Below are 99,288 nucleotides of genomic sequence, written 5' to 3'. Positions count from 1 at the left end.
GCTTAAGGATTTAATCGCTTGCTCCATACCGGCCAGGGTTAACGGGTACATTTCGCCATCGAGCAGTTGATGGGTCATGCCTATGCTGTGGGTATAATTCCAGTATTGTTGCTCAACCGGATTAAGCCATACCACATGATCAAACTGAGCTTTCAGCCGTTGCATCCAAACATAACCCGGCTCTTCGTTCATATGCTCGACACTACCATAGGGGTGGGGTATTTCGTAAGGCGACATGGAGGCGTCACCAATAAAAATTACTTTATAATCGCTGCCGTAGGTGTGCAGTACGTCTTCTAAAGGTATGTTTTCACTGTGTCGCCTGGCGTTGTCTTTCCAGACATTCTCATAAATAAAATTATGAAAATAATAATGCTCCAGATGTTTAAATTCTGTTTTACAGGCGGAGGACAGCACTTCAGAAATTTAATAACGCTAAAAACTTGCTCGATAGGTAAACTTCTGGGATGATTCACTTAAATTAACTGGTCGTCTCTATTATTTTGTAAAGTAGACCTTACTTAAAAGTATATTTATGCTTCGCTTTTTTACTATTGTATCTTTGTTATTTTTACAGACTGACTTATATTCAAAGATCTATAAGTGGACCGATGAAAATGGCAAAGTCCATTATAGTGATAAACCCCCTCCGTCTAAAAAAGTAGAGCAGCTGAATCTAAAAGTTAATGAGCCTATAAAGACTGTTAAGCCTATTCAACAGCGCTCGTGGCGAAATAGGCCTACTATTTTTAAAGAGATGGAGAACAATAATGAAGCCGCGGCTATTAGCTTAATTCGGAATGAAGAAGAATTTAATATTAAAGAAATGGCTTTCGCTACTAAACATGGTTTTAATAATGCTCTTGAAGAGATGTTGAAACGTAGTGAAAGTCGTGAGTTTCCCGAGTATTTAGAGCGACACTCTGTAACTGAACGTTTGAATTTATTACAAGCTGCTGTGCGTTACGATAATCAAAAAGCAATAACTTTACTGATTGAAAAAGATATTCGTTTTTTTGAAGAGCGTCGAACTTATCGGAATCATCATCCACTCGAACTTGCAGCGGAAAATAATAGAGTTGATATTGCTCAGATGCTTATTGATATGGGCATGGATGTCAGTGCTAATAATTCAAACCCACTTCGTAAAGCGTTATACAGTGGTAACTTTGAATTGGCAAGACTTCTGATTGCGCATAATGCAAACGTAAATTCAAAAGGTTTTAAAGGTGGGTCGGCATTAAAATATGCAATTAAAGGAAGTCATTTACCAACGGTGAAAATGTTAGTTGACCGTGGTGTTGACTTGGAAAAATATATTGGAGGGGCGGGTAATTCGCTGTGTTATGCCAATAAACTGGGTGAAGAGGAAATCGCTGACTTTTTAAGAGCGTCGGGTGTTCGAGTGAGAGAGTGCCGGTAGCCGATTTGCTTGAGTCACTTTTACAATACAAAACATATTTACTATAAAGAACCCTTCTCATTGGTTCTGCTAGAGTTTTTAAAAATTTCGACCCTATATATAGTTTGTAAGGGCAAATGCAGGCTTTTACATTATTTCACTCAATAAATACCTGCCTCAAAAAAGATGTTTGACATTTTTCTATCGTTTTTACTCGCCAGAATAGCTTTTGGAGTAAGTTTATTTGGTTCCACTACATCAATATCCTGATGATAAAACAATATCGCCCTTACTAAATCATATTTTTGTCTCGAAATCGCACTTACTAAAGTACGGTTTATTACTTGCTTTTCAGCAACCGTTTTTGGAGGATAAAGTCTTAGTAGGGTTTGTATAACAGATATATATTGAGTTTGAATGAGTACGTTATGGTAAACATCTATATTATGTTCTCCAAATTTGGCTCCATATTTATGCAACAACTCAATATTAGCAGGCTTTCCACTTAGTGCAGCACGTAAAATCGCACCTTGGTTGTATTTGGTGTAATAATTCGGATCAGCTCCAGCCTGCAATACAGCTTCTAACATTAAATAGCTTCTTGATGCGGCCACCAAAACAATTGTATTATCATTACGGCCAACAGCATTAATATCAGCGCCAAATTCTAAGTATGTATGGAGCAATGGAACCCGGTCAGAATATGGTAAGTAAAAGCTATTAGATAATAACTCAAAGGAATGTTTTTTTCGTAGTGAAGCGCCAGAGTTTAATAGGAGTCGTTGAATATCACTATTTCTTTGGCATTTTAAAATTGCATCTTTACTAGTAGTTTGAAAGTCGATATATTCTTTTTCTATTGCGTTCTTTACTTTTATGAAATGACAAGAATTTAGAGCAGTGTCAAGTTCACCTCCATTCAGAGGTATCATTGAAAACATCATGAACGTAAGGGGTGCGAGATTAAGTTTATTTAATAGCATTTTCTATTGCTCCCAATATTTCTATATCACCTCTTTTTTCCGCTATCATAAGTGGTGTTCTCTTTTTGTTATCAAAGACATTTATCATTGCTTTCCTTTTCAATAGTCGATTCACGCTGGCAATGTCGCTTTTACTTACCGCAATATGGAGTGCGGTTTGTCCTGAGTTGTTTCGTTGTTTAATATCAACCCCTAAATCTATTAAATGCAAAGCTATTTCAGGTAATTTATTTTGAATTGCGAGCATCAATGTTGTTTGTCCTGCTCCATCACGAGCATGAATATTTGGAGACTGTGAAAGTAAATATTGCGCTACATCACCGCGTTCGTAAGAAAGACTAACTAAAAATGGAGTTAGTCCTTGAAGCCCAGCTTCTGTCAGTGAATAACCTTTTTTCTCAAGGTATTGAATAATATCAAGTTTTCCTGCTTTAGCAGCTGTAATAGTTGGAAGTTGAAATGGCTCTTCTTCCTTTAGTTTATCAAAATCTGTTTCGTACCAAGTAGCAAATTTATCGAGTTTATAGCGGTAGATTGCTTTATGGATCGACAGGTACTCAGCTTGCTGAATATTAGGGCGCGATAACTTTTTAGTGTTGTTTGACGTTACCTTATGCTCTTTAATTGTCACCTCTTTTGCTTCTTTTCCCTTAAAAGGTTTGTCGCTATAATGGACTTTGCCATTCTTATCAACGTATTTGTATATTTTACAATAAACGAGTTGGTTAAATACTAAAGTGGCCAGTAAGGTCAAGTGCTTAAGAAATTGAGAGTTCATTTATAATAAGTTTTTAAAGACGTATAGTGAGAGTTAGGCTCGATAATGCCATGAAAACAAAGTTTATAAAATACTTAGCATTGATATTTATTTTAATAAATGTATCGACATCATCATTTTCCGGAAAAATCTATCGCTGGGTAGATGAGTCTGGAAAAGTTCATTATAGCGATAAACCCCATAAAGGGGCAGTTGAAAAGAAAGTTAAGGTAAACAGCCGTTCTTTTCGAACAAGTGCAACAGTTAGTAATGGAGTCAGCAAGTGTGGAACTATTAAGCTTCGTAAATATGAGTACAACGGCCAAACAAGCTACCGAGAAGTTCGGAGGAGGATAAGTCGACTTCAAGAAGAAGTTAAACGGGAAAGCTCCAAAAATGTCTATGGTAATAATGTTGATGAAAAAATCAAGCGCATTAACAATAGAAAAGCTATACTAGCTGATCACCGCTGTGCCATAAATTGGTATCAGAAAATAATGAGCCATCGTGATGTCGACTTAAAAAAAGTTAATCATAAAGTTAATGAAATTAACCAAAAATTGATTGAAATTAACGTTAAAGAGTTTGCTCTGTGTGGTAATCGTCCATTTAAGAGTAAGTCTGTTATAAATGGTGATGAATACAAAATACTAAGAAATTGGGAGCGGTGCCAGAAAGAGTTTAAAAGTAAGAAATTTCGACTTGAAAACCTACGAAAACATTTAAAAAAGAAGATAAAGAATGACTTCTAAATGCATTGTAACTCTATTGTTTATAGCCTTTCTATCATCTAGCTTACACTCTCAGTCTAAAATATATAAATGGCGTGATGAAAATGGGAAACTCCATTTTTCAAGCTCTCCGCCAACTGAACAAGTTGATCACAAAGAAGTTCATGTAAACAACGATATACCGTCAGGTGTTTCTATTCGAAAAACAAGCTACTACCAATATTGCGATAATATTAGATTGCCAGGAAGAACCGGGCGACCTATTGAGCAATTGAGAGGCATTAGCAAAAATATGTTGCGGTGGAAAAAGAAAGTTGATCAATTTAAAGAAGAGTTAAGGACCCAGAATAGGAAAGTAGGTAAGTATTCCGGAGAATACCGCTCTAGAGTTATCAAGCGTACTAATGATATTAAGCAGTCAATAGCAAAGTATCAATGCGCTATAAACTGGGCAATTAAAACACGGGAAGTAAATAAAAATCTTAAGGCTGACTTAACAGTAGAGAGAAATCAACTCGAAGTCCAGATTGCTTCAGTTCGCACTAAGAGAGAGCTTATTTGTGGAAAGCGACCAAAGTATATTAGTGGCTCGGATGCTCTTAGTTACAGAGAAATATATGAGCGTTATGAAAAATGTGCTTTAAGATATACTGAGCAAGTCAAAAGTTTATTGGGTAAAAAACGCGAAGTTAAAAATCAAATCAATCGATTGAAGTAGAGCTTCTATATCCGCTGTTACAAAGAATTTTTTAGTTGATGAGAAAGATACATCAAAACGGTAAGTTAATCACTTAAGGATTTAATCGCTTGCTCCATACCGGCCAGGGTTAACGGGTACATTTCGCCATCGAGCAGTTGATGGGTCATGCCTATGCTGTGGGTATAATTCCAGTATTGTTGCTCAACCGGATTAAGCCATACCACATGATCAAACTGAGCTTTCAGCCGTTGCATCCAAACATAACCCGGCTCTTCGTTCATATGCTCGACACTCCCATAGGGGTGGGATATTTCGTAAGGCGACATAGAGGCGTCACCAATAAAAATCACTTTATAATCGCTGCCGTAGGTGTGCAGTACGTCTTCTAAAGGTATGTTTTCACTGTGTCGCCTGGTGTTATCTTTCCAGACATTCTCATAAATAAAATTATGAAAATAATAATGTTCCAGATGTTTAAATTCTGTTTTACAGGCGGAGAAGAGTTCTTCACAAATCTGGATGTAAGGATCCATCGAACCGCCAACATCGAGAAACAATAGTACTTTTACTGCATTGTGGCGTTCCGGTACCATTTTTAAATCGAGCATACCGCCATTTTTTGCAGTGGCGCGAATGGTGTGTTCAAGATCTAACTCATCGTGAGCCCCACTTCGAGCAAATTTGCGCAGCTTTCTTAGTGCGACTTTTAAATTACGGGTGCCAAGTTCTACACTGTCGTCGAGATCTTTAAACTCGCGCTTCTCCCAGACTTTGGCGGCGCTTTTATTACGACTTTCTCCGCCAACGCGAATACCTTCCGGATGATAACCACTGTGACCAAACGGGGAGGTGCCGCCCGTGCCAATCCATTTATTGCCTCCGGCATGTCGCTTTTGCTGTTCTTTTAATCGCTGCTTAAAAGTTTCAAGTAACTTATCCAGACCACCGAGGGATTTAATCTCGGCTTTATCTTCGTCGGACAGCTGCTTCATAAACTCGGCCCGCAACCAATCTTCCGGGATTAAGGCTTCTAATATATCGTCAATGCTTTCCAGTTGATTAAAGTAAGCGCCAAACGCTTTGTCAAAACGATCAAAATACTTTTCATCTTTGATTAAACAGAGGCGTGATAACTGGTAAAACTCATCGAGACTGCAAAATACCAGATTTTTCTCCAGTGCTTCGAGCAGGTGTAACAATTCCTTGATTGTTACTGGCAGCTCGAGTTTTCGTAATGTGTAGAAAAAGTCAATCAGCATAAATGTTTAAGACTCTCGCTTTAACATAAACATCAGTTTTTGTAGTAAATGAACGTCCTGTTCGTTTTTAAGCAGTGCGCCATAAAGCGGCGGTATCGCTTTACTGGGATCGCGTTCTTTTAGTGCTGTTTCGCTGATGTCATCGGCCACCAGAAGTTTTAACCAGTCTATTAGTTCAGACGTGGAGGGCTTTTTCTTCAGTCCGCGCGTTTCTCTGACCTGAAAAAAGATATCCATGGCTTCTTTCACCAGCGAGGCTTTTAAATCAGGAAAATGCACGTTTATGATTTTTTGCATGGTGGCTTTATCGGGGAACTGAATGTAGTGAAAAAAGCAGCGTCTTAAAAATGCATCGGGCAGTTCTTTTTCGTTGTTACTGGTGATGATGATAATGGGGCGGTGAATGGCTTTAATGGTTTCGCCGGTTTCATAGACAAAGAACTCCATTTTATCGAGTTCTTGCAGCAAGTCATTGGGGAATTCGATATCGGCCTTATCTATTTCATCAATGAGCAAAACCGCCTGTTGTTCTGATTCAAAGGCTTCCCACAGTTTACCCTTGTTAATGTAGTTTTTAATGTCATGGACTTTGTCATCACCCAGTTGAGAATCGCGCAGGCGCGATACCGCATCGTATTCGTATAAACCCTGATGGGCTTTAGTGGTGGATTTTATATGCCATTGGATCAATGGCATGTCCAGTGCATCGGCCACTTCTTCCGCTAACATCGTTTTGCCCGTGCCTGGCTCACCTTTGATCAGTAACGGGCGCTCCAGGGTTTTTGCGGCGTTAACCGCCATTTGTAACTCTTCGGTTGCGATGTAATTTTTTGTTCCCGTAAAGCTCATAGGTTCCCCATGTCGGTTAAGCGTCAAATGCCGGCATTTTAGCATAGGTCAATTAATTGGAGCCAAGTTCTGAGCTTTCGACCCCTGAAATAACCGGTTATTTCAGGTACACTCAGGACATTGTTTTTGTTAACACACCATGGTGTCTGATGCTCAACCTGTTTAGCCGTAATAAACAATTGCTCGACGAAGAAATCATCAACTGGATCTTCGATAGCTATGACTGGGCGTTCAAGCAATTCGACCCATCGGTTTTCTTTGAAGAAACCGAGCTGGTTTTGCCCACCAATCAGTATTTTCCCGGTGAGCAAAACTCCATCAATGGCATGGCTAACCTTATCTTTGAGCAGGTTAAACAACACGCCGGAATGACCCATTGGCCGACAAAACTGTTGAATGTTACCGAGTCTGAACATCAACCAGTAAATCCAGCGACTTTATCAGTAAAGGGGCAGTTACGGGGCAAACAGGCGCAAGCCAGTTTTGAACTAGGCAGCTCAGTAGAAGCATTGTCCGAAGATACGAAGCCTACAGAAACGAAGCCCGCAGTTACAAAAGCCACATCAACAAAAACCACTTCAATAAAAAATAATGCGTTTGATGAGTCTGAGTATTCAACGGATCTTAATCTTGTAATGTCGGCTGGTCATGCATCCGAGCCTAATACTGGCAATAATTCCATTAATTTTTCATTTCATCCTCAGCAATTAAATAGCCCCGAAGGCTTGATTGCTCATTTTGCTCAAGGACTGGCTCAGCATCTGGTGAGTGCTGCCGAAAATCCGCCGCCAGGCGGAAAAGAATACTTACCCGTTGCCACAGAGTTGATGGGTATTTTTATGGGTTTTGGCGTCATTTTTGCCAACAGCGCGGTGGTTCCCCGTCAGGGCGGTTGCGGAGGATGTGGCGGTGGGCAATCGCCAGTGCGTCAGGTGGTGCTTAATCAAGATGAAGCCACTTATGCATTAGCCCTGTTTTGTTGCCTGAAAGGAATTGAGAAAAAACAGGTTGTTAAGCATTTGAAAAAACATTTACGGGGCTTGTTTAAGCTGGCGCTTAAAGATTGTGAACGGCGACTGAAACAGGAATCGCGTTTAAGTTTGAGTTTTGCTTCTTAAACGCGGCAGGCGTAACCGATTTTCTTCTTACGGTTGTGGAATTAAGTTTTTCGAAACAGTCCATTGTACTCGTATGTCGTATTAAACTAGACCTTTAATAAATTAACGTAAAAACACTTGCAAAAAACACTGTCAATCCTCTGTTTCAAATTTCAACTGATCAATCACTGTGTTTAACTTTATTTGCTTTTCACTGAGTACCACACCACTTTTAGCGGCTGCTTCGGCATTTTTTTGTGCCAATAATTTACTGGCGTGATTTTCAATGCACTTGTGGACAGCTGATTTAATGTGCTCAAAGGCGGGTTCAACTTCTTCTGTGGTACGGACCCAGGTTTCAATAATGTCCGCTTGTTCCTGTTTGATTTTAACCGGGTATTTTCCCTTGGCGACAAAATCGTTAAAGGCGATCACCCACTCACGTGGCGCTTTGTGGTTGAGTTTAAAGTAAAGTTCTATGTAGGGCTCTTTACGAATGACAGGCGCTCGAGAAGGATCGATGCCGATGATCTTAAGGTTATTGATAGTTTCCATGGTATTCCTGAGGTGCTTCGATGAATTAGACGCGACTGTAAAGCGGGTGAGTTATGTCTAAAGATATGCCGTAAATGGTGCTTAACCACAATGAACCTAAAGGGAGTGAAGGTCAATAGAAAGATAGGCGTTAATTGATTGCGTAATACTTAACCTTCAAAAAGTCAGACTAATTGATTAGGTCTATTAATTTTTATCGCTCGAAAAATAACTGACAATCCAGTCATACAACATTTGCTCGGTTAGCTCGTTAAACTGGATTGTTTTAAATTCGCTGCTGGGATCTTTGTCTTTAAAGGCAAACTGATATTGAACAGTTTCCGGTGTTTCATCGTTGAGTAAAATAATGATTCGCCGGCGGGTCTGTAAGCAATCGATGGTAATGGTATCCACCGGAAAGCCAACGTTACGCATGCGTCTGTTTAAACCAACCACCGGATTAATTGATTGAAAATCTTGCTGAATGCGCGCATGAGCGTCTTTGGTTCGATCAGAAATAATTTCAAGTCGTGTTTGCGTGGCGTTTGAGTCTGACAAAATAGATCCCGGAATTTTTATGAGTGGGCACAAATGTGTAGATTGATGTGCGTTAGATAGTTGTGAATCCAAGAGTATATCGAAGCAGTCGCAGAATGTCATGGCATGGCTTGTTGTAATGAGGCGTTGTTCTGAGCTGATACTTTTTGGAAATTTTCAATCGAAATTTAACGCTGTACCTTCAAGTGCAGTATTTTTGAGATAGCTTCTAGTCAGCTATGCGTTGTAACAGTCGATTAATGGATTTATTGGTCAGTCAAAAAATTGCGTCTGACAATTAAATCGATTAAGTTATAAGCAAGTTTTAGTTTCGCTTACAGCAACAGATTTAAAGAACGATTGTGTTGTGTTATCGCAAAATCTTTATTAAAGCGTTAAGTCTTAAAAATAATAAAGCAGGGACATTAAGTGGTTGCTCCCTTTATGCATTAGATTCATAGCATCTAACCCATTGAAGGTATTCACTATGGCATTTGATAATAAAAATAAAGCACAAGCCTACTGGCGAGCAAACTTAAAAATAATGGCGGTGCTCTTGTCCATCTGGTTTGTGGTGTCTTATGGCTTTGGCATTTTACTGGTGGATGTTTTAAATCAGTTTCAAATGATGGGATTTAAACTTGGTTTCTGGTTCGCGCAGCAAGGATCGATTTATACCTTTGTGATCCTGATTTTTGTTTACGTTTACAAAATGAATAAGCTGGATCGTCAGTTTAACGTGCGTGAAGACTAGGAGCATTAAATGGACTTACAAAGCTTAACCTTTCTGGTGGTTGGTGCCACCTTCGTTTTATACATAGGCATTGCAATCTGGTCCCGTGCCAGCTCCACTAACGACTTTTATGTGGCCGGTGGTGGTGTTCATCCGGTGGCGAATGGTATGGCTACCGCAGCCGACTGGATGTCGGCGGCTTCGTGGATTTCTATGGCCGGGCTTATCTCTTTTATGGGCTACGATGGCGGTGTCTATCTGATGGGCTGGACCGGCGGCTATGTATTATTAGCGCTGCTAATTGCACCTTATCTACGCAAGTTCGGCAAGTTTACCGTGCCAGATTTTATTGGTGATCGCTATTATTCTCAGGCGGCCCGAACCATTGCGGTGATTTGTGCCATTTTTGTTTGTTTTACCTATGTGGCAGGGCAAATGCGTGGAGTTGGCGTGGTGTTTTCGCGCTTTCTCGAAGTGGAGTTAACCTTAGGTGTGTTCATCGGTATGGCCATTGTATTTTTCTACGCGGTACTCGGCGGTATGAAGGGCATAACCTACACGCAGGTGGCGCAATATTGCGTACTGATTTTTGCTTATCTGGTACCGGCCATTTTTATCTCTATTTTAATCACTGGTAATCCTATTCCACAGCTGGGTTTTGGTGGCGAAGTGGCGGGCGAGCCCGGAGTCTATTTGCTCGATAAGCTCGATGGCTTATCGCAAGAGCTTGGTTTTGCCGCCTACACCGATGGTAGCAAAGGCACCATCGACGTGTTTTTTATTACCGCAGCCTTAATGGTGGGCACCGCCGGATTACCCCACGTGATTGTGCGTTTTTTTACCGTGCCAAAAGTTCGAGATGCACGAAAGTCGGCCGGCTGGGCGCTGGTATTTATTGCGCTGCTTTACACCACGGCGCCAGCGGTTGCGGTGTTTGCACGGGTCAATATGATCGACACCATTAATGGGCCCGACAGTCAGGGTGTTGCCTACGAAAAAGCCCCCGGCTGGATTAAAACCTGGGAGCAAACCGGTCTGATTTCGTGGCAAGACAATAATAACGATGGCCGCATGTTTTACTCCGGGGATGAACGTAATGAAATGTCCATCGATCGCGATATTATGGTGCTGGCCAATCCTGAAATTGCCGAACTGCCGAACTGGGTCATTGCGTTAGTGGCTGCGGGCGGCCTTGCGGCAGCCTTATCTACAGCAGCAGGCTTGCTGCTGGTTATATCCACCTCTATCTCTCACGACTTGTTAAAACGTAATTTAATGCCTGATATAACCGACAAGCAGGAATTGTTGTTTGCCCGATTATCGGCGGCGGTGGCAGTGGTGATTGCCGGCATTGCAGGTATTTATCCACCCGGGTTTGTGGCGCAAGTGGTGGCCTTTGCGTTTGGTCTGGCGGCTTCATCATTCTTCCCGGCGATTATTATGGGGATCTTCAGTAAAACCATGAATAAACAGGGCGCCATGGCCGGTATGGTGTGCGGCATTACCTTTACCGCCGGGTATATTCTTATGTTTAAAGGGGTGTTTTTTGAGCCGCTGATAGAGAATAAGCCGGAAAACTGGTTATTTGGTATTTCACCGGAGGGCATTGGTACTTTGGGAATGCTGATTAACTTTACGGTGGCTTTTGTGGTGAGCCGGTTTACCGCAAATGTGCCCGACCAGATCCAGCAAATGGTTGAAGACATTCGTTACCCTCGCGGTGCTGGTGGTGCTCAGAACCATTGAATGTGACTTAACCATTTATCAGGTGATAGCGGACTGTTTAAGTTCGATAAATTAATGAATCTCGTGCGCTATTTCTCAACTTAACCCGCTGCAGCTTTTAACACTTCTTAACAGCAAGTATGATTGCGCCTGTCAGTAAGGATGCAAGGAAGTGTTCAATCATGGAGTTAATAACCAATAACGATGACAAGTTTTTTCAACATCTGCAGTCCCGTAGCGAGCAGTCGGAACAACTTAGCCAAAAAGCAATTATCCAATCGAAACCCCTGAGCGGCTATCGAAAAGCTCAACTACCCGATGTGATCCGGCAGAGTCTGACACGGCAAACCTGGTGTGACATCCCCCGCGATAAACGGGAACTGTTTCGATACGACCAACAGTGCCAGTTCTGGTATTATAACAAAGGTCGGTGGGAGCAAGTTGGGTTTCGTCAGTACGACAGCGATAACAAAGCTCTTGGGTTCGCACCCTTTAAAGCGGTGTCAGAAAATAACAAGACTGTTTCAAGTGGCCATGTTGTCAGTGATGCCACTCAACAAGCCGCCAACCAGTTTTTTCGTGCCATTAATGAGTTTACCCATCCGCAAGCAATTCCGACAGTGACTCTATTATCACCCGATAACGGCCAAATCATCACACTGGAAAAATCCAACAAAACACAAATGCGATTCGCAGAACATACCGTACAACTGGGCGAAGACGCCGCTGCCATCGCGTTTAAATATTCCGGAAAGAAAGAACCCCGACAAGTGTACGGTTTTAACAGTCATGTGTCACAAACAACAGGGCTAACCGCAGGAACCCTTGTTCGCGTACCCAACGGTTGGAATGTGCTGATTGAAGGCTCAGTGAGCAATCACGATTCTGTTGAACTTAAATGGCGCGGCTCTGGCTCAGGAGCAAAACGTATTGATGTGCCTGCTTTAGCGCAGGATCAACGACACTACTGGGACGCGGCCTTATCGCTAGAGCCGGGCAAGTATCAGCTCACTGCAACCGCAGGAAGTGCGGTGTCGCAAATCGAGTTTACCGTAGAAGCGGTAAAGGAATTGCAATTTGGCGTATTCTTTGATGGCACCGGCAATAACCGGCAAGTGGATATGCAATGCGCCGATGATGATTACGAACCCACCAATATAGCCAAGTTATTTGAGCTTTATCCTCAGCAAGATGCGCTAGGACTGGGTAAGGCTTATATCAAAGGCATAGGGACCTATGATGATGATTTAGCCTGTGAATCAGGAGAGAAAGCCGATTACTCCAATCTCGAGCAGGCGTTTGGGTTAAAGGTTAATTCGCGTATAGAAGAGGCGGTACAATACGTTAGTACATTTTTAGATAGGTTTGCAGGTGGGTATAATCGAATTGATTTAGTGCTTGATATTTTTGGCTTCAGTCGAGGTGCTGCAACTGCGAGAGCTTTGGTGAACCGATTGCACAGACTAAAGAAAATGCCTAATAATGCTTACTGGTCGAATAAGCAGGTCATTATTAAAATTCGATTTTGTGGACTATTTGATACCGTTGGTTCAATAGGATTGCCCGGCGATGAAGATAATATGAGCTTTAACTTAAACCTTGGCTGGACCAGTGCGAAAGCTGTTTATCATTTAACGGCTTTTCATGAAGTCCGAGAATATTTCCCTCTCAGTAGTATCAGAACAAACATAAATAAATTGCCAGCTCCGCACTTTGAAGAAGAAGTTTTGCCCGGTGCTCACTCCGATATTGGCGGTGGTTATGGCGGTGAGCATATTGAGCGAACCATTTATTTAGAGAAGCAACGAATAACCTGGATTGGCAATTCTGACTCGGCAAGGAGTCAAGCGTTAGATTCTATGAATAATCGATTGCAGTTTTGGAAAAATGAAAAAGCCGCTTTCGGTGGTCGTATCGAGTTAGAATCAGGTATTGAGACGAGAGCGCGTAACAATACAAAAGTGATGATGGTGTATATCGTTTGGAAGCGCCATGTTAAGAAAGAACTGGCGTATATTGCTCTAGAAAAGATGTATAAAAAAGCCAAAGAAAAACACGTACCATTCAAAAGTATTAGTGAACTCGGTAGTCAGAATTTGGAATATGAGATCCCAGAAAATTTACGACAACTTCACCAAGAAGTAGAGGACGGATGCGAGAAGTCGATAGAGCTTTTGTATCGAGACTATATTCACCACTCGCACTCCCCTATAACACCTGACGGAGCATGGGTTAATGCTAATCAAGCCGAAACCAACCCTGTTGAAACGGCAGAAAACCAACAGCGAGAAATCTTTTACAATCAACCCTTTGAGGCAAACAAATAATATGTTTCGAATATTTATACTTTGCTTGTTAATTTCTATTACAGCAGCTTGCAGTGAACCGGTTGATTATCGATTTGGCTTTAGTGCAGAAGAGTCGGATCGTTTTTATTTGGTCACTGCTGAGTTTGATGATTATATGAATGTACCAGCTGGTATTATAGGTTGCTGCTTAGCCAGTGGTAGTGCTTCTGCTTCCATGTTTCCAGAAAAATATCCACGTAAAGGTTACTTTGTTTGGCACGATAAGCCTGCTGATATTTATTATCATGCGACATTAAACTACCCCAAAAACTTAAAAGTAATTGCTGATGACTTACCTGAGTTTATATCGGTAACAGGATTTCAAGGAAAAGTTAGTAAAAAGCCTAAACAAATATATATTTTGTCCAGTATAACCTCTAAGAATGAAGTTGTTAGTTGGATTAGTAATAGGGGAATTGGTGGTCCATATGTAAAAAGGAATTTAATCGAGCTCGATCGTGCCAAAGGCGAGCCCTTCGTTCCGGAATTTATAAAAGAGCGCCGTCGCAAAAAGGCACTGCAAGCAAAAAACCAGACCGATAGTGAGAGTGGAAAATAAATGGCATTAAAACAGATACTTGGTTGCCTTGTTATTTTACTAAGCTCTTTGAGTATGATGTCTTGCAGTGAGCCTGTGGACTACACTTTTGGATTCAGTGCCGAAGAAAGCAATCGTTTTTTATTGTTTACAGCGAAGTATGATGACTATATGAATGTGCCAGCAGGCGTAATTGGCTGCTGTCTCGCTAGTGGCGGTGCCTCTGTATCAGTATTTCCAGATAAATACCCAAAGAAAGGTTATTTTGTTTGGTACGATAAAATTTCGGAAAGTTATTATCAAGCAACATTAAAATACCCTGAAAACTTAAAGGAAATTGCGGATAAAAAGTTGCCGGACTTTTATACAGTAAAGGATTATAAAGATATTGAAAGTAAGAGACCTAAAAGAATTTATTTAATTACAAGTATTACATCAAAAAATGAAGTAATAACTTGGCTCGCCAATGCTAAAATGGGTGCGTCACATATTGATCGTACAATTATTGAGCTCGACCGAGCCAAAGGCGAACCTTTCGTACCTGAGTTTATAAAAGAACGACAGCGTAAAAAAGCAGAGGAAGCTAAAAAGAATGCGGAGATAAATGAGGACGTAAACTAAAGTGATGCGATTAATCATTCTCGTTTTAACTACTTTGAGCTTAGTCGCATGCTCCGAGCCAGTTGACTATACTTTTGGATTCAGTGCCGAAGAAACGGATCGCTTTTACCTATTAACTGCGGAGTATGATGACTACATGAATGTGCCTGCAGGAATAATTGGTTGCTGCTTGGCCAGTGGCAGTAAATCAGCTTCGATGTTTCCAGAAAAATACCCCAAAAAAGGCTATTTTGTTTGGCACGATGAAGCTACCGAGTCGTATTATCGAGCAACATTGAAATATCCTGAAAACCTGAAAGAAATTGCGGATGGTTTACCTGATTTTGTTAATTTTACAGATGGAGAAAAATATCCAAAAGAAGTTTATTTATTAACCAGTATCACCTCAGAAAATGAAGCTATTAGCTGGATCAGTAATGGAATGATTGGAAATAAATACAACGACAGAACGTTAATCGAGTTAGATAAAGCCAAAGGCGAACCCTTCGTTCCTGAGTTTATAAAAGAGCGCCGCCGAAAAAAGGCGCTGCAAGCACGAGAAAAGAGCGATAGTGAAAGTACAAAATAAATGGCATTAAAACGGATACTTGGCTGCCTTGTTATCATACTAAGCTCTTTAAGTATGATGTCTTGCAGTGAACCTGTGGACTACACTTTTGGATTCAGTGCCGAAGAAAGCAACCGCTTTTTATTGGTTACAGCTAAATATGATGACTATATGAATGTACCTGCAGGTGTCATTGGCTGCTGCCTTGCCAGTGGTGGAGCATCAGCTTCTATGTTTCCAGAAAAATACCCAAAAAAAGGTTACTTTGTTTGGTTTGATAAATCAGTAAATACTTATTTCCATGCAACACTAAACTATCCGAAAGATATCAAGAGTATTGCAGATAACCTTAATGATTTTATATTAGTTCGAGATTATACAGGCGAAAATAGTGAACATCCAAAGCGAGTATATTTGATAACTAGCATAACCTCGAATAATGAAGTAGTAAGCTGGTTAAGCAATGCAAAAATGGCGTCCGATAATATTACACGAGATCTTGTGGAGTTAGATAAAGCCAAAGGCGAACCTTTCGTTCCAGAGTTTATAAAAGAGCGCCGTCGCAAAAAGGCGCTGCAAGTACAAGAGCAGAGCGATAACTAGGCAAGGGGGCAGATTTACAGAGCTTTTTAAATATTAGCCTACGTCTTGTCCCTCTCCCTGTGTCTGGGTATGATATTCGCCATCAAAATAACACAATCCATGGGAGAGAAGGTTTGATTAAATACCTCGCACTTGGCCTCTTTGCCGCCAGCGCTAGCGCCGGCAGCAACTTTGAAGAGGTGTATAACAGCATCAATAAGCAATCATTTGCAGAACATGTTAAAACCATGTCATCGGATGATTTTGGCGGTCGGGCGCCCGATACCGAAGGTGAAAAGAAGACCATTAATTATATGGTTAAGCATTTTAAAGCGTTGGGATTAGAACCCGGAAACGGCGACAGCTTTACCCAGTCGGTACCACTGGTATCGGTTGAGTCTAAACCCACCCAACCACTGACCATTGGCGATTTGTCGTTTGATTACCAGACCGATTTTGTGGCTAATTCCAGTCAACTGAAACCTCAGGTATCTGTAAAAGATTCGGAAGTGGTGTTTGTGGGCTACGGAGTTGTCGCGCCAGAGTTTGGTTGGAACGATTACGCGGCCCTTGATGTAAAAGGCAAAACCGTTGTTATTCTGGTGAACGATCCTGGCTATGCCACCGGCAATCCGGATTTGTTTACCGGCAAGGCCATGACCTACTATGGCCGTTGGACTTACAAATACGAAGAAGCGGCACGTCAGGGCGCTGCCGCGGCAATCATTGTGCACGAAACCGCGCCGGCCAGTTACGGTTGGAACGTGGTTGAAAGCAGCTGGACAGGTCCTCAATTCCAGTTGCCGAAAGGCAAAAACAGTGCGCCGGTTGTGAATGTTGAAATGTGGATCACCGAACCTAAAGCCCGAGCGTTAATGAAGAAAGGTGGTTTGGATTTTGACTCACTGAAACAGCAGGCAAAACAGAAAGGTTTTAAAGCGCAGTCATTGAATCTAAAAGCCAATGTGGCGGTTGAAAACACCATTAAGCGTTCTCAAACCAATAACATTATGGCAACCATTCCGGGAACCAAACGACCTGATGAACACATTATTTATATGGCGCATTGGGATCATCTGGGGACACACCCGAATAAAGAAGGCGACAATATTTACAATGGCGCATTGGATAACGCAACCGGTACTGGCGCATTAATCATGCTTGCTAAGGCATTTAAACAATTGCCGGATCAGCCAGAACGCTCGATTAGCTTTGTTGCCGTTGGTGCCGAAGAGCAAGGTTTGCTTGGCTCTAAATATTACGCCGAAAACCCAGTGTATCCTCTGGAAAAAACCGTAGGCGTAATCAATATGGACAGCCTTAATGTTACCGGTTTAATGAAAGATTTTACCGTGGTTGGTTTTAATAAATCGGAGTTGCAGGAATATTTAGCAAAAGCCGCAGCACGACAAAAGCGTGAATTGGTTGCAGAAACAAAGCCTGAGGCTGGAAGCTTTTATCGCTCCGATCATTTCAGTCTTGCAAAACAAGGTGTGCCAGCAATTTACGCCGGTGGTGGTAGTGAGCCGCTTAATGCCGAGCAAGCTAAAATCGCCAAGCAAGTGGGTGAGTTAAAAAGTCGTTGTTATCACCAGCCTTGTGACGAATTCAGCGAACTTTGGAGCTTGGACAGCGCAGTTGCCGACATTCGAGTGTTTTTTGAAACCGGTAATCTGTTGGCTAATACCAAGGATTGGCCAAACTGGTACGAAGGTACCGAGTTTAAGCAAGCACGAGATGAAAGCCGTAACAAGTAATTTCTTGCTGAATATTTAACAGCGACCAATCGTTGTTAAAAATAAAAAAGGGCACTTATCGTGCCCTTTTTTAATGCAAAGAGTAAATTTTTCCTTGAAGTCTTAATGAAATAAGAATTATTGAATTAATGAATAAGGCTCTTCGAAATTTATCGCGTTAGCATCGCCATCTTCGGAATCAATACCAAAGTAAAGAGTGTCGCTATCGCGGTAAATGATGGTGGATTGACTGTCTTCAAAAACATTGTCTGGATTGTCGATCAACGTACCTTCAAGTGGGTGTACATCAAAGCCACCGGATGAAACCTGTAAGTCACCCAGTGTTATTTGGTAGGTTGCCTCAAATCGAAAATCTGGCGTGTCACTGCAATCTTGATTGCTGGCATCGTAAATGCGGGCAATAATATACATTTCATCAATGTTGTTGTTAAAACCGAACTCAAAGGTTTGGTAGCTGCCCATGTCTGAATTTGTAGGATAGGATTCAGGAACAAAGCTGCACAAAGACAACCAGTCAGTATTGTTTAAATTAAAAACAGTGTTACTGTCATCTTGATTATTGTTATCGTCAATGGGATCTTCGATGTTGCTGCTGCAACCTGTTAGTATCAGTGCGATGGTCGAAACAAATAATTTTAGCGAATTGTTAGCCACGATATGTCCTTTTTTCGATTAAAAATAGAAAGCGGTCATTATTGCTTCGTTCAATCAATGAAGATTGTCCTAAATAGAACTGTCCGTTAACAATCAAAAAGAATGTTTTTAAAATTCCATTTAACAAATAATTCCCTAATAAGTAGATTGAGTATTACCGATTGATTTGTACTCAAGCAAGCTGCATTATATATTACGAGTTCGGATTAAATGTGACTTGAGTCAAATTGCTTAACCTTTTTAATAACATGAGGCAGATAATGCATAAATTAATTACCCTATTAATAATTGGTTTAGTATCTACGTTATATGCCAGCGATATGTTAGTGTCGGCTGCGACTGCAAATAAAAGCGAACAAAAAACAGCCGCTAAACAACCTGTTTATTTAGAAGCGCCTGTATTATCAACCAATTCACAAGATGCTTTCTGGAAAAATATATTAAAGCACTGTGGTAAGGCATACGAAGGAAAGGTAGTGACCGACACCGCAAACAGCGATGCATTTGCCAACAAAAAACTGGTAATGCATGTGCGTGAATGCAATCCGTATGAAATTAAAATACCGTTTCATGTGGGTGATGATGCCTCACGTACTTGGGTTATCACCAAAACGGGCTCCGGGCTATCTCTTAAACACGATCATCGACACAAAGATGGGAGTCTGGATCAATTAACCATGTACGGTGGTCACACTGTTGATGCTGGCGCTGCTCAAGTGCAATCTTTTCCAGCCGATGCGCCCACCAAAGAAATGTTTACCTTGCAGGGCATTCCTCAATCCAATACCAATATTTGGCAAATGTTTATTTATCCCGATACCTTCAGTTACCGGTTAATCCGTGAAGGCCGAGCTTTTCGCGTTGATTTTGATTTAACCAAAGCCATTGAAACACCTGCTGCGCCCTGGGGTTATTATTAATCGCTTAAGCTTTTTGCTGAAGCCCTAATCTAACTGTAATAGAAAACTTGATAGCGCTATACTGCGTTTAACTTTATTAATCATATAAGTCGCTTAATTATGACGGACTCATTACCTCCTTGCCCAAAGTGTCACTCTCAATACGCCTATGAAGATCGCGCCATGTTGATTTGCCCTGAGTGTGGTCATGAATGGGATCCTAAAGCAGTTGCTGTTGAAGATGATGCGCTGTCAATAAAAGACAGCAATGGCAATATGCTTAACGAAGGTGACAAAATCACGCTGATTAAAGATTTAAAAGTGAAGGGCACATCGACAACGTTAAAAGTAGGCACTAAAGCGGTGATTAAGCATTTGGTTGATGGTGATCATGATATTGATTGTAAAGTTGATGGGGCAGGGAATATGATGTTGAAATCGGAGTTTGTTAAGAAGGCTTAGGTTTTGAAGTTTCGAGTTTCGCATCGCTAACGCTTGCATGCGAGTTACTTTTATCAGACGAGATAAAAGTAACCAAAAGCTCTGGGTCGCTGCGCTAGCAATTTGCTCAGAATATTCGAAAAATAACTTTCACAACCGGATGTCCTGCATTAATCGATGATTGCTGACGCGAGCAATATAAGTACGTTAAGAAGGGTTGTAAATTTGTGCTTCACTACAAATATGTATAATGAAATATAATTCGCTCATAAATTTTCAATGTTTACAGACAATAATGAGTGTATGTCTTGAAATGCGCGTCAGCAATATTCCTTTAATTCAGTAGCTTCAGAATAAACTCAATACTTTTTGTCTTCTCTTAACGAATATCCCCGTGATAACGGAATAGGGCTTTTTTGGTTCCTTTTTCAGCTCTTGGAAAAAGGAACTCGCATGCAAGCTTTAGCGATGCGAAAATTGGTTTTAATTTTTCTTAGTAGAGTAGCATTCAAACAAGAGAGTAAAGACTGACTGTCAATGAAAGATCTTATTTGTTAACAATTAAAACCAAAACTTATCTCAATACTTTGAATCTGAACAATAAGTGTTAACCATAAAAAAAGGCCGTCAGTAAAATACTGACGGCCTTTTTAAAAGCTTTAAGGCTCAATTATACTGGAACGATGTTCTCAGCTTGAGGACCTTTAGCACCTTGAGATACGGTGAACTCAACTTTTTGACCTTCTAATAAAGTCTTGAAGCCATCGCTCACGATTGCACTGAAGTGTGCGAAAACGTCTGGACCGTTTTCCTGAGTGATAAAACCAAAACCTTTAGATTCGTTGAACCACTTAACGGTTCCTGAAATAGTATTAGACATAATGTAATTTCCTGTCGTTTAAATAATAATGTGCCTTCATAAGGCATGAATAGCGGAAAAGTAGACCAAAATTTAAAAACTGCAGGACGGAGAATGACTAAATACTTAGAACAGTTGCTTCGAAATGGAGTGTGTAAATATCGTGTTTCTTTCTAGCTTGGCGGCACAATATAGACTTTATTGGGCGGTGTCAAAGCTTTTTATCGTTTATTTTCTATTTAATCACTAAAACATCGACTTTAACAACTAACTAATAAGAACGGACTAGTAATAACGAGCTAGTAAGTCCCCATCGACAGCAGTACCAGTGTGCAGGCGTTTTCGGTTGTGATCCCTTTGGCATTAAAATACTCAGCCGCCTGTTGATGTTCACTACCCGGATTGAAAATCACTCGCCGGGGATTAAGCGCCGCAATGGCTTGTTGCTGTTGCTCAACAATTGAAGGATTAACATAAAGGGTTACGGTGTCGACTTTGTTTAATCCGTTTGCTTTGGACACATCACTTAATTGTTTATAACACTTAATACCATCAATGGTACCGCCTTTGGGGTTTACTAAAACCACCTGATGGCCATTTTCTATCAACTGCTTTTGTGCGCGGTTGGCGTAACGTTCAGGCTTGTTGCTGGCGCCTAAAATAAGGGTGGTTGGCATATATATTCTCTTACTCGTTTTACAATAATGGGTAGGTTTGACCAAGTTTTCTAACGATGTCTTTCACTGTCGGTATTGTAAGCTTTATAGTAGCAAATCAATTGTTTGAACGCAGAACTCTTATTGAGTTGACCTGATTAAAAACGCATTCAATTTTTCGAACAGGCCCATCGAATACATCCACTACACATAATCGAACTTGTCCTATAAGCTAAAGGCACATTGATAAATGGGAGCACATATATGAGTCAGTCCAGTTATACACCACCAAAAGTCTGGTCAGCACCGGGTGAAGAGGGCGGTGGCAAGTTTGGCAGCATTAACCGGCCAGAAGCCGGTGCCCGTTTTGAAAAGCAGCTACCGGTGGGTGAACACCCACTGCAACTCTATTCGTTAGCCACGCCAAATGGCGTTAAAGCCACCATAATGCTCGAAGAATTACTCGAAGCCGGCCATAAGTCGGCCGAGTACGATGCGCACCTCATTGATATTATGGAAGGCGATCAGTTTGGTAGCGATTTTGTGGACATTAATCCAAACTCAAAAATACCCGCGCTGCTGGATCGTTCCGGCGATAAACCGCAACGTGTGTTTGAGTCGGGCGCTATTTTGTTGTATCTGGCGGAAAAGTTTAATGCGTTTTTACCGCAGAATCCGGCAGAACGTACTGAATGTTTAAACTGGTTGTTCTGGCAAATGGGTAGTGCCCCCTTTTTAGGCGGGGGTTTTGGCCATTTTTACGCTTACGCACCAGAGCCACTGGAATACCCCATTAATCGCTACGCCATGGAAGTGAAACGTCAGCTTGATGTGCTGGATAAACAACTGGCGAATAACTCCTACATTGCGGGTGATGAGTACACCATTGCCGATATGGCGATATGGCCCTGGTATGGCGCTTTGGTTGAGGGCAAGGTGTACGACGCTGCCGAGTTTTTACAGGTACAGGATTATAAGCATCTGGCTCGCTGGACCGAGACCATTGCAAAACGCCCTGCGGTGATCCGCGGTAAAATGGTTAACCGCACCTGGGGAGATAAGTCGGAACAGTTGCATGAGCGTCATAATGCCAGCGATTTTGATAATAAAACTCAGGATAAACTGGAATCATAATTTGCTTAGAGGAAAACCGCTCTGAGTGATTCGTTGATACAGAGTAAGTCTCTGTATCAGAAACAGAATTAGATCAGAGTTAGATTCAGATACAAAGTTAATCAAAACAATGCCCCGAGATCTATCGGGGCATTTATTTTTCGTTACGTTATTTTTATCCTGCTAATATTGCTGTTTGCTACACTTAAATGATACCTGTAACGGAAACTTCCTTATGAAAAAGCGCAAACTATCGGGCTTCATGATTCGCATAAGAGCAATCGGCCTAAGAGCGACCGGTCTGTGTTTGTTAATGTTGGCGTTTTCAGGCTGCGGCTCCAGCAGTTCTTCCAGTACTGCTCCAAGCAATCCCATTGTTCTTGATGTTGTCCCCGACTATACCCTGCAAAATACTCAAACACTGCTCAGTGAGTTAGACGCCACTCTTGATGGGTTAACACTGGATGATTTTTACGATGCTTCGTTTAGAGCTATTGAGTTAAGGGATCATCAAGCAATTATTGCTGCCGGGCGCACCGAAGAATTTTCCATCACCGATTACCAACTCGATAATATTTCCGATGACTATTATTTTCAAACCGTTGCTATTAAACAGCACATTCTTGATAAATTACTGAGTTACGATACCAGCCAGCTGACAGCCAATGAACAGTTGGCTTACGACATCTATTTAACCTATTTAAATTTTGAAGTGGAATGGGCGAATTACCGTTCGTTTGAGTTTCCGGCAACCTTTGGCTTTTTTGGCTGGCCTGCCAGTACCGAAGGCTATTTTACCCAGGTGTTTCAGGTGACCGATAATGCATCGGCCGAACTTTATCTGTCGCTGTTAAATCAGCTGGAACGCCGCTTTCAACAAATTGAACAATTATTGGATACTCGCCAACAACAGGGGGTGATTGAACCTAAAATTACACTTGGCTTTTCACGCGATGCGGTTAGAGCCATGGCCAATACAGCCGTCACTCAAACACCTTATTACACGGTTTTTAATAACGCCATTGCCGGGCTCTCCGACATCAGTAATGACGATAAACAAACCATGCGCGATACCCTTTCGGCCATCATTGAACAGCGAGTATTACCGGCCTACCGTTCGTTAGAACAGACCATGACCAGTTTGCACGCACAGGCTCCGAATGCCATTGGTTTTGGCCAGTATGATGGCGGCGATGCCTTCTATCAGTTTTCGCTTCGTTACTTTACCGCGACCAATCAAACGCCCGATGACATTCATCAACTGGGTTTGCAGGAAATGGATCGCATCCATTCGGAATTGCGTAGCTTATTCAATCAGCTTGGCTATCCCGCAAACGAGACCATTGCACAAGGACTTAATCGGGCAAGAACAGACGGCGGTACTATCGCTGGTAATAATGCGGTGAGTTTTTTTGAAGAGATAATTGATGATGCCTACGCCTTATTGCCTCAGGCGTTTTCCACCATACCGCAGCAAGAAGTGGTGGTTATTGGCGGAACCAGTGGCGGTTATTACATCGCTGGCAGCGAAGATGGCACTCGCCCCGGCGCCTTTTACGCACAAACCAATTCTAATCTGCCTTACTACACCATGCTGACTCTGGCTTATCATGAAGCGGTACCGGGTCATCATTTGCAAATTGCATTAGCGCAAGAACTTGATTTACCGCGCTTTCGCCGCGAAATGCATTTCACCTCTTTTATCGAAGGCTGGGGACTTTATGCCGAACGACTGGCGAAAGAACTCGGCTGTTACAACGGTGATATTTATGGCGATATTGGTCGGCTGGAATTTGAAGCCATGCGCGCTTCAAGACTGGTGATTGATACGGGTATTCACAGTAAAGGCTGGAGTTTTAATCAGGCCGAGCAGTATTCCCTTCAAGCCATTGGTAATCGCGGTTCAATCGCTCGCTACAGCGTATGGCCAGGACAAGCCACCGCGTATATGACGGGCATGTTAAAAATATTGGAAGTCCGAGCAAGAGCAGAAGCAGAGCTGGGTGCCGATTATGACACTCGAGAGTTTCATGAGGCTGTGATTGGAAATGGATCGATCTCGGCAAGCTTGTTGGATAAAGTGGTGGATAATTATATTGATTCGGTGAAAACGCCTTAAGTTACGAGTTACGAGTTTCGAGTTACGAGTTTCGAGTTGAGAGTTTCGAGTTGAGAGTTGAGAGTTGTAATTTTATAGTTGATTTTAGAAATTAGTGACAACAAACTTAATGGTTGTTATAGGTTGAAACCTTCACTGAATCGTTAAGTCGAATAACACCGCCTTTAATCACACTGGCGGTTATCCCGCCATGTCCACGCATGGCATTGTAACCTCCTGGGCCTAGCAGTTTTTCCATTTTTGAGCAGGGATGACACAAGCCAGTGAATTGTAAAACCACTTCACCAACTTGAAAGGTTTGGTCTTTAAGCGCTAATAGGTTAATACCGGAAACTACAAGGTTGCGTCTTAACATACTGGCGGAAACCTTATCTATTTGTGTCAACGAGGCAATTACCGGCAAATGTTCTTGCTGAATTAATGTTACCTGACGCTTGCTATTGGCTTTACCTTTAAAGCGATCGCCGGTGATGCCATTACCAATAGTGACTTCTGCTTGGTCAACATCAATCATGGGTTCATTGCGTGCAGGACGCACGCCAATCCACTCCAGTCGTCCTTTTTGTGGCAGAGTATTGAGCAGTTGCTGCATGGGTGTTTTAGATTTCATTATGGTTCTTCGCCTGTTTCGTACAGTAGTACTCTGAAAGTAACACTGATTAGAGTAGTGTACGGCTTCCATCATCAGTTAGACGATAATATTTATTACTATCGATTAGCAAGCCTTCCGAGCTGCGCGGGGGAAAGCTGGTTAAGTAATCTTTTGGATGACTTACATCGATAGCGTATACCAGACCGTCATAAAGTTTTGAAACATTCCACTGGATGGTATGACCAACTACCACCGAGTTGGCATTAAAGGGTTTCAGTCCTTGTTTAATATCATCATGAGAAAGATCATCTTTAAAATACCCACGATACCATGAGGGGCCGGTTGTTGTTGATGTTAGAAATGCATTGTCATTATCACCCGGCTTTGTGTAATAAACTTCTCGATAGTTATCGCGAACTATCTGGTTGATTGAGTCGATAGAGTCATTTATGTTTCCAAGGTCAGGATGAATGCCGCCATGAACAAATAGATTTCCATTAATCACTTCCATCGTATTTTTGCTATTCATCCAGCGCCCAATAAAGGAGTTTTGGCCAAATAGCTGGTATTGATGTTTGCCGAGTATAGACGCGATGTAAAAATATTTTGGTGAAGCATCTTTATAGTTCCCTTGTAGCGCTTTGATTTCATGATTGCCCAAAATAAAATGCACTTTACCACCATGTTTTATAGCTTCCTTTTCTAATCGATAGATAAACCATAAAACCTGAGTCGTCGAAGCGCCGCGGTCAACAAAATCGCCAACCAGTACAAGATGACCTTTGTTGAAAATCCAGTTTAGCTGGTCATCAATTACTTTATTGGAAATTAAAAAATCCCGAAAAGATTTATATCCACTTTCAATATCAGAAATAGCAATTATGGGATGGTTATCATTATATACCGTAGGTGGGGATTGAATGTTAGAATCCAACTCAATTGTAAATTCTGTATCATCTTTAGGAAAGTAGACTGTTGAAGTAACGGTCTCTGATAGTGGTGATTTAATTTGATCAATATAAAAACCGTCATCTTGCGATCCACGTAGTGTGTTAATAACCAGATGGTCTTGGTCAAAAAATACATGAGGTCCTTCTCTATCCAGTTTGTAGGCTAAAGGATCTTCTATCAGATGTGCTGTTGCACCAATGTAGATTCCAAATGCCACTAAGATAAATAGCATAATAGTTAATGTGATAAAAAAGTGTTTTAAGTTATGTAAAACTGTTTTAAGCATATTAGTATCCTTTGCTATGATATTTTATTAATAGTGTTACAGCCGATGCTTTAAAACTTGAAGCAGTCGATAAGTCAGGTAACTCAGTGCGGCACTCAGTATGAGAGTTACAGGAATTATCCAGTGGCCTAAAATTTCTTTTGATCCAATATGAGGGTGCTCATGAAATGTGATGATCACACTGTTACCGTGTTCCGCTAACCAGACTCCTATGTCATCAGACAAAAAGATTTTAAGTATGGCGATAGCAAGTAAAAATAATGCAAAGCTAAAACCGGCAAATCCTGTTGAGTAATAAAGTCCCTGAGTTACTCCTTTTTTGACTGTTTGTATTGCGTTAAAGCCTTTAGGTGGCGGTGTTCCTTGTAAAATATGGTCAACATAATGTGCTGCCAAAGTGCGTGGTTCACCGAATCCTTCAAGAATTACTTGCACATCAACTGATTCGTTATTTTGTTCTTGCAGTTCCAGAGCATCGTAAATATGACTTTCTATTTCTTTAATCACTTCGTCACTGTCGCTTTTATTCAGTCGTGACAAGTATTTTTCCAAAGAGGTGATGTATTGATGAATGCTGTCTCTGTGCGACATTTTAATCTCCTTGTGGATTAACTGGTTTAGGTCCTGGATGATCAAGTAAATATTCAATATCACTGACTGATTGGCGCCAGCGCGCTTCTAATGCAGATAGCTTTTGATCACCTTGCTCAGTCAATCGATAATACTTACGAGGACGATTTTCGCCTTCCTGTATCCAGTTTGCTGTGATTTGTCCATCACGTTTCAGCCGATCCAGAAGCGGGTACAGCGTACCCTCGGTTATTTGCATGGTTTCAAAGTTATGTAGCAACTTAAGCAGTTCCAGTCCATATAATTTACGGCTTTTGAGCGCTGCCAGTATTACCAGTTCAAGTGAGCCTTTCCTTAGCTGTACATCCCATTTTTCATTTTGATGATTCAAATTAGAACCTTTTAACTATGTTATAGATTATATTATGTAGTGCAAGGTATGTATGTATAGCATAGTTCGTGGTTTGTGCAAACTATTTATTGCCAGTATTCTCATTAAGGCAAATATTGATGAGTTTGTTAAACTCAACGCATTCTTTTGACACACTTAAACAACAGCTTATGAGTATTAGCATACTGAATCGAGGGTGGATGATCCGCGCAGGCCGTGCCGGTAAATATTTTGATGAGTTTAAAAACAATCACTATGTTGCCGTAGGCTGGAATAAACTGGGGCCACTGAATCAATTAACGGATGATGAGCAGCGCAGGCAGGCCTACTTTGCAAACTATGGTAATGACAAACCCGCTAAAATCGGTAACGCATTGAGCATGATCAAACGCTTTGGTCACACAATTGAAAAAGACGATATCATTGTGACCTACAGCCCTAAATACAGGCATTATCTGATTGGGCGTGATAAAGGTGTGTTCAAATTTATTGATCGTATAGATGACGGCTACCGGCAAACCCGACAGGTTAACTGGATAGGCACTGTGGAGCGTGACCAGTTGACTCAAGGGACTCGTAATCAATTAAGTGCAACGTTAACTTTATTTGCGCTGAAAGCTGATGTGGTGGATGAGTTTATAGCGTTGTTGTAAGGGATTTAAAAAAAGCGATCTTTAAACCCCTAACTAAGTCTCAATCGTTTAAGTGTATTTGATTAGTACTTCAAAGAGAGTTTCATGAAAGTAATTTTAATCGTTATATTATTGGTAATGTTTTCACCATCGGGTATTAGCTGCTCATGCATTATCACAAAGAGTCTTAAAGAAAGATTTGAAGCACCATCTGTAATTGCTGTTTTGGAAGTTGACTCAAGTGTTTATATTGAAAGTAACGGACAAAGCAACTTTATCCAGTATACTTTGAAAACGATGGAGTCAATAAAAGGAAATTCACCTGAGTTTTATACAACAGAAGTTCGGGTTCCGACAAATACATGTACTCGCAAGCTAGAACAGGACGAACGTGTTCTTATAATTAAGTATGATTCTTCGTCGAAAATTAATGCGTCTAGTTGCTCACCTTATGTAAATCTAAAATACTTTGAACAATACAATCCTAACTGGCGTTGGTTAGCGAAAAATGCTGATAAAGATCAAGAGTTTTTTGATTCTATTAATTCAGAAAAGTCCATTATTGTCGAAAAGTTACTTAAAGAACCTGTTTTTGTTGACCTTGCTTCAACCTTTGATGATTATTTAATTTCAAAGCTAGAGAGAATTGCTTATGCGGATACTCGAAATATCAGACACAACGAAAGAGTAATGGTGGGTAATATTGTTCAGGAAATCATAGAGAGTTATTACTATCAAGATAACCTAGTATATCTTCGGGGTGAGCAAATCGTTCGAAGCTTTCTGATGAATAGATTTGTGATTAAAGTTAATGGATGAGTTTGTGAAAAGTGACTTTGGTATCAAACTTATTAAACAATTTAACCACTTTATGTTCGAGCGAGTTGAAGATAGTGTTCTTGAGCAATTATATCAGTCATCCATACAAGAATCAGTCCATAAGCGAGTTAAAGAAAAGATTGAGAATGTAACTAGAAATAGTCCTCTTTACCGTGGCTTGTAATTCAATGCCAATCCACTCATGCATGGAAGTTTTATCAGGATTTTTGTATTTACGACGCTTTGAATTTGTAAGTTATTGATTTAAAAGGGCGTTAAAAAGTGAGTCAGGATTTATATGCAGTAAAGCTACGTAGATACGGCATTGACTCCTTAACTGAGTTAGGTAAGTATCTGAAATCAATAAACAACTCTGTAAAATATAGACAAATGTTTGAATTTAATTGTGATTTACTGAATACAATCAGTTATGTTCAGTCATGAATATCGAATCCATCGAAATTGAAGATCCAATTGAATCGCATCGAACGGGTGCAATTGAAGTCTCCGTAACCACCAATACAGGTGATAAAAGGTGGTGCTTCTTTTTAACTCCTGAAGGTATGGCGGCTTGCGGAGATTGGATTGGTGGTACGAAGGTTCGTTTTCACTATGGCGCGTCACATATGATCTTTGTCTCAGAAATATCTGAGTCAATTATCAAGGCGGCGCTCAGGGATATTGATAAGCAAGGGATGCTTGAAAAGTGTACAATTTCGTATTAATTAATAAGAACATAACAAGCAAAGTCACAGCGACCAAATACTCTCCACTTCGTTTCCGTGCGGGAAAAGACTCGCACAAAAACCAAGCACCGGTATTTGGCGCGTGCTTTGGGCGTTAGCCGTTTAGTGCAATTTCACACAAGGAGTTATTTTGAAAATATATTTACTAATTCTTGTCGTTTTTCTTAGTGCGTGTAATTCAACACCCAAACAGGAAGTATCTTCGAGGGCAATTAAAAGTGAAGAAGTACCAATCTCTAAAAAGGTATATTTCTTTCAGCATAAAATTCTTCCCGAGTGGACTTTTACAACTGAAGGTAAATTTTATTCCGATTTACTTAAAGGCGATTTATCACACCTAAAAATGGCAGCTACAGAAGTTATTTCTAGTAATTATGCTAATGGCATAACTAGTGAGGTAATAAAAGGTAGTGATGCAATTTTAATTAAATTCCCTCAGCCTAAAGCTATGGCGAATTGTTTTTTCATACTAATTACAAAATCTGAAACTGAGTTTAATTTTTATACTTATGAAAAAACGATGAGCTTTGGAGATGGTGATCCTGTTATCGGTGTAGTAGGAAGTTGGTCTTCTGAAGGAAGTCATGGCAACTTAGGTGGTAGAACGTACAGTGAAGCATCTGATTTTGTCTCAGACGTTCTAGGGAAAAATGGCTAACAAGTCGTTTAAGGACAAAAAACAGTTGGCTTTTTGCTTCTGCGTCGCTTAATTTTAGCCAACGATTTTATTGTCTCTTAACGAGGCGTTAACTACCTATGGCCGGATATCACTACAAATTGGAGATCGTACCTAGTGAGGGAGAAATTCATCACGGCGAAAACTATTGGATTTCACAACAGCCTCAACCAGAAATGCTAAATGAATTTAGAAAAATTCTTCCTAACGATAGTACATGGGGAGAGACGGAGGAGTTCCGTTCTGAAACAAATCACTCAGTATTAAATATCTGGTGGGAAGATGATAAAGTTTGGAGTGTATTCGTAGAGTATGCCCCGGTTGACGAAGGAAAAGATGTCTTTCTTGATGAAATTTTGAGTATTTGTGAAAAATTCAAATATGTTCTTTATTCACATAGGTCGAAGAAAAGAGTTCAGCCGAACAAGAAAGAGCTGTGGGAGGATTTTAAGTTGGGTCATCCATTTAGTATTTATAAGGATCGGCTGAATGAATTTCACTAATCAGTAGTTAACCAGTAAAGGCAAGCGAAATAAAACGACATTCACCTGCTTAGGGCGTTAACTGATATGAAGAATATAATAATCTCGATACTCTTATTGCTACCATTGTCTTGCTTCGCTTGTAGAGTGAGCATTTATGGTAATACCGAAATCAAGAAGAAGGCGAATGCTGTTTTCGAGGGTTTAGTAGTCGGTGTAGAGCTTACATATTATCAGGAGCACTTGAAGGCAAAGTACAATACTGAAGATTATGAAGCTGGCGGATTTCCTGTATTGATCATGGACACTACTCCAGAGCACATTGTCAGCGTTTACGTGTTAAAAATACTGGAAGGTGATATTAAGCCAAATAGTACTGTTAAGATAAAACTTGGCGGTTGTGGAGTACCGGAAGCTAAATTACGCCAGACTGCAATATTCTACCTACAAAGCGATAATAATTATGCTTTACCGCAGTATACCAACTAAGGTAGTTAACCAGTCAAAGCAGTAGATAAACTATCTGTTTGAGGCGTTATCCATTGTAAGCCACCTTCAAATCAAGGTGTTCAGTAAAAGGTTTAAAGTCTCTATCTATGTAAAGAAGACTCATTTTTGTTTCAATACAGAAGGAAGCAATAATTACGTCATTGGTCTTGCGAATTGTAATCCCTTTTTTGCGTAAGGTTCGAAAGTTGTTTGCGCATTTAGTTACCATTGATGGACTAAACATAGAGTACTGATCCAGCAGTGACAGTTTGGTTTTTACTTGCTTATATTGCTTATCGTCTCGGATGCCTTGAAGAATCTCTAAAAAAATAAGATCTCCCATCGCAAGTGTTCCCTCGACTAAGCATTCATCTAGCAAATCTGTTTGGGGGGTGATTTTTCCATTTAAGTAATCTACCCAAACACTTGTATCGGCCAGGATCACTCGTTATTCCTCATTTCATCCAGGCTACCTTCCCATTTGATTTTACCGCGCAAACTTCTTATGGATTGCTGTTTGCTTCGCTTTACTAATAGCTTAAGTCCTTGTTCTACAATTTCTTTTTTGGTTTCCAGACCAGTGGCCTTTATAGCTTGTGCCATAAGGTCATCGTCTATTACTATGTTTGTACGCATAAAGCACCTATGTGTATAGAGTGGTTGTTTATACACATTATAGTGCTGACAAAAAAACATAACAAGCGAACCCTAGAGGGCAGTTGCGAGTGGCGAGCTTCTAGTTTCGAGAAAAAGCAGGCATAAAAAAAGCCCGCACTTTCATGCAGGCTTTTCGGAATAATGGTAGCTAGGAGTGGAGTTGAACCACCGACCCCATCATTATGAGTGATGTGCTCTAACCAACTGAGCTACCTAGCCACAACCTGACTTGCGTCAGGAGGCGCGTATTTTGCTGATTTAGCGGCCGTCTGTCAAGGCCTTTGCCGAGACAAATTTAGATATTCTAAATTGGCTGTAACGAATCGCCTCTGGCGCCGTCTAGAAGACACATTAATTCAACAAAACAAGGCAATTATGAAAACTAACCTATTGTTATCATTAGTATTATTCATTTCCTCAGGTTTACTGGCTGAGCAGCGTACCAGCATTGCCGATACCGCAGATGATGTGCATCCATTATTGGTGGGGCAAACCGTGCCTGATGTGCCTGTGTGGAGCCCCGAAGGCAAGCCCTTGTCACTGACCAAAATGGCCGCGGATAAGCCCATGGTGCTGGTATTTTACCGTGGCGGCTGGTGCCCTTACTGCAATCATCAACTGAATGAATTGCAGGATATTGAAGACGAGCTGGTGGCCATGGGCTATAGGTTGGTGGCGATCAGCCCGGAATTGCCCGACAACCTGAAAAAAATGCAAAGTGAGCGTGATTTAAGCTACACATTATTGTCGGATTTTCGTATTGAAGTGGCTCGCGCTTTTGGTCTGGCGTTTCGTATGAAAGACAAAACCGCCGACATGTACAAAGAAAAGCTGAATGCGGATTTGCAAAAATTTAAAGGCGAGCAAAAATATAACTTACCGGTGCCTGGTGTGTTTGTGGTGGATACCGATGGCGTGATTCAGTTTTCTTATGTCAATCCAAACTACGCGGTTCGACTGCATCCTGAGTTGTTGCTGAAGGCTGCAGAAGTGGCGCTTAAAGGTGAGAATGTTAGGAAGCATTAATATTTTAGTATTTGAAATATTGGATGACATTAAAGGCGCGTTATGCGCCTTTTTTATGTGTATTCTTTTGAACAATAATATTAAAGCCAATTTTATTGTGATTTTGCTTTTAATTTATAAATCGGCGTAAGTTGATAACCGCGCGGTTTCGCCCCGCTGGGCGACTCACTTTTTTCAAGAGCAATAAAAAGTAAGCAAAAATGCCCTTTCGCTGCGCTAGCAATTTGCTCAGTAAGTGATTTAGATTACTGTAAAACCTTAACGGTTCTTTGCGCTTGATGACCGCTGACGCTTGCAACATAAGTACGTTAAGAAGGGCTGAAATTTGGTGCTTCACTACTTTATGTCTTGAACCAAGCTACGTACATATATTTATAGAATCTGCAATCTATGATGAGTGTATGTCTTGAAATGCGCGTCAGCAATATTCCTTTAATTCAGTAGCTTCAGAATAAACTCAATACTTTTTGTGTTCTCTTAACGAGTATCCCCGTGATAACGGAATAGGGCTCTTTTGCCTACTTTTCTAGCTCTTGAGAAAAGTAGGTCGCATGCAAGCGTTAGCGATGCGAAACGCTTTTCATTCTTCCTTATATAGATCTACTAGCAAGTTCTTAAATGCCTAAAAAAAGTGAGTCGCTCAGCAGGGCGAAACCGCGCAGTCTCAGATACTCCGATGTCAAAGAAAAAATTCGTACTAATCACAATTCGATAGACATAAAAAAGGCAGGTTTCCCTGCCTTTAAAAAACAAAACGCAAAGTGTTAAACGTTAAACCGAAAGTGAACCACATCACCATCTTTAACAATGTATTCCTTTCCTTCGAGTCGCCATTTACCAGCGTCTTTGGCACCTTGCTCACCGTTTAACTCAACGTAGTCATCATAAGCGATAACCTCGGCGCGAATAAAACCTTTTTCAAAGTCGGTGTGGATCACACCCGCGGCTTGTGGTGCGGTTGCGCCCACTTTAACCGTCCAGGCGCGTACTTCTTTTGGCCCTGCGGTAAAATAGGTATGCAGGTTTAATAATTCATAACCGGCACGAATCACACGGTTTAGACCCGGCTCTTCCAGTCCCATTTCTTCCAGAAACTCCGTTTTTTCGTCGTCTTCAAGGCTGGCGATTTCTGATTCCATAGATGCGCAAACCGGAACAACTACTGCGTTTTCAGAAGCGGCAAACTCACGCACTTTATCGAGTGCTGGGTTGTTATCAAAACCGTCTTCATTAACGTTGGCAATGTACATGGTGGGTTTTGAAGTGATCAGGTGCAGTTGTTTTACAATTTTTAATTCGTCTTTATCAAAGTCGATGGAGCGAACCGCATTGCCTTCGTCCAATACCGGCTTTATGCGATCCAAAATTTCAAGACGGGCTTTGGCGTCTTTGTCGCCGCCTTTGGCCAGTTTTTGTGCGCGATGCAATGCTTTTTCTACGCTTTCCAGATCGGCCAGCGCCAGTTCTGTGTTGATGACTTCAATATCGGCGATGGGATCAATTTTACCCGCAACGTGAATTATGTCGTCGTTTTCAAAACAACGAACCACATGGGCAATGGCATCGGTTTCGCGAATGTTGGCTAAAAATTTATTGCCCAAACCTTCGCCCTTTGAGGCGCCTTCAACCAGTCCGGCGATATCGACAAACTCCATGGTGGTCGGTAATACTTTTTCAGGGTTCACAATAGCGGCCAGTTTATCAATGCGGGGATCGGGCACGCCAACCACACCAGTATTGGGATCGATGGTACAGAACGGATAGTTCTGCGCGTCGATGCCTGCATCGGTTAATGCATTAAACAAGGTGGATTTACCTACGTTAGGAAGACCTACAATGCCACAATTAAAACCCATGATGTTTAGCCTTTGTTGCTCCTTTCGAAAACATTAAATGTTTATTAACTGGAAAGGACGTTGTCTGTGATTAAAAGATTGCCGTATTGCTACGTCAATCGAAAATGTTTAGTCGGTTGCTTTAAGGCTGTGCAAATATTGCATCGCCTTGTCGTGATGACCACTGATAATATCATCGATGCTGCGAACGGCTTCGTCGTTGGCTTCATCTATATTTTGTCGTTCTTTACTGCTCGGTTTGCCGAGTACAAAACCGGTGACTTTGCTTTTATCGCCGGGGTGACCAATACCCACACGCAACCGATAAAAGTTTTTCTGATTTCCCAGCTTGTCGATAATGTCCCTGAGTCCATTATGACCACCGTGTCCGCCGCCTTTCTTTAAACGAATTTCACCGGGATTAATATCCAGCTCATCGTGCGCTACTAATATTTGCTCTGGCTCCAGTTTAAAAAATTGCGCCAGTGATGCAACGGCTTTACCGCTTAGGTTCATAAAAGTAGTGGGGATCAACAATCGGACATCGCGTTGATGAATGATACCGCGACCCGTCAGACCAAAGTGTTTGCTGTCGGCTGACAGTGGGATGCTGTATTGATGAGAGAGTTGTTCGACAAACCAGGCGCCAGCGTTGTGGCGGGTGTCTTGATATTGTGAGCCTGGATTGGCCAGGCCCACAATAAGCTTTATTGCGGACACGTTACGATCTGAACCGCAAACGAAGAGTTACTCTTCGCCGCTTTCTTCAGCGGACTCTTCGCCGTCTTCTTCAGAAGAAGCTTCTTCTGAAACGCCACGACGACTAACAGTAACAATCGCGTGATCGTGATCGTCACCCTGGATAAGATCAGCAATTTGAATGCCTTTACCCAGTTTGATGTCAGACAGATGTAATACATCGTTGATGTCCATGTCTGCTACGTCAACTTCCAGGTACTCAGGTAAGTTTTTCGCGGCACAAACCACTTCAACGGTATTCATTTGATGCTGAATTAAGCCACCATTTTTAACACCAACACATGATTCTTCGTTGATGAAGTGTAATGGCACTTGCATGTGAATTTCTTTGTTATCGGATACACGTAGGAAATCCATGTGAGTCACTTTTGGCTTGAATGGGTGACGTTGCATGTCTTTTAAAATGACTTTGTGTTTTTTACCGTCGATAACCAAAGTTAATACGTGCGAGTAAAAGGCTTCGTGATCCACGTGCATCAACACTTCTTTGTGATTCAGTGTTAATGGCTGAGGCTTTTTGTTTCCGCCATATACGATGGCAGGAATGTTGTCTGCTTCACGACGTAGGCGGCGGCTCGCACCTTTCCCCATGTCTGAACGCAGTTCAGCATTCAATTCGAATAAATCCATGATATTGCTCCAATTTTTCATTAATAAGCCAGCTTCCGCGACCAAAAGCTGGACGTACCCTCATTACGAAGGGCGGCAAATTATACAGTTTTGATGGCAGCAGGTAAACCTGTTTTGTTGCGAGTTGCGAGTAAGGAAGGAGCGAAATACAGAGCAGGGTGCGAGTTTAGGTTTGAGGTTTGAGGTTTGAGGTTTGAGGTTTGAGGGGGCAGTTTTAACCCTTGACAAAAAAAGGAGCCAAACAGGCTCCTTTTTACTCGAGACTCGTCACTCGCTGCTCGAAACTGTTTTAGCTCGAATTTATGTTTTCGAGCTAAAGCCAATCAATCCAGAAACATCGACGATAAAGATTCTTCTTCGTTGACGCGTCGAATGGCTTCGGCCAGAACATTGGACATGGTCATTATTTCAATGCGATCACAGGATTTGGCGTCGTCCGATAAAGGAATGGTGTCGGTGACGATCAGCTTGTCCATGTCGGACCCTGAAATATTGCCGATGGCTTTGCCAGATAGAACCGGGTGGGTACAGTAGGCGACTACCGATTTGGCGCCGTGCTTTTTCAATGCGCCAGCGGCTAAACAAAGGGTTCCGGCGGTATCGACCATATCATCAACAATCACACAATCGCGGCCTTCTACGTCACCAATGATATGCATGACTTCGGACTCATTGGCTTTTGGACGACGTTTGTCGATGATGGCCAGATCGGCGTCGTTCAATCGTTTTGCTACAGCGCGGGCTCGAACAACACCACCGACATCGGGCGATACCACCATCATATTGTCGGTGTGATTTTTCAGAATGTGATCCAACATAACTGGCGTGGCGTAAACGTTATCCACCGGGATATCGAAAAAGCCCTGAATTTGATCGGCGTGTAAATCAACGGTTAATACGCGGTTGATGCCCACAATCGCCATCATGTCGGCAACGACTTTGGCACTAATGGGTACTCGAGCAGAACGAACGCGTCGATCTTGACGGGCGTAGCCAAAGTAGGGAACTACGGCTGTGATTCGGCCAGCAGAAGCACGTCGCAATGCGTCGGCCATCACCACCACTTCCATCAGGCTGTCGTTGGTAGGCGCACAGGTGGACTGAATAATGAAGACGTCTTTGCCTCGAACATTCTCAAGAATTTCAACGTTTACTTCGCCATCGCTGAAACGACTGACGGTGGCTTCACCCAGTTCTATTTCAAGATTTTTGGCAATTTGAGCGGCAAGTTCAGGCGTGGCGTTACCACGAAAAAGCATCATGTCAGACATGGAAGGGTTCCCAGTTGTTCACAGATTTGTTTGATGAAGTGTTGAGGTGCGAATTTTAGCTGGAAATGGCTAGTTTGAAAATAGCGAACTTGATGCAGATGGTAGACAAGTGACACCATTAGAATCCGATCGTTGCTTAGTCTGTCTGTCAGGTCATTGTTTTATATGAAAGTTTTATTGTCGGAGTGGCTTAAATTGATGAATGACGACAAAGTACAAAGATAATCTGAATTAGCTGGATCCTGCCGAAAATTCCTTCGGTTAGAAAATCATCCTTGTTTTGGTTGCTGTTCAATAGGCAATAGGATTGTAGGCGACAGATAAAACAGTGATGGAGCCAAGGTATCTAAATGACTACTGGCTGACAGTGGGACTCATTCGCGACTCACGCAAATTGCTTGCAAGAAATACCATTGATCACAGATCAATTTTTAAAAACAATGAGTTTCCAAAGGCTTCGAATAGAAAAGAGATAATAAACAAAGAAGAAAATGGCAGGGGTGGCAGGATTTGAACCTACGAATGACGGGATCAAAACCCGTTGCCTTACCGCTTGGCGACACCCCTGTGGGAGTTGAATAGCACTTATGGAAACATGTTATTCAAAAAGCTTGGTATGAACAGGAGAAGTGTTTACTCCGCGAGCCACAAAGTTGGGCCATTCACACCGGCACGCTATTTTACGCGCTTCTCGCTCGTTGTCAAAGGGTGCAAACAAACAACTTCCACTGCCTGTCATACGAGCATCGGGATTAAACTGCAGTAGCCAATCACGAACCTTTTTAACGTCAGGATAGAGGTCAAACACAACCGGTTCCATAACATTGGAACCTCGCCTGGGACCACCCTGTGCGAGAAAGTCGCGTATTTTGCTGATTTCACTGTCGCGTGTCAACGCTTTATTTGAAAAAATTTTCTCGGTGGATACAAAACATTCAGGATGCACCACCAGGTACCATAATTCGGGCAATTTATGAGCGGTTAACTGTTCGCCAATGCCTTCGGCCCAGGCGGTTTTTCCTTTAACAAAAACGGGAACATCGGCACCAAGGTGTAAGCCGAGGTTGGCGAGGGTATCGAGAGAAAGTTCGCATTGCCACAATTTATTTAACGCCAACAAGGTGGTTGCACAATCGGAACTGCCACCACCTATGCCACCGCCCATGGGCAGTCGTTTTTCAAGGGTGATATGAACGCCTGCATTATCAGCCGCATAAGGACGCAGCAGCTGCGCCGCTTTTAATACCAGATTGTTATCGTTAATCAATTGCGGAGCATTGCAGTCGAGCGTCACGCTGCCACGGTTGTTGACTTCAAAAGTTAACTCGTCGCCATAATCGAGTAATTGAAATACGGTTTGCAGCAAATGATAGTTGCGCTCATTTTTACCAACAATGTGCAGCATTAAATTCAGTTTTGCCGGAGCCGGTAACGTCAGTGATTGCGATGAATTCATGGCGTGATAACAGAGCCGTTAATGTTTTTTCGGTTGATGGTTTTAAAAGGTGTCATTATGTAACAGTTGTCACTATGAAATAAAATGCTTAATCATGATTAACAAACGCCCAGTCATAAATGGCAAACTTAATGGTGATGTCCGGGTGGGTGGCGCGTAATTTTTTAGGCATCGCCAGGCCATAAAAACTTTGGTAGCGGTTAAACGATAGTTGCCATTGATCGAAGGCAATGGATTCAACATAGCCCTGTGGATTGAGCTGGTATTGCGGCGCATTTTGATGCAAGCCTAAAATCCATTGTTGCAGTTGATTGATGGGAATATGCCAGCCTGTGGTTTGCCACAATAGTAATTGAGCATCGTCGCCCTGATAAACTTCATCACCGGATAACTTGATGGTCGCACCGGTTGGCGTTTGTGTTACCAGTGCGTAGGTGGCGCCCAGTGCTCCGTAAATACGAACGCTGGTGGTTTGCTTGTTTTTTTGCCAGCTGATATTGGCCGAGTTGGACTCGCCATTGGCGATAATGCCAATACGACCGGTCAGTTGCCAGTAATCCAGCTGCGACAGATAATCACTGCGTGCTTCCGGTGTCAGGTTTTGCGGCAATTCTGGCGTTGGTCGCATCAATGAACAGCCGCTAACAACCAGAACAAACATCATTAGCAAGGGGGCGAAGTACCATTTTCCAGGCATAGAGTGATCCACTGAACTATTTGTCATCAGTCGTTTTGTTCCGGAGTAGCCAGCTGATACTTTGTGATCAACTGCAAAATTTGCCCGTGTTGATTCAGCTGCGGCCAAAATTGTTGCAATAATTTTTCGGCATCGGATTGTTTGTTATTTTCCACCAGTACCTCGATTAAGTGAGCGAATACATCGCGTGAAGCTTCCAGTTTCAGTGCGGTTTTCAGTAACTGCTCTGCTTTATCGAGATTGCCTTTGCGATAATGCACCCAACCCAGACTGTCGATCACCGCACCACTTGAAGGTAATGACTGCTGGGCTTTTTCGATCAGCTCCAACGCAAAGTCGAGTTCTTTATTGCCATCGGCCAGGGTATACCCCAGAGCATTTTGAATATGAGGATTATCGGGATCCAGCTGATGGAGCTGACGCAGTTCCTGTTCCATTAATTCAAGCTCACCAGTGCTTTCCCGAAGTAAAGCACGCGAGTAAAGAAGGTCGATGTTATCAGGGTTCTGCTGAATGATTTGACTCAGAAACTCAATCGCCTGTTTGGCGTTATCGTCTTCCGACAACAGGCTGGAGACTCGTAAATACCAGTTATTATGCAAGGATTCAGGAAGGCGTTTTGCCATGGCATTGGCGTACTCAACCCAGTCATTTTCCGGATTGATTTGATGCATGGCTTCAAAGTGTTTTACAGGAACATCGGCCGTTTGCAGGCTTCGGTTAATGAATCGGGCGAGCCATTCAATGGCTTCAAGCTGTCGATCCAGTCGCATTAATAAATCAGCGCGCAACACAATGCTTTTTTCTGCCTGCTCGGGCTGACTGTTTAATGCGTATTGCTTTAATCGTTTCAGTGCTTCTTCTTCGCGTCCCATATTAACCAGTAAAAACGCCAGTCGCTGCTGCGCGGCGTACCAGTAGTTGCCACTTTCAACCTGTTTGTAACAGGCAATGGCCTGATTAAACTGTTCAATCCGTTCGGCGGTATCACCGCAATAATAAAAGGTGAGCTGAGGTTTATAGCCGGTGTCGAGCAATTGGATAAACATATCGTGCGAGCGATTGAAATCTCGCTGGCCGTAGTAGCTTGCGGCAACCAGATACTGCGCTTGAAGATTGTTTGGATCGGCATTGAGCCATTGTTTGGCCGTAGCGATGCTCTTATCGAAGTTTTTGTTGCGGTAATAATCTTGGGCTAACGCGGCATAAGCACCAGTATTTTGCGGATTTTGCAGAAGCAACGTCTGCAAAAATGGCGTGACCTGTTCGGCGTTACCCTGTTGTTGTAACCACTGGATTTTCAAATTGATGGCCGGTGCAAAAGTTTGATCCGTACGAATGGCGGCTTCGATTGCCTGTTCTGCTTTGTTGGAAAAACTGTCGTTTTTACTGAGTTGTGCGGCTTTTGTGTAGGCATCGGCCAGCAATGACCAGGCTAATACCGAGTCGCTGTGTTGCTGCAGGTAGGTTTGCCAGAGCGCAAGGGTTGAGCCCTGAAGGTATATTCGGCTCAATCCGGACAGTTCTGCAAAGGCGTCTTCGGCATTGCTGAATTGATCGATCAGTTTTTGGGTTTGTTTTAGCGCTTCGTTAATGGCGTCTTCTCGTAACGCTTCGGACTGATCAAATTGCATCAGTTGACCCAGTATATTCGCTTCAATCGCCTTTTGACTGTTGGGCTGTTGTTCGAGCCAGGCATTGGAGGCCTGAATTAACGCTGCCGGATCTTTGGTTTTTTGCGCCAGCACGATGGTTTCGGCAGCAATCTCCGGATCCGGGTAAATGGTCAGGGCATATAAATAATGGGTAACGGCGGTTTCCAGCTGATTATTGCCTTGTGCCAGCTCGGCGGTAAGAATGGCTTTATACAAATCGGAACGCTGACGATCGGATAACTGCTTTTTGCTGATCAACAGTGGCGTCGATTCAGAGTTACTTTGGTTACTGGTAGCGCTTTTGCTGCCTGTTGTTTGGCAACCGGTAATCAGCAGTAGAGCGACTAATATGAGTATCGTTGGTTTCATTCGCAACAAGATCATCCTTTATGGGGTAATCGTATTTATCGTTCGATAACTTAATTTGATAGCAAGCTCAAATTACATGTCCGACATTTGAATTGAACTTAAGTGTTGTTTCATGTCAGATATCGGACTCAATCGACCCAGGTTAAGTTCAGCATTATGGGGCTTTTGTGGTGAAATTCCAATTAGAGCGGATATTCGATATTGCCTGATCCCAAATGTTCGTCATGCTAAACAAGGGATTGGCGCTAACTGGCTTCGATCGGTGGTTACCCAAGCGTTAGACCGATGCTATAATGCGGGCTAATTTCTCCACCTGTAAAATGAATTGCTCCCGTATGCATAACAGCCTGATCACATTTTCTGCAGCTTCACTTCCTCAGTCACCTGAATTGAACATGGCTTTTCTGGCTGTCAATTTGTTGGCTTAGTTGGAGCAATTGCATGGCTGTTTCCGCACTTGGGATTAATCACAAGACCGCTCCGGTCGAAATTCGAGAGAAGGTTGCCTTTGATCCGGCCAATATTCTGCAGGCCTTGCAGCGTATGCAGCATGAGCTAAAGCTGGATGAAGTGGCTGTGTTGTCCACCTGCAACCGGATGGAAGTGTATTTTCGGGGCGATGAGCAAGCGCATCAGCGGTTGACCAATTGGCTGGTGGAACATCATTCTCTGGAAGCCGATGCGCTTTCACATTGTGTTTATTTGCATCAGAACGAACAGGCTATTCAGCATGTGATGCGTGTGGCTTGTGGGCTTGATTCCATGGTATTGGGTGAGCCACAAATTCTGGGGCAAATGAAAGACGCGTTTCAGTTTGCTCGAAATGCCGGCACCATGGGGCAACTGCTTGATCGATTGTTTCAGCACACTTTTTCGGTGGCGAAAAAAGTACGTACCGACACCGAAATTGGCAGCAGTGCCGTATCGGTGGCCTATGCGGCGGTCAGTTTGGCGCGCAAAATATTCACCGACTTATCGCAAGCGACTGCCTTGTACATTGGCGCCGGTGAAACCATTGAGCTGGCAGCGCGTCATTTTCATAATCAGGGCGTTAAAGAGATGATTGTGGCGAATCGTACGCTGGAGCGAGGCGAGGAGCTCACCAGTCAGTTCGGCGGCACGGCCATCACCTTAAATCAACTTCATGACTGGATGCATAAAGCGGATATTGTGATTTCTTCAACCGCCAGTCCATTGCCAATTGTAGGAAAAGGGCTGATTGAAGAGTGTGTAAAAAAGCGTAAGCATCGACCTATGTTTATGGTGGACCTGGCGGTGCCCAGAGATATTGAGCCGGAAGTTGGGCAGTTATCCGACGTCTATTTATACAGTGTTGATGATTTACAGGATGTTATTGACGATAATTTAAAAGCGCGCAATCAGGCCGCGGAAGAAGCAGAGGATATTGTCGCGCATCAAACCGAACAATTTGTCGACTGGGTGGAGTCGTTATCGTCGGTTGATATTGTGCGCCAGTACCGACACAAAATGAACGACTTAAAGCAACAAGAACTGCAACGGGCTTTGGCACAGATTGCCGCCGGTGAATCGGCCGAACAGGTATTGGAAGAATTCGCTTATCGTTACAGTAATAAGGTTATGCATTACCCAACGCGTTATTTACGTCGATTAAACGACGATAAAAATGCCGTTAAATTACAGCAGGCAAAAACCATGTTAGGGCTGGACGATAAAGCACCGTCACGTGATAACGCCGTTAAAAACAAATCAAAAAATCGGATATAAACAATGAAAGATTCCATTAGAATCAAGCTGGAAGGACTGGTTGAGCGGCACGAAGAAATTGCGGCACTACTGGGTGATCCGGATGTGATTGGTGATCAAAATAAATTTCGCGATCTGTCGAAAGAATACGCGCAACTGGAAGATGTCGTTAAGTCGTTTAAAGACTATGAAGCGGCCGTAGAAACAGTGAGCAGCGCCGAAGAAATGTTAAAAGACAGTGATCCCGATATGCGCGAAATGGCGCAGGAAGAATTAAAACAGGGTAAAGCGGAAGCAGAACGCTTAGAGCTTGAGTTGCAAAAATTATTGCTGCCAAAAGATCCTAACGATGAAAAAAATATTTATCTCGAAATTCGTGCCGGAACCGGTGGCGATGAAGCGGCAATATTTTCCGGTGATCTGTATCGAATGTATTCCAAATACGCTGAGCGAAATCGCTGGCAACTGGAAGTACTGAGTGAAAATCAGGGTGAGCATGGCGGATATAAAGAAATAATTTGCCGTATCGCTGGCGATAGTGTTTTTTCTCATTTGAAATTTGAATCAGGCGCGCACCGAGTGCAACGTGTGCCGGAAACAGAATCGCAAGGCCGGGTGCATACTTCGGCTTGCACGGTTGCCATATTGCCTGAAGCCGACGAAATGGATGCCATCGATATTAATCCATCCGATTTGCGTGTCGATACTTACCGGGCGTCTGGTGCCGGTGGTCAGCATGTTAATAAAACCGACTCGGCGATTCGTATTACCCACTTACCCAGCGGTGTAGTAGTGGAGTGTCAGGAAGAACGTTCGCAACACAAAAACAGAGCCAAGGCGATGTCCATGTTGCAATCACGATTATTGGCGGCACAACAGGATAAGGCGAAAACGGAAGAAACCGAAGCACGACGAAGTCTGGTGGGCAGTGGTGACAGAAGTGAACGCATTCGGACCTATAATTTTCCGCAAGGCCGTATGACCGATCATCGTATTAATTTAACTCTGTATAAGCTGGATGAAATTATGGAAGGTGATTTGGCGCAGGTGATCGATCCTTTGATCAATGAATATCAGGCTGATCAACTGGCAGCAATGGCCGAGTCTAATTAAAACGTTTTTGCATTCGGAGGTGCCATGAGCGATTCACTTAAAGTCATTAAAAAAGTTTTAATTGTCGGTGGAACTCACGGTAATGAATCAACCGGTGTTTATTTATTGCGTAAATGGCAACAACGCCCAGAATTGCTTGAGCGCGATGGATTACAGATCGATACATTACTGGCTAACCCAAAAGCAGTGACAGCTAATCAACGTTATATTGATAAAGATTTAAATCGATGTTTTAGCTCGGCTGTATTGAATGATAAATCATTGCAAGGCGAAGAAATTAATCTGGCACATAAACTGGTGAAGCAGTTGGGTGGTAAGGGACAATGCCAATACGACTTGATTATTGATTTGCATACCTCCACCGCCAGCATGGGCGCAAACCTGGTATTAACCCGTCACGATAAATTTCATCACACCATGATGGCGTATATGTCGAAGCAACGTGATGATGTGGTCGTCACTTCGGAAGCCGAAATGATTCCGGATCATCATTTTTTATGCGCACTGGCGGATAAAAATTTAATTGTTGAAATAGGTCCGGTGGCTCAGGGATTGTTGCATCATGAGACAATCGAAAAAACCGAGCAAGTTACTTATCAATTATTGGATTTTGTTGAACGTTGGAATCAACAAAATTTAACCGATATACCTTCGAAACTTACCGTATATGAATACACGGGTAAAGTGTGTTTTCCTACGGACGAAAATGGAAATATTTCTGCTACCATTAGCAAAACTATTCAGGGAAAAGATTTTCAATCGTTAGATGATGAAGCAATTGTTTTTAATACCATGGAGGATAAAGATATTGTAATTGGAGATATCAAAAAGTATCGAGAAAAGTTTTCATACGTCCACCCTGATAATGAAACGCTCTTTTTAAGCTTTATTAATGAAGCGGCTTATTACGATAATCAATTTGCTTTTTGTACGTTAAAAAAGAAAACCATCGATCTTTAATGGCAGTGAAGCATTTGTGAATAACGTCGATCAAATTATTACAACTTATTTACCCAAAATGCCCGATGCTTCGGTGGCGCAGCGAGATATAAGCTTATTGATTGCCGCTGCCTTAGAGCGTTCATTAAGCTGGGTAAAAGCTTTTTCCGACCAGGCATTAAGTCAACAGCAAGTGATCTCTATCTGTGAACATCTTGAACGCCGTATTAAAGGTGAGCCTGTGGCTTATATTTTGGGTGAGTGGGAGTTTTACTCGCTGCCATTTAAAGTAACGCCAGATACCTTGATCCCACGACCAGAAACGGAATTATTGGTTGAGCGTGTGTTAGCCATTATTGCAGACCTCGATCAGCCGTCTGTTTTAGATTTGGGTTGTGGCAGTGGTGCCATTGCTGTGGCCATCAAACAGCAACGTCCTGACGCCTTAGTGAGTGCGGTGGAGTACAGTGAGGCGGCGTTATTGGTGGCCAAAGCTAATGCTGAGCGAAATAAAACGGACATCAATTTTTTGCAGGGCAGTTGGTTTGAGCCGGTTAATACAGGCGAGCGATTTGACGTGATTGTCAGTAATCCGCCCTATGTTGCCCAGGATGATCCGCATCTGTCGCAAGGTGATTTATTGTTTGAACCACGAACGGCCCTAACTGCCGGAGATAATGAATTTTCCGATATTTCAATTATTTGCCATCAGGCCCCATCGTTTTTATCCCCTCATGGGGTGCTATTAATTGAACACGGCTACAGCCAAAAGCAAAAAGTACAACAGTTATTTGCTGAAAATGGACTGTTACGTGTGATTACTCATCAGGATTACAGTAGGGTGGATCGCTTTACCGAAGGTTGGTTGGCCTAAGGTTTGATTTAGGCTGCTGCCTAGATTTTTATCTAGATATAGCAACTCATATGTTTTTACTATTCTCGCCACTCGCCACTCGCCACTCGCCACTCGCCACTCGCCACTCGCCACTCGCCACTCGCCACTCGCCACTCGCAACTCGAAACTGTCATCACTTGACAGACAACGGGATAAATTATATAAATGATAATCATTCGCATTTAATGGTTGTTATTATTATGACGGTACCCACATCCACTATTGAGTTATGGGAACAGCATACTCTGAAAGGGGATCAGCTATTCCACAGCAAACAATATGCGCAGGCTTTCCAGAGGTTTGAACAGGCCGTTACTCCGTTGTTGGAACTTATGCATCAGCCGAAATTACTCGATGCCTGTGCCATTCGATGTTTTGTACTCGGTTGTCAGAATGCTGGCTATTGTGCTGAGCTAACTGGGCAAAGGCATGTGGCTGAGCAGTACCATCGACTCTGCTTATCGTCGTTGGAAAGGTTAATCAAACAATCGAAAGCGCAGCGCTTTAAAACAATTCTGGCGGCAGAGGCAAGTAGCGCCTATGTCCGGTTTTGTCGATTTTTACAACAGAATCCGAGCAGTGGAACGAATAAAGGATTGAAGTTTGAGACAGATGGAGACGTTAGTCCGCTGGTGAAAACGCGGCAAAGCTGGTTTGCTAAACCGCGTTTGAGTTTGTTGTTTTTTTAATAACCAATGGGAACAGACTAGAACGAAAGATAAACACGCTCTAGTTCTTTTTAGAAACACTCTTTGGTGTTATATCGAGAATAAAGCCCTCGTAATATTCGGGATCACACACATACCATTCACTGAGTGTAACATTGGCAAAATTGTCGCAGTGATCGGCCAGGTCGTAAAATGGACTGCGACCCGGATCCGCAAGGACAATGCGCTTAACGCCATTATTTAACGCCCGTTTGATCATTTTACCAAGCATCTTTGACAGATCGTCCCAAAAACAAATATCGGCACCCATGATCAAATTAAACTCCGATAGTTGTTTACCGGTTAATTTGTCATAGGATTTTTTCATTTTCTTTATTTCCACAGAGTTCAGTGCGGCTTGAACGTCCATATAAGGAAAAACATTTTCATCAATGTCGAGTCCTGTTACTGAACGAGCGCCATTTTTTGCACAATAAATTGCCGCTGCTCCCCAACCGCAACCTAATTCAATGGCTTGCGTGCTGCGCTTAATTATTCGGTGTGTCTGGAAATAATCCATTAACAAAAAACTTGAAGCCCAGGTTTTGTGACCGTGAACATTTGGCTCGTAACATTCTTTTAACTGTTTTACCAGACGATGTTTGTTTTCCAGCAACAATAAATTAAACACATTAAATAAATGATTCTCGGGCAACTCGATGACTTCTGGCAAAACGCTTCCCCTTAATTGTGCGTTATTATTTTCTATTTGCGCTGCAAAGTTTATCGAATTACTGCTTGGTATCAAAGGGCTATTGTTGCGTGTTAATGGTTCAACCACCCATTTATCGTAGCAATTGGTTTAATCAGCGGTTATTTAAGTGCTAAATAGTCTATTGTGGCTATACTTTGCAGGACGATGCCGTGAGATGTTGATGTTTTGAAAAGTAAAAAGTACCAGAAAATTCTATTAAGCAATACTTATATGGGAATGGTGGCCTACCATTTCGCTTTTGTTATTGGTTTGCTTGCCGTTACCTTTCAATTAACACCGTTTCAGTATTCTGACTTTATATTGATGTTGGCATTTTTATACCCGCCACTTATCGGTGTGTTAATCGTTATCTTTCGCGTTAAAGAAATGAGCCTGAGCTTTTCCAATCGGGTGTTTTTGTTTCTGCTATTCCATTGGATGGTGATGTTTGGCGTGTGGGATTACTTTCTTGGTGAAATGCGCCCCGTGGCATTAATTACTGCATTTATGGGGCTACTGTTTGTCTGTTTGTATGCGTCTTTTGTATCTGCTCTGATTACTATTGCTCTGGTGTCGATGGTTCATGTGATCAGTGGCTTTTTGTACGCCATGACATTTCCTGACCCGGAGTTTTGGGCGCGAGAAATTATCTATCTGGTTTCTTTTATTGGTTCGGCAGTGCTGGTGGCTTACAACCTCGATCTGGTGTCGTACAAAATCAGACAGGCCGCCACACAGGATGCATTAACTGGGTTGTTGAACCGGCGAGGCTTTCAAAAACTGCTGAAAGATGAGTTTGAACGCTGCAGACGTTACCATCAACCGGCGAGTTTGCTGATGATCGATATTGATCACTTTAAAAAGGTCAATGATCGTTACGGTCATGATAATGGTGATACAGTGTTAGTGGCTCTGGCAGATATTTTAAACGAACATTCGCGCGACAGTGATAAAGTTTGCCGTTGGGGCGGTGAAGAATTTGTACTGTTATTACCACAAACCGATGCTGCGGCTGCGATGATTTTTGCCGAACGTCTGTTAGCCAGTGCCAATCAATGTCATCCAATTGCTGGCAATAGCAAGCTTTCCATAGCCTTTAGTGCTGGCGTTGTTGAGCTTTGCGATTATAACGATACGGAAGCTGCGTTAATTGCGGTGGATGAAAAGATGTATCAGGCGAAGGAAAATGGCCGTAATCAGATTCAATCTTAGTCTTTATTCGGCTCCTGTCTTTACTCGTCGCTTTGCCACCACCAGTGATTGTTATTATCGGCATCAGCCATGGCATTATTTTGTTCCGAACAACCAATGGCTTCGCCAGCAAAACTAACCGCTTTTCGAGGAGCCGTGGTTTTATTGAGTCTGACGCGATCGCCTGCCAGCACATTGGCGTTGTGCATATCCAGTGCATGGACAATGGCGCTGTTCTGCTGTACCTGTTCAACTTCCAGGCGGCTTACGGGGTAACTGCCCAAGGCGTTGTCACCCTCGTAAAGTAAATCCAGTCGTTCATTTTTATATACGATACCTTCGCCAAGATTCAGGTAGATTTCATTCTGCTCAACTTTGATCACGGTGCCGTGGATCGGGCGTTGATCAAAGTATTGATTAACTTGTTCCAGAGTTCTATTGGCGGCCGCAATAAAGGTTTGTCCGGTTGTTGTTGTGGCAAAACCATCAAAAAAGGTTTGACTGATTGTCGCTCCACCTGCCATACGCAAATCAGGTGAAAAGGTCATGGGTTGCCCACTTCGGGCGCAGGGATCCAGTTCGGCGGTGACCGGAACTTCCAGCACAGGCTGCTGTTGCCGGTTATACAGCACCAGCGTCAGTGATATTTCTGCAGGCTTATCATCGCCGTGTATCTGGCTCCACGCCCGATCGATATGACCAAACCCGAGGCTTAAGTCATGGTTGCTGTCACCCAGTGCGTAGAGAGTGTTGTATTGTTGAATATGAAACTGCAAATAATAGTCGAAGCTGTGTGTTGAGGGTGTTAAAAACTGACTGTTATGCACCAGCTGGAACAACACCTGATCCAACGCGTTGGGAATGGTTCTGACTTCACTGTGGTGATCTTTACCACTGAGCTCTCGAATATCATAAGCGGTTTTGCCGGTGGCATTAATTGACGGCAAGAGTTTGATGGCAAGGCCGGCACCTGGCTGATCCTGCCAATGAAGATGACTGTAATACCGGGTGTCGTCTGACATCATTTTTGCCAAGGCTACCTGCTTATTTTTGGCTTGCAAGCCGATTGAGGCAACTGCAGCTACGCAGAACATAAAACAGGGTAATACCAGCCGACAATGATCTAATGGCAACCGAAGCTCTAATGGCAACCGAAGCTCTAATGGCAACCGATTCGTTTGAAAGTGTTGTAAAAAATATTGAACCAGACGAGATGGTTTATTCATGGGTGAAGACTCGCTTTCATTGGTCAGGATTCGTTTACATTAGCTAATATGCATTCGATTTGGACGTTTGACTTATAGGTTATCGGCCGCTGATCAACCAAGTTTAAAGATATGAGAAACAATTGAAGATTTAAAACCATTATCAACAGGAGCCTTTTAGGATAATAAGTAATGAATAAAAATTATGTGAATATTGCATAAAAATCAGTGTTTATGTAATAAAATTACATTTTTGAAGTGCTAGAGTGTTAATGCTTTTTTGGGTGGTTTTTGCGGTTATCTTATTGATGTTAAAGGGTTGTTTTTGGTTGTCTGCAAGTGCTTTTGTTTGTTTTTATGGTTCGGTTTCTGGTGTTGAGCCTGATTTTGTTAGGCTTGAATGTTGTTTTTTAGTGTTTATATGTAATTATATTTCATGGTAAGCTGCTTTACAGTGATTATTTATTCGTTATAGACTGATTTGTGTTGCTGTGCAGCAAAGCATAGTTTTTAAGCATAGCTTCTAAGCACAGTTTCTAAGTATAGTTTCTAAAAGTGTTATTTCTAAAAGTATGATTTCGAAGTAAAACAGATATTCGTCACAACGCATATCGTCATAAAGCAAATAATTAAGATAAAAATAACAATATCATCGAAATTCAATACCAGCTTCACATGACACTGGTTGTAATCAATAAGGATGGACCATGGACAAGCTTTATCATCACAATCAGGCGAAGTCTAACTGTGGTTTCGGCATGATCGCCCAGACTCAGGGCGAGGCGAGTCATAAGCTGGTGCAAACCGCACTTGAAGCGTTAAATCGTATGACCCACCGTGGCGCGATTGCGAGCGATGGCTTATCAGGTGATGGTTGCGGTTTGTTGCTGCAAAAACCGGACTCTTTTTTACGCCGGGTAGCGGAAGAATGCGGCATGACGTTAAACCGAGACTTTGCCGTTGGCATGGTGTTTTTAAGTCAAAATGAAAAGACCGCAAATACCTGTCGCCAAATGTTGGAGCAGGAAATAAAACGAGAAACACTGACGGTCATCGGTTGGCGTAAAGTTCCTGTGGATACCAGTGTCTGCGGTGAAGTGGCGTTAACGACACTGCCGCAAATAGAGCAAATTTTTGTTCAGGGCATGCCCGGCTGGAGTAAGTTTGATATGGAGCGACGGCTGTTTATTGCCCGTCGCCGGGCCGCCTGGCGAATTCTCCGGGAAATCAATGATCCCGATTATTACGTATCATCGCTGTCCTGCATGGTGATGGTTTACAAAGCACTGGTGATGCCGCGCTATTTATCTAAGTTTTATCTGGATATGCAGGCTCCGGATTTCAGCAGTGCCATCTGTTTGTTTCACCAACGGTTTTCCACTAACACATTACCGCGCTGGAAATTTGCTCAACCGTTTCGTTTTCTTGCTCACAATGGCGAGATTAATACCATTACGGGCAATCGAAACTGGTCGAAAGCGCGCACCAGTAAATTTGTCACACCTTTATTGCCCGATTTAAAAGACATAGCGCCGCTGGTTAATCAAACCGGCTCCGACTCATCGTCACTGGATAATATGCTGGAGGTTTTTCTGGCGGGTGGCATGGATATTTTCCGTGCGTTGCGCCTGTTGATCCCACCTGCCTGGCAAAATTTGCCGGGTATGGATCCTGATTTACGCGCGTTTTACGAATTTAATTCCATGCACATAGAACCCTGGGATGGGCCTGCGGGTATTGTTATGACCAATGGTCGACATGTGGCCTGTACGCTGGATCGTAATGGTTTACGTCCAGCGCGTTATGTGATCACCAAAGACGATGTGATCACACTGGCTTCGGAAGTGGGCGTTTGGGATTACGATGAAGCGGATGTGGTTGAAAAGGGACGAGTTGGTCCCGGAGAAATGTTCGCCATTGATACCGAGCGTGGAAAAATCTGGAAAAGCCGTGAAATTGATGATGAGTTAAAAACCCGTCATCCTTATCGGGCCTGGCTGGAAGAGAACCATCTGGCGCTGTCGCCTCAAGACTCAAGCTCACCGCCATCGGATCCAATCAATAACGATCAACTGCTGTACATGCAAAAGTTATTTGGGCTGTCGGTGGAAGAAAAAAGCACCATCATTGGTCATTTGTTCCAAAAAGGCGTCGAAGCCACGGGCTCCATGGGTGACGATACACCCATTGCGGTGTTGTCGAATCAGCCCCGTAACCTGTTTGATTATTTCCGGCAACAGTTTGCTCAGGTAACCAACCCGCCGATTGATCCCTTACGGGAAAAATCCAGCATGAGTCTGGAAACCTGCATTGGTGCCGAATACAACGTATTTCAGGAAACCACCGGACACGCTTATCGGGTAGTGCTCGACAGTCCGGTACTGACATTAAGCGAATACCAGCAATTACAGTCGCTTAAGGGCAAGCATTATCGGCAGTTCACCATTGATTTGGTGCAGCATAAAGGTGAGACATTGGCGGCGGCTCTGGATCGTCTGGTAGACACGGCGGTTCAGGTGGTTGCCGATGGCGTTGTGATCCTCTGCCTGTCGGATCGTGATTGGCTCAATCAATACGAACAAATGAATGACTCTGATTCTGATTCTGAAGGTGAGCAGCAAACTTTAATACACCCTGCGTTAGCCACAGGCGCTATACATAGTGCGTTAATTACAGAAGGGCTGCGTTGTGACTGCAATATTTTGGTGAGCAGTGGATTTGTTCGTGATCCGCATCACTTTGCGGTGTTGATTGGGTTGGGGGCTACCGCGGTTTACCCTTATTTAAGTTATCAAACGGTGCAGTCGATGGTTGTCGGCCATTCTTTCGCCAGTGACTCTCAAAACAATAGCTCTCAAATAAGTTCTGAGAAAGTAAACAAAGGCAGTGAGTCAGTATTTGAGGCGATATCGACTTATCGCAGTGGTATTGATGGCGGGCTGCGTAAGATTTTATCGAAAATGGGTATTTCGACGTTGGCCAGTTATCGTGGGGCGCAACTGTTTGAAGCGCTGGGATTTCATGAGCAAGTGATAAAACGATGTTTTGCTGGTATGGCTTCCCGCATTAGCGGCGTAACGTTTGAGCAGCTTGAGCTGGAAATGCAGCGACAACACCAGAAAGCAGCCTTGATCCAGCGACCTTTGCAACAAGGCGGTTTATTAAAGTTTCAACACGGCGGCGAAGCCCACGCCTATGATCCTGATGTGGTGTCGCAGTTGCAACAGGCGGTCAATACAAACGATTATCAGGCGTACAAAACATATGCCACGGGTGTCAATCAGCGCGCACCGCTGGCTCTAAGAGATTTGCTTGCACTGGTGCCGGCCGAACAAGCCTCTCATCCGGATAAGGTTGAGCAAAAGAGTGACATCTTTCCCCGTTTTGACAGTGCTGCCATGTCCATTGGGGCATTATCGCCAGAAGCCCATGAATCACTGGCCATTGCCATGAACCGGCTTGGTGGCCATTCGAATTCGGGGGAAGGTGGCGAAGATGACGCGCGTTTTCAAACCGAGAAAAACTCTCGCATTAAACAGGTGGCATCCGGTCGCTTTGGGGTTACCGCACATTATCTGGTTAACGCCGATGTGTTGCAGATCAAAATTGCGCAAGGCGCCAAACCAGGTGAGGGCGGGCAACTGCCCGGTCACAAAGTAACCGAGTTAATTGCCCATCTGCGCCACTCGGTGCCCGGTGTAACCTTAATTTCACCGCCACCGCATCATGATATTTATTCGATTGAAGATCTGGCGCAGCTTATTTTTGATTTGAAACAGGTGAATCCAACGGCCAGAGTGTCGGTGAAACTGGTGTCCGAACCCGGAGTCGGTACTGTGGCCGCCGGTGTTGCCAAAGCTTACGCCGATATGATCACTATTTCGGGATACGATGGTGGCACAGGTGCCAGTCCACTTACGTCCATCAAGTACGCCGGTTCGCCGTGGGAACTTGGTCTGGCGGAAGTGCAACAGGCGCTGGTGGAAAACAATTTACGCCATAAAGTTACGGTGCAGGTTGATGGCGGTCTTAAAACGGGGCTGGATGTGATCAAAGGTGCGATTCTGGGCGCTGAAAGTTTTGGTTTTGGAACCGGGCCTATGGTTGCACTCGGTTGTAAATATTTGCGGATCTGCCATTTAAATAATTGCGCAACCGGTGTTGCTACACAAGATGAACAGTTGAGAAAGCAACATTTCAGTGGTTTGCCGGAAAAAGTCGAACACTACTTTCATTTTATCGCGGAAGAAGTTCGTGAGTGGTTAAGTCTATTAGGCGCAGAAAAGCTTGAGGATATTATTGGTCAGACCCATCTTCTTAAGCAGATCGATGCCACCTTGGCAAAGCATCAACATATAAAGCTCGATGCCATATTAAGCAGTGCATCGGTGGTTAATAAGCATCCTAATTACTGCGTTGAGAAGAGTAACCCTTCGTTCGATAAAGGCTTATTGAATGAACAGATTCTGGACGATGCCAGGCTCGCCGTCGATAGTGCTCAGCCGATTGCATTGAGTTACCGGATTAAAAATTATCAGCGTTCCATTGGTGCGAGGTTAAGTGGTTATATCGCTCAGCAACTGGGTAAAAAAGGCTGTGATGATCATCCCGTTCAATTGAATTTTTCCGGTACCGCTGGCCAGTCGCTCGGTGTCTGGAATGTTCCGGGTTTACAAATAACCGTTGAAGGGGATGCTAATGATTATGTCGGCAAAGGAATGTCCGGTGGCCGTATTGTGTTAAAAACGGCGCGCCACTCAACTCTGGTCAGTCGCCGAAATACCATAATGGGCAACACCTGTTTGTATGGTGCAACTGGCGGTGAATTATACGCGGCCGGTAAGGCTGGCGAGCGTTTCGCGGTGCGTAACTCTGGTTGTTCTGCGGTGGTAGAAGGGTTGGGTGCACACGGTTGTGAATACATGACCGGTGGCACGGTTGTGGTTCTGGGGCAGGTTGGCTGGAACTTTGCCGCCGGTATGACTGGAGGTGAAGCTTTCGTGCTGGATCATGGTGATCATTTCACCGCTAACTGCAATCCAGAGTTTGTCAGTATCGAAACCCTGTCAGGCAGTAAGCACCCGGAAGCGGTTGAACGATTAAAAGGCTTGATTGAAAAACATGCGCAGTTAACGCAAAGCGAGTGGGCGCAGCAGATTCTGGAGAGTTTTGAGCAATATCTGGCGGCATTTAAGTATGTCTTTCCCAGCGCTACAGTAAAAAGCAGTCAACAACCAAAACGTCAGTCGGCAAAACTGATTTCACTGGCGCGAGTAGGTTAGAGCAAAAGATAAGGAGGCGATGGTGAAGACAAGGTTTCAAATGACGATTAACTGGGTAAATAGGCCACGAAGAGCCGTTGACGCAAATACCTTATTCAACGGAGGCAAATAATTATGGGTGACCATCGACCGCTATTCGAGTTTATTGATGTAAAGCGTGAAGAGCCTGAAAAACAGGTTGTTGAAGTGCGTAAACATGAATTTGCTGAAATCTACCGAAGCTTTAAGCAACCGGGCATTAAAGAGCAGTCAAGCCGATGCATTGATTGTGGTAATCCCTACTGCCAATGGAAGTGTCCGGTACACAATTATATCCCGGACTGGCTGGAGCTGGCCGCTCAGGGCAAGTACGTTGAAGCGGCAGAGTTGTCTCATCAAACCAACAGTTTGCCCGAGGTTTGTGGTCGCGTTTGCCCACAAGATAGGCTCTGTGAACAAGCCTGCACGTTAAATAATGATTTTGGTGCTGTCACCATCGGGCAGGTAGAAAAATTTATTACCGATAATGCGTTTGCTCATGGCTGGCGTCCGGATGTTTCCAAGGTAAAAGCACAACCCTATAAGGTTGCCGTCATCGGTGCCGGACCGGCAGGGCTGGCCTGTGCCGATGTGCTTTGCCGCAATGGTGTATCGGTGACGGTATTTGATCGTTACCCGGAAATTGGCGGTTTACTGACCTTTGGCATACCCGAATTTAAGCTGGAAAAAGAAGTGATGATCCAGCGACGGGAAGTGTTTGAGTCGATGGGGATTGAGTTTCAACTGAATACCAATATTGGCACAGATATCAGTTATGAATCTCTGAAAAGCGATTATGACGCTGTCTTTCTAGGACTGGGTGCCTACAAAACGGTGGACGGCGGATTAAATGAAGGACAAACACCGGGCGTTTATAAAGCGCTGGATTACTTGATTGGCAACACCAATCATCTGCGTAACTATAAAATGGCAGACAGGCCTTATCTTGATTTAAAAGATAAAACGGTGGCGGTGCTGGGCGGTGGTGATACCGCCATGGATTGTGTTAGAACGGCAATTCGTCAGGGGGCTAAAAAAGTCATGTGTGTTTATCGAAAGGATGAACAGGCCATGCCCGGATCAAGAAAAGAATTTCAACACGCTCAGGAAGAAGGCGTTGAGTTTGTCTGGCATTTGCAGGCTACTTCGGTTGTGCTGGAGTCATCCGGTTCAAAAGCTACAGATACAAAAGCATCAGATATAAAAACATCCGAAGTTAAAGGATTAGTATGCGACAATCTTAAAACACAGCAATCGGTTGAACTGGCGTGTGATGCGGTTATTGTCGCCTATGGCTTTCGCCCCAGTCCGCCAGACTGGTTACAAACGTCCGTTGAGTTGGACGATGGTGGTAAAGTTGTGGCGCAAGAACAACGTGGGTTTCGAACCAGTGAAAAAGGTGTTTATGCTGGTGGTGATATGGTGCGTGGCGCTGATTTAGTAGTAACCGCCATTGCTGATGGCCGTAAAGCTGCGCTGGCAATCTGTGAAGATCTTGAGGTGCCGGTTTAATTCACTTTAGAGCGTGTTAATTATTTTAGAGGTATAAAAAAGGGGAAGCAAAGCTTCCCCAAATATAAGAACTACCTTTTTTACTTTTTCAATTTAGTCTGCCTGTAATCTTAGCGTAATGCCTGACGCAGAGTTATATCCATAGAGATCCAGATACCAGCGTCCATCCTGTGGCGAACTAAAGGTACAGGTTTCATTATTGCCATAACGATAAGGGCGGCAATCGTACTGAGACAGTGTTGATTGTGCACCGTGTCGTACATATAGATCGGCATCACCACTTCCACCTGAAATAGATACCGTCAGATTTGAGTAACCTGCAGGTAAATCATAGTAGTAGCGTGTCCAGCTGCCCTGAGTCACCGATACATTGGTAGCAGAAACATCAATAGGATCGTTACCGGGTGGAGGATTGTTTGGCTCATCATAACTGCCGGTTAATGTGACATTAGAGAATGATGAGTATGCTTTTAAGCGTACATAGTAGGTGCCACCGGTTTGAGATCCTGTGCAGCTTTCACTGTTGCCATTACGATAAGGTCGGCAATCGTAACTGCTGTCTGTAGGTGCCGAGCCAAACTTCACGTATAAATCAGCATCACCACTGCCACCACTGATCTGGAAGTTAATATTGCTGGCGCCTGAGGGAACATCCATGGTGAACATAATGTCATTGCCTCTGGAGGCACTTAAGCCACTAACAGGCACACCATTTTCCAGTGTATCGTCACCAGGAGGAGGCGGTGGTGGTGGGTTGGTTCCGCCAAAGCGTGAGTAGACCATCAGGTTTGGTGAACCATTAACATTGCTGATGGCATTGGGTGTGGCATTATCCAATAGTGCCTGAGTCACCTGACTGGCAGAAGCACTTGGGTTGTTTGCCATGTAAAGGGCTGCAACACCGGCCACATGCGGGCTGGCCATTGATGTACCGCTAAGGGTTGTTGAACCGCCGTTGATTGAGGTTGAGCGAATGCTGGAACCCGGTGCAAAAATGTCGATACAGGATCCGTAGTTAGAGAAGGATGATCGTGAGTCTCCATTGGCAGTTGACGCAACCGTGATTGCGTTACTGGCACGGGCTGGAGAGTAATTACAGGCGTTGCTGTTGTCGTTTCCGGCAGCAACCACAGTTACTACGCCTGCAGCAACCAGATTGTTGGTGGCATTATCAACCGCTGAAGAGGCACCACCACCAAGACTCATATTAGCAACCGCTGGCTTGGTGTGGTTTTGGGCCACCCAGTCCATGCCGGAAATAATTCCAGAGTTGGAGCCAGAACCCTGACAGTTGAGTACTCGAACACCAAAAATCTTCGCGCTTTTAGCAACACCATAAGTGGCACTGCCTACGGTACCGGCAACATGTGTTCCATGTCCCTGACAGTCACTAGAGTTGTTATCATTGTCGATAAAATCGTAACCATTATAAACTCGACCACCAAAGTCGGAGTGGTTGCTTACGCCGGTATCGATAACGTAAACACTTACATTTGACGCACTGGTGTCATACACATACTGATTATCCAAAGAGCCACTGCGTTGATCGACTCGATCCAGGCCCCAGGTTGGGTTGGTTTGTGTTGCATGTAGCGATACTGTTTCGTCTGGCTCTATAAAATCTACCATTGGATGCTTGGCCATTTTGTTGGCTGTTTTGCTGTCCATGGTAAATACCGCACCGCGAATCGCCGCAGAAAACTTGCGCGAGGCTTGTACGTTCATTGATTTACTAAGTGAATCTACCGCATTGTTAACCAGAGACTTCATATTGGCTGCATTGCTAGATTTACCCAGTGCAACTGGTCCACTGTTTTTCAACAAAGACTGATCTTTAAAAACAACGATGTATTGGTCCTGAATAACGTTGTTAGGATTGGCTGCCGTTTTAAGCTCACCGGCATGCAGAAGCGGCATGCTGGCAACACTCATTGCCACAGCTAATTTGGTTAGTTTCATTATTATCTCCTCGTTCGGGAACACTCTTCTGGAGTGCTTATAATTATCAATGTTTGATAGGGCATCTGAACTTATAAGACTGCCTGACTTTATTAGATTTATTGTAAAATGTATCTCAGATGCGTTTTGGATGCTATTTCAGCAGATTCTAAAATGCAACCGACTAAAGCTTAATTTGTTATTAAACAGGTGTTAATATTCACACTGTTTTGGTCAGATTGTTGTAACTGTATGATTTTTAAGCCGAGTTATAGATGCTCCGACCAGCAATCATATTTTGGAATATGGTGAGTATTGAGGGGCCTATGTTGTTAAATGATTCAGAAGTTGCGCAAATTCGACGAGCTGGCGAGCATTTTAAAAAGGTCTTACGAGAACTGTTTGATACCTTACCTCGCTCGGCATGCTCTATCGCAGGGCTGGCTCGGTGGAGTGGTGTTAATAAATCGACCTGTCAGCGATTGGTACAGGCACTGACCAAAACCAATGATGGTGTGGATGTGATTGTTACTTTGCCTGGTAGCAGTGCTTTGCAGCAGGTCAGTGAACAATTTAAGCATTTGCTTGAGCCTTCGGATGTATTGCCTGAGTTTGATCGCATGATCGAACAATACGAAGAGTTGATCCTGAAGTACGCCTCCAGTCAGGCTGAACTAAAGCGATTTTTGGTTAAGTATCAGTCAAAAGAAACCTTGTCTTTACAGTCGTATAATCGCACCTTAAAAAAATCAGCTTATGATGCGAATAAAGAAATAACTGGTGAGTCGGTCGACTCGTATATTGGTATTCACTTTATTCGGCAGAACCGAAAAGATAAGCAACAGCTTGATGAAATGATAGTTGCCTGCAAACTTGGCGTTGAACTGTCGACTTCGGCTCGACCCTTTGTGCAAAGTTTTGACGGCAATTTTACTGAAATAGAAATTAACGCCCCTTTGTCATTAAGCCAGCAAAACAGGAACTCGTTTAATAATCAGCAAAGCGGTGAATACCTATTGACCGAATATTCAACACCGGGCGTAGAAAATTGTTATGCCGGTGTAGGTAATTTAAAAAATGCGTTAATTTATAATCACACTTTACACCAATTTGATCGTCAAAAGTTTGATATCACACTGGCTCATCTAAATGTTAAAACACAGGCCAATCCTTTGTTCGATAATTATAAAATTGTCTGTCAGGGGGAGATGCAACGAAGTCCTGCCAAGCGACTTCTATTAATGACTTTTATTGAAAAAGAACTGGATTTATCCAGCAGTGTGCAAGGTGGCTGCTATCCATCGAGTATTAAGATGCATGAGCAGGGGCATCGACCGGAAGACTTATGGAGTGAACGTTTTAGTGATTCACCAGAAATTAAGTTGATTAGTCCGGAAGAACGTCTGTTATCACTAAAGCTTAAAGTTGATCCACTGGATAGCATGATTGCGGACAGTTTTTCGTTGCTCGGCGAGCAACGTGATAATTTTGCAGGGTACTATATGGATGTGGACTATCCTCTCTGGTTAACCAGTCACCGCATTTATTTTGTTTTTAAATAAAATCGATTGGCCAGTGATATGTAGTTGCTTTGGCTTATCATTTTACTTGATATCAACGTCTACGAAACAATCAGTAAAGAACCATTCTTCTACAGTAACTGATCGGAAAAACTACCAGCCCAGAGTATGCAGCCCGCCATCGACATAATAAATACTACCAGTAATGTTTTGACTGTGATTGCTGGCTAAAAAACTGGACATGGCGGCAACATCTTCTTTGGTGGTATTTTTACGGGTGGGTATGCGTCCTTCGGTGGACTGCATTTTTTGCTGAAAACTTGGAATGCTTGCTGCTGCAACAGTTTCAATTGGGCCTGCGGAAATGGCGTTAACTCTGATTTTATCCGGGCCTAATTCACTCGCCAGATAACGTACGCTTGATTCAAGCGCTGCTTTGGCAACGCCCATAATATGGTAATTGGGTAATACTTTTTGCGCACCGTTATAGGTAAGGGTTTGTATTGAGCCGCCATTTGGCATTAATGGTTTTAAGTAATGACAGGCATTGATCAAACTGAATACGCTGATTTCCATGCATTGTGCAAAGTCATGCTTTGTGCAATCACTAAATGCGCCCTGCATGGTTTTTGCGTCTGCGTATGCCATGCTATGTATAAAAATATCGAGTGAAATATTTTGCGCAGCAATGTCTTCAAACAGTTGCTTGACCTGTTGCTCATTACCAAAGTCGCAAGCGTAAATTGCATCAGGAGTGATGTTATATTCACGGCATAACTTTTTAATGCGGCGAAGATGACTGGCTCCCTGATAGGATAAAATTATTTGGCAGCCTTCGGTGTGAAATTTTTCAACAATTCCCCAAGCAAGGCTGTCAGCGGTTGATACACCGGTTATTAAAGCCGTCTTTCCAGATAAATCACTCATTCAATCAACCTGACGTTATTATTTGTTGTAAAAAATTATATGCATTGTCAATAGGGTGGCTATTATAACGACAATGTAGCTTTGGTGGGGAGTCAATATCAATGATCTTTTAAAGCTTCGCGTTGACCGGCAACCAATGATTGCAACGTGTCTTCGAATTCTTTTCCCTGTTCCAGTAACGTCATGCGGTTGGCGGCAAATAAGTCGATCAGTTGGGTTTCTTTTGGATCGAGTGCGCGCTGGCTGCGTTGATCCGTGAAAATGTATTTATTGGTGGTGGTGGAGATAATGCTTAAGGTTAACTGTTGTTCTTGTTGGCCGTCAGGTGAATAGCTGACAATAGCGCCTGGCATCAAACTGTCCACCAGTTTTTGCGCTTTTAAGCGGCGCTGTTCGAGCAACGCTTCTTCCTGTTTTGCTTTGGCTATGGCCTTGGCGCGATCTTCTTCCAGTTTGCGTTTTTTTGCCTGTTGTTTGTTCAGCTCTTCTTCTATTTTTTCTCGAATAATGCGGCGGGCTTCATCTTCTGCAGCCTGTTTACGTGCCTTATCGGCTGCTTGTTCTTTCTCAACTCGTTGCAGTTGCTCATTTAATACACTGACGCGACGGCTCATAATTCGCTCAAGGTACTCGGTCATTTCATCCCAATAATTGTGCGTCTCAATATTTACCAGCGGCAACTGACTGGGGTGAAAACTTGCAGAGGTGGTATCAAAGTCGGCAATTTGTGCGCCAGACAAATTCACAAACACCAGCCATTTACCGGTGTATTCTCGAGGCACTAACTGACAGCGAAACCGTTTACCTTTTTGAATCAGGTAGTACCAATCGTCATCCACCAGTAATTCATCCAGCTCTTTAGAGTAATCATTCTCAGATGGATTTGATTCATTCGTTTCGAAATCTTCAAACAATGGACTGGTGATCAATGAATGAAAATCAGCTCGTTCACCGTTTAGCTTTTTAATATGAATGCCTTCCAGTTCGTAGAAAAAATCCTGCAAACCTTCTGAACCGTGAAACAACTCATCAATTTGTTCGTAAAGTCGTTTTAATGAGGGCGGTACTTTTTCCTGATACTCTTCGACAAATGAAGGGGTAAAGGGCGCCATTATACTCCAGATCAAAGTTTCGCAGTCGTCTATGGCACGATGCCACTTTTGACCCACGGGGCCGGTTTCCATAAAAATGTTTTTTAAATAAGGGCTCAGGTAGTTCTCCATAAACTCCAGTAATAAAACTGGGAACTCTTCGCCCTGAGTTTTTTCCCGTATGTAATTGGTGACAAATAGATCCGCTTTCGCTTCCCGTTCCAGTTTTCGTTTTTCTTCGACAATACTTTTAAGTCGTTTGGTCCGGTATTCATTGAATGCACTTTCAAGCGACATAATCCGATTACAGGCTTGCTCATACAGCCGAGGGTTAGCGCCTTTCTGGTTTAACTGACTTAATACCAGTCGAATCCCATCCAGTAATTTTTTAGCCAGTGACCCACTGCGTTGATCCCAGCATTCGCCGAGCATTAACAATTTTGATAACACCAGTTTTGCCGGATGTTGTTTAACCTGAAGGTATTCTGGCGAATGAACCGCCAGTTGTGACCAGCTCAGAGCCAATAATTGCAGCAGACGTTTGATGTCATCGTGTTCTTCGGTAATACCGTGCAGGTACTGAAAGGTGAGTTCGGTCAGATGTAAGCTTGATTTTATCGGGCCCGGTATATGGTAATTTTTATCGTTGGTAAGGCGCTTATAGATGGCTGATACGATTTCGTAATGAGCGAGAGGAGATGCATCGAGATCAGGCGCCTTAATCGTATCGCGAAATATTTGTTGCAGTACACCCAGCAACTCCTGTGACGTAAGCTGTTTGAACTGATCACTGCTTTTTTTATCCTGTTCGCGAAAAAGTCGTTGCTCCAGCTCACGGTTCTTTCGGCTCAGTTCAAAAATGGTTTTGTTCATACGTCGTTATAAGTTGTCTTATAAAAGTTGAAGATCAGTCACTCTGATCGGCAGCGCAAAATAGTAACTCAATTAAATATTATCCTCATTAGATTAATGTTAAGTGTATCCCAAAAATTAGCTTCTGCAGTGATTGGCTCAGAAATTATTCCAGAATAGCCGCGTATAGCCTTTACTTTAGGTTGATTCAAGCCAATAATCTAAGCACTTCATGCTTTGGCTGTATAATTGTCATCTACCGCTTGCAGCAGTAGGGGCAGCTTGTTACATTAGCGCGCTAAGCTGTATCAATACTTGGTTTTGGCTCATCCTACAAGTGGAACCGAATCCACTTAATCAGGTCAAAGATTGCGTGCCAAACAAGCAACGGCAACCCGAATTAACACCTAACTGGACTTAATAAGAACGATGTTAAATAAAATACGCGGGCTATTTTCTACCGATCTATCCATCGATTTAGGAACCGCCAACACCCTGATTTATGTTCCTCAAAACGGCATAGTCTTAAACGAACCTTCTGTTGTTGCTATACGGCGTGAAAGAAATGGCAACAAGTCGATTGCTGCCGTTGGTCAGGAAGCAAAAATGATGTTGGGCCGTACGCCAGGTAATATTGAAGCCATTCGACCCATGAAAGATGGCGTAATCGCCGACTTTGAAGTCACTGAAAAAATGTTGCAGGAATTTATACGTAAAGTTCACGACAGCAGCTTTTTTATGCGTCCGAGTCCCCGTGTACTGGTTTGTGTGCCCTGTGGATCAACACAGGTAGAGCGCCGAGCTATCCGTGAGTCCGCTTATGGTGCGGGCGCCAGAGAAGTGTATCTGATTGAAGAACCTATGGCGGCAGCCGTTGGCTCCGGAATGCCGGTGGGTGAAGCTCGCGGCTCCATGGTGGTGGATATTGGCGGTGGAACCACCGAAATCGCTATCTTGAGTCTTAATGGAGTGGTGCAGTCCGAATCGGTTCGAATTGGTGGTGATCGATTTGACGAAGCCATTATTGAATACGTAAGACGCAACTACGGCACCATTATTGGTGAAAGCACTGCTGAACGCATCAAGCATGAAATCGGCACTGCCTACCCAAGCACCGATGTGATGGAAATTGATGTTCGTGGTCGCAATCTTGCTGAAGGGGTGCCCCGTAGCTTTACCATCAACAGTAATGAAGTGTTGGAAGCGCTGCAGGATCCACTTGCGGGTATTATTCGTGCCGTTCGCTCTGTGCTGGAACAATCGCCGCCAGAGCTGGCTGCCGATATTTCTGAGCGAGGATTGGTATTGACCGGTGGTGGTGCACTTATCCGTGATATTGATCGTCTGTTTATGGAAGAAACCGGATTACCGGTTATTATTGCTGAAGATCCACTGACCTGTGTGGCACGAGGTGGCGGAAAGGTTTTGGAAACCATCGAAACACACGGTGGCGATCTTTTCTCGCACGACTAGTCATCTTACTAATTTCTATCTATAATCAAAGACTTAGCTTAATTACATAAGCTAAGTCTTAACTTATGGGTGGAGAGCCGTTATCAAGCCGATTTTTGTCAATCAATCGTCCCATCTTACACGACTGCTTATTGCTGTGGTGCTGTCGGCTATGTTTATGTTTGCCGATCATAAAGGTCAGCACTTAAATACCCTCAGAAACTTCTTATCAACGTTTTTAACACCACTGGTTTATATTGCTGATTTGCCGGGAGAGCTGGCGTTCTGGAGCGGTGATCGTATTCGCTCCCGGGATGAATTATTTGAAGAAAATCAGTCATTAAAAGATGAAGTGTTTATTCTTAGAACCCAGTTGCAAAAGCTGGTGTCACTTAAAGCGGAAAATGCGCAACTCCGAAATCTATTAGGAACCGAGCAAAAAGTGGAAGGGCGCCGATTGGTAGCTGAAATCATTAATGTGGCCCGCGATCCCTTTGTGCATGAAATTTTATTGAATAAAGGCACCAATCATGGTGTGTTTCTGGGGCAAGCGGTTCTCGATGCCTACGGTGTAATGGGACAGGTGTCTCAAGTATCCATGCTGACCAGTCGGGTTTTGTTGATAACGGATCCGCGCCACGCCATTCCGGTACGGGTTGAGCGCAGTGGCGAACGCAGTGTGGCACTGGGAGACGGTCAGTTAGACAATGTTACATTACAGTACGTTCGTAATACCGCCGATATCGAAGTGGGTGATTTATTACTGAGCTCCGGAATTGGCGAGCGTTTTCCTGACGGTTACCCGGTGGCCACTGTTACTGATGTCACCCGTGATCCGGGGGCGCCCTACGCAAAAGTTACCGCAGCCACCGAAGCGCATTTGGCGAGAACCGGGCAGGTGATATTAATATGGCCCGATCAAGAGCTCGATTTAACCACCGAAGAACCCGCTGAGTTGAGCGAGCAAAGCCGATCTCAAGAAAGTCATTCGCAAAACGCCTCTCAGCAAACATCCGATAATAATGGCGGGGGTGGTCTATGAATCCGGGCATTCGAAATAATTACTGGGTGATAGTGCTGTCATTTGCCGTGGCCATGCTGCTTGATATTTTACCTCTGCCAGCTTTTTTACTGCCCTACTGGCCTGAGTGGGTGGCTATGACGCTGCTTTACTGGGTTGTGGCATTACCGCAACGGGTTGGCATTATGACGGCCTGGGTTGTTGGTTTGTTTGTTGACGCTTTGCAAGGCTCGGTGCTTGGGTTGCATGCCCTGAGTCTGTCGGTGATGACATATTTTGCATTGGTGTTGTATCAACGTGTTCGATTATTTCCACGTTGGAAGCAATCGCTGGTGATCGCCATGTTAATTGGTATCTATATGTTACTGGCGTTAATTCTTAAAAGTCTGACGGTAACCGTAGAAAAGCAGTTCAGTTACTGGATCCCCATGTTGATCAGTGGTGCTATCTGGACCTGGATATTCATTTTGTTACGAGATATACGTCGCCAATTCAGGGTGAATTAAGCATGACTCCACTAAGCTTTAATAAAGTCTGTCTGGCCTCGCAGTCCCCTAGAAGGCGTCAACTGTTAGAGCAAATAGGGGTTGAGTTTGATGTGCAACCTGCTGATATTGATGAGTCGGTACATAACGGCGAATTACCACAGCAGTATGTTGAGCGAGTGACCAAAGCCAAGGCTTCGGCCATTTGGAGCAGCCCTAACTACGGCCGAAACTATCCTGTGATGGCTTCGGATACAGCGGTGGTTGTGGATCAAAAAATATTAGGCAAGCCTCAGACTCGTGCTGATGGTTTAGACATGTTGGCGCTGTTATCGGGCAGAAGTCATCAGGTTGTTTCCGGTGTTGGCCTGTTGTATCAGGATCGGTTTGGTTATCGCTCGAGCGTAACGGACGTTCATTTTCGAACCCTGACAGAGGCAGACATGCATAATTACTGGTCAACCGGAGAAGGTCTCGATAAAGCAGGGTGTTATGGCATTCAGGGGCTTGCGGCCAGCTTTATCGACAACATCACAGGCAGTTTTTCGGGTGTGATGGGTTTACCATTGTACGAAACCAGTGAGCTGCTGACGGAGTTTTCCGTGCACTTCTGGTTAAACCGTCCTACGGCCTGAACAAAATTAATGAATGTGATCCGGTTAAAGACGGCTCACAGTCACCCCAATAATTAACGGATTGAATTCAAACGTTATGAGTGAAGAGATTCTTATCAATGTTACCCCGCAAGAAACACGTGTAGCGGTGGTTGAGAACGGCATGGTTCAGGAGCTGTTGATTGAACGCAGTCAGAGCCGTGGTTTAGTGGGTAATATTTATAAAGGAAAAGTGAAACGGGTATTGCCGGGTATGCAGGCGGCTTTTGTCGATATTGGTCTGGAGCGCAGCGCCTTTTTACACGCCTCAGAAATAGTCGATCATCAGCAATCGGACAGTGATGATGGCAGTGACGATATTAACCGCCTGTTGCACGAAGGTCAGGAAATTATTGTTCAGGTGATCAAAGATGAGCTGGGCAGCAAAGGCGCACGGCTAACCACCCATACTACCGTCCCCAGTCGTTATCTGGTTTTGATGCCGGAGAATTCACACGTGGGTGTATCGCAACGTATTGAAGATGAGCAGGAACGAAATCGTCTGCGCGATATTTTAAATGAAAAAGAACAGTCTGAAGAAGGTTACATCATTCGTACTGCAGCAGAAGGGGCCGGCGAAAATGAGTTAAGACGTGATGTGACTTTTTTAAAGAAACTATGGGATCGCATTCAAACCCGAATTAAAACCGCTCGTTGTCCGGCGTTAATCTATGAAGACTTGAGTATTGAGTTACGCATTGTAAGAGACATGGTTGCCAGTAAAGTCGAAAAAATTCGTATCGACAGTGAGTCCATGTATGAAAAAACAAAACAATTTGTGAGCGAATTTGTCCCTGAACTGGAACCCCGGTTGGAAGTGTATCAGGGTGGCCGACCGTTATTCGATGTCTACAACGTAGAAGATGAAATACAAAAAGCATTGCATCGTCAGGTTCCACTGAAGTCGGGTGGCTCTTTAATTATTGATCAAACCGAAGCCATGACCACTATCGATGTGAATACCGGGGCTTTTGTGGGTCATCGAAATTTAGAAGAAACAATTTTCAGAACCAATCTTGAGGCTGCGTCTGCACTTGCCAGACAACTTCGGTTAAGAAATCTCGGTGGCATTATCATTATCGATTTTATTGATATGAAGGAAGAAGAGCATAAGCGACAGGTTTTACGAACCCTTGAAAAAGCACTGGAACACGATCATGCCAAAACGCACATAACCGAGGTTTCAACACTGGGGCTTGTTGAAATGACGCGCAAGCGAACACGGGAAAGTCTTGAACGAGTGCTCTGCGAAATTTGCCCTACCTGTTATGGGCGTGGCTCCATCAAAACAGCGCAGACAGTCTGTTATGAAATTTTCCGTGAAATTACCCGCGCAGCACGGGCCTATGAAGCGCAAAAGTTATTAGTGTTAGCATCACAGGATGTGGTGGACTGCTTGCTGGATGAAGAAGCCAGCAGTGTTGCTGAACTGGAATCCTTTATTAAAATCCCGATTCGCTTTCAGGTAGAAACCTTGTATGCACAGGAACAGTTTGATGTTGTTCTTATGTAAGTTGGTTATTTTTGATGGCTATTAAGAAAACACTGGCCAAACTATTAGCCCGTCTCTGGTTATCTCTGGCCGCCGTGATTATTCTTTTGGCGGTTGTGGTCAGTCTGGCTCGCGCTTTTCTCCCTTTTATCCATCTCTATCATGATGACATTGAAGCATTGGTGTCTGACAAGCTGAATGCTCAAGTGACATTTGGCAGCATTAAGGGAGATTGGAAAAATCAGGGTCCCAGCTTGCAGTTGACGGATATAGAAGTTAAATCGCTGGATAACAGCAGTACACCAGTTGCCATGGAAGAGTTAATGATCACCATAAACTTATGGCGTTCTTTATGGCATTTACGTTTTGTCACCGATGAAATTAAATTAATCAACAGTCAAATTGAAATCGATCTGGACTCACTGAGTCAGTCAGTGAGTAAAACTTCAAGCTCAGAGTCGACAGCTGTTTATTCAAGTACCGACTTTTTAGTGGAAACCCTTTTAGGGCAAAACGATGTGGTCTTATCGGATATAGGTTTTAATTTTTATAACCAACAAAAATCTTACCCGGAATTAAAAATTAACCAGTTGGTTATTAATAATTACGATGATGTGCATCAATTAACCGGCCAAATTTTACAGCAAGGTGGTGGCGCGCTTAATATCGTTACGGAAATTTACGGCGATCCACGTTTGCCTAACTCGTATATTGAGAGTTATTTGCAAGGTGTCAGTGTTGAGCTGCCTGACCTCCCTTTGTTTGAATCTCTGGTTGCAGGGCGCATAAAGCAGGGCACACTAAGCGGTGAAATTTGGGCAAGCTGGAACTATAAAGGTTGGCAGCAAGTTGTGGCTGATATATCTGTAAATGCTGTCGACTTTTCTATTAAAGAACGATCGTTTTTTTACCCAGATATTTCTACATTGTTAGTTTGGAAGCGTCATTCAAAAGTAAACAGTGAATTTCAATTAAAAAGATTTAAAGCGGTTTCGGAAAGCTCTGGCGACATCGATCTGGCTGGTTTGACGGTTACTGTTAAAAAGGATAAAAGCACTCAGGTAAAACTAAAGTATCAAAACGTTGAACCGGGAAAACTGAATAATATCTGGGCATTAATGATGATAGAGCCCGAGTTACAGGACTGGTTTTTAGAAGCAAACCCTCAGGTTAAAATTAAAGATTTATTACTGACCGTTGAAAAGAAAAATGATAAGTGGGATGTAATTTCGGGCTATATGAATGTGCCGGAAGCCAAGTTAAGTCGAACTTCTATTACGCCGGAATTACCGGTGCTTTCTGGAAAACTTTTTATTAACGATAATAATGTTCGCTACCAATTGAGTGCTGGTGTCGGACAAATTGATTACGGTGACTTGTTTTCCGGGCCTGTAGAGACACAAGCAATGTCTTTACAGGGCGACTTTATTATATTTGATGGTGGCAGTTATCTAACATTTGATGCACTGGACTTAACCTTAAAACACGCCAATATTCTGGCTAGAGGTAACCTTTACTTTCCTGATAATCAATCCGCCGAATTAAGCTTGCAGGCAGAGTTAAGCCAAACAGACCTGGGCAATAAAAAGCATCTGATGCCGGTGGGTATTATGGATGACTCGCTAATCAGTTATCTTAATGAGTCTGTAATGGGCGGCGATTTAAGGCTGGCGCGCTTTAATTTCCAAACAGTGTTAGAAGGCGATATCTTAGAGCACCCTGCAACCACATTCGATATATTAGGTTTTGTTGAAAACCTGGATTATAAGTATCAACCTGACTTCCCAAAGCTTGAACAGCTTAATGTCACAATGTTTTTTGACCAAAATGGCATGTTTATAGAAGCTACTAAAGGAAAGCTTTGGAGTATTAATGTTAGTAAAGCAACCGCGCTCATCAGTGATTTCTCTGCAAAAATACCCTGGCTTGATCTTGATATTGAAGCAACCACGGATCATAAAAGTGCCAGAAAACTGATTAATGAATCCATGCTTAAGCAAATACTTGGCGATCTGTTAAATGATATTCAGCCAGCAGGCACGTTAAATGCGTCAACACAACTTCGTATTCCTTTAGAAGGCGATGGTGATATTAAAGTCGACGGGAAAGTGTCTTTAAACGATAACGATGTTTATTTGCCTTCGCTTGATTTAACACCCGAAAAAGTTACAGGCTCGGTTCAGTTTAATGAGAAAAAAGTATGGTCAAACAATTTATCGGCAGATCTTTTTGGAGAAAAGCAATCCATTACCATTGATACGGAAGATTACGATGGCAGTCAGCGACTGACATTAAAATCCAATGGTAAAGTTAACACCAAAGAGGTTTTAAACTGGTTATTACCTAATAACAAACTCGACGTATCAGGTGACGCTGATATTAAGTTGAGTAGTTGGTTTTGTCTTGAAAAATGCACTGCCGGTAATACTGGAATTTCTATTACCAGTAACCTGGTTGGTACAGAGTTAAGTTTACCACAGCCATTAGGTAAACCATCGGATCAGGAAATGTTGGTAAATGTAACGGTTGATCAAACTGGTGAGCAGCAAAATATAAGGTTTAATGTGGGACAGGATTTAATTGCCAACTTGCAATATAACCAGGACAGTGGTCAATATTATTTATCACAGGGGACACTCTCGTTAAATGAAAAAAATACTGCAGTTGAGCTTATTCAAGATCATTTATCAATTAGTGTTAGCTTAAAGCAAGCTAATCTTGCTGACTGGCTCGACAGTGTAACTGACTTTACTGCGTCCTTTTCTAATGAGAATAGTTCAAATAACAGTGTGAGCAGTAGTGAAGCATTGCCGTTGATCATAAATTTTGAAATAGAACAGTTGTCTGCCTGGGGTATTCCGGTCAATAACGTAACCGCAAAAATGATTGAAGCAAAAGCGGGCGGTTATCAGCTTGACTTTACTTCCGATGATGTAAATGGTCAGGTTAATTTATTGGAACAGGGCGAAGTTGAACTTGTGTTTGATAAGCTGAGTTTGTCACGTGAACTTCTGGAGAAATTAAGTGCGGATAATAGTGAGCCTTCTAACAATGAAAGTGATTTAAATAAAGATAAAGTAAATAACAAGGAAGTAACATCAAGTGACTTACAACAAGTGGGTGATGTTAAAACTAACTCTGGTTCAGATGCAAAGCATGAAAGTACAAGCAAACCATTAAAAAATGAGTTGGAATCATCATTAGATTTAACAACTCTTCCTGAATTGAAAATTATTTGTAAGCAGTGCTCTATCTATGGTTATGACTTAGGCAAGGTCTCTTTGAATACAAATCCTCATAAAGATGATGCGCAAATTACTGGCCGAATTGAAAAAGATAATCAGCTAAGTGCACCACTTCTTTATACATGGAATAAATCTGATAATGCTTCTGAGCTAAGGGTTCAGTATCACAGTCCTGCCTTAGGAGCTTTGTTACGAAACTGGGGATTTAAGGTAGGGATAAAAGAAAGTCGAGCGGCGGGTGATATAAAACTGACTTGGCCGGGCAGCGTTTCTGACTTTAATGTTGCCAACTTGGGAGGTGGTTTAACCATGTCTCTGAGTAAAGGGTATCTTGAGGAAGTTTCAGACGCCAAAGCCCGTATTTTTTCTTTGTTCAGTTTACAGTCTCTGTTACGTCGACTCACTCTTGATTTTAGTGACATATACAAAGATGGCTTTTTCTACGATTCAATCAATGGACAGTTTGGTATTCGCGATGGTCGAATTATTACTGAACAGTTTGCCATCGATGGCAATGCCGCTGAAGTTAAAATATCGGGTATGGTGGACTTAGGGCAGGAAACATTGGATCAATACGCACAGGTAACTCCTAAACTGACTTCCAGTTTGCCGGTTATTGCTGGCTGGGCTGTTGAGCCAACCACTGGTGTTCTGGTCTGGTTATTGAGTAAAGTGTTTGAGCCAGCAATAGATGTTATTTCAAATATTGATTATCGACTGGTGGGCTCCTGGCAAGAACCTCAGGTTATAGAGTTGAATAAGTCAACCCGAGAAGTTGAGTTAACCGATGACCAGTTAAAAGCGATCCAAAAGGTTCAGCAAAAAGACAATCCCAGTTTGGATGATTTAACGCCCGAAGCTATTGAAAAAGAAAAAGCCAAAGAAAAAGCCAAAGAAAAAGCGGCAAAAGAAGAAGCTAAAGAACACGAAGCTAAGCAAGAAACCAACGAAAATGAAAAGCAAACTATTGAAAGTGATAGTCTCAACCATAAAAGCAACGAGGATGCTGATAATGAAAAGACCAAGACAACACATTCGCCAATAACATTGAAAGCTGCTTAGTTACAAGTTAAATCGCCGACTTCTTTAATGCTAGCGTTAATCAGAAATCATTAATCAGGAGCTAACTATGCCACGCTCAGTCAATGTTTCACTTATTCAAATGTGTAGCAGCGATGACCTTAATAATAATTTGCAAGACGCAGAGCAATTTATTGAGCAGGCTGCTAATGAAAATGCGGATATAATTGTTTTACCAGAATATTTTCCATTTATGGGTCTCAAAGACCGGGATAAATTGCAGCATCAGGAACGATTCGAGCAATCACCTTTAAAGGATAAAGGCGACGATCACGAACAACCAATTCAAACCATGCTTTCTCGGTTGGCAAAAAAGTATGGCGTCTGGATAGTTGGTGGCAGTATTCCTGTACAATCAAATGACGAACAGCGACCTTTTGCGCGGTGTCTGATATATAACACTGAAGGGGAGGCTGTTGGGCACTACGATAAAATTCATATGTTTGATGTCGAAGTGGATGATAAGCATTCCCGTTACTGTGAATCTGCTGGCACTTTGCCGGGTAAAAATCCTGCTGTTGTAGAAACACCTTGGGGTAAGGCCGGATTATCCATTTGTTATGACTTACGTTTTGCGGAGCTTTATCGGCATTACGCTAATCAGGATGTATCACTTATTTTTGTTCCTTCGGCATTTACCGTGCCCACAGGGGCTGCTCATTGGGAAGTCCTGCTACGTGCCAGAGCCATTGAAAACCAAAGCTTTGTGATTGCGGCTGCTCAAGCGGGTGAGCATGCCAACGGACGCAAAACATGGGGACACTCAATGGTGGTAGATCCTTGGGGGCGTATCGTGGGAGAATTGCAGCAACAACCGGGTGTTTTAACACTTGAGTTAGATTTAGATGAACGAACAAGATTAGTGCAAAAAATGCCCGTGCAGCAGCATCGTGTATTGTAATTTTAATGACATCGCTTGATACAAGCGTTAACTAGGTTTTATATGACACATCAACTGGAACAGGTTAAGCGACACTTTTATCAACCAGCGGGCCTGGACGATCAGCAACTGGTTAAAATACTGGAGTCAATGTTGGGGCATAAGGTGGATAATGCCGAGCTTTACTTCCAGAGCATACGCCATGAATCCTGGGGGCTTGAAGATGGCATTGTAAAAGAGGCCAGTTATAACGCCGATCGTGGTGTAGGTGTTCGGGCATTAGCTGGTGAGAAAACCGGATTTGCTTATTCAGAAGAAATTATGTTGCCTGCTCTGGAACGTGCATCCGGTGCTGCAAAAAGTATCGCGCAAAGCGGTTCCATTGCCCGGGTTAATGCCTGGAATTCTCCGGTTGTTACTTCATTGTACGATGATACGGATCCGTTAATTTCGATCAATGAAGAGCAAAAAATTTCATTATTAAAGCAACTTGATGAAACCGCTCGAGCAGAAGATCCCCGCGTTAAACAGGTGATGGCTTCTTTATCTGGCGTTTACGAGCAGGTGCTGGTAGTCGCTTCCGATGGTACATTGGCAGCCGATATTCGACCGCTTGTACGAGTGAGTGTGTCGGTGATCGCCGAACAAAATGGACGCCGGGAACGGGGCAGTGCAGGCGGTGGTGGCCGTTATGATTTTACTTCTTTTGTTACCGATGATCTGACCGGGTACGCGAAAGAAGCCGTACGGCAAGCTTTGGTAAACCTTGAAGCCATTGATGCGCCTGCAGGTGTAATGCCTGTTGTGTTAGGTGCCGGATGGCCAGGCGTGTTATTGCATGAAGCGGTCGGCCATGGCCTGGAAGGGGATTTCAACCGTAAAGGATCTTCAGCATTTTCTGGACGAGTGGGTGAACGAGTAGCGTCACCACTTGTAACTGTCGTGGACGATGGCACCATTAGTAAAAGTCGCGGATCGCTATCCATCGATGATGAAGGAACACCAACCCAGCACACAACACTGATTGAAGATGGCGTGTTGCGAGGTTATATGCAAGACAAACGAAATGCTCGTTTTATGGGGCAGCAGTCAACTGGCAATGGACGGCGTGAATCCTACGCTCACTTACCAATGCCACGCATGACCAACACCTATATGCTGGCTGGAAAGGATCAACCGTCCGATATTATCAAATCGGTTAAAAAAGGTATTTACGCCCCTAACTTTGGCGGTGGACAAGTGGATATCACTTCTGGAAAATTTGTGTTTTCCACCAGTGAGGCATACCTGATCGAAGACGGTGTTATAACAGCACCAGTGAAAGGGGCAACCCTGATTGGTAACGGTCCAGAAGTTATGAAAAAAGTATCCATGGTTGGCAATGATCTTAAACTTGATCCCGGTGTAGGTATTTGTGGTAAAGAAGGACAAAGCCTTCCTGTGGGGGTTGGTCAGCCAACCCTTAAAGTTGATGAGTTGACCGTAGGCGGCACTCAATAAATGTTAAGCGGCTTGAATAACGAGTTTACTGTTATTCAAGCCGCTTTGTGAAACTAAACTGAGTTAAGTTAATATTGTTGGCTTATTGCTGTTAACAGCAATCTAATTTTTGATTTCGGTTACGGTTTGAAGTGAATTATTTTGCCGCTGATATAAGCCATTGCCGAGCAGATAATTGATCAAAACATACTCGCACAGGATAGTTACGACTTTTCACCATTCTCTCCCAGACTAATCCATTGGCTTCTATGGTTTGCGATTTATTAACCACCACAGCCAAACGAAGATCCCTTGGCCAAATCTCACTCATATTTTTAGCCAAAGTGTAACGATCGAGCACTGTGAGCTCACCGATGGCCTTGGAAACATCCACTAATGTACCCTTTACATTGGTGGCAATGCATAATTCCGCTATTTGCTTATTCAGTTGTGATAACGGCTCAAGCGTGAAACTACCCAGATACTCGATCAGATAATAACTGCTTTTAAGGGAAACAATTGCATTATCAATTGCGTTAGGGGAGTGTTGATTCATCATCCGTGCGGTAACAGCTTCCAAAGTTGTACGAGCTGGGCTCTGAGAGTCATAAAATATAATTATATTATAACCTAATCAGTTAAATCGGAGCATAAAAACCCATCAATATGATGATGAATTGTAAAAAATTCGAGATATTATTTCGATTTGATATTTATAGCCGGAGTAGCTGACAAAACAATATTCGGCAAAAAGCCTCAGACAAGTCTTTTATGCAATTATAATTTTGCCTTTTTCTTCTTTATCTTAATAATATTCGCTATTATTGCTTTACCAGTGATTTATATTAAGTTTTAGGCCGTGAGATGATAAATTCTAAGATAGATTTGGATGCTTCTGATATTGCTATTTTAAAGGTTTTGCAACAGCAGGGGCGGATCAGCAACGTGGAATTGGCAGAACGGGTGCACTTATCGCCGCCAGCGACATTAACGCGGCTTAAGCGACTGGAGAAGCAGGGATTGATCGATCGGTTTGTTGCTGTTTTGAACCGACACAAAACCGGACACGATACACTGGGTTTTATTCAGTTGACGCTTTCACTGCATCAGCATCAGCAAATTGTCTCGATTCTTGACACCATTGTTGCCATGCCAGAAGTACTGGAATGCCATAATGTAACCGGCGAGTACGACTATCTACTGAAAGTAGTACTGGAAAATACCCAGGGCCTTGAAGCATTCATATCGAAAAAACTAATTCCTATGCAGGGGTTAGCCAGAGTTCATACCAGCCTGGTGTTGAAAGAGTATAAATCGACCACAGAGCTGAATCTGGATCATTAACGCCTGCTGTTTGAACGATGATTTGAGGTGAACCATGAAGTCGAACCATATTGAAACCAACACTATTCACGCCGGTAAAGTGAAAGACAAGCAGTTTGGCGCTCTGAGTACGCCCATTTATCAAACCTCTACTTACGTATTTGATTCTACCCATCAAGGCGGCGCACGATTCAGTGGTGACGAGCAAGGCTATATTTATGGTCGACTGGGTAATCCAACGGTACGTGAACTCGAACAACGTATGGCAAGTCTTGAAGGTACTGATGACGCTGCCGCGTTAGGCTCCGGGATGGGCGCGGTTTCGGCCACTATATTTGCAATCGTTAATGCCGGCGATCATATTGTGGCGTCGAATGCTTTATACGGCTGCTCCTATGCGTTGCTTGATCACAAATGTCGGCAGCTTGGAATTGATGTCACCTTTGTTGATATCACCAATGAAATGGCGGTACGCAGTGCCATAAAAGATAACACTAAAATGTTATACGCAGAAACGCCCATTAATCCTAATCTGGTTTGTGTTGATCTGGATATGATTGCACGAGTTGCAAAAGAGAAAGGCATTAAGTCGGTTATCGATAATACATTTATGTCGCCAGTATTGCAGCGTCCGGTCGAGCATGGCATTGACTTAATCATTCACAGTGCCACCAAATACCTTAATGGCCATGGCGATGTGATTGCCGGTATTGTGTGTGGCGATCAGGAAATGATTGAAGAAATTAAATTAACCACCTTAAAAGATATGGGCGCTGTGATCAGCCCTCATGATGCCTGGTTGATTATACGTGGATTAAAAACGCTGCATATTCGTGTTGAGCGGCATTGTCAGAATGCCCAAAAGGTTGCCGAATATTTAGAGCAACATCCATCAATTAAAACGGTTTATTTCCCTGGCTTGCCATCTCATGACGGACACCGATTAATTGGTCATCAAATGAAAGCCGGTGGTGGTGTAATGGCGTTTGAAATTGATGGCGATTTTGATAATGCCGTCCAATTTATGGACCAATTAAAAATGTGCAAAATTGCCGTTAGTCTGGGAGATGCTGAAACGTTAATTCAGCATCCTGCTTCAATGACACACTCTCCATACGAGCCTGAAGACAGAAGGGCTGCAGGTATCAGTGATACACTGGTTCGACTATCAGTGGGTCTGGAACACGTAGACGACATTATTGAGGATCTGCATCAGGGATTGAGCAAAGCTTTTACAGGGTTGGTGAAAACAGGTAGTTGATTTTGTGTCAGGTAATTCAGGTTTAGTATTATAATTCAGTTTGACTCAGATATTGCAGACTTAATTTATTCTTTAATTATAAAAATATTTCAAAAATAAAAATGACACCACTTTATTGTTTGATAAAGTGGTGTTTTTATATTTGGTTCATACTTAACGCTGTATCATCAAGTGCAGCATTTTTGAGAGAGCTTCTAAATTAGATTCAACGATATTTTTATCGTGCAATGGTCACGTAACTCAAATAGCGTTGATGAATGTCTCTCACATAATTAACCGGTTCACTGCCGCGGCAATAACCAAAGCGGGTTTTTTTATAATATTTTGGCTTTTGCAATAACAACATGGCTCGTTCCACATTGTTGAACCACACATTGGGATCCAGATTCATTTTTTTTGCCAGTTTTTGAGCATCTTTTACATGGCCGTAACCAGCATTGTAGGCTGCCAGTGCAAAGTAGAGTCTTTCTTCCACAGGCAAGTCACTTGAAAATCGATCCCGAGTCCAGTTCAAGTACTCGACACCTGCAGCGATGGATTCTTTGGGGTCGGTTAAATTGCTGTAACCTAACTCTTTGGCCGTACGCGGTAACACCTGCATTAATCCTTGCGCACCGGCATGTGACTTTGCCTTTGGATTGAATCGACTTTCCTGATACATTTGTGAGGTGATTAGGCGCCAATCGAACTGAAAACGTCTTGCATGTTTTTGCACAACAGGATCATAAGGCGACAGGTTTGAACCCTCGGTAATGCGTTGCTCCCGGTGTTTTTGTTTGCGTTGCTGATTGGCAAAATATTTATTCTTAACGACATTGTAAAAGGTTTGTCGATATTCTTTTCGAATAAACGCATTTAATGCGGCCAGTAATTTTGGATTATTGTCGCGCACCATGTAAGCATAGGGTATGTTTTCATTAAGCGTAATGGGCGCAATAATATCGTCGCGAAAACTTTGCTCAATATCGATAAGATTACTGTCAGCGATGGTCAGCTCAATTGATTGATCGGCCACTTGCCCGATCAGAAGTTCGGTTGATAATGACTCATCCGCGGCCATTACTTTTGCGCCATGACTTTTTGCTAACTCCTGAGCTGTGTGCCAGAACGCACTGGATTGGCGGACACTAATAGTTTTCCCATTCAAATCGTCGAGTGTCTTTATGTTTGAACTGGCGTGAGCCACTATTTTTTCGGATACACGATTGTATCGAATACTGAAGTTGTGCTTCTGTTGTCGCTGCTCGGTTCGTGATACGGCTGCTGCAATAACATCTCCTCGCCCACTGCTGAGTAAATCAAGCATTTCCTGGTATTCGTCGGCAACAATGACATCGAGTTTTATATTGTGTTGCCTGGTAAACTCTTTCATCAAGTCGTATTCGAAACCCATTAATTCTCCGCGCCATAAAAAATAAGTTTCCGGGCTATTGCGTGTGATCATACGCAATGTCAGCGGCTTACTCTTAATTACGTTTAGATCATGCGTGCGAACAACTTGAGTTGATTGTTCAACGTGGTGGGCCGATATAAAATCATTCAGTTTTTGTAGAAACTCCCGGTTATGTTTATGCAGTGCCCAGGCTTGTGTTCTTTGTTCCGGTAATGTTTTAACGATGCGAATATCGTCGCGATAGTCGAGTAATGTATCCACCGCAGATTGATCAAGCACAGAGAAATCGATGGCTTTTTGTGCAATCCTATCCGCCAGGTCATCAGCACTTAGGGATTTTTTTAAATAGTGAATATTCCAGTTGGCTGAAAGTTGTTTGATCGAATCCACATAGGAAGTACCTTCGGGCAGATGTACCGTGACAATTTCGTCTTTTGTTAAAGGTTTTGCCTCAGCTCTACCGATAACGACTTCGGTGTCTTGTGCCAGTTTATCGGTAAAGGCAACACGTTGATCACGTTGCTCAGTAACCGTCAAATGACGGGGGATTATATCGGCTTCGAATTTATCCAGAGCATCAAACATTTGTTTGATGCTGTCCACCATAACCCATTGAACATTAAGTTGATGAAACTCGGCAAAGTCTGTTAATAACTGACGGTGAAATAAACTGGTGGAACCAGAACGAGGTAAATGGTTTTCGTCTTCCCAGGCTAACTTTAAAGCTCTGATATAGCCGGAGCGTTTAATATTGTCCCAGCTTCGGGGGGCATGAAATTTTTGACTGGTCGACTGGCTTGCTTTGTTGTCTGAAGGGGATTGTTGTTCTGTGATTTGTTGATCGGAGGATTGCTCTTCGCCACAGCTGACAATACAGATTAAAGAAAACAATACAATGAATATTTTTTTTAACATACTTCCCCTTTTTATAAAGCTGTGCAAAGACGAGTTTCAATTACTCAAACGTCTCCAGATATTGAATCAATTTTTCTTTATGTTTAGCTGGCGCTTTTAACGCATTGCGTATTAATTGTCGTAATTGTTGACGATCACAATAATCGTATTGTTGAACAAAGGTTTCCGGATCCTGCTGTTGTTCAATAAGTTTTGTGTACCACTGTTCTGCAAAAGACGGATTTTGATTGGTGTCGACCAGTGGCTGACCGGCCTTATATCGGGTATAGGCAAGCTTTACCGGCTCCAGATCAATTTCGCGCAGCAGTTTGCCAATACGTTTAAAGTGTCGCTTTTTGGCTTCGTTGCCCTTCATACGATCAAGATCGGAAAAGGCTTCCAGTATCTTCTCATTTAAGGGTAGTTTTTTAAGGTTAGCCATACTGAATTCAGCTAACTCCATACCAAACCTGGTGATATCCCGCAGCTCGTCTTTTATTTGTGATTTACTTTTTAGTGTGTCGTCTTGCTCGTCATCGGTTAGCTCAAGCGGCAGATCTTGTTCGTTTTGAGTCATGATTCAAATGGCCAGTTACCAGTTAAGTGAAACAGTGGCGTATATTTTATCAGGATTTGTGTAAACACTCCTTAAATCCAGCAAATGATTATCATCAAATCTGTGTTGATAGGTCAATCGAGTCGTCAGTAACACAGCATTGAAGTCAAAGGTATAGGCAACTGAGGAATCAAAACGCTTAAAGTCGACGGCAAAATAATCGTCATAGTAGTAGAAGCTATTGCTCCATTTAATCTGGTTATCAAATTGATGGAAGCCATTTATCGACCAGCTACTTTTGGCTCCGCTACGGTTGTAAAAAGGATTGCTGCTGTTGTATCGATCGACATAGCTGTTGCCTAAAGAGAGTCGTGTATTAGGGGCAATATGCCAGCTAAATTGTGCTTCTACTCCTTTCATTGAAACCTGCCCCGAGTTTTCCAGATCAAATTGTTGTACCATCGTTTTGCCTTCAAGCAGGTTATACAGTGTTTCGTGGAACAAGCGGATGTCCAGCTCAATACTTTGATCAAAGCTATGGTAATACCAACCTGCTTCCCAGGTTCGAATGTCTTCGTAGTTAAGCTCACCAGGGCTATCACTGTGCTGGTAATAGAGCGCATTAAAGCCTGCACCGTTTATCGATACAGGTTGTCCACTTAAGTTTTGAATATCACGCAGTGTGTAGCTCCGTTGGCTGTCCTGCTCAAATAAGTCCGGGCTGCGGTTGGCTCGGCTAAAAATAAAGCGAAAACTTTGTGTCGAATTAAACAACCAGTTAACCGCAAGTCGAGGTGTCAGTGTGTTGCCGATCATGCTGTCATTTTCGTACATGGCACCAAGATTAACTCGCCATTTTTCTGCAGGCTTAAGCTCTATATTGGAAAACAGACGCCAGATATCTTTTTCTGACAGGCCATTAAAATAGCTTTCAGACTCGGCTTCGTCATGACGATAATTAAGGCCGGTAACGATTCGAGTATTTGGTGAAACGCGGGCAATCCACTGAGCTTCTGTGTCTATCCGTCGCTCGGTCATGTTTTGATTCGCGGTACCACAAACCGTATCGGCACCATTCTGAAACAGCCGTTGATAAGCTAACATGGCCTGTGCGTTAATGTCGGCGTCATTACTGTCTGGTGGCGGTGCAGGTAAGTTGGGTAGAAAAACACCGTCGGTGTATTCCGGGCTGAGTGAAAACAGGTCGTACAGCTCGGTGGATAGAAACAGTGCAGGCATACATGTGACCCAGTTCTCAGACAGTTTTGTGTGGCTGGAGGACGCCTGCAATTTCAGTTCATTTTGTGAGTCGATATGGTTGTTATAGGTGAGGTGTATAAAACTGTTTTTGGTGGTTTGCGGGTGAAAGTCCGTCAACTCACCCGGATCGATATCATCCAGTTGCCGCTCATTATCGGACGCACCCAGTTGAATTCGTAAATAATCGTTATCGGAGTGGTGCCAGATAAGGTCGGAAGCGATAAAGACGCCGTCGTGGGCATCGTATCGCTCGCCGCCTGTGGATGATGTTTCAAAGCCATCATCTTGATGCCGACTAAGGGTTACATCGTAAGCAAAGTCACCCAATTGGCTGGCGTATTTAATGCTCGCATCACTTATGCCGTGGTTACCCTCGGTAATTGAGGCCTGGCCGCCCAGCTGATCTTCCGGATGAAACGTGATGATATTAATAACGGCCAGATAACTGTTGGCGCCATACATGGCAGTATTTGGGCCCCGTATGACTTCAATTCGAGAAATTTTTTCAATCGACAGCGGCAGATCTTCCCATAAAATTCGAGCCAGCGCAGGCTGATAAATTGAGCGGCCATCCACCAATACTTGCAGGTGACGGCTGTTTTCGCTTGCCAGGGCATGATATCCCATTTCTGGTGAGTGACCTCGCTCGTAGCCCACATAAAGGCCTGGTACCAGTCGTAATACTTCGGCAATGGAGCGGGCCCCTAACTGCTCGATGGTTTGCTGATCGATCACCGTAACGGCTGCCGGTGTTTCACTTTTGGGTTGTTTCAGTCGAGTGGCACTGAGTACTACCGGAAAGTCATCATTGAGCAATTGATCGAGGCTTTGGTCGCTGGCCGCTGTGCTGCCAGGTGGCGTAGAGACGGCTGTAAGCAGCGCCAGCAGGGATAGGGGCGCTTTCATCGCATTGCCTCTGAATCATGACTTAATAAGGATTGGGTTAGTGGCAACAGTAAGAGCATGATATTATTCATAAATTATTGTTAGCTTTTATTGTCGGTGCATTCACACTAAGTTTAGTTGGGCATTGGCAAAATTTCATTATTTTCCTGGGAGTTTCTGTGACCGATCAAACTGCTGCGTCGTTAGACGCCATTGATATGGCTGAAAAGATCACTGTTTTACAACAGGTTTGTGACAAAATTTTAACCTTGGCTAAAGAGAAAGGTGCCAGCGCAGCCGAAGTCGGGGTCAGTCAGGATAACGGGCTCAGCGTACAGGTGAGAGGTGGTAGCGTCGAAACGGTTGAGTTTAATCAGGACAGCAGTTTTGGCATCAGTGTTTTTTATGGCCAGCGAAAAGGTATGGCAACCACCACCGACACCCGTGATAAAGCCATTGAAGAAGCGGTTGAGAAAGCATGTAATATCGCAAAGTTTACCTCGCCCGATCCATACTCCGGATTGGCGGATGCCGAATTAATGGCCTCCGATATTACCGATCTGGATCTGGATCATCCGAGTGATTTATCGGTGCAAGATATGATAGGCCTGTCGCTTCGCTGTGAGTCGGCAGGATTGAGTTTTGATAAACGCATCAGCCAGTCTGATGGTGCCGGTATTTCTGGACACAGAAACGCGCGTGTTTATGCCAACAGTCATGGTTTTATGGGCGAATCGAGCAGCACTCGCTATAGCATGAGCAATGTACTGATTGGTAATACAGTTCAAGGGATGCAGCGTGAATACTGGTACACTCTGGGACGGAAAATAGAGCAGCTGGAAACGCCAGAGCAGGTGGGTAAAAAAGCCGCGCAGCGAGTAATTGAGCATCTGGGTGCCCGCTCCATTAAAACTGTTAAAGTGCCTGTGTTAATGGTGCCGGAAATTGCACGAGGCTTATTTGGGCATTTCTTAAGTGCTATACGGGGCAGTGCTTTGTACCGTAATGCTACCTTTTTACCGGATTCCATTGGTCAGCGTATTTTCCCGGAGTTTATTCGAATTGATGAGCGGCCTCGCCTGGTGGGAGGGCTTGCGTCCAGTTGTTTTGATAATGAAGGTGTTGCCACCTTTGATCGCGATATTATTGATCAGGGAGTGCTGCAAAGTTATGTGCTGGGCAGTTACTCTGCTCGAAAACTCGGGTTAAAAACCACTGCTAATGCTGGTGGACTGCACAATGTATTTATCAGTCATAATGATTTGAATTTTAAACAGTTGTTAGCGGAAATGGGCTCTGGCCTTGTGGTCACCGAGGTGATGGGGCAGGGGGTCAATATGGTCACCGGCGACTATTCTCGTGGTGCTGCTGGGTTCTGGGTTGAGCAGGGCGAAATAAAGTTTCCGGTTCACGAAGTGACCATTGCAGGTAATTTAAAAGACATGTTTAACAACATTCGTTGCGTCGGTAATGATCTTGATCACCGTTCTTCGGTGTTATCTGGCTCGGTATTAATTGACGGTATGACCGTTGCTGGCAGTTAGTGTTCTACAGCTAAACAAAAAACAGAGTAGCGAAACCAAGCAGGGTGAAAAAGCCCACCACATCGGTAATGGTGGTGAGTATGACGCCGCCCGACAGGGCCGGATCCATATTAAATTTTCTTAAGATCATGGGTAAAGTGGCACCAGCGAAAACACCGACGATCAGGTTAACCACCATGGCACCACCAATGGAGATAGCCAGCATAGGTGCCTGAGGCAAATCCTGAAACCAGAAATAAGTTAGTGTGCCCACTGCCACTGCCCATAAAATACCGTTAATAACACTCACACCCAGCTCTTTCATAATCAACCAGCGACTGTTGCCTGCCACTACATGCCCCAGTGAAATACCCCGTATCACCAGCGTTAGAGTTTGTGTACCGGCAACACCGCCCATGCTGGGCACTATGGGCTGCAAGATTGCCAGAGCCGTTACAACCTGAATAGTACTTTCAAAAATACCAATGACCTGAGCTGCCACTAATACTGTCAGCAGGTTGATACCCAGCCAGATGGCCCGTCGTCTGGCTGAAGACCAGACAGGCGCAAAGGTGTCATCGGCTTCATCTAGACCGGCCATACTCATTAATGAGTGTTCGGCTTCTTCACGTATAACATCCACCACGTCATCAATGGTGATGCGACCTAGCAGGCGGCCTTCTTCATCCACTACAGGAGCCGATAATAAATCACGACGTTCGAATATTTGCGCAACTTCATTCGCCGGCATGGTAGCGAGAATGGTTTCCACATTATCGTTTAATAACTCTTCCACCAAAACTTCTTGCCGGCTGGTGATTAAAGAGGCGAGGCTGACAGCACCCAACAGTCGGTCGTGTGTGTCCACAACATAAATACTGTCGGTGGTATCGGGCAGGCCTTTCATTCTTAAATAGCGGGAAACCACATCAACGGTGACCTTTGGACGAACCGTTATGGTATCCAGATTCATCAAACCGCCGGCGGTGTCTTCCGGGAATATCAGGGCGGCTTCAACGCGATGGCGATCCTGCTCGCTCATGGATGCCATAACTTCCAGATAGACGCTTTCTGGAAGTTCACCAAGAATATCCGCCAGATCATCGACTTCCAAACCTTCCAGAGCCTGGGCCAGGTGTTCCGGTGCCATTTGATCGACAAAGTGATTTCTAATTTCGTCGTTAAGGTAGTTTAAGATGTCGCCTTCACGCTCAACATTGACCAGTTTCCAGAGCAGATTTCGGGCGCGGGGCGGTGATGATTCTAGCAGGTGCGCCACATCGGAGGGTGGCATTTCGTTAAGCATCATACGAACATGAACAAACATACCGCTGTCGAGAGCATCATTCAGTTGCTGCAGTTGATCAATGGGTTGTTCTTGTTCGTATGATTCGACCATTAATCCTCCAATGGCGGCAGTATTTGATTAAAAAACCAGAATAAGCAATAGCTTACAGTGTGATGATTATAGCGTTTCTAGCAATATAGTCGAAGTAAAAATAGCTAAAGAGTATTTAGGAGTTATTGGCCGACTTTAGAGTAGAGTTTATTTTGAACAGTATCAGCAATGGACAACTGATAAACATGTAAAGGTAGTTTCTCGGCGTTAGCTTCTATTTTATGAATAGGTCTAGGATTCGTAAAAGCCCTGATGAAACAGGCTTTCGAGCGCCACAATCGCCTGTTTTTCATCGGCACCCTCGGCGGTGATTTCCACTGTTTTTCCGCAGTTAGCGGCTAGTGTCAGCAGATTTAGCAGATTATCCGCAGAAACCTGTTTTCCCTGATATTTGATAGTGATGTTGGATTGATAACATTCGGCAAGCTTCACCACTTCAGCTGCGGCTCTGGCGTGCATACCTTTGGCATTAACGATGGTGCATTGAGTGGTTAGCATGATTAATGCGGCATTTTTATTTTTTTAGCTCAGTATTTTTTTATAGCGGCAAGACCAGCCTGAATAACCCGTTCGGCGGCTTGTGGCAGGGTTAATTTATCGCATTCTTTAATGGCGGCTATCATGGCATCGTTTAATCCGGTAACACAGATAACATTTAATTCATCGCTGAGCTTTTTAAACAATGCTTGATGGGTTGCATCACTGTCGATTAAAACCAGAACGCCAGCCCCTTTATCAATATGATTAATACGACCGGAAATATGCGGGTAAACAGTGTCAGCACTGGCTTCCGGATTAAAGGTTAAGGTATGACAATCAATGTTTAGTGTTTCAAGTCGTTGGCGAACAACACTGAGCATTTCGGTGCCTGCCATTGAGCGTGTCAGTATCAGAACACTTAAGGTATTCATCATTCGATTCCAGATTTCCTTTTTTGAATCTACGTTAGATAGATAAATTAAATTGAAAACTTAGTGATTTAAATCGCGATGCCTTACTTTAGTATTGGGGCGTTCCTGCTTAAAGTATTCGGTTAGTTTTTCCGCCATGTAAACACTGCGATGGTGGCCGCCTGTGCAACCAATGGCAATGGTCATATAACTTCGATTGTCCTGTTCGAATCTTGGTAACCAGGTATGAAGAAAAACTTTTAATTGCCAGAATAGCTCCAGGACTAGCGGCTGATTTTCTAAAAAATCAATAATCGGCTGTTGAGTGCCATTGTATTCTTTTAGTTCAGGATCCCAGTAAGGATTGGGCAGGCAACGAACATCAAAAACATAATCGGCTTCGGTAGGGATACCATTCTTATAACCAAAGGATTCAAACATCACATCCATGGTGGCTTTATGTTGGGCCAATACCCGCTCTCGCACAAAGTCACGGAGTGCGTAGGGCGTCATGGATGTGGTATCAATAATTAAGTCAGAGGCGAGTGCAACAGGCTCTAACAGATCGCGTTCTTGCATAATGGCTTCTTTTAATGAAAAGCCATTTTGAGTCAGTGGATGGCGCCGGCGAGTTTCGCTAAATCGTTTTAGCAAGGTGGCGTCATCGGCATCAATATAGATGACCTGAAAATCTTTTCCTGTTTGGCGAATGTTTTGTAAAATTTCGCTGAAGTTCTCTAAATCTTTAGGGAAGCTTCTGGCATCAACACCCAAAGCAAGATCTTGATGTTGCACTTCAACAGTGTCTACCAATTGAGGGATCAGAGAAAGAGGAATATTATCAACGCAATAAAAGCCTTGATCTTCCAATGCTCGCAACGCTACGGTTTTTCCGGATCCGGATCGTCCACTGAGAATAACTCGTTTCATAACACTCTTATCAGAATTCTTTTTATCAAAAAACAATTATCAAAGCCGGGCGACTCAGTCGCATAATAAGTATTTACGTTAAAACACAGTCACCTAACGGATACGAGTAGGTTAGGCTTTGGCTGACTGTTTTTCAACCGCTGCTTTGACTATATCATACAGTGCTTGATTGTTATAAGCGTTTCGAATTTGGCGGGAAAAGCTTTCCTGTTTAAGTAGGTTGGCAATACTTGAAAGACACTCGATATGCTCGTCGTGCGCCTGCTCAGGCACCATAACGGCGAATAAAATATCAACCGGTTGTTTATCGGTAGCGTTATAGTCAATACCGGTTTCAAGCATGACCACTGCACATATTGCTCCCTGACAGGAGTTGCAGCGTCCATGAGGGATGGCAATGCCACCGCCCATGGCCGTGCTTCCAAGGCGTTCACGGGCAAATAAACTGTCGAGCACATCTTGCTCAGAAACACTCTGGCAAGAATTGGCAAATAGCTCGCTGATTATTTCAAAAGCACGCTTTTTGCTGGAAGCTTGCGCACTCGCGAGAGTGCGCGATGGATCGAGACAACTTAAAATGTTCATAAAGACTTAATGACGAATCATTTTTTCCTTGTGTTTAATGACCTGTCGATCAAGCTTATCGGTTAACGAGTCAATCGCCGCGTACATGTCTTCGTTTTCTGAGTTTGCAAAGATTTCTCCGCCATTAACATTTAATTTGGCCTCTGCAATTTGTCGTAGCTTTTCAACACTTAAAATGACGTGAACATTGTTGATGTGATCGAAGTGTCTTTCCAGCTTTTCAAATTTATCATTGACATAACTGCGTAGAGAATCAGTGATATCGACGTGGTGACCAGTTAAGTTAATTTGCATAGTCGACTTCCTTCTGTTGTGGAGAAAACTTACCAAAGCAATGCTTTGGGGATAACTGCAGCATCAAAATAAACGTTTAAATTAATTTTATTTTGACAAAGCATTCTTTTATCAAGCTACTTAGCCAATTGGACTCAAATAAGCGATTTACGTTCATTTGAAGGTGGTATATTCATGGCTTCCCGATATTTAGCAATGGTACGGCGTGCCACATTAATACCTTGTTCTTTTAACAGGTTTGCAATTTTATTGTCACTCAATGGTTTCGCATTATTTTCTGCGGCAATCAGCTTTTTAATTAAGGCTCTTATCGCTGTTGAAGAGCATTCACCACCAGCGGCGGTACTAACATGGCTGGAGAAAAAGTATTTCAGCTCAAAAATTCCTCTTGGGGTATGCATGTATTTTTGAGTGGTTACACGAGAAACGGTTGACTCATGCATTTCTACTTCTTCCGCAATCATTGATAATACCAGTGGCTTCATGGCTTCTTCACCATACTCAAAAAAGCCCATTTGTTTTTCGACAATACTGGTGGCAACTTTTAATAAGGTTTCATTGCGGCTTTGTAAGCTTTTAATAAACCACTTGGCTTCTTGCAGGTTATTTTTTAAAAAGGTGTTGTCAGCACTGGAATCGGCTCGCTTAATTAACGATGCATAGCCGGTATTGATTTTAAGTTTGGGTGCGCAATCAGGGTTTAACTCAACCGTCCAGCGGCCATTTTTTTTGCTGACAAATACATCTGGCACTACATATTCAGAATGGCTTGACGATACATTGCTGCCAGGTCTTGGGTTTAATCGTTGTACAAAAGTCACCACTTCTTTCAAAAAATCTTCCGGCCACTTGGTTTGCCGAATAATCTGTTTGTAATTACGAGCGGCGAGAGCGTCAAAATGATCATCGATCAATTCCTTGGCTTCAATCCAGAACGGGACCTCTTCCGAAAACTGGTTCAGCTGTAATTGCAGACATTCCTGTAAATTTTGTGCGCCAACACCCACCGGATCAAACGACTGGATCAAGCTTAAGACCGCTTCAATTTCATCGGTTTCTACTTGTTCATCAAACTCTTCCTGTTCGTCTTCATTCAGCATGACTTCAATGTCACTGATGGGTGTTCTTAAATAGCCTTCATCATCAATTTCGTCGATTAAAACCAAGGCAATGGTTTTGTCTCTTTCTGAGATTTGAGTGAAGTCGAGTTGCCAGGCCAAATGATCATGCAACGATAAGGAGGTTTCACCCTGATATTCAAATTCACGATCATCATCGGAACGTGCCATTGAAGAGGGGGGGCTGTATTGCCAGTCTTCCCATTGGGTATCGACGGCTAAATCTTTATCAATGGTTTCGTTTTTCAGTGCATCGGAGGTATCTATTTCGGAGGCTTCTTTTTCAGACGCTGAAGATTCGGTATCTTTTCCATTGCTATCAGACTCTTTGCTTTCTTGTGGAAGATCTTCGTTGCCTTCCAACATGGGATTGGATTCAAGTGCTTCTTGAATTTCATTTTGCAGATCGAGGCTCGATAGCTGCAGCAAGCGTATCGCTTGTTGCAGTTGTGGAGTCATGGTCAGACTTTGACCAATTTTTAACTGTAAGGAAGGCTTCATTTAATGTCGGTATAGCCGCTTTTTTTGTTTATTCAGTTTGGCTGATCAATGATCAACAAATTATCGATGGGTTGTTTGCCCCATCAGGCTGACTGATAATAACTCAGGCTTACTTTAATAATAGCAATTTAGACACAAATGCGTGAAAAAATTGTCACAAATCTGTCCGTTACTAATATTAATTGGGCTTACTCTAATTTTTTCAATAAGTTGTAGCAAATAAATAATCTGATTTATCCGCTTATCGAGTCATGTTATTAAAGGTTAAATTCATTACCCAGATAAACTTCTTTTACCAAAGGATTGTTTAAAACTTGTTCGGCACTGCCTTCAGCAATCAACTCACCTGCGTTAACTATATATGCATGTTCACACACCGACAATGTTTCGCGAACATTGTGATCGGTTATTAACACGCCCAGCCCACGCTGCTTAAGTTGCTGAATAATCTGTTTAATTTCGTTGACCGAAATAGGATCTACTCCGGCAAAAGGTTCGTCGAGTAAAATATAATCCGGGTTATTGGCCAGAGCTCTGGCAATTTCAACCCGTCGTCGTTCACCGCCTGACAGACTCATACCCAAATTATGTCGAATGTGTTCGATTTGAAACTCACCGAGTAACTTTTCAAGTTCCTGATTTCGTTGCGCTTCATCAAGCTCCGGTCGTAGCTCAAGTACCGCCAGTATATTGTCGGTAACGCTTAATTTACGAAATATAGAAGCTTCCTGCGGTAAATAACCAATACCCATTTTGGCCCGTTGATGCATCGCCTGATCAGAAATGTCTTTGTCATCAATCGTGACGCTCCCCTGATCTTGTGGCACCAGCCCTACAATCATGTAAAAAGAGGTGGTTTTACCAGCGCCGTTAGGTCCAAGCAGTCCAACAATTTGTCCTTGCTTGACGGCAAGAGAAACATCTTTGACGACTTTTCTGCCTTTGTAGGCTTTGGCTAAATGTTGTGCCTTGAGTTGAGTCATGATTCAGGTTTCTTAATAATTTCCAGTCGCTGATTGTCCATCTGAGGAACCTCCCAAGACTGATTAGTAACATTGTAGATTAACTTTTCAGCCTTAATCAGGCTTTCACCCTGTGAGAAACGAATGTTACCCGTTAGTGTAAGGATCTGTTGCTCAAAGGAATACTCAATATATTCGGCACTGGCGATCACTTCTGTATCATTTTGTCGACTGAACTGAAACTTGGCGGGTGTGCCTTTGGCCTGAAAATAAACTGGCGTTAATTCATCGGTGTCAGTGTTTTGGAATTGATAGATTAATTGATCTGCTTCAATGGCTGTCTGGCTGTTGTCGGTATTTATTAACTTAATATTCACCGTCCCACTAAAATCGACACTGGACTGTTGCGGTTTGTATTCGCTGATGTCTGATTTTGCTGTCAGGTGAAAGGAATCGTTGCGCTGATTAATTACCACAGGATCGCCCTTAGCCGTGTAAGTTTGCTGTTGACGAGTTTGCTTCAAGACTAATTCATCGGCCGCCAGGTGCAATGTCTTATTGCAAAAAATTACATTACCTGTGTGCTGAATAATGCCTTGCTGGCGCATTCCTTTCGAGCTATCGGCAGTCAGCGATTCATTGTTGCATTGAGCGGGCTGCGCGGTGGCCAAAGTTGGCGATGCCATAATGAAGATTAAAATCCATTTGCTGAATAATAATGACGAAACAAAATGTTGATCGATGAAGGTCAATTTCATTAATGTTTACTGCCTTCTACCTGACTGTCTATTTGATAATTTTCGTTTAATAAATCGACGCTAAAACCTGTGCCGGACAACTTAAACAATCCATCCTGAATGGTAACCTTGGCATCGGACGTAATTTTCTTTTGTGTTGCCCAGTAGGTTAATGATGATGTAGACAGGTTTAACCTTTGTTGGTTCACGCTGGATTGTTCAGAGAGTTTAACCTGCTGTTGTAAGGTTAATTGATTAAATGATTGAACCGCAACTGCCTGTTCCGCCGTTATTTGCCAGAGCGATTGATTGACTCGTGTTTCTATGTCTGGCTTGGAAAGTATAACCTGTTCCTTGTGTGAGCGAGCTTTGCTAGCTGTAATGCGGTGGATAGGTGTGCCATGTTGGTCAAACTGGGTTAGCGAAAAATTATCCATGATGTATTCTTCGGACAGTTCTGGTACCGGGTCAGATTCAAGGATTTTTTCATCTCCGGTCATAAAATTCCAGGTTGCCAGAGCCAGAGCGAGGCCAGCAAAGACATAAGGAATTTTTCGGCGTACTTTTATAATCCGAAAGGCCATAATCGAGTTACTATTTCAGGTAACTGTGATAAACATCGGTTAATTGCTCACGGCTGGTCAGCAATAACTCGGCGATGTTACGTACAGCACCCTTGCCTCCCGACTCATCGGTGATCCAGTCGGCATGCTGGCGAACAAACCAGTTGGCGTCTTTGACCGCAATGCCAAGGCCGGCCAGTTGCATCAGTGGTAAATCGGGTAAATCATCACCCACATGCGCCACTTGATCGGCGGTAAGGTTTTCAGCGGCTAAAATTGATTGAAACGCGTTTCGTTTGTCTGGGGCGCCCTGAACAATATGGGATATACCCAGCTCTTTGGCGCGTCTTTCAACGATGGCAGACTGACGCCCGGTAATTATGGCAGTCTTTATGCCAGCCTGATGCATCAGTTTAATGCCAAGGCCATCTTTGATATTAAAGTTTTTAATTTCGTCGCCATTGTTTGTGTAATAGACCATGCCATCACTCAACACACCGTCCACATCCATTATCAGCAGTTGGATCTGGCGAGCTTTTAGCAGTAACGATTCGGACAGATTGGGTAACTCCATTACACCACTCCGGCTTTTAATAAGTCGTGCATATTCAGTGCACCAACAACCTGTTGATGATCGTTGGTTACTAATAATGCGTTAATGGCTTTATGTTCCATAATCTGTACCGCTTCAACGGCGAGCATATTGGGTGAAATGGTCTGGCAATTGGCGGTCATCACGTCATCTATCAGGGTGTTGGTAAAATCCACCTGCCGTTCAATGGAGCGGCGTAAATCACCATCGGTAAAGATACCCTGTAAGTTACCTTCCTGATCGACAATAGCGGTCATGCCCAATCGTTTTTCGGTAATTTCAAGTAATGCGTCTTTTAATAAGACGCCCTGTTGTACCGATGGTACGGCATCACCCTGATGCATAATGTCTTCCACTTTTAACAGTAATTTGCGACCAAGGCTGCCACCAGGATGAGATAGAGCAAAGTCATCGGGGCTGAAACCTCTGGCGTCCAGTAAAGCAACCGCAAGGGCATCCCCCATGACTAATGCCGTGGTGGTTGACGCGGTAGGAGCAAGATTTAGTGGGCAGGCTTCTTTTTCAACACTGGTGTCTAAATTTACATCGGCCAGTTTGGCAAGCGTGGAGTTTGGCTTGCCGGTCATACTGATAAGGGGCACATGTTTGCGCTTAATGACCGGTAATATGCCGGTGATTTCTTCGGTTTCACCGGAGTTGGAGAGTGCTAACACAACATCGCCCCGGGTAATCATACCGAGATCACCGTGGCTGGCTTCGCCCGGGTGAACAAAAAATGCCGGAGTGCCGGTACTGGCAAGTGTGGCGGCAATCTTATTGCCGATATGGCCGGATTTGCCCATGCCAATGACAACCACACGTCCGGTACACGCCAATAGAATTTGGCAGGCCTCGGCAAAGTCACCGTTAATAGCCTGCTGCAAGTTTTCGATGGCTTGTTTTTCAATACTGATGACGGAGCGGCCTAATTCGATAAAACGTTGTTTTTCTGGCATAAAAAGCTTTGAAATCCGACAGTTATAGGTTTGAAAAAGATTATAACGTACTTTGAGCAGTTGGAGCCAAGCTTAAATACAACACGCTAGATGATTGACTGCCAGGCATCCAGCTTGCCCATTTCCTGCAGCGCACTCATGGTTAACCAGACAACAAACACCAGCAATAACAGTGAGCCTTCTATCCGGTTTATCGAGCCATGCTTTTTGCGAAAGCCGTAACCCATAATACCCATGGCAACGGTAAGTAATAACATAGGGGCGACATTCAATATCATCACTTTGAACATGTCTTCATCAAATTGAATACCCACTAATATGCCCGGTAAGCTGAGTACTGCTAGCAGGTTAAATATATTTGAGCCGATGACATTACCAAGCGCCATTTCATCTTCATCTTTCAGTACGCCAGCCACTGTCGCCGCTAATTCAGGCAAACTGGTGCCTATGGCAATTATTGTAGAGCCAATAATGATATCGCTGATGCCAAAGTGCAGCGCTATATTGGATGCGCCGTAAACCAGCATTTTCGAGCTCACTTGCAACAAGGCCATACCAATGATGATCCACATAATAGCTTTTGAGTTGGGCATGGTATCGGGCAGCTCTTCGACGATCTCCTGTAGCATCAGATCCTGACGAACGCGGGTCTGCATGCCCACACGTATGAGCCATAAAACGTAAAACACCAGTGCAATCAGCAGCGGCCATGACTCTCCGGCGGTTAAATCACCGTCCGATAATAAATAAGCGGCCCAGAGTGTGATGCCCATGAGTACCGGAAACTCACGTTTAATGGTGCCTGATTCTACATGCAGTGGTTTTATTAATGCTGAAACACCAAGCACAAACGCGATGTTGGTTATATTGGAGCCAAGTGCATTACCAAGGCCTATGCCGGGTGTGTTGGATAAAGATGCGTTAAGTGAAATCAGTATTTCTGGCGCAGATGAGCCAATGGCAACAATGGTTAACCCGACGATCAACGGCGATACCCCGAGGTTACGGGCAAAAGCAGCCGCACCGTCAGTAAATCTGTCTGCACTCCAGACGAGCAGTGCAATACCTGAAATTACCAGGGCAAAATATTGATACATCATAGGCTAAAAAGTCACCGTTAAAAACGCAAAGGCGCTCATTAAAGAGATTGTGTGGGCAGGAATCAAGCTGTTTTTTAGATTTATTACAGTCATTAGATTCATTGTACGTCATAACGATTTATTAAAGTCATTGAAATCGTGACATTTTTTGTCAAACCGCGTTATTTTCGCACAACTGACGCTTGAAGTAACCCGTCTTCACCGCAATTCGGCTGGACAGTCATTGTTGCATCAGTCAGAATTACGCCTCAAAATTGACTCGATGCTTGGAGGACCTTTTATCATGGCCCCGGAAGAAATAAAGCAAATTTTAGAACAAGCCTTTGATGGTGCTGATGTTGCCGCTGATGGCGACGGCAGTCACTTCAAGGTGCGTCTGGTTTCAGAAACGTTTGACGGGTTACGACCGGTTAAAAAACAGCAAATGGTGTATCAGGTGCTTAATGATCACATTAAAAGTGGTGCCATTCATGCCTTGTCTATCGAAACCTACACACCACAAGAGTGGGAAAAAGCCAGCAAATTACAGCTAGGTTAACTTCTTGCCGTATCAAAAAATCGATTTTATCAGTAAAATACGTATTTTAGAGGAACTGCGAGTTCAAGGTTCCTCCCTGTCATAGATTAAGAATAAGCAAATCGGAGCATTTAATGGACAAATTATTAATTTCGGGCGGTGCCCCTTTGTCTGGCGAGTTGAGAATATCGGGCGCAAAAAATGCCGCATTGCCGATCTTAATGTCCACATTGTTAGCCGATGGCAAAACCGCAGTCGGTAATGTTCCTCATCTGCACGATGTCACCACCACCATAGAGCTTATTGGGCGTATGGGGTGCAGTCTGACAATCGATGAAAAACTCAATGTAGAAATCGACACCAGCACCATCAACAGTTTTGAAGCGCCTTATGAGCTTGTAAAAACCATGCGTGCGTCAATTTTAGTATTGGGGCCATTGGTGGCACGATACGGTCAGGCCGATGTATCCCTGCCGGGTGGTTGTGCTATCGGGACGCGTCCGGTGGATTTACATATCAAAGGGTTGGAAGCACTGGGTGCCGAAATTAGTGTTGAAGACGGTTATATAAAAGCGCGCAGCAATGGTCGTTTGAAAGGCGCGCATATCTTTATGGATTTGGTCAGTGTAACCGGTACCGAAAATATTTTAATGGCGGCAACTCTGGCCGAAGGACAGACGGTTATTGAAAACGCAGCGCGAGAGCCAGAAGTGGTTGATTTGGCAAACTGCCTTAACTCCATGGGCGCAAAAATAAGCGGTATAGGCAGCGACAAGCTGATCATTGATGGTGTTGAACGTTTACACGGCACTCACTATAAAGTATTGCCCGATCGTATTGAAACCGGTACTTATCTAATCGCTGCAGCGTTAACTCGCGGTAAGGTAAAAGTAAAAGATACTGATCCAAAAATTCTTGATTCGGTATTGGCAAAGCTTGAAGAAGCCGGCGCTAAAATTACCACGGGTGAAGACTGGATTGAGCTGGATATGGAAGGGCGACGACCAAAAGCGGTGAATATTAAAACTGCGCCTTATCCTGGATTTCCAACCGACATGCAGGCGCAATTTACGGCTCTGAACTCGGTTGCCGAAGGAGCCGGAACCATTACCGAAACCATTTTTGAAAACCGTTTTATGCATGTGCCGGAAATGAGTCGCATGGGTGCTGATATGAAAATTGAAGGCAATACAGCGTTTATTAAAGGGGTTGAAGAGTTAAAGGGCGCTCAGGTAATGGCGACTGATTTGCGGGCATCCGCAAGTTTGGTATTAGCCGGTCTGGTAGCTCAGGGCGATACCATAGTGGATCGCATTTATCATATTGATCGTGGTTATGAGTGCATCGAAGAAAAACTGCAACTTATGGGTGCTAAAATACGCCGTATACCTTCCTAGTTTTAAACACTTTTTTAGCTATAGTTTATCTGGCATATATCTTGTTGACTTGGGGCTTAATCATTATGGTGATTAAGCCCTGGTTGTTTCTAAGCTATTTAATTATGGATTAGAGTTCCCCTGAGATTTTATATTAATTGTTGGATTTCATAGATCAAAGTAAAAACTTACACCCGATGTTTCGACGCATTGGTTTAAACCTGTGAATTATTTGCCACGGCTTCCATTTCTGCGATTAACTGCTGGTGAATTTTTTTAGCGTCATCACTCAATTTATTTTTCTTAAGTTCGGTTTCATAATCCTTGGCCAGTTGTTTTAACTGCGGGACGCCTACATAACAGGTGGCACCATGAAACTTATGTACACTGGCGACAAGCTTTTCGATATCTTTTGATTGATAACTTTGTTCTATGTCCTGTTTTGATTCTGGAATATGCTCGATAAACATATTCACCATATCTTTTGCCAGCTCTTCTTTGCCTCCAGCCATTTTTATACTTAACGGCCAGTCAATATTTTGTTCATCATTTGAATATTCTGGCTTTGCTGTTTCCGTATTCAGTTCGTTGCTTTTGGTTAATAGTGTTGGTGGCTGCTGTTTGCTGTGAGTCCACTTAAACAGAGTTTCTTCAATTTGATCCAGATTTATGGGTTTGGTCAAATAGTCGTTCATGCCTTCGGAAAGTAGCTTTTCTTTTTCGCCCAACATGGCATGGGCAGTTAATGCAATAATGGGTGTGCGTTGATTCAGTTTCGACTTACGTATTTTACGGGTGGCTTCGATACCGTCCATTTCAGGCATTTGAATATCCATAAAAATCAAATCGAAATGTTTAATGCTGGCTTTTTCTACTGCGTCTAACCCATTCACGGCGGTTACTACATTAACGTGGAAGTCTTCAAGAAATACCGAAATTAATTTCAAGTTGGCGTCATTATCATCTACGGCAAGAATACTGAGCTCTTCAAACGGAGAGTTAGGATCCATGGCATTCATGGCGCTGAGCTTTGCCCGTTGTTCGTCATCCATCAGTTCAAGCAATGTGTGTTTTAGTTGTCGGTGGGCAATTGGTCGACTGATGCATTCGTTGGCGCCACTTTTAATCAATTGTTTGGTCTTTTGTGAATCAGGACTGGCGATGGTGGCAATAGCGGCACAGTCGAGTTGGTTGTGGGCAAGATCAAGCAGGTGTTTAATCTGTTCCTGATGCTCGTTGTAATGTGAACAATCGAACAGCAGATAATGAATGGTTTTATTGGTTTTTGCTGCGTGTTCAACCTGACGAATAAAGTCACCCATTTCGCTGGCAGAACGAGAACGCATATTCCAACGATCAAGCATATGTTTGATCGATAAACGGGTGGATTCGAGAGGTTCGTAAAAGAAAACGCGTTTATCTTCAAGAAAGTTGATGGGCTGATCTTGATCCAGCAACAATTCGTAATCACGATTAACGCGAATATTAAACCAGAAGTCCGAACCTTCGTTTAGGGTACTGTCGAGTCCAATGTCGCCGCCCATTTTTTCCACCAGCTTTTTCGAAATAACCAGACCAAGGCCTGTTCCACCAAAGCGTCGGGTGGTGGTGGTATCGGCCTGACTGAATGCCTGAAATAGTACGTCCTGCTGCTCTTGCGACATACCGATGCCTGTATCGCTGATGGTAAACTTCAAATTGATTTTTTGATCGTCGCTGTCTTCGATCATGACTCGAACGATTACCGAGCCTTTTTCGGTAAACTTGACCGCGTTGTTTACCAGGTTGGTCAGAATTTGTTTTAATCGAACCTGATCGCCCAGTATGGTATCGGGCACATCGGAATAGACCAGTGCTGCTACTTCAAGCTGTTTCTCCTGTGCCAGTGGTGCAATCAGGTTAAGCACGTCGTCGACGCATTCGCGAATATCCAGAGACGACTCATCGAGTTCCATTTTTCCCGCTTCAATTTTTGAGAAATCGAGAATATCGTCGATGATGGATAATAAATTGTTGGCCGACTTGTGGATGGTAAATAGAAACTCGCGTTGCTTATCATCCATATCGCTTCGCAACAGCAAATTGGTAAAACCAATCACACCGTTCATGGGGGTTCGAATTTCGTGGCTCATATTGGCCAAAAACTCTGATTTAACCCGGCTTGCTTCAAGCGCCTGTTTTCGCGCCATATCCAGTTCTACATTTTGCACTTCAAGCGTTTCGAGTGTTTGGCTTAAATCTGACGTGGCCTGTTCGATAGCCTGCTGCATTTCCTCTCTGGCTTCGTACAGGGATTTCGCCATATCGTTAACGCCGCTGATTAAGGTGTTTAACTCGCCGGTTGACTGGCCATCGACGCGAGTATTGAGCTTGCCTTCTTTAATGCGATTAACGGCGTGTGCCAGATGGATAATTGGCAGCGTAACGGCACGTGCCATTCGTTGTGCTAAAAAGCCACCCACAGAAAGTCCAATGAGCAGAATAACAATGGATGCGATAATGGTTTCGTATTGCCGAACTGCGGCAAAGTCTTTGGTCATGTGGATTGCCACATAGCCCAATATAGGTTCATTCGGCCTTGTATTGAGCGTGGTGTCTTCCAGTGAAGAAGCGACCGTGTAGATCGGGGAGCGGATTAATACGCCAGAATCTATAGCTTGCCATTCTTCAGACGTTGGAATTTGCGTCATACTGGCTTGCAGTTGATCGGTCTGTTTACGTGTTCCGGCCAGTGCAAAAGGGCGGTTATGGCTAATGCCGATCAGTTAAGCAAATAAAGCTTGATATTTTCGGCAAAAAGATCAAAATCCGATGATCACAGGTCATCGGATTTTTTTTATGCGTTTT

Annotated in this window: 91 protein-coding genes, 2 tRNA genes and 1 pseudogene; 46 read left to right on the top strand and 48 right to left on the bottom strand. The window is 43.3% G+C overall.

What is annotated here, in order from left to right; genetic code table 11:
* A pseudogene (locus tag C8D97_RS14005) lies at nt 1–417 on the bottom strand (hypothetical protein); the annotation flags it as partial.
* Between the two features lie 118 nt (nt 418–535).
* Between C8D97_RS14005 and C8D97_RS14000 the strand changes: the two are divergent.
* Nucleotides 536–1,423, top strand: a complete 888-nt coding sequence (locus C8D97_RS14000) for an ankyrin repeat domain-containing protein (protein ID WP_109764419.1) — start codon at nt 536–538, stop codon at nt 1,421–1,423.
* 140 nt (nt 1,424–1,563) lie between these two features.
* Here the strand turns inward: C8D97_RS14000 and C8D97_RS13995 are convergent, their stop codons facing one another.
* Nucleotides 1,564–2,385 (bottom strand): ankyrin repeat domain-containing protein, encoded by an 822-nt coding sequence (locus C8D97_RS13995; protein WP_109764418.1) that lies wholly within the window; start codon nt 2,383–2,385, stop codon nt 1,564–1,566.
* Complete coding sequence (locus C8D97_RS13990; protein ID WP_109764417.1) at nt 2,372–3,163, bottom strand: ankyrin repeat domain-containing protein; 792 nt, start codon at nt 3,161–3,163, stop codon at nt 2,372–2,374. The genes C8D97_RS13995 and C8D97_RS13990 overlap by 14 nt, the downstream gene beginning before the upstream one ends.
* Nucleotides 3,164–3,213: 50 nt before the next feature.
* Here C8D97_RS13990 and C8D97_RS13985 point away from each other — a divergent pair, with 50 nt between their 5' ends.
* Together C8D97_RS13985 and C8D97_RS13980 are read left to right on the top strand one after the other, a co-directional pair.
* On the top strand, nt 3,214–3,894 hold the full coding sequence (locus C8D97_RS13985; protein WP_146196160.1) for a DUF4124 domain-containing protein: 681 nt from the start codon (nt 3,214–3,216) through the stop codon (nt 3,892–3,894).
* The gene (locus tag C8D97_RS13980; RefSeq protein ID WP_109764415.1) at nt 3,884–4,591 is read left to right on the top strand and encodes a DUF4124 domain-containing protein; all 708 of its coding nucleotides are present in this window, start codon (nt 3,884–3,886) and stop codon (nt 4,589–4,591) included. The genes C8D97_RS13985 and C8D97_RS13980 overlap by 11 nt, the downstream gene beginning before the upstream one ends.
* Nucleotides 4,592–4,656: 65 nt before the next feature.
* Here the strand turns inward: C8D97_RS13980 and C8D97_RS13975 are convergent, their stop codons facing one another.
* Together C8D97_RS13975 and C8D97_RS13970 are read right to left on the bottom strand one after the other, a co-directional pair.
* Entirely contained in the window at nt 4,657–5,832 is a 1,176-nt protein-coding gene (locus C8D97_RS13975; RefSeq protein ID WP_109764414.1) for a vWA domain-containing protein, read from the bottom strand.
* A gap of 6 nt (nt 5,833–5,838) precedes the next feature.
* A complete protein-coding gene (locus C8D97_RS13970; protein WP_109764413.1) occupies nt 5,839–6,681 on the bottom strand; it encodes an AAA family ATPase in 843 nt (280 codons plus the stop codon).
* Nucleotides 6,682–6,830: 149 nt separating this feature from the next.
* Here C8D97_RS13970 and C8D97_RS13965 point away from each other — a divergent pair, with 149 nt between their 5' ends.
* Nucleotides 6,831–7,799, top strand: a complete 969-nt coding sequence (locus C8D97_RS13965; protein ID WP_109764412.1) for a hypothetical protein — start codon at nt 6,831–6,833, stop codon at nt 7,797–7,799.
* A 132-nt stretch (nt 7,800–7,931) separates the two neighbouring features.
* Here the strand turns inward: C8D97_RS13965 and C8D97_RS13960 are convergent, their stop codons facing one another.
* Together C8D97_RS13960 and C8D97_RS13955 are read right to left on the bottom strand one after the other, a co-directional pair.
* A complete protein-coding gene (locus C8D97_RS13960) occupies nt 7,932–8,333 on the bottom strand; it encodes a hypothetical protein (protein WP_109764411.1) in 402 nt (133 codons plus the stop codon).
* 186 nt (nt 8,334–8,519) lie between these two features.
* Nucleotides 8,520–8,870, bottom strand: coding sequence for a hypothetical protein (locus tag C8D97_RS13955; protein ID WP_109764410.1), 351 nt, complete (start codon nt 8,868–8,870; stop codon nt 8,520–8,522).
* Nucleotides 8,871–9,336: 466 nt separating this feature from the next.
* Between C8D97_RS13955 and C8D97_RS13950 the strand changes: the two genes are divergently transcribed.
* The 8 genes from C8D97_RS13950 (at nt 9,337) to C8D97_RS13915 (ending at nt 17,700) form a co-directional block, all read left to right on the top strand.
* Entirely contained in the window at nt 9,337–9,603 is a 267-nt protein-coding gene (locus C8D97_RS13950) for a DUF4212 domain-containing protein (RefSeq protein WP_109764409.1), read from the top strand.
* Nucleotides 9,604–9,612: 9 nt separating this feature from the next.
* The gene (locus tag C8D97_RS13945; protein WP_109764408.1) at nt 9,613–11,328 is read left to right on the top strand and encodes a sodium:solute symporter family protein; all 1,716 of its coding nucleotides are present in this window, start codon (nt 9,613–9,615) and stop codon (nt 11,326–11,328) included.
* A gap of 161 nt (nt 11,329–11,489) precedes the next feature.
* Nucleotides 11,490–13,634, top strand: a complete 2,145-nt coding sequence (locus tag C8D97_RS13940; RefSeq protein WP_170115259.1) for a T6SS phospholipase effector Tle1-like catalytic domain-containing protein — start codon at nt 11,490–11,492, stop codon at nt 13,632–13,634.
* 1 nt (nt 13,635) lies between these two features.
* A complete protein-coding gene (locus tag C8D97_RS13935) occupies nt 13,636–14,214 on the top strand; it encodes a hypothetical protein (protein WP_109764406.1) in 579 nt (192 codons plus the stop codon).
* Complete coding sequence (locus C8D97_RS13930) at nt 14,215–14,814, top strand: hypothetical protein (RefSeq protein ID WP_109764405.1); 600 nt, start codon at nt 14,215–14,217, stop codon at nt 14,812–14,814.
* A 1-nt stretch (nt 14,815) separates the two neighbouring features.
* Nucleotides 14,816–15,382, top strand: a complete 567-nt coding sequence (locus C8D97_RS13925) for a hypothetical protein (RefSeq protein WP_146196157.1) — start codon at nt 14,816–14,818, stop codon at nt 15,380–15,382.
* Entirely contained in the window at nt 15,383–15,964 is a 582-nt protein-coding gene (locus C8D97_RS13920; RefSeq protein WP_109764403.1) for a hypothetical protein, read from the top strand.
* Between the two features lie 113 nt (nt 15,965–16,077).
* Entirely contained in the window at nt 16,078–17,700 is a 1,623-nt protein-coding gene (locus tag C8D97_RS13915) for a M28 family metallopeptidase (RefSeq protein ID WP_109764402.1), read from the top strand.
* Between the two features lie 117 nt (nt 17,701–17,817).
* Here the strand turns inward: C8D97_RS13915 and C8D97_RS13910 are convergent, their stop codons facing one another.
* Nucleotides 17,818–18,354, bottom strand: a complete 537-nt coding sequence (locus C8D97_RS13910; RefSeq protein ID WP_109764401.1) for a hypothetical protein — start codon at nt 18,352–18,354, stop codon at nt 17,818–17,820.
* A gap of 260 nt (nt 18,355–18,614) precedes the next feature.
* Between C8D97_RS13910 and C8D97_RS13905 the strand changes: the two genes are divergently transcribed.
* Both C8D97_RS13905 and C8D97_RS13900 read left to right on the top strand, forming a co-directional pair.
* Entirely contained in the window at nt 18,615–19,274 is a 660-nt protein-coding gene (locus C8D97_RS13905; protein ID WP_210204952.1) for a hypothetical protein, read from the top strand.
* Nucleotides 19,275–19,373: 99 nt separating this feature from the next.
* Nucleotides 19,374–19,715: a zinc ribbon domain-containing protein YjdM gene (locus C8D97_RS13900; protein WP_109764399.1), complete on the top strand. Its 342-nt coding sequence runs from the start codon at nt 19,374–19,376 to the stop codon at nt 19,713–19,715.
* Between the two features lie 649 nt (nt 19,716–20,364).
* On the opposite strand, the gene C8D97_RS13895 is transcribed toward C8D97_RS13900, so the two are convergent.
* Entirely contained in the window at nt 20,365–20,574 is a 210-nt protein-coding gene (locus C8D97_RS13895) for a cold-shock protein (RefSeq protein ID WP_109764398.1), read from the bottom strand.
* Nucleotides 20,575–20,852: 278 nt separating this feature from the next.
* Nucleotides 20,853–21,230, bottom strand: coding sequence for a CoA-binding protein (locus C8D97_RS13890; protein ID WP_109764397.1), 378 nt, complete (start codon nt 21,228–21,230; stop codon nt 20,853–20,855).
* A 243-nt stretch (nt 21,231–21,473) separates the two neighbouring features.
* Between C8D97_RS13890 and yghU the strand changes: the two genes are divergently transcribed.
* Entirely contained in the window at nt 21,474–22,343 is an 870-nt protein-coding gene (yghU, locus tag C8D97_RS13885) for a glutathione-dependent disulfide-bond oxidoreductase (RefSeq protein WP_109764396.1), read from the top strand.
* A gap of 214 nt (nt 22,344–22,557) precedes the next feature.
* Nucleotides 22,558–24,441: a DUF885 domain-containing protein gene (locus C8D97_RS13880; RefSeq protein ID WP_109764395.1), complete on the top strand. Its 1,884-nt coding sequence runs from the start codon at nt 22,558–22,560 to the stop codon at nt 24,439–24,441.
* Nucleotides 24,442–24,547: 106 nt separating this feature from the next.
* Here the strand turns inward: C8D97_RS13880 and C8D97_RS13875 are convergent, their stop codons facing one another.
* From C8D97_RS13875 to C8D97_RS13860, 4 genes are read right to left on the bottom strand one after another with little or no spacing between them, the layout of a single operon-like run.
* Nucleotides 24,548–25,051, bottom strand: a complete 504-nt coding sequence (locus C8D97_RS13875; RefSeq protein WP_109764394.1) for an MOSC domain-containing protein — start codon at nt 25,049–25,051, stop codon at nt 24,548–24,550.
* A gap of 49 nt (nt 25,052–25,100) precedes the next feature.
* Entirely contained in the window at nt 25,101–26,270 is a 1,170-nt protein-coding gene (locus tag C8D97_RS13870; RefSeq protein WP_109764393.1) for a metallophosphoesterase, read from the bottom strand.
* Nucleotides 26,271–26,306: 36 nt separating this feature from the next.
* The gene (locus tag C8D97_RS13865) at nt 26,307–26,861 is read right to left on the bottom strand and encodes an HAAS signaling domain-containing protein (RefSeq protein WP_109764392.1); all 555 of its coding nucleotides are present in this window, start codon (nt 26,859–26,861) and stop codon (nt 26,307–26,309) included.
* Nucleotide 26,862: 1 nt separating this feature from the next.
* Nucleotides 26,863–27,231: a PadR family transcriptional regulator gene (locus C8D97_RS13860; protein ID WP_109764391.1), complete on the bottom strand. Its 369-nt coding sequence runs from the start codon at nt 27,229–27,231 to the stop codon at nt 26,863–26,865.
* A gap of 119 nt (nt 27,232–27,350) precedes the next feature.
* Between C8D97_RS13860 and C8D97_RS13855 the strand changes: the two genes are divergently transcribed.
* The 6 genes from C8D97_RS13855 (at nt 27,351) to C8D97_RS13825 (ending at nt 31,075) form a co-directional block, all read left to right on the top strand.
* The gene (locus C8D97_RS13855) at nt 27,351–27,884 is read left to right on the top strand and encodes a restriction endonuclease (protein WP_109764390.1); all 534 of its coding nucleotides are present in this window, start codon (nt 27,351–27,353) and stop codon (nt 27,882–27,884) included.
* Nucleotides 27,885–27,968: 84 nt separating this feature from the next.
* Nucleotides 27,969–28,682: a hypothetical protein gene (locus C8D97_RS13850; RefSeq protein ID WP_109764389.1), complete on the top strand. Its 714-nt coding sequence runs from the start codon at nt 27,969–27,971 to the stop codon at nt 28,680–28,682.
* Nucleotides 28,683–29,122: 440 nt separating this feature from the next.
* Nucleotides 29,123–29,407, top strand: coding sequence for a hypothetical protein (locus tag C8D97_RS13840; protein ID WP_109764387.1), 285 nt, complete (start codon nt 29,123–29,125; stop codon nt 29,405–29,407).
* Between the two features lie 151 nt (nt 29,408–29,558).
* On the top strand, nt 29,559–30,086 hold the full coding sequence (locus tag C8D97_RS13835; RefSeq protein ID WP_109764386.1) for a hypothetical protein: 528 nt from the start codon (nt 29,559–29,561) through the stop codon (nt 30,084–30,086).
* 98 nt (nt 30,087–30,184) lie between these two features.
* Nucleotides 30,185–30,607: a hypothetical protein gene (locus C8D97_RS13830; protein ID WP_109764385.1), complete on the top strand. Its 423-nt coding sequence runs from the start codon at nt 30,185–30,187 to the stop codon at nt 30,605–30,607.
* A 66-nt stretch (nt 30,608–30,673) separates the two neighbouring features.
* On the top strand, nt 30,674–31,075 hold the full coding sequence (locus C8D97_RS13825) for a hypothetical protein (RefSeq protein ID WP_109764384.1): 402 nt from the start codon (nt 30,674–30,676) through the stop codon (nt 31,073–31,075).
* 46 nt (nt 31,076–31,121) lie between these two features.
* Here C8D97_RS13825 and vapC read toward each other — a convergent pair whose 3' ends face one another.
* The 3 genes from vapC to C8D97_RS13810 all read right to left on the bottom strand — a co-directional run bounded on the left by vapC (nt 31,122) and on the right by C8D97_RS13810 (nt 31,951).
* Nucleotides 31,122–31,520, bottom strand: coding sequence for a type II toxin-antitoxin system VapC family toxin (gene vapC, locus C8D97_RS13820; RefSeq protein ID WP_109764383.1), 399 nt, complete (start codon nt 31,518–31,520; stop codon nt 31,122–31,124).
* Entirely contained in the window at nt 31,517–31,711 is a 195-nt protein-coding gene (locus C8D97_RS13815; protein WP_109764382.1) for a type II toxin-antitoxin system VapB family antitoxin, read from the bottom strand. The genes vapC and C8D97_RS13815 overlap by 4 nt, the downstream gene beginning before the upstream one ends.
* Nucleotides 31,712–31,874: 163 nt before the next feature.
* Nucleotides 31,875–31,951, bottom strand: a tRNA-Met gene (locus tag C8D97_RS13810).
* Between the two features lie 156 nt (nt 31,952–32,107).
* Here C8D97_RS13810 and C8D97_RS13805 point away from each other — a divergent pair.
* Nucleotides 32,108–32,758, top strand: a complete 651-nt coding sequence (locus C8D97_RS13805) for a peroxiredoxin-like family protein (RefSeq protein WP_109764381.1) — start codon at nt 32,108–32,110, stop codon at nt 32,756–32,758.
* A 764-nt stretch (nt 32,759–33,522) separates the two neighbouring features.
* Here C8D97_RS13805 and ychF read toward each other — a convergent pair.
* The 8 genes from ychF to C8D97_RS13760 all read right to left on the bottom strand — a co-directional run bounded on the left by ychF (nt 33,523) and on the right by C8D97_RS13760 (nt 41,430).
* Nucleotides 33,523–34,614, bottom strand: a complete 1,092-nt coding sequence (gene ychF, locus C8D97_RS13800) for a redox-regulated ATPase YchF (RefSeq protein ID WP_109764380.1) — start codon at nt 34,612–34,614, stop codon at nt 33,523–33,525.
* A 108-nt stretch (nt 34,615–34,722) separates the two neighbouring features.
* Entirely contained in the window at nt 34,723–35,313 is a 591-nt protein-coding gene (gene pth, locus C8D97_RS13795) for an aminoacyl-tRNA hydrolase (RefSeq protein WP_109764379.1), read from the bottom strand.
* A gap of 27 nt (nt 35,314–35,340) precedes the next feature.
* Entirely contained in the window at nt 35,341–35,982 is a 642-nt protein-coding gene (locus C8D97_RS13790; protein ID WP_245411460.1) for a 50S ribosomal protein L25/general stress protein Ctc, read from the bottom strand.
* 323 nt (nt 35,983–36,305) lie between these two features.
* Nucleotides 36,306–37,253, bottom strand: a complete 948-nt coding sequence (locus tag C8D97_RS13785) for a ribose-phosphate pyrophosphokinase (protein ID WP_109764378.1) — start codon at nt 37,251–37,253, stop codon at nt 36,306–36,308.
* A gap of 492 nt (nt 37,254–37,745) precedes the next feature.
* Nucleotides 37,746–37,820 (bottom strand) — tRNA-Gln (locus C8D97_RS13775).
* Between the two features lie 31 nt (nt 37,821–37,851).
* Nucleotides 37,852–38,709, bottom strand: coding sequence for a 4-(cytidine 5'-diphospho)-2-C-methyl-D-erythritol kinase (gene ispE / locus C8D97_RS13770; protein WP_109764376.1), 858 nt, complete (start codon nt 38,707–38,709; stop codon nt 37,852–37,854).
* Between the two features lie 88 nt (nt 38,710–38,797).
* Complete coding sequence (gene lolB, locus C8D97_RS13765) at nt 38,798–39,433, bottom strand: lipoprotein insertase outer membrane protein LolB (RefSeq protein ID WP_109764375.1); 636 nt, start codon at nt 39,431–39,433, stop codon at nt 38,798–38,800.
* Nucleotides 39,433–41,430 carry a tetratricopeptide repeat protein gene (locus C8D97_RS13760; RefSeq protein ID WP_170115257.1) on the bottom strand — a complete coding sequence of 666 codons (1,998 nt, stop codon included), beginning with the start codon at nt 41,428–41,430 and terminating at the stop codon, nt 39,433–39,435. The genes lolB and C8D97_RS13760 overlap by 1 nt, the downstream gene beginning before the upstream one ends.
* Nucleotides 41,431–41,542: 112 nt before the next feature.
* Between C8D97_RS13760 and C8D97_RS18040 the strand changes: the two genes are divergently transcribed.
* The 6 genes from C8D97_RS18040 to C8D97_RS13735 all read left to right on the top strand — a co-directional run bounded on the left by C8D97_RS18040 (nt 41,543) and on the right by C8D97_RS13735 (nt 46,791).
* Entirely contained in the window at nt 41,543–41,734 is a 192-nt protein-coding gene (locus tag C8D97_RS18040; protein WP_146196156.1) for a hypothetical protein, read from the top strand.
* Between the two features lie 137 nt (nt 41,735–41,871).
* Nucleotides 41,872–43,176: a glutamyl-tRNA reductase gene (gene hemA / locus C8D97_RS13755; protein WP_109764373.1), complete on the top strand. Its 1,305-nt coding sequence runs from the start codon at nt 41,872–41,874 to the stop codon at nt 43,174–43,176.
* Nucleotides 43,177–43,179: 3 nt separating this feature from the next.
* Entirely contained in the window at nt 43,180–44,268 is a 1,089-nt protein-coding gene (gene prfA, locus C8D97_RS13750; protein ID WP_109764372.1) for a peptide chain release factor 1, read from the top strand.
* Nucleotides 44,269–44,292: 24 nt separating this feature from the next.
* On the top strand, nt 44,293–45,228 hold the full coding sequence (locus tag C8D97_RS13745) for an aspartoacylase (protein ID WP_109764371.1): 936 nt from the start codon (nt 44,293–44,295) through the stop codon (nt 45,226–45,228).
* Between the two features lie 16 nt (nt 45,229–45,244).
* Nucleotides 45,245–46,081 carry a peptide chain release factor N(5)-glutamine methyltransferase gene (prmC, locus tag C8D97_RS13740; protein WP_109764370.1) on the top strand — a complete coding sequence of 279 codons (837 nt, stop codon included), beginning with the start codon at nt 45,245–45,247 and terminating at the stop codon, nt 46,079–46,081.
* A 221-nt stretch (nt 46,082–46,302) separates the two neighbouring features.
* Entirely contained in the window at nt 46,303–46,791 is a 489-nt protein-coding gene (locus C8D97_RS13735; protein WP_170115256.1) for a hypothetical protein, read from the top strand.
* 40 nt (nt 46,792–46,831) lie between these two features.
* Here the strand turns inward: C8D97_RS13735 and C8D97_RS13730 are convergent, their stop codons facing one another.
* On the bottom strand, nt 46,832–47,590 hold the full coding sequence (locus C8D97_RS13730; protein WP_245411459.1) for a class I SAM-dependent methyltransferase: 759 nt from the start codon (nt 47,588–47,590) through the stop codon (nt 46,832–46,834).
* Between the two features lie 99 nt (nt 47,591–47,689).
* Between C8D97_RS13730 and C8D97_RS13725 the strand changes: the two genes are divergently transcribed.
* Nucleotides 47,690–48,715 carry a GGDEF domain-containing protein gene (locus C8D97_RS13725; RefSeq protein ID WP_146196155.1) on the top strand — a complete coding sequence of 342 codons (1,026 nt, stop codon included), beginning with the start codon at nt 47,690–47,692 and terminating at the stop codon, nt 48,713–48,715.
* Nucleotides 48,716–48,735: 20 nt separating this feature from the next.
* Here the strand turns inward: C8D97_RS13725 and C8D97_RS13720 are convergent, their stop codons facing one another.
* Entirely contained in the window at nt 48,736–49,920 is a 1,185-nt protein-coding gene (locus tag C8D97_RS13720; RefSeq protein WP_109764366.1) for a hypothetical protein, read from the bottom strand.
* A 686-nt stretch (nt 49,921–50,606) separates the two neighbouring features.
* On the opposite strand from C8D97_RS13720, the gene gltB reads away from it, so the two are divergent.
* Nucleotides 50,607–55,181, top strand: coding sequence for a glutamate synthase large subunit (gene gltB, locus C8D97_RS13715; RefSeq protein WP_109764365.1), 4,575 nt, complete (start codon nt 50,607–50,609; stop codon nt 55,179–55,181).
* Nucleotides 55,182–55,295: 114 nt separating this feature from the next.
* Nucleotides 55,296–56,711 (top strand): glutamate synthase subunit beta, encoded by a 1,416-nt coding sequence (locus tag C8D97_RS13710; protein WP_109764364.1) that lies wholly within the window; start codon nt 55,296–55,298, stop codon nt 56,709–56,711.
* A 93-nt stretch (nt 56,712–56,804) separates the two neighbouring features.
* Here C8D97_RS13710 and C8D97_RS13705 read toward each other — a convergent pair whose 3' ends face one another.
* A complete protein-coding gene (locus tag C8D97_RS13705) occupies nt 56,805–58,670 on the bottom strand; it encodes a S8 family serine peptidase (RefSeq protein ID WP_210204951.1) in 1,866 nt (621 codons plus the stop codon).
* Between the two features lie 305 nt (nt 58,671–58,975).
* Between C8D97_RS13705 and C8D97_RS13700 the strand changes: the two genes are divergently transcribed.
* Nucleotides 58,976–60,211 (top strand): hypothetical protein, encoded by a 1,236-nt coding sequence (locus tag C8D97_RS13700; protein WP_146196154.1) that lies wholly within the window; start codon nt 58,976–58,978, stop codon nt 60,209–60,211.
* Nucleotides 60,212–60,322: 111 nt separating this feature from the next.
* On the opposite strand, the gene C8D97_RS13695 is transcribed toward C8D97_RS13700, so the two are convergent.
* Together C8D97_RS13695 and C8D97_RS13690 are read right to left on the bottom strand one after the other, a co-directional pair.
* On the bottom strand, nt 60,323–61,096 hold the full coding sequence (locus C8D97_RS13695) for an enoyl-ACP reductase FabI (RefSeq protein ID WP_109764362.1): 774 nt from the start codon (nt 61,094–61,096) through the stop codon (nt 60,323–60,325).
* A 98-nt stretch (nt 61,097–61,194) separates the two neighbouring features.
* The gene (locus C8D97_RS13690) at nt 61,195–63,060 is read right to left on the bottom strand and encodes a DUF1631 family protein (protein WP_109764361.1); all 1,866 of its coding nucleotides are present in this window, start codon (nt 63,058–63,060) and stop codon (nt 61,195–61,197) included.
* Between the two features lie 408 nt (nt 63,061–63,468).
* On the opposite strand from C8D97_RS13690, the gene C8D97_RS13685 reads away from it, so the two are divergent.
* The 8 genes from C8D97_RS13685 to tldD all read left to right on the top strand — a co-directional run bounded on the left by C8D97_RS13685 (nt 63,469) and on the right by tldD (nt 74,847).
* Nucleotides 63,469–64,512, top strand: a complete 1,044-nt coding sequence (locus C8D97_RS13685) for a rod shape-determining protein (RefSeq protein ID WP_109764360.1) — start codon at nt 63,469–63,471, stop codon at nt 64,510–64,512.
* Nucleotides 64,513–64,594: 82 nt separating this feature from the next.
* Complete coding sequence (gene mreC, locus C8D97_RS13680) at nt 64,595–65,533, top strand: rod shape-determining protein MreC (protein ID WP_210204959.1); 939 nt, start codon at nt 64,595–64,597, stop codon at nt 65,531–65,533.
* Nucleotides 65,530–66,018, top strand: coding sequence for a rod shape-determining protein MreD (gene mreD / locus C8D97_RS13675; protein ID WP_109764358.1), 489 nt, complete (start codon nt 65,530–65,532; stop codon nt 66,016–66,018). The genes mreC and mreD overlap by 4 nt, the downstream gene beginning before the upstream one ends.
* 2 nt (nt 66,019–66,020) lie before the next feature.
* Nucleotides 66,021–66,632 carry a Maf family protein gene (locus C8D97_RS13670; protein WP_109764357.1) on the top strand — a complete coding sequence of 204 codons (612 nt, stop codon included), beginning with the start codon at nt 66,021–66,023 and terminating at the stop codon, nt 66,630–66,632.
* 76 nt (nt 66,633–66,708) lie between these two features.
* On the top strand, nt 66,709–68,163 hold the full coding sequence (rng, locus tag C8D97_RS13665) for a ribonuclease G (protein WP_109764356.1): 1,455 nt from the start codon (nt 66,709–66,711) through the stop codon (nt 68,161–68,163).
* 14 nt (nt 68,164–68,177) lie between these two features.
* Nucleotides 68,178–72,449 carry a YhdP family protein gene (locus tag C8D97_RS13660; protein ID WP_109764355.1) on the top strand — a complete coding sequence of 1,424 codons (4,272 nt, stop codon included), beginning with the start codon at nt 68,178–68,180 and terminating at the stop codon, nt 72,447–72,449.
* 67 nt (nt 72,450–72,516) lie between these two features.
* Nucleotides 72,517–73,368, top strand: a complete 852-nt coding sequence (locus C8D97_RS13655; protein ID WP_109764354.1) for a carbon-nitrogen hydrolase family protein — start codon at nt 72,517–72,519, stop codon at nt 73,366–73,368.
* Nucleotides 73,369–73,410: 42 nt separating this feature from the next.
* A complete protein-coding gene (gene tldD, locus C8D97_RS13650) occupies nt 73,411–74,847 on the top strand; it encodes a metalloprotease TldD (RefSeq protein ID WP_109764353.1) in 1,437 nt (478 codons plus the stop codon).
* A gap of 136 nt (nt 74,848–74,983) precedes the next feature.
* Here the strand turns inward: tldD and C8D97_RS13645 are convergent, their stop codons facing one another.
* Nucleotides 74,984–75,385, bottom strand: a complete 402-nt coding sequence (locus tag C8D97_RS13645; protein ID WP_109764352.1) for a hypothetical protein — start codon at nt 75,383–75,385, stop codon at nt 74,984–74,986.
* Between the two features lie 305 nt (nt 75,386–75,690).
* On the opposite strand from C8D97_RS13645, the gene C8D97_RS13640 reads away from it, so the two are divergent.
* Together C8D97_RS13640 and megL are read left to right on the top strand one after the other, a co-directional pair.
* The gene (locus C8D97_RS13640) at nt 75,691–76,170 is read left to right on the top strand and encodes an Lrp/AsnC family transcriptional regulator (RefSeq protein WP_109764351.1); all 480 of its coding nucleotides are present in this window, start codon (nt 75,691–75,693) and stop codon (nt 76,168–76,170) included.
* Between the two features lie 34 nt (nt 76,171–76,204).
* Nucleotides 76,205–77,410 carry a methionine gamma-lyase gene (gene megL / locus C8D97_RS13635; RefSeq protein ID WP_109764350.1) on the top strand — a complete coding sequence of 402 codons (1,206 nt, stop codon included), beginning with the start codon at nt 76,205–76,207 and terminating at the stop codon, nt 77,408–77,410.
* Between the two features lie 217 nt (nt 77,411–77,627).
* On the opposite strand, the gene C8D97_RS13630 is transcribed toward megL, so the two are convergent.
* Genes C8D97_RS13630 through C8D97_RS13620 form a run of 3 tightly spaced genes read right to left on the bottom strand, consistent with a single transcriptional unit; the run spans nt 77,628 to nt 82,419 of the window.
* Nucleotides 77,628–79,718 (bottom strand): transporter substrate-binding domain-containing protein, encoded by a 2,091-nt coding sequence (locus C8D97_RS13630; RefSeq protein WP_109764349.1) that lies wholly within the window; start codon nt 79,716–79,718, stop codon nt 77,628–77,630.
* Between the two features lie 40 nt (nt 79,719–79,758).
* Nucleotides 79,759–80,274, bottom strand: a complete 516-nt coding sequence (gene yjgA, locus C8D97_RS13625) for a ribosome biogenesis factor YjgA (RefSeq protein ID WP_109764348.1) — start codon at nt 80,272–80,274, stop codon at nt 79,759–79,761.
* Nucleotides 80,275–80,289: 15 nt separating this feature from the next.
* Entirely contained in the window at nt 80,290–82,419 is a 2,130-nt protein-coding gene (locus C8D97_RS13620) for a TonB-dependent receptor plug domain-containing protein (RefSeq protein WP_109764347.1), read from the bottom strand.
* A 158-nt stretch (nt 82,420–82,577) separates the two neighbouring features.
* Between C8D97_RS13620 and pmbA the strand changes: the two genes are divergently transcribed.
* The gene (gene pmbA / locus C8D97_RS13615) at nt 82,578–83,942 is read left to right on the top strand and encodes a metalloprotease PmbA (protein ID WP_245411457.1); all 1,365 of its coding nucleotides are present in this window, start codon (nt 82,578–82,580) and stop codon (nt 83,940–83,942) included.
* A 10-nt stretch (nt 83,943–83,952) separates the two neighbouring features.
* On the opposite strand, the gene mgtE is transcribed toward pmbA, so the two are convergent.
* From mgtE to C8D97_RS13550, 13 genes are all read right to left on the bottom strand, one after another.
* Nucleotides 83,953–85,320 carry a magnesium transporter gene (mgtE, locus tag C8D97_RS13610; protein ID WP_109764346.1) on the bottom strand — a complete coding sequence of 456 codons (1,368 nt, stop codon included), beginning with the start codon at nt 85,318–85,320 and terminating at the stop codon, nt 83,953–83,955.
* Nucleotides 85,321–85,551: 231 nt separating this feature from the next.
* The gene (locus C8D97_RS13605; protein ID WP_109764345.1) at nt 85,552–85,818 is read right to left on the bottom strand and encodes an HPr family phosphocarrier protein; all 267 of its coding nucleotides are present in this window, start codon (nt 85,816–85,818) and stop codon (nt 85,552–85,554) included.
* Nucleotides 85,819–85,847: 29 nt separating this feature from the next.
* Nucleotides 85,848–86,234, bottom strand: coding sequence for a PTS sugar transporter subunit IIA (locus C8D97_RS13600; protein WP_146196153.1), 387 nt, complete (start codon nt 86,232–86,234; stop codon nt 85,848–85,850).
* Between the two features lie 57 nt (nt 86,235–86,291).
* On the bottom strand, nt 86,292–87,140 hold the full coding sequence (gene rapZ, locus C8D97_RS13595; protein ID WP_109764343.1) for an RNase adapter RapZ: 849 nt from the start codon (nt 87,138–87,140) through the stop codon (nt 86,292–86,294).
* A 111-nt stretch (nt 87,141–87,251) separates the two neighbouring features.
* Entirely contained in the window at nt 87,252–87,725 is a 474-nt protein-coding gene (locus C8D97_RS13590) for a PTS sugar transporter subunit IIA (protein WP_109764342.1), read from the bottom strand.
* A gap of 6 nt (nt 87,726–87,731) precedes the next feature.
* Nucleotides 87,732–88,019: a ribosome hibernation promoting factor gene (gene hpf / locus C8D97_RS13585; RefSeq protein ID WP_109764341.1), complete on the bottom strand. Its 288-nt coding sequence runs from the start codon at nt 88,017–88,019 to the stop codon at nt 87,732–87,734.
* Nucleotides 88,020–88,153: 134 nt separating this feature from the next.
* A complete protein-coding gene (locus tag C8D97_RS13580; protein ID WP_109764340.1) occupies nt 88,154–89,638 on the bottom strand; it encodes an RNA polymerase factor sigma-54 in 1,485 nt (494 codons plus the stop codon).
* 257 nt (nt 89,639–89,895) lie between these two features.
* A complete protein-coding gene (gene lptB / locus C8D97_RS13575; RefSeq protein WP_109764339.1) occupies nt 89,896–90,621 on the bottom strand; it encodes an LPS export ABC transporter ATP-binding protein in 726 nt (241 codons plus the stop codon).
* On the bottom strand, nt 90,618–91,358 hold the full coding sequence (locus tag C8D97_RS13570; RefSeq protein WP_109764338.1) for an LptA/OstA family protein: 741 nt from the start codon (nt 91,356–91,358) through the stop codon (nt 90,618–90,620). Before C8D97_RS13570 ends, lptB begins: the two co-directional genes overlap by 4 nt.
* The gene (gene lptC, locus C8D97_RS13565; RefSeq protein ID WP_109764337.1) at nt 91,358–91,921 is read right to left on the bottom strand and encodes an LPS export ABC transporter periplasmic protein LptC; all 564 of its coding nucleotides are present in this window, start codon (nt 91,919–91,921) and stop codon (nt 91,358–91,360) included. Before lptC ends, C8D97_RS13570 begins: the two co-directional genes overlap by 1 nt.
* Nucleotides 91,922–91,931: 10 nt before the next feature.
* A complete protein-coding gene (gene kdsC / locus C8D97_RS13560; protein WP_109764336.1) occupies nt 91,932–92,474 on the bottom strand; it encodes a 3-deoxy-manno-octulosonate-8-phosphatase KdsC in 543 nt (180 codons plus the stop codon).
* Nucleotides 92,474–93,448 (bottom strand): KpsF/GutQ family sugar-phosphate isomerase, encoded by a 975-nt coding sequence (locus C8D97_RS13555; protein ID WP_109764335.1) that lies wholly within the window; start codon nt 93,446–93,448, stop codon nt 92,474–92,476. The genes kdsC and C8D97_RS13555 overlap by 1 nt, the downstream gene beginning before the upstream one ends.
* 86 nt (nt 93,449–93,534) lie before the next feature.
* The gene (locus C8D97_RS13550; RefSeq protein ID WP_245411456.1) at nt 93,535–94,548 is read right to left on the bottom strand and encodes a calcium/sodium antiporter; all 1,014 of its coding nucleotides are present in this window, start codon (nt 94,546–94,548) and stop codon (nt 93,535–93,537) included.
* A gap of 148 nt (nt 94,549–94,696) precedes the next feature.
* Here C8D97_RS13550 and C8D97_RS13545 point away from each other — a divergent pair, with 148 nt between their 5' ends.
* The gene (locus C8D97_RS13545) at nt 94,697–95,086 is read left to right on the top strand and encodes a BolA family protein (RefSeq protein ID WP_245411455.1); all 390 of its coding nucleotides are present in this window, start codon (nt 94,697–94,699) and stop codon (nt 95,084–95,086) included.
* 113 nt (nt 95,087–95,199) lie between these two features.
* Complete coding sequence (murA, locus tag C8D97_RS13540) at nt 95,200–96,462, top strand: UDP-N-acetylglucosamine 1-carboxyvinyltransferase (protein ID WP_109764333.1); 1,263 nt, start codon at nt 95,200–95,202, stop codon at nt 96,460–96,462.
* Nucleotides 96,463–96,656: 194 nt separating this feature from the next.
* Here murA and C8D97_RS13535 read toward each other — a convergent pair whose 3' ends face one another.
* Nucleotides 96,657–99,197: a response regulator gene (locus C8D97_RS13535; RefSeq protein ID WP_280951690.1), complete on the bottom strand. Its 2,541-nt coding sequence runs from the start codon at nt 99,195–99,197 to the stop codon at nt 96,657–96,659.
* Nucleotides 99,198–99,288 lie beyond the last annotated feature (91 nt).

It is taken from the genome of Pleionea mediterranea, assembly GCF_003148745.1.
GTDB lineage: Bacteria > Pseudomonadota > Gammaproteobacteria > Enterobacterales > Kangiellaceae > Pleionea > Pleionea mediterranea.
Note: the sequence above shows the minus strand (reverse complement) of the source record. Positions and strands in the feature narration are given on the sequence as shown.

Excerpts from the sequence above, each read along its gene's own strand:
- C8D97_RS14000 (WP_109764419.1), top strand. The coding sequence starts at position 536 with ATGCTTCGCTTTTTTACTATTGTATCTTTGTTATTTTTACAGACTGAC.
- C8D97_RS13995 (WP_109764418.1), bottom strand. The coding sequence starts at position 2,385 with ATGCTATTAAATAAACTTAATCTCGCACCCCTTACGTTCATGATGTTT.
- C8D97_RS13990 (WP_109764417.1), bottom strand. The coding sequence starts at position 3,163 with ATGAACTCTCAATTTCTTAAGCACTTGACCTTACTGGCCACTTTAGTA.
- C8D97_RS13985 (WP_146196160.1), top strand. The coding sequence starts at position 3,214 with ATGAAAACAAAGTTTATAAAATACTTAGCATTGATATTTATTTTAATA.
- C8D97_RS13980 (WP_109764415.1), top strand. The coding sequence starts at position 3,884 with ATGACTTCTAAATGCATTGTAACTCTATTGTTTATAGCCTTTCTATCA.
- C8D97_RS13975 (WP_109764414.1), bottom strand. The coding sequence starts at position 5,832 with ATGCTGATTGACTTTTTCTACACATTACGAAAACTCGAGCTGCCAGTA.
- C8D97_RS13970 (WP_109764413.1), bottom strand. The coding sequence starts at position 6,681 with ATGAGCTTTACGGGAACAAAAAATTACATCGCAACCGAAGAGTTACAA.
- C8D97_RS13965 (WP_109764412.1), top strand. The coding sequence starts at position 6,831 with ATGCTCAACCTGTTTAGCCGTAATAAACAATTGCTCGACGAAGAAATC.
- C8D97_RS13960 (WP_109764411.1), bottom strand. The coding sequence starts at position 8,333 with ATGGAAACTATCAATAACCTTAAGATCATCGGCATCGATCCTTCTCGA.
- C8D97_RS13950 (WP_109764409.1), top strand. The coding sequence starts at position 9,337 with ATGGCATTTGATAATAAAAATAAAGCACAAGCCTACTGGCGAGCAAAC.
- C8D97_RS13945 (WP_109764408.1), top strand. The coding sequence starts at position 9,613 with ATGGACTTACAAAGCTTAACCTTTCTGGTGGTTGGTGCCACCTTCGTT.
- C8D97_RS13940 (WP_170115259.1), top strand. The coding sequence starts at position 11,490 with ATGGAGTTAATAACCAATAACGATGACAAGTTTTTTCAACATCTGCAG.
- C8D97_RS13935 (WP_109764406.1), top strand. The coding sequence starts at position 13,636 with ATGTTTCGAATATTTATACTTTGCTTGTTAATTTCTATTACAGCAGCT.
- C8D97_RS13930 (WP_109764405.1), top strand. The coding sequence starts at position 14,215 with ATGGCATTAAAACAGATACTTGGTTGCCTTGTTATTTTACTAAGCTCT.
- C8D97_RS13920 (WP_109764403.1), top strand. The coding sequence starts at position 15,383 with ATGGCATTAAAACGGATACTTGGCTGCCTTGTTATCATACTAAGCTCT.
- C8D97_RS13905 (WP_210204952.1), top strand. The coding sequence starts at position 18,615 with ATGCATAAATTAATTACCCTATTAATAATTGGTTTAGTATCTACGTTA.
- C8D97_RS13900 (WP_109764399.1), top strand. The coding sequence starts at position 19,374 with ATGACGGACTCATTACCTCCTTGCCCAAAGTGTCACTCTCAATACGCC.
- C8D97_RS13895 (WP_109764398.1), bottom strand. The coding sequence starts at position 20,574 with ATGTCTAATACTATTTCAGGAACCGTTAAGTGGTTCAACGAATCTAAA.
- C8D97_RS13890 (WP_109764397.1), bottom strand. The coding sequence starts at position 21,230 with ATGCCAACCACCCTTATTTTAGGCGCCAGCAACAAGCCTGAACGTTAC.
- yghU (WP_109764396.1), top strand. The coding sequence starts at position 21,474 with ATGAGTCAGTCCAGTTATACACCACCAAAAGTCTGGTCAGCACCGGGT.
- C8D97_RS13880 (WP_109764395.1), top strand. The coding sequence starts at position 22,558 with ATGAAAAAGCGCAAACTATCGGGCTTCATGATTCGCATAAGAGCAATC.
- C8D97_RS13875 (WP_109764394.1), bottom strand. The coding sequence starts at position 25,051 with ATGAAATCTAAAACACCCATGCAGCAACTGCTCAATACTCTGCCACAA.
- C8D97_RS13870 (WP_109764393.1), bottom strand. The coding sequence starts at position 26,270 with ATGCTTAAAACAGTTTTACATAACTTAAAACACTTTTTTATCACATTA.
- C8D97_RS13865 (WP_109764392.1), bottom strand. The coding sequence starts at position 26,861 with ATGTCGCACAGAGACAGCATTCATCAATACATCACCTCTTTGGAAAAA.
- C8D97_RS13855 (WP_109764390.1), top strand. The coding sequence starts at position 27,351 with ATGAGTTTGTTAAACTCAACGCATTCTTTTGACACACTTAAACAACAG.
- C8D97_RS13850 (WP_109764389.1), top strand. The coding sequence starts at position 27,969 with ATGAAAGTAATTTTAATCGTTATATTATTGGTAATGTTTTCACCATCG.
- C8D97_RS13840 (WP_109764387.1), top strand. The coding sequence starts at position 29,123 with ATGAATATCGAATCCATCGAAATTGAAGATCCAATTGAATCGCATCGA.
- C8D97_RS13830 (WP_109764385.1), top strand. The coding sequence starts at position 30,185 with ATGGCCGGATATCACTACAAATTGGAGATCGTACCTAGTGAGGGAGAA.
- C8D97_RS13825 (WP_109764384.1), top strand. The coding sequence starts at position 30,674 with ATGAAGAATATAATAATCTCGATACTCTTATTGCTACCATTGTCTTGC.
- C8D97_RS13815 (WP_109764382.1), bottom strand. The coding sequence starts at position 31,711 with ATGCGTACAAACATAGTAATAGACGATGACCTTATGGCACAAGCTATA.
- C8D97_RS13805 (WP_109764381.1), top strand. The coding sequence starts at position 32,108 with ATGAAAACTAACCTATTGTTATCATTAGTATTATTCATTTCCTCAGGT.
- ychF (WP_109764380.1), bottom strand. The coding sequence starts at position 34,614 with ATGGGTTTTAATTGTGGCATTGTAGGTCTTCCTAACGTAGGTAAATCC.
- C8D97_RS13790 (WP_245411460.1), bottom strand. The coding sequence starts at position 35,982 with ATGGATTTATTCGAATTGAATGCTGAACTGCGTTCAGACATGGGGAAA.
- C8D97_RS13785 (WP_109764378.1), bottom strand. The coding sequence starts at position 37,253 with ATGTCTGACATGATGCTTTTTCGTGGTAACGCCACGCCTGAACTTGCC.
- ispE (WP_109764376.1), bottom strand. The coding sequence starts at position 38,709 with ATGAATTCATCGCAATCACTGACGTTACCGGCTCCGGCAAAACTGAAT.
- lolB (WP_109764375.1), bottom strand. The coding sequence starts at position 39,433 with ATGACAAATAGTTCAGTGGATCACTCTATGCCTGGAAAATGGTACTTC.
- C8D97_RS13760 (WP_170115257.1), bottom strand. The coding sequence starts at position 41,430 with ATGAAACCAACGATACTCATATTAGTCGCTCTACTGCTGATTACCGGT.
- C8D97_RS18040 (WP_146196156.1), top strand. The coding sequence starts at position 41,543 with ATGTCAGATATCGGACTCAATCGACCCAGGTTAAGTTCAGCATTATGG.
- hemA (WP_109764373.1), top strand. The coding sequence starts at position 41,872 with ATGGCTGTTTCCGCACTTGGGATTAATCACAAGACCGCTCCGGTCGAA.
- prfA (WP_109764372.1), top strand. The coding sequence starts at position 43,180 with ATGAAAGATTCCATTAGAATCAAGCTGGAAGGACTGGTTGAGCGGCAC.
- C8D97_RS13745 (WP_109764371.1), top strand. The coding sequence starts at position 44,293 with ATGAGCGATTCACTTAAAGTCATTAAAAAAGTTTTAATTGTCGGTGGA.
- C8D97_RS13735 (WP_170115256.1), top strand. The coding sequence starts at position 46,303 with ATGACGGTACCCACATCCACTATTGAGTTATGGGAACAGCATACTCTG.
- C8D97_RS13720 (WP_109764366.1), bottom strand. The coding sequence starts at position 49,920 with ATGAATAAACCATCTCGTCTGGTTCAATATTTTTTACAACACTTTCAA.
- gltB (WP_109764365.1), top strand. The coding sequence starts at position 50,607 with ATGGACAAGCTTTATCATCACAATCAGGCGAAGTCTAACTGTGGTTTC.
- C8D97_RS13710 (WP_109764364.1), top strand. The coding sequence starts at position 55,296 with ATGGGTGACCATCGACCGCTATTCGAGTTTATTGATGTAAAGCGTGAA.
- C8D97_RS13705 (WP_210204951.1), bottom strand. The coding sequence starts at position 58,670 with ATGAAACTAACCAAATTAGCTGTGGCAATGAGTGTTGCCAGCATGCCG.
- C8D97_RS13700 (WP_146196154.1), top strand. The coding sequence starts at position 58,976 with ATGTTGTTAAATGATTCAGAAGTTGCGCAAATTCGACGAGCTGGCGAG.
- C8D97_RS13695 (WP_109764362.1), bottom strand. The coding sequence starts at position 61,096 with ATGAGTGATTTATCTGGAAAGACGGCTTTAATAACCGGTGTATCAACC.
- C8D97_RS13690 (WP_109764361.1), bottom strand. The coding sequence starts at position 63,060 with ATGAACAAAACCATTTTTGAACTGAGCCGAAAGAACCGTGAGCTGGAG.
- C8D97_RS13685 (WP_109764360.1), top strand. The coding sequence starts at position 63,469 with ATGTTAAATAAAATACGCGGGCTATTTTCTACCGATCTATCCATCGAT.
- mreD (WP_109764358.1), top strand. The coding sequence starts at position 65,530 with ATGAATCCGGGCATTCGAAATAATTACTGGGTGATAGTGCTGTCATTT.
- C8D97_RS13670 (WP_109764357.1), top strand. The coding sequence starts at position 66,021 with ATGACTCCACTAAGCTTTAATAAAGTCTGTCTGGCCTCGCAGTCCCCT.
- rng (WP_109764356.1), top strand. The coding sequence starts at position 66,709 with ATGAGTGAAGAGATTCTTATCAATGTTACCCCGCAAGAAACACGTGTA.
- C8D97_RS13660 (WP_109764355.1), top strand. The coding sequence starts at position 68,178 with ATGGCTATTAAGAAAACACTGGCCAAACTATTAGCCCGTCTCTGGTTA.
- C8D97_RS13655 (WP_109764354.1), top strand. The coding sequence starts at position 72,517 with ATGCCACGCTCAGTCAATGTTTCACTTATTCAAATGTGTAGCAGCGAT.
- tldD (WP_109764353.1), top strand. The coding sequence starts at position 73,411 with ATGACACATCAACTGGAACAGGTTAAGCGACACTTTTATCAACCAGCG.
- C8D97_RS13645 (WP_109764352.1), bottom strand. The coding sequence starts at position 75,385 with ATGATGAATCAACACTCCCCTAACGCAATTGATAATGCAATTGTTTCC.
- C8D97_RS13640 (WP_109764351.1), top strand. The coding sequence starts at position 75,691 with ATGATAAATTCTAAGATAGATTTGGATGCTTCTGATATTGCTATTTTA.
- megL (WP_109764350.1), top strand. The coding sequence starts at position 76,205 with ATGAAGTCGAACCATATTGAAACCAACACTATTCACGCCGGTAAAGTG.
- C8D97_RS13630 (WP_109764349.1), bottom strand. The coding sequence starts at position 79,718 with ATGTTAAAAAAAATATTCATTGTATTGTTTTCTTTAATCTGTATTGTC.
- yjgA (WP_109764348.1), bottom strand. The coding sequence starts at position 80,274 with ATGACTCAAAACGAACAAGATCTGCCGCTTGAGCTAACCGATGACGAG.
- C8D97_RS13620 (WP_109764347.1), bottom strand. The coding sequence starts at position 82,419 with ATGAAAGCGCCCCTATCCCTGCTGGCGCTGCTTACAGCCGTCTCTACG.
- mgtE (WP_109764346.1), bottom strand. The coding sequence starts at position 85,320 with ATGGTCGAATCATACGAACAAGAACAACCCATTGATCAACTGCAGCAA.
- C8D97_RS13605 (WP_109764345.1), bottom strand. The coding sequence starts at position 85,818 with ATGCTAACCACTCAATGCACCATCGTTAATGCCAAAGGTATGCACGCC.
- C8D97_RS13600 (WP_146196153.1), bottom strand. The coding sequence starts at position 86,234 with ATGATGAATACCTTAAGTGTTCTGATACTGACACGCTCAATGGCAGGC.
- rapZ (WP_109764343.1), bottom strand. The coding sequence starts at position 87,140 with ATGAAACGAGTTATTCTCAGTGGACGATCCGGATCCGGAAAAACCGTA.
- C8D97_RS13590 (WP_109764342.1), bottom strand. The coding sequence starts at position 87,725 with ATGAACATTTTAAGTTGTCTCGATCCATCGCGCACTCTCGCGAGTGCG.
- hpf (WP_109764341.1), bottom strand. The coding sequence starts at position 88,019 with ATGCAAATTAACTTAACTGGTCACCACGTCGATATCACTGATTCTCTA.
- C8D97_RS13580 (WP_109764340.1), bottom strand. The coding sequence starts at position 89,638 with ATGAAGCCTTCCTTACAGTTAAAAATTGGTCAAAGTCTGACCATGACT.
- lptB (WP_109764339.1), bottom strand. The coding sequence starts at position 90,621 with ATGACTCAACTCAAGGCACAACATTTAGCCAAAGCCTACAAAGGCAGA.
- C8D97_RS13570 (WP_109764338.1), bottom strand. The coding sequence starts at position 91,358 with ATGAAATTGACCTTCATCGATCAACATTTTGTTTCGTCATTATTATTC.
- lptC (WP_109764337.1), bottom strand. The coding sequence starts at position 91,921 with ATGGCCTTTCGGATTATAAAAGTACGCCGAAAAATTCCTTATGTCTTT.
- kdsC (WP_109764336.1), bottom strand. The coding sequence starts at position 92,474 with ATGGAGTTACCCAATCTGTCCGAATCGTTACTGCTAAAAGCTCGCCAG.
- C8D97_RS13555 (WP_109764335.1), bottom strand. The coding sequence starts at position 93,448 with ATGCCAGAAAAACAACGTTTTATCGAATTAGGCCGCTCCGTCATCAGT.
- C8D97_RS13550 (WP_245411456.1), bottom strand. The coding sequence starts at position 94,548 with ATGATGTATCAATATTTTGCCCTGGTAATTTCAGGTATTGCACTGCTC.
- murA (WP_109764333.1), top strand. The coding sequence starts at position 95,200 with ATGGACAAATTATTAATTTCGGGCGGTGCCCCTTTGTCTGGCGAGTTG.